The 115,343-nt window shown below is 53.5% G+C and carries 88 protein-coding genes, 1 pseudogene and 1 riboswitch (1 of these 90 cut by a window edge); of the genes and pseudogenes, 42 read left to right on the forward strand and 47 right to left on the reverse strand.

The features are described 5' to 3' along the window. Positions 1 to 333, forward strand: the 3' portion of a protein-coding gene (locus OEL83_10085; GenBank protein ID MDK9707386.1) for an acyl CoA:acetate/3-ketoacid CoA transferase. The gene continues 1,284 nt to the left of window position 1, outside the view; 333 of the gene's 1,617 nt are visible here — the last part of the coding sequence; the start codon falls outside the window, past its left edge; the stop codon is at positions 331 to 333. A gap of 8 nt (positions 334 to 341) precedes the next feature. On the opposite strand, the gene OEL83_10090 is transcribed toward OEL83_10085, so the two are convergent. Beyond that, positions 342 to 1,739 (reverse strand): sigma 54-interacting transcriptional regulator, encoded by a 1,398-nt coding sequence (locus OEL83_10090; GenBank protein MDK9707387.1) that lies wholly within the window; start codon positions 1,737 to 1,739, stop codon positions 342 to 344. Between the two features lie 828 nt (positions 1,740 to 2,567). Between OEL83_10090 and dctP the strand changes: the two genes are divergently transcribed. The 9 genes from dctP to OEL83_10135 all read left to right on the forward strand — a co-directional run bounded on the left by dctP (position 2,568) and on the right by OEL83_10135 (position 13,069). Beyond that, positions 2,568 to 3,728 (forward strand): TRAP transporter substrate-binding protein DctP, encoded by a 1,161-nt coding sequence (gene dctP / locus OEL83_10095; protein ID MDK9707388.1) that lies wholly within the window; start codon positions 2,568 to 2,570, stop codon positions 3,726 to 3,728. A 96-nt stretch (positions 3,729 to 3,824) separates the two neighbouring features. Next, a complete protein-coding gene (locus tag OEL83_10100; GenBank protein ID MDK9707389.1) occupies positions 3,825 to 4,322 on the forward strand; it encodes a TRAP transporter small permease subunit in 498 nt (165 codons plus the stop codon). Between the two features lie 23 nt (positions 4,323 to 4,345). Next, on the forward strand, positions 4,346 to 5,689 hold the full coding sequence (locus OEL83_10105) for a TRAP transporter large permease subunit (GenBank protein MDK9707390.1): 1,344 nt from the start codon (positions 4,346 to 4,348) through the stop codon (positions 5,687 to 5,689). Between the two features lie 35 nt (positions 5,690 to 5,724). Then, positions 5,725 to 6,228, forward strand: coding sequence for a universal stress protein (locus OEL83_10110; protein MDK9707391.1), 504 nt, complete (start codon positions 5,725 to 5,727; stop codon positions 6,226 to 6,228). A gap of 257 nt (positions 6,229 to 6,485) precedes the next feature. After that, on the forward strand, positions 6,486 to 7,808 hold the full coding sequence (locus OEL83_10115; GenBank protein MDK9707392.1) for an FAD-binding protein: 1,323 nt from the start codon (positions 6,486 to 6,488) through the stop codon (positions 7,806 to 7,808). A 5-nt stretch (positions 7,809 to 7,813) separates the two neighbouring features. Further along, positions 7,814 to 9,142 carry a (Fe-S)-binding protein gene (locus OEL83_10120; protein ID MDK9707393.1) on the forward strand — a complete coding sequence of 443 codons (1,329 nt, stop codon included), beginning with the start codon at positions 7,814 to 7,816 and terminating at the stop codon, positions 9,140 to 9,142. 50 nt (positions 9,143 to 9,192) lie between these two features. Continuing rightward, a complete protein-coding gene (locus tag OEL83_10125; protein ID MDK9707394.1) occupies positions 9,193 to 9,840 on the forward strand; it encodes a lactate utilization protein in 648 nt (215 codons plus the stop codon). Between the two features lie 2 nt (positions 9,841 to 9,842). Beyond that, complete coding sequence (locus tag OEL83_10130; GenBank protein MDK9707395.1) at positions 9,843 to 12,008, forward strand: LUD domain-containing protein; 2,166 nt, start codon at positions 9,843 to 9,845, stop codon at positions 12,006 to 12,008. 224 nt (positions 12,009 to 12,232) lie between these two features. Beyond that, complete coding sequence (locus OEL83_10135; GenBank protein ID MDK9707396.1) at positions 12,233 to 13,069, forward strand: purine-nucleoside phosphorylase; 837 nt, start codon at positions 12,233 to 12,235, stop codon at positions 13,067 to 13,069. A gap of 98 nt (positions 13,070 to 13,167) precedes the next feature. Here OEL83_10135 and rsmI read toward each other — a convergent pair whose 3' ends face one another. Beyond that, positions 13,168 to 14,016: a 16S rRNA (cytidine(1402)-2'-O)-methyltransferase gene (gene rsmI, locus OEL83_10140; GenBank protein ID MDK9707397.1), complete on the reverse strand. Its 849-nt coding sequence runs from the start codon at positions 14,014 to 14,016 to the stop codon at positions 13,168 to 13,170. Positions 14,017 to 14,176: 160 nt separating this feature from the next. On the opposite strand from rsmI, the gene OEL83_10145 reads away from it, so the two are divergent. From OEL83_10145 to OEL83_10175, 7 genes are all read left to right on the forward strand, one after another. Next, positions 14,177 to 14,524: a metalloregulator ArsR/SmtB family transcription factor gene (locus OEL83_10145; protein MDK9707398.1), complete on the forward strand. Its 348-nt coding sequence runs from the start codon at positions 14,177 to 14,179 to the stop codon at positions 14,522 to 14,524. A gap of 61 nt (positions 14,525 to 14,585) precedes the next feature. Next, positions 14,586 to 14,786: a hypothetical protein gene (locus tag OEL83_10150; GenBank protein MDK9707399.1), complete on the forward strand. Its 201-nt coding sequence runs from the start codon at positions 14,586 to 14,588 to the stop codon at positions 14,784 to 14,786. Between the two features lie 9 nt (positions 14,787 to 14,795). Continuing rightward, complete coding sequence (locus OEL83_10155) at positions 14,796 to 15,779, forward strand: SO_0444 family Cu/Zn efflux transporter (GenBank protein ID MDK9707400.1); 984 nt, start codon at positions 14,796 to 14,798, stop codon at positions 15,777 to 15,779. A gap of 164 nt (positions 15,780 to 15,943) precedes the next feature. After that, a complete protein-coding gene (locus OEL83_10160; GenBank protein ID MDK9707401.1) occupies positions 15,944 to 16,873 on the forward strand; it encodes a phosphate/phosphite/phosphonate ABC transporter substrate-binding protein in 930 nt (309 codons plus the stop codon). Next, positions 16,866 to 18,755, forward strand: coding sequence for an ATP-binding protein (locus tag OEL83_10165; GenBank protein MDK9707402.1), 1,890 nt, complete (start codon positions 16,866 to 16,868; stop codon positions 18,753 to 18,755). Before OEL83_10160 ends, OEL83_10165 begins: the two co-directional genes overlap by 8 nt. A gap of 82 nt (positions 18,756 to 18,837) precedes the next feature. Further along, complete coding sequence (locus tag OEL83_10170; protein MDK9707403.1) at positions 18,838 to 19,965, forward strand: 6-phosphofructokinase; 1,128 nt, start codon at positions 18,838 to 18,840, stop codon at positions 19,963 to 19,965. Beyond that, entirely contained in the window at positions 19,943 to 20,689 is a 747-nt protein-coding gene (locus OEL83_10175; GenBank protein MDK9707404.1) for a DUF4124 domain-containing protein, read from the forward strand. Before OEL83_10170 ends, OEL83_10175 begins: the two co-directional genes overlap by 23 nt. Positions 20,690 to 21,058: 369 nt before the next feature. Here the strand turns inward: OEL83_10175 and OEL83_10180 are convergent, their stop codons facing one another. Then, positions 21,059 to 21,889, reverse strand: coding sequence for a uridine kinase (locus tag OEL83_10180; protein ID MDK9707405.1), 831 nt, complete (start codon positions 21,887 to 21,889; stop codon positions 21,059 to 21,061). Positions 21,890 to 22,018: 129 nt separating this feature from the next. Then, positions 22,019 to 22,216, reverse strand: coding sequence for a hypothetical protein (locus OEL83_10185; protein MDK9707406.1), 198 nt, complete (start codon positions 22,214 to 22,216; stop codon positions 22,019 to 22,021). Positions 22,217 to 22,403: 187 nt separating this feature from the next. On the opposite strand from OEL83_10185, the gene OEL83_10190 reads away from it, so the two are divergent. Further along, positions 22,404 to 22,673 carry a hypothetical protein gene (locus OEL83_10190; protein ID MDK9707407.1) on the forward strand — a complete coding sequence of 90 codons (270 nt, stop codon included), beginning with the start codon at positions 22,404 to 22,406 and terminating at the stop codon, positions 22,671 to 22,673. Positions 22,674 to 22,767: 94 nt separating this feature from the next. Here the strand turns inward: OEL83_10190 and OEL83_10195 are convergent, their stop codons facing one another. Genes OEL83_10195 through OEL83_10210 form a run of 4 tightly spaced genes read right to left on the reverse strand, consistent with a single transcriptional unit; the run spans position 22,768 to position 26,036 of the window. Then, entirely contained in the window at positions 22,768 to 23,385 is a 618-nt protein-coding gene (locus OEL83_10195) for a hypothetical protein (protein MDK9707408.1), read from the reverse strand. 54 nt (positions 23,386 to 23,439) lie between these two features. Further along, positions 23,440 to 24,252 carry a phosphate/phosphite/phosphonate ABC transporter substrate-binding protein gene (locus tag OEL83_10200; protein MDK9707409.1) on the reverse strand — a complete coding sequence of 271 codons (813 nt, stop codon included), beginning with the start codon at positions 24,250 to 24,252 and terminating at the stop codon, positions 23,440 to 23,442. A gap of 42 nt (positions 24,253 to 24,294) precedes the next feature. Continuing rightward, positions 24,295 to 25,188, reverse strand: coding sequence for a phosphate/phosphite/phosphonate ABC transporter substrate-binding protein (locus OEL83_10205; GenBank protein MDK9707410.1), 894 nt, complete (start codon positions 25,186 to 25,188; stop codon positions 24,295 to 24,297). After that, positions 25,185 to 26,036 carry a HAMP domain-containing protein gene (locus tag OEL83_10210; protein MDK9707411.1) on the reverse strand — a complete coding sequence of 284 codons (852 nt, stop codon included), beginning with the start codon at positions 26,034 to 26,036 and terminating at the stop codon, positions 25,185 to 25,187. The genes OEL83_10205 and OEL83_10210 overlap by 4 nt, the downstream gene beginning before the upstream one ends. Before the next feature lie 1,094 nt (positions 26,037 to 27,130). Here OEL83_10210 and OEL83_10215 point away from each other — a divergent pair. From OEL83_10215 to aroD, 3 genes are all read left to right on the forward strand, one after another. Further along, entirely contained in the window at positions 27,131 to 28,027 is an 897-nt protein-coding gene (locus tag OEL83_10215) for a YitT family protein (protein ID MDK9707412.1), read from the forward strand. 213 nt (positions 28,028 to 28,240) lie between these two features. Beyond that, on the forward strand, positions 28,241 to 29,830 hold the full coding sequence (gene aroB / locus OEL83_10220; GenBank protein MDK9707413.1) for a 3-dehydroquinate synthase: 1,590 nt from the start codon (positions 28,241 to 28,243) through the stop codon (positions 29,828 to 29,830). A gap of 17 nt (positions 29,831 to 29,847) precedes the next feature. Further along, the gene (aroD, locus tag OEL83_10225) at positions 29,848 to 30,624 is read left to right on the forward strand and encodes a type I 3-dehydroquinate dehydratase (protein MDK9707414.1); all 777 of its coding nucleotides are present in this window, start codon (positions 29,848 to 29,850) and stop codon (positions 30,622 to 30,624) included. A 98-nt stretch (positions 30,625 to 30,722) separates the two neighbouring features. Here the strand turns inward: aroD and OEL83_10230 are convergent, their stop codons facing one another. The 13 genes from OEL83_10230 to OEL83_10290 all read right to left on the reverse strand — a co-directional run bounded on the left by OEL83_10230 (position 30,723) and on the right by OEL83_10290 (position 46,994). Then, the gene (locus OEL83_10230; protein ID MDK9707415.1) at positions 30,723 to 32,375 is read right to left on the reverse strand and encodes a cache domain-containing protein; all 1,653 of its coding nucleotides are present in this window, start codon (positions 32,373 to 32,375) and stop codon (positions 30,723 to 30,725) included. Between the two features lie 16 nt (positions 32,376 to 32,391). After that, positions 32,392 to 36,174 carry a PAS domain S-box protein gene (locus OEL83_10235; GenBank protein MDK9707416.1) on the reverse strand — a complete coding sequence of 1,261 codons (3,783 nt, stop codon included), beginning with the start codon at positions 36,172 to 36,174 and terminating at the stop codon, positions 32,392 to 32,394. Between the two features lie 213 nt (positions 36,175 to 36,387). Then, positions 36,388 to 37,158 carry a precorrin-3B C(17)-methyltransferase gene (cobJ, locus tag OEL83_10240; protein MDK9707417.1) on the reverse strand — a complete coding sequence of 257 codons (771 nt, stop codon included), beginning with the start codon at positions 37,156 to 37,158 and terminating at the stop codon, positions 36,388 to 36,390. Further along, positions 37,089 to 38,090 (reverse strand): cobalamin biosynthesis protein, encoded by a 1,002-nt coding sequence (locus tag OEL83_10245; GenBank protein MDK9707418.1) that lies wholly within the window; start codon positions 38,088 to 38,090, stop codon positions 37,089 to 37,091. Before OEL83_10245 ends, cobJ begins: the two co-directional genes overlap by 70 nt. After that, complete coding sequence (gene cobM, locus OEL83_10250) at positions 38,090 to 38,896, reverse strand: precorrin-4 C(11)-methyltransferase (protein MDK9707419.1); 807 nt, start codon at positions 38,894 to 38,896, stop codon at positions 38,090 to 38,092. The genes OEL83_10245 and cobM overlap by 1 nt, the downstream gene beginning before the upstream one ends. Beyond that, the gene (gene cbiE / locus OEL83_10255) at positions 38,893 to 40,107 is read right to left on the reverse strand and encodes a precorrin-6y C5,15-methyltransferase (decarboxylating) subunit CbiE (GenBank protein ID MDK9707420.1); all 1,215 of its coding nucleotides are present in this window, start codon (positions 40,105 to 40,107) and stop codon (positions 38,893 to 38,895) included. The genes cobM and cbiE overlap by 4 nt, the downstream gene beginning before the upstream one ends. Then, positions 40,100 to 41,179 carry a cobalt-precorrin-5B (C(1))-methyltransferase CbiD gene (gene cbiD / locus OEL83_10260; protein ID MDK9707421.1) on the reverse strand — a complete coding sequence of 360 codons (1,080 nt, stop codon included), beginning with the start codon at positions 41,177 to 41,179 and terminating at the stop codon, positions 40,100 to 40,102. The genes cbiE and cbiD overlap by 8 nt, the downstream gene beginning before the upstream one ends. A 2-nt stretch (positions 41,180 to 41,181) precedes the next feature. After that, the gene (locus OEL83_10265) at positions 41,182 to 41,814 is read right to left on the reverse strand and encodes a precorrin-8X methylmutase (GenBank protein ID MDK9707422.1); all 633 of its coding nucleotides are present in this window, start codon (positions 41,812 to 41,814) and stop codon (positions 41,182 to 41,184) included. Between the two features lie 4 nt (positions 41,815 to 41,818). Next, positions 41,819 to 43,165, reverse strand: a complete 1,347-nt coding sequence (locus OEL83_10270; protein MDK9707423.1) for a cobyrinate a,c-diamide synthase — start codon at positions 43,163 to 43,165, stop codon at positions 41,819 to 41,821. Further along, complete coding sequence (locus OEL83_10275) at positions 43,162 to 44,118, reverse strand: ABC transporter substrate-binding protein (protein MDK9707424.1); 957 nt, start codon at positions 44,116 to 44,118, stop codon at positions 43,162 to 43,164. Before OEL83_10275 ends, OEL83_10270 begins: the two co-directional genes overlap by 4 nt. A 9-nt stretch (positions 44,119 to 44,127) precedes the next feature. Next, the gene (locus OEL83_10280) at positions 44,128 to 44,919 is read right to left on the reverse strand and encodes an ABC transporter ATP-binding protein (GenBank protein MDK9707425.1); all 792 of its coding nucleotides are present in this window, start codon (positions 44,917 to 44,919) and stop codon (positions 44,128 to 44,130) included. After that, positions 44,912 to 45,952: an iron ABC transporter permease gene (locus tag OEL83_10285; GenBank protein ID MDK9707426.1), complete on the reverse strand. Its 1,041-nt coding sequence runs from the start codon at positions 45,950 to 45,952 to the stop codon at positions 44,912 to 44,914. The genes OEL83_10280 and OEL83_10285 overlap by 8 nt, the downstream gene beginning before the upstream one ends. A gap of 19 nt (positions 45,953 to 45,971) precedes the next feature. Next, complete coding sequence (locus tag OEL83_10290) at positions 45,972 to 46,994, reverse strand: hypothetical protein (GenBank protein MDK9707427.1); 1,023 nt, start codon at positions 46,992 to 46,994, stop codon at positions 45,972 to 45,974. A 165-nt stretch (positions 46,995 to 47,159) separates the two neighbouring features. Beyond that, positions 47,160 to 47,370: riboswitch (cobalamin riboswitch) on the forward strand. A gap of 114 nt (positions 47,371 to 47,484) precedes the next feature. On the opposite strand from OEL83_10290, the gene OEL83_10295 reads away from it, so the two are divergent. From OEL83_10295 to OEL83_10340, 10 genes are all read left to right on the forward strand, one after another. Continuing rightward, the gene (locus tag OEL83_10295; GenBank protein MDK9707428.1) at positions 47,485 to 48,468 is read left to right on the forward strand and encodes a sirohydrochlorin cobaltochelatase; all 984 of its coding nucleotides are present in this window, start codon (positions 47,485 to 47,487) and stop codon (positions 48,466 to 48,468) included. A 102-nt stretch (positions 48,469 to 48,570) separates the two neighbouring features. Then, positions 48,571 to 49,296, forward strand: a complete 726-nt coding sequence (gene cobI, locus OEL83_10300; GenBank protein MDK9707429.1) for a precorrin-2 C(20)-methyltransferase — start codon at positions 48,571 to 48,573, stop codon at positions 49,294 to 49,296. Positions 49,297 to 50,424: 1,128 nt separating this feature from the next. After that, complete coding sequence (locus OEL83_10305) at positions 50,425 to 50,634, forward strand: hypothetical protein (GenBank protein ID MDK9707430.1); 210 nt, start codon at positions 50,425 to 50,427, stop codon at positions 50,632 to 50,634. A 117-nt stretch (positions 50,635 to 50,751) separates the two neighbouring features. Beyond that, the gene (locus OEL83_10310; GenBank protein ID MDK9707431.1) at positions 50,752 to 51,918 is read left to right on the forward strand and encodes a hypothetical protein; all 1,167 of its coding nucleotides are present in this window, start codon (positions 50,752 to 50,754) and stop codon (positions 51,916 to 51,918) included. A gap of 128 nt (positions 51,919 to 52,046) precedes the next feature. Beyond that, a complete protein-coding gene (locus tag OEL83_10315) occupies positions 52,047 to 53,075 on the forward strand; it encodes a toll/interleukin-1 receptor domain-containing protein (protein MDK9707432.1) in 1,029 nt (342 codons plus the stop codon). Between the two features lie 389 nt (positions 53,076 to 53,464). After that, the gene (locus OEL83_10320; GenBank protein MDK9707433.1) at positions 53,465 to 56,302 is read left to right on the forward strand and encodes a hypothetical protein; all 2,838 of its coding nucleotides are present in this window, start codon (positions 53,465 to 53,467) and stop codon (positions 56,300 to 56,302) included. 177 nt (positions 56,303 to 56,479) lie between these two features. Next, entirely contained in the window at positions 56,480 to 57,526 is a 1,047-nt protein-coding gene (locus tag OEL83_10325) for a DUF4062 domain-containing protein (protein MDK9707434.1), read from the forward strand. 276 nt (positions 57,527 to 57,802) lie between these two features. Continuing rightward, positions 57,803 to 58,348, forward strand: coding sequence for a hypothetical protein (locus tag OEL83_10330; GenBank protein ID MDK9707435.1), 546 nt, complete (start codon positions 57,803 to 57,805; stop codon positions 58,346 to 58,348). A gap of 469 nt (positions 58,349 to 58,817) precedes the next feature. Continuing rightward, entirely contained in the window at positions 58,818 to 59,297 is a 480-nt protein-coding gene (locus OEL83_10335) for a GNAT family N-acetyltransferase (protein MDK9707436.1), read from the forward strand. Positions 59,298 to 59,731: 434 nt separating this feature from the next. Beyond that, positions 59,732 to 61,201, forward strand: a complete 1,470-nt coding sequence (locus tag OEL83_10340; protein ID MDK9707437.1) for a nucleoside hydrolase — start codon at positions 59,732 to 59,734, stop codon at positions 61,199 to 61,201. A gap of 6 nt (positions 61,202 to 61,207) precedes the next feature. On the opposite strand, the gene OEL83_10345 is transcribed toward OEL83_10340, so the two are convergent. From OEL83_10345 to OEL83_10370, 6 genes and pseudogenes are all read right to left on the reverse strand, one after another. Further along, positions 61,208 to 62,701: an FIST C-terminal domain-containing protein gene (locus OEL83_10345; GenBank protein ID MDK9707438.1), complete on the reverse strand. Its 1,494-nt coding sequence runs from the start codon at positions 62,699 to 62,701 to the stop codon at positions 61,208 to 61,210. 395 nt (positions 62,702 to 63,096) lie between these two features. Further along, entirely contained in the window at positions 63,097 to 64,605 is a 1,509-nt protein-coding gene (locus OEL83_10350; GenBank protein MDK9707439.1) for an adenosine deaminase, read from the reverse strand. A gap of 122 nt (positions 64,606 to 64,727) precedes the next feature. Beyond that, the gene (locus OEL83_10355; GenBank protein ID MDK9707440.1) at positions 64,728 to 65,615 is read right to left on the reverse strand and encodes a hypothetical protein; all 888 of its coding nucleotides are present in this window, start codon (positions 65,613 to 65,615) and stop codon (positions 64,728 to 64,730) included. A gap of 250 nt (positions 65,616 to 65,865) precedes the next feature. Further along, positions 65,866 to 66,171, reverse strand: a complete 306-nt coding sequence (locus tag OEL83_10360) for an FKBP-type peptidyl-prolyl cis-trans isomerase (GenBank protein MDK9707441.1) — start codon at positions 66,169 to 66,171, stop codon at positions 65,866 to 65,868. A gap of 177 nt (positions 66,172 to 66,348) precedes the next feature. Then, a pseudogene (locus OEL83_10365) lies at positions 66,349 to 66,831 on the reverse strand (peptidylprolyl isomerase). A 174-nt stretch (positions 66,832 to 67,005) separates the two neighbouring features. Then, positions 67,006 to 70,077 (reverse strand): ChaN family lipoprotein, encoded by a 3,072-nt coding sequence (locus tag OEL83_10370; GenBank protein MDK9707442.1) that lies wholly within the window; start codon positions 70,075 to 70,077, stop codon positions 67,006 to 67,008. Between the two features lie 144 nt (positions 70,078 to 70,221). On the opposite strand from OEL83_10370, the gene OEL83_10375 reads away from it, so the two are divergent. The 4 genes from OEL83_10375 to fabL all read left to right on the forward strand — a co-directional run bounded on the left by OEL83_10375 (position 70,222) and on the right by fabL (position 75,527). Then, complete coding sequence (locus OEL83_10375) at positions 70,222 to 71,934, forward strand: DUF4080 domain-containing protein (protein MDK9707443.1); 1,713 nt, start codon at positions 70,222 to 70,224, stop codon at positions 71,932 to 71,934. Positions 71,935 to 72,240: 306 nt separating this feature from the next. Beyond that, positions 72,241 to 73,425, forward strand: coding sequence for a 3-phosphoglycerate dehydrogenase family protein (locus tag OEL83_10380; GenBank protein MDK9707444.1), 1,185 nt, complete (start codon positions 72,241 to 72,243; stop codon positions 73,423 to 73,425). Between the two features lie 333 nt (positions 73,426 to 73,758). After that, positions 73,759 to 74,694: a DUF362 domain-containing protein gene (locus OEL83_10385; protein ID MDK9707445.1), complete on the forward strand. Its 936-nt coding sequence runs from the start codon at positions 73,759 to 73,761 to the stop codon at positions 74,692 to 74,694. Positions 74,695 to 74,774: 80 nt separating this feature from the next. Beyond that, on the forward strand, positions 74,775 to 75,527 hold the full coding sequence (fabL, locus tag OEL83_10390) for an enoyl-[acyl-carrier-protein] reductase FabL (GenBank protein MDK9707446.1): 753 nt from the start codon (positions 74,775 to 74,777) through the stop codon (positions 75,525 to 75,527). A 26-nt stretch (positions 75,528 to 75,553) separates the two neighbouring features. Here the strand turns inward: fabL and OEL83_10395 are convergent, their stop codons facing one another. From OEL83_10395 to OEL83_10405, 3 genes are read right to left on the reverse strand one after another with little or no spacing between them, the layout of a single operon-like run. Continuing rightward, positions 75,554 to 77,200 (reverse strand): hypothetical protein, encoded by a 1,647-nt coding sequence (locus OEL83_10395; GenBank protein MDK9707447.1) that lies wholly within the window; start codon positions 77,198 to 77,200, stop codon positions 75,554 to 75,556. A gap of 4 nt (positions 77,201 to 77,204) precedes the next feature. Then, the gene (locus OEL83_10400; protein MDK9707448.1) at positions 77,205 to 78,020 is read right to left on the reverse strand and encodes an ABC transporter ATP-binding protein; all 816 of its coding nucleotides are present in this window, start codon (positions 78,018 to 78,020) and stop codon (positions 77,205 to 77,207) included. Between the two features lie 31 nt (positions 78,021 to 78,051). Further along, positions 78,052 to 79,518: a transglutaminase-like domain-containing protein gene (locus OEL83_10405; GenBank protein ID MDK9707449.1), complete on the reverse strand. Its 1,467-nt coding sequence runs from the start codon at positions 79,516 to 79,518 to the stop codon at positions 78,052 to 78,054. Between the two features lie 185 nt (positions 79,519 to 79,703). On the opposite strand from OEL83_10405, the gene OEL83_10410 reads away from it, so the two are divergent. The 3 genes from OEL83_10410 (at position 79,704) to OEL83_10420 (ending at position 85,746) form a co-directional block, all read left to right on the forward strand. Then, complete coding sequence (locus OEL83_10410) at positions 79,704 to 80,306, forward strand: Maf family protein (protein ID MDK9707450.1); 603 nt, start codon at positions 79,704 to 79,706, stop codon at positions 80,304 to 80,306. 228 nt (positions 80,307 to 80,534) lie between these two features. Beyond that, positions 80,535 to 83,909, forward strand: a complete 3,375-nt coding sequence (locus OEL83_10415; protein ID MDK9707451.1) for a cyclic nucleotide-binding domain-containing protein — start codon at positions 80,535 to 80,537, stop codon at positions 83,907 to 83,909. A gap of 52 nt (positions 83,910 to 83,961) precedes the next feature. Further along, positions 83,962 to 85,746, forward strand: coding sequence for a DnaB helicase C-terminal domain-containing protein (locus OEL83_10420; GenBank protein ID MDK9707452.1), 1,785 nt, complete (start codon positions 83,962 to 83,964; stop codon positions 85,744 to 85,746). Between the two features lie 18 nt (positions 85,747 to 85,764). Here OEL83_10420 and trmFO read toward each other — a convergent pair whose 3' ends face one another. Both trmFO and OEL83_10430 read right to left on the reverse strand, forming a co-directional pair. Beyond that, on the reverse strand, positions 85,765 to 87,087 hold the full coding sequence (gene trmFO, locus OEL83_10425) for a methylenetetrahydrofolate--tRNA-(uracil(54)-C(5))-methyltransferase (FADH(2)-oxidizing) TrmFO (GenBank protein ID MDK9707453.1): 1,323 nt from the start codon (positions 87,085 to 87,087) through the stop codon (positions 85,765 to 85,767). Between the two features lie 75 nt (positions 87,088 to 87,162). After that, positions 87,163 to 88,041, reverse strand: a complete 879-nt coding sequence (locus OEL83_10430) for a LysR family transcriptional regulator (GenBank protein MDK9707454.1) — start codon at positions 88,039 to 88,041, stop codon at positions 87,163 to 87,165. A 146-nt stretch (positions 88,042 to 88,187) separates the two neighbouring features. Between OEL83_10430 and leuC the strand changes: the two genes are divergently transcribed. Next, complete coding sequence (gene leuC, locus OEL83_10435) at positions 88,188 to 89,597, forward strand: 3-isopropylmalate dehydratase large subunit (protein MDK9707455.1); 1,410 nt, start codon at positions 88,188 to 88,190, stop codon at positions 89,595 to 89,597. Positions 89,598 to 89,652: 55 nt separating this feature from the next. Then, a complete protein-coding gene (gene leuD, locus OEL83_10440) occupies positions 89,653 to 90,288 on the forward strand; it encodes a 3-isopropylmalate dehydratase small subunit (protein ID MDK9707456.1) in 636 nt (211 codons plus the stop codon). Between the two features lie 37 nt (positions 90,289 to 90,325). Here the strand turns inward: leuD and OEL83_10445 are convergent, their stop codons facing one another. From OEL83_10445 to mutL, 6 genes are all read right to left on the reverse strand, one after another. Next, on the reverse strand, positions 90,326 to 90,931 hold the full coding sequence (locus OEL83_10445; GenBank protein ID MDK9707457.1) for a response regulator transcription factor: 606 nt from the start codon (positions 90,929 to 90,931) through the stop codon (positions 90,326 to 90,328). Continuing rightward, positions 90,928 to 93,699 (reverse strand): response regulator, encoded by a 2,772-nt coding sequence (locus OEL83_10450; GenBank protein MDK9707458.1) that lies wholly within the window; start codon positions 93,697 to 93,699, stop codon positions 90,928 to 90,930. Before OEL83_10450 ends, OEL83_10445 begins: the two co-directional genes overlap by 4 nt. 20 nt (positions 93,700 to 93,719) lie before the next feature. Next, on the reverse strand, positions 93,720 to 94,754 hold the full coding sequence (gene chvE, locus OEL83_10455) for a sugar ABC transporter substrate-binding protein (protein ID MDK9707459.1): 1,035 nt from the start codon (positions 94,752 to 94,754) through the stop codon (positions 93,720 to 93,722). 437 nt (positions 94,755 to 95,191) lie between these two features. Then, positions 95,192 to 96,442 carry an MFS transporter gene (locus OEL83_10460; GenBank protein MDK9707460.1) on the reverse strand — a complete coding sequence of 417 codons (1,251 nt, stop codon included), beginning with the start codon at positions 96,440 to 96,442 and terminating at the stop codon, positions 95,192 to 95,194. Between the two features lie 40 nt (positions 96,443 to 96,482). Further along, positions 96,483 to 97,034 (reverse strand): 3D domain-containing protein, encoded by a 552-nt coding sequence (locus tag OEL83_10465; protein ID MDK9707461.1) that lies wholly within the window; start codon positions 97,032 to 97,034, stop codon positions 96,483 to 96,485. Between the two features lie 26 nt (positions 97,035 to 97,060). Continuing rightward, the gene (mutL, locus tag OEL83_10470) at positions 97,061 to 99,022 is read right to left on the reverse strand and encodes a DNA mismatch repair endonuclease MutL (protein MDK9707462.1); all 1,962 of its coding nucleotides are present in this window, start codon (positions 99,020 to 99,022) and stop codon (positions 97,061 to 97,063) included. A gap of 88 nt (positions 99,023 to 99,110) precedes the next feature. On the opposite strand from mutL, the gene OEL83_10475 reads away from it, so the two are divergent. Continuing rightward, positions 99,111 to 101,027 (forward strand): PBP1A family penicillin-binding protein, encoded by a 1,917-nt coding sequence (locus OEL83_10475; protein ID MDK9707463.1) that lies wholly within the window; start codon positions 99,111 to 99,113, stop codon positions 101,025 to 101,027. Positions 101,028 to 101,064: 37 nt separating this feature from the next. Here the strand turns inward: OEL83_10475 and OEL83_10480 are convergent, their stop codons facing one another. After that, positions 101,065 to 103,149, reverse strand: coding sequence for a metallophosphoesterase (locus OEL83_10480; GenBank protein ID MDK9707464.1), 2,085 nt, complete (start codon positions 103,147 to 103,149; stop codon positions 101,065 to 101,067). Positions 103,150 to 103,438: 289 nt separating this feature from the next. Here OEL83_10480 and OEL83_10485 point away from each other — a divergent pair, with 289 nt between their 5' ends. Continuing rightward, the gene (locus OEL83_10485) at positions 103,439 to 103,834 is read left to right on the forward strand and encodes a hypothetical protein (GenBank protein MDK9707465.1); all 396 of its coding nucleotides are present in this window, start codon (positions 103,439 to 103,441) and stop codon (positions 103,832 to 103,834) included. A 111-nt stretch (positions 103,835 to 103,945) separates the two neighbouring features. On the opposite strand, the gene OEL83_10490 is transcribed toward OEL83_10485, so the two are convergent. The 8 genes from OEL83_10490 to OEL83_10525 form a co-directional block, all read right to left on the reverse strand. After that, entirely contained in the window at positions 103,946 to 106,300 is a 2,355-nt protein-coding gene (locus OEL83_10490) for an FAD-dependent oxidoreductase (protein ID MDK9707466.1), read from the reverse strand. An 80-nt stretch (positions 106,301 to 106,380) separates the two neighbouring features. After that, entirely contained in the window at positions 106,381 to 108,021 is a 1,641-nt protein-coding gene (locus tag OEL83_10495; protein ID MDK9707467.1) for a glutamate synthase-related protein, read from the reverse strand. Continuing rightward, entirely contained in the window at positions 107,979 to 109,118 is a 1,140-nt protein-coding gene (locus tag OEL83_10500) for a glutamate synthase (protein MDK9707468.1), read from the reverse strand. The genes OEL83_10495 and OEL83_10500 overlap by 43 nt, the downstream gene beginning before the upstream one ends. A 423-nt stretch (positions 109,119 to 109,541) precedes the next feature. Beyond that, on the reverse strand, positions 109,542 to 109,796 hold the full coding sequence (gene tatA, locus OEL83_10505) for a twin-arginine translocase TatA/TatE family subunit (GenBank protein ID MDK9707469.1): 255 nt from the start codon (positions 109,794 to 109,796) through the stop codon (positions 109,542 to 109,544). Positions 109,797 to 109,837: 41 nt separating this feature from the next. Further along, positions 109,838 to 110,029: a twin-arginine translocase TatA/TatE family subunit gene (tatA, locus tag OEL83_10510; GenBank protein ID MDK9707470.1), complete on the reverse strand. Its 192-nt coding sequence runs from the start codon at positions 110,027 to 110,029 to the stop codon at positions 109,838 to 109,840. 206 nt (positions 110,030 to 110,235) lie between these two features. Beyond that, positions 110,236 to 111,651, reverse strand: a complete 1,416-nt coding sequence (gene thrC, locus OEL83_10515) for a threonine synthase (protein ID MDK9707471.1) — start codon at positions 111,649 to 111,651, stop codon at positions 110,236 to 110,238. Positions 111,652 to 111,758: 107 nt separating this feature from the next. Continuing rightward, entirely contained in the window at positions 111,759 to 112,136 is a 378-nt protein-coding gene (rsfS, locus tag OEL83_10520; GenBank protein MDK9707472.1) for a ribosome silencing factor, read from the reverse strand. Continuing rightward, positions 112,123 to 114,636, reverse strand: coding sequence for a DNA topoisomerase III (locus tag OEL83_10525; protein MDK9707473.1), 2,514 nt, complete (start codon positions 114,634 to 114,636; stop codon positions 112,123 to 112,125). Before OEL83_10525 ends, rsfS begins: the two co-directional genes overlap by 14 nt. Positions 114,637 to 115,343 lie beyond the last annotated feature (707 nt).

Below are 115,343 nucleotides of genomic sequence, written 5' to 3' on the forward strand. Positions count from 1 at the left end.
ACCGCCGGTGGCCTGGAGGTTGCCGTGCGCGACGGCAAGTTGATTATCGAACAGGAAGGATCAGTGCGGAAATTTATTGAGCAAGTAGAGCATGTTACCTTTTCCGGCCCCTACGCATTCACCAAGGGCCAGACGGTCCTCTATGTCACCGAGCGCTGCGTCTTCGTCCTGACCGGTGAGGGGCTGGAGTTGACGGAAATCGCCCCCGGCATTGATCTTGAGCGCGACATCCTGGCGCATATGGCCTTCCGGCCGATCATCAACGGTATTCCGCGGCTCATGGACGAGCGGATCTTCAAGCCTGAACCGATGGGACTGAACGGAAATCTGTAGTATTTTTGCTACAGGTCGATGTCGTGCTTTTTCATTTTCTTGTACAGCAGGGTGCGGTGGATGCCCAAGAGGTTCGCCGCTTGCGCCTTGTTGCCCGCGGTTTTCTCCAGGGCGGTAAGGATCGCCGCTTTTTCCGCATGGGCCTGGGTTGTGCGCATCGGCCGGACCTCCACGGCCGGTATTGGTATGCTTCCGCGGCTGGGAACAAAGGGCAGGTCGGCCAGTTGCACCTCCTCGCCGCGCATGGCAAGCAGAGCCCTTTCCAGGACATTCGATAACTCGCGGGCATTGCCCTGCCAGGGGTGGCCGGCAAGGGCCTGCGCAGCCTCCGGGCTGATTTTGACTTGAGGAAAACCGCGTTTCTTGCCGCATTTACTTATCAGGTGCTGGACCAGGGGCAGGATATCCTCGCGCCGTTCCCTGAGGGGCGGGATATGCAGGGAGATGACATTCAGCCGGTAGTACAGGTCTTTGCGAAACTGGCCGTGGTTAATCAGGCCTTCGAGGTCCTGATTGGTGGCGGCGATCAGCCGGAAGTCGGAGCGGATCAGGGTATTGCCTCCTAACCGCTCAAAGCACTTTTCTTCTAAGACCCGCAGCAGCTTCGGCTGCATCTCAAGAGGCATGTCGCCGATCTCGTCGAGAAAGATGGTGCCGCCGTCGGCGATCTCAAATTTCCCCTGTTTGCCGCCGGACAGGGCGCCGGTGAAGGCCCCTTTGTCGTAACCGAACAGCTCCGACTCCAGCAGGTCCTTGGGAATGGCGGCGCAGTTGATTTGGATGAAGGGTTGCAGCTTACGCGGGCTGGCATGGTGGATGGCCTGGGCGAAGAGTTCCTTGCCGGTACCGCTTTCACCGGTGATCAAAACCGGTGAGGTATTGGTCGCGGCCATCAGGGCGTTTCTCTTCAGGGCGGTGATCGAGGGACCTGTGCCGATGATGTCTTCCAGGGTGTACCTGGTCGAACGGAAGTTCATCAGCTCTTTCTCGTAGCTCTTCACCCTTGATTCGAGGGAGTGCAATTTCCGGCTGAGTTTCACCACCTCACTGATATCCTGAAACATCACCAAGCCGAAAACGGCGATGACCCGCCCGGCCTTCTTTAAGGGGATACGGTGGACGACGATATTCTGGCCCCTGATCATCTGGATCTGGTTAATCTCGGCAACCCCGGTCTTGCCGACGACATGCATCCGGGTGTTTTCTACCACCTCGGTGCAGTGCTTGCCGATACTTCTACCGATATCAACACCGAGGAACTCGGCATAGGGCCGGTTCAGATGGGTCACCAGACCGTCGGCATCGGTGAGCATCGCCCCGCTCGGGATATTGTTGAAGATGAGCTGAAAAAGCTCCAGTTGGGCCTGCAGTGCCTCTATATCAGGGGGATTCGCACCTGTATTCATAGGTTCTTCTTTTTCGGCCTCGATATGGGTATCGTGGTTGATGGTTGCCTCCGTTCCTGCCTTTTGCGGCGTACCTGGAATACAGAGCGTAGATGATTTGATACATAACCTGTAGCCATTTGTCTACATGAAACTCTTTCACAAGGAAACCTCGCGCAATAGTCTGCGGGGTTCCTGTATCTCTGCTTCTTCTGGAAAATTGCTGTCTGAAAAATCAGACAGCGTCCGATTCTAAAGATTTCAAACTCTTTTTTTCCGGCACCGAGGCCTGGCTGGCGGTCCTTGCACCAGTCTTTTGTTACCGGGCCGTTTGTTATTATTCCGTTAGAATAATCGGTTACCCCGTATTGAAAGTCAATACTCGGCGTTTTTTTCATGAACGGCCCGGCAGATGAGCGGAGGCAATTCCCCGAGCTTTCCTTTCTGCTACCGGGTCGGCGAGAGGAAAGCATGGACCAGGAAAATAACCTTGTCCATTTTTTAAGACTGAAGATAAATGTAATAAAGATAAGTGGATGGATGATATGCATCGATGTTTTGACCCGTGATTTTTTCCGGTCCTTTTATCTCCGTGCAGTCGTTGTCCAGTATTTCGTACAGGGCAGGGGCAGCAGCGCCCAGCTGCCCAAAAAAAGTGCCGCAGTACGCGCCAATCACCCCCTTCATCAACAAGGCTCTGATTGGCACGGCGGTTGCTACACTGATTACCATCACGAAAGTTGGGTAGCATGGGTGCTCATATCAACGACGTGATACAGCATCTTTTTTATATCGATGGTGCCGGATCAACCGGTACACAAGAACATCCAATTCTTTGGAGGAGGAACCATGAAGAAAAGCTGGATCATCACCGCCGTAGCCGCCCTCGGTTTGACAATGGCAGTCACCAGCGGCCAGGCAGCGGAAAAACGCGAGAAGTTCGGCGCCGACAAACGGCACGAAGCAGTAAAAAGCGAATTGCGCTCCATCAAGCCGAGTACCGAGAACTTCAAATGGAAGATGGTCATGCCTTGGGCCAAAGGTCTGTTGTTCTATGATATGGCCCTCCACTTCGCCGACTCGGTAGCTCTCGCTTCCGGTGGTCGCCTTGAGATTAAAGTCTTTTCCGCCGGCGAGTTGGTCGGCGCCATGGAGTCCTTTGACGCAGTCAGCAAGGGTTCCGCCGAGGTAGGTCATGACTGGCCGGGGTATTGGCAGGGTAAAGATCAGAACTTCGTTTCCTTTGCCTCCGTACCATTTGGACTCGACACTGAAGGCTACAACGTCTGGCTGTATGAGCGTGGTGGTCTTGAGCAGATGCAAGAGCTTTACGGTAAATACAATCTCTACGCCCTGCCCGGCGGTAACGGCGGACAGGAAATGGGCTTTTTCTCCAATAAAAAAGCCACCAAGATGGAAGACTTCAAAGGTATGCGCGTTCGTACCCCGGGTTGGTACATGGACATCATGAACCGCCTTGGCGCCTCCGTTACCCCGCTGCCCGGCGGCGAGATCTATCTGGCGCTTGAGCGTGGTGTTATCGATGCCGCCGAGTTCTCCACCCCGGCTATGAACTACCCGATGGGTTTTGACGAGATCACCAAGTACGTTCTTACCCCCGGTATCCATCAGCCTTCCGTACAATGCGCCCTGTTCTTCAATAAGGACGCCTATAACAAACTGCCTGCCGACCTGAAGTACATCGTCGACATCGCTGCCAAGGAGACCCAGTTGTGGTCCACCGCCTGGCAGGAGAATCTGAACATCGAGGCGATCAAGCTGTTCAAGAAGAAGGTTGAGTTCGTGAAGATGGACGAAGCAGCCATCAGTAACTTTGCCAAGATGACCAAGGAATATCTTGAGGAATTGAAGGCCAAGTACCCGAACGTCAAGGCTACCCTTGATTCTCAGGAGCAGTTGAAGAAAGACTTCGCCGAGTGGCGTGAGATCAGAGGCGGCTTGGCACCTTGGCCGCTCGATGATTACATCAACGGCAAACGCATGCAGTAATTTTCCGCTTCATAGTACCAGTTGAACCTCAAGCGGCGGGAGGACATCCCCGCCGCTCTTCCCTGAACACCCTTGCACGAAAAAAGGACGGACCTTATGGAAACTCTTTCCCGGGCCATAGATGCCCTCAACGAAAAGGTTGGGCTCTACAGCTCCTACCTGGTTTTGCCGCTGATCGGTGCGGTCATCTACGAGGTCTTTATGCGCTATGTCTTTAACGCGCCGACCTCCTGGGGTTTTGAGATGACCACCTTTCTCTACGGCATGCATTTTATGTTGGGCCTGGGCGACGCCCTGCGGACCAACAACCATGTGCAGATCGATATCTTCGAATCGAAGCTGCCGAATAAAAAACGGGCGATTCTACGGATCATTACCGGCATCTGCCTCTTTATTCCGGCCATCGGCTTTATGACCTTTGGGGCAATCAAGTACGCCATCACCTCCTGGGGGATGCTCGAACACGCCTCATCGTCCTGGGGGCCAGCCATCTATCCGTATAAAACGGTCATGGCCATCGGTTTTGTTCTGTTATTTTTGGCAGGGATTTCGAAGTTGCTGCAAGACTTCCGCACTCTGCGAACCGCCAACTAACCACCCGCTAGGAGATTACCATCATGGGTCCAGAAGTCTTACCAATCTTAATGTTCGTTGTCCTGATGGTGGCGATCGCCCTCGGCCACCCTCTGGCGGTGACCCTGGCGGCCGTGGCCACCCTCTTCGGTCTGATCGACAACGGTTTCAATGTCCTTGGCCTTATCGACCTTTTTACCAACAATAACTGGGGTAACTTCCTCAACTATACCCTGGTGTCGATCCCGCTGTTTATCTTTATGGCCCAGGTCCTTGACCGCGCCAAGGTCTCGGAAGAGCTCTTCGAGGCCCTGTATATTATCCTCGGTGGCCTGAAAGGCGGCCTCGGCATCGCCATCATCGTCGTCTCGACGGTCTTTGCCGCCACCACCGGTATCGTCGGTGCCTCGGTTGTCGCCATGAGTCTTATGGCCGCCCCGACCCTGTTGAAGAAAGGATATCACAAAGGATTGTCGGCCGGTATCATTACCTCCTCCGGGACGCTTGGCATCCTCATTCCGCCAAGCATCATGCTGGTTGTTTATGCCGGTCTTACCGGCCAGAAAGAGACCTCGGTCGGCAACCTCTTTGCCGCAGCCATCATTCCCGGTCTGATCCTCTCTGGCCTGTATATTACCTATGTGGCGATTCGCTGCGCCGTGAGGCCGCAGGACGGCCCGCCGATCCCCAAGGATGAGCGTACCGCCACCATTGGCCAGAAATGTGTAATGTTCGTCAAGAGCCTGGTACCGCCCTTCGGCCTGATCCTGGCGGTCATGGGTACCATCCTGGCAGGCGTTGCCACCCCGACCGAGGCCGCGGCCCTTGGCGCCACCGGCGCGATGATCCTGGCCCTCTTTAAACGTACCTTTACCTGGGAGATGATCAAGGGCTCGTGTATCTCAACAGCCCGGACCACCGCCATGGTATTGGCGCTGTTTATCGGCGGCAAGGTGTTCAGCGTGGTCTTCCTGTCCATGGGCGGCGGCGATGCGGTTGCCGATGTCATGCTCGGCAACAACCTCAGCCCGATCATGGTTCTGATCCTTATGAACCTAGTGGTCTTTATCCTCGGCGCCTTTATTGACTGGGCGGCAATCCTTCTCGTTACCGTGCCGATCTTCACCCCGATCGCCATGGAATTGGGTTTTGATCCGCTGTGGTTCGCCATGATCATCTGCGTTAACCTGCAGACCTCGTTCTTGACCCCGCCCTTTGGTTACTCGCTGTTCTACTTTAAGGGAGCATCTCCTCCCGACTATTCAATGGGCGATGTCTATAAGGGTATCATTCCCTTTATCTGTCTGCAGATCATCGGCATCATATCCATCTGTATCTGGCCGGAACTGGTTACCTATCTGCCGTCGATATTCTTCGGCGATAAATAATCGGCTAATAATTTGAGATCGAAAGGAGATCAAAGATGCTACCAGCAATAAAAACCATTCTGTATGCAACAGGCCTTGGTCAGGGCGCGCCGTACATCTTCCGTTACGCCTTGGCCCTTGCCCGCCAGCATCAGGCAAGTATCGTTGTCGTCCATGCCATGGAGCCGCTGACGACCTTCGGCCAGAGCCTTGTCGAACAGTATATTGACCATGATGCCTCGGCGGAGATGCACAGCAAGGCGCGCGACAGCGTCAAGGCCAACATCCAAAAGCGCATAGAGGCACTTTGTAGCCAGGAATGCCAGGGGGCGGAATGCGCCAATCTGGTCAGTTCCATCCGGGTGGTTGAGGGCTATCCCGCCCAGGTCATCATGGATGTTGCCCAGGCCTGCTCGGCCGACATGATCGTCATGGGGGCGCATCGCCATACCATGGTCGGCGAGACCTTTCTCGGCAGCACCACCCGCAAGGTCTTGCACAGCGCCACACCACCTGTCTTCGTGGTAAAAGTACCAAAAGGATATTTTGAAAAACTCTAACAGCTTGGTGCGGTTTCCCGAATGACCGCGGGGCCGCACATCCTCCTCCCTCGCCGGAGTCCCGCAAACCATCCCCCTCTGTTTGGTGACCGGATTTCGGTGAGGGTACTTTCTTGAATGTCGCCTTATTATTAACCTGCAGCAACACCCGTAACGCAGTTGTAAAGATTCCACCTTCCAAGGAGAAAAACGTGAAACCAAAACAAGCAGCCGCCCTTGCAGGCGCGTTCTCCGGTATTGTCGGCGCCGACAATGTCATGATCAGTGAGAATGATCGGTATGCCTATTCCTACGATGCGGCCGTTCTTGACTCGGTCATGCCGGGCATTATCGTACGACCAACCAGCAGTGAAGCCCTTGGCCGGGTGGTGAAACTCTGTAACGATAATGGCCTGCCGCTGACCGTCCGTGGTGCCGGAACCAATCTTTCGGGGGGTACCATCCCCGAGTTGGGCGGGGTGGTTGTCCTGACCAATGGTTTGACACGGATCCTTGAGATCAATGAGCAAGACCTGTACGCCATAGTCGAACCTGGGGTAATCACCGCCACCTTTGCCCAGGAAGTTGCGAAGCTCGGTCTTTTCTATCCTCCCGATCCCGGCAGCCAAACGGTGTCGACTATTGGCGGCAATGTCGCCGAGAACGCCGGCGGACTGCGTGGCCTGAAGTACGGGGTCACCAAGGACTATGTCATGGGCATGGACTTCTGGGACGTTGAAGGAAAGCTTATTAAATCCGGCTCCCGCACCGTCAAGGCGGTGACCGGTTATAACCTGCATGGCCTGATGGTCGCCTCGGAGGGGACGCTCGGCGTCTATGACAAGATCATCCTTAAATTGATTCCGCCGCCGCGGGCCGCCCGCTCAATGATGGCGGTCTTCGACTCGATCACCGCCGCCTCGGAGACGGTGGCCGCCATCATCGCCGCCAAGATCGTCCCGGCGACCCTGGAGATGATGGACAACTTCACCATCCGCACCGTCGATAACTTCCGCAAGGCCGGATTGCCGGTCGATGCCGCGGCGCTGCTGCTCATCGAGGTGGACGGCCATCCCAGCCAGGTGGCCGACGAAGCCGCCCAGGTCGAGGAGATCTGCAAAAAGCACAAGGCCCGCGAACTGAAGGTGGCAAGCGATGCGGCCGAACGCGCTACCATCTGGCAGGCCAGACGCGACGCCCTGCCGGCCCTGGCTAAGCTGAAACCGACCTGCGTCCTTGAGGACGCCACGGTGCCGCGCTCAAAGATCCCGGCGATGATTGAGGCCCTGGGTGAGATCAGCAAGAAATTTGACCTGACCATCGGCACCTTCGGCCATGCCGGCGACGGCAACCTGCATCCGACCATCCTCACCGACAAGCGCAACAAAGAAGAGTGGCACCGCGTTGAAAAGGCGATCGAGGAGATCTTTGACCGGGCCCTTGCCCTTGGCGGCACCCTGTCCGGCGAGCATGGCATCGGTCTTGCCAAATCGCGCTTCCTGGTGAAAGAGCTCGGCCAAGCTACGCTTGATTACAGTGCCCGGATGAAGGCGGCCCTTGATCCGAAGAACATCCTCAATCCCAAGAAAATGGCGGGGTGAAGAATATGGCGGATATTCAAAAATTAGCAGAGATGCTGAAAAAGCTCGACGACCAACTGGTCAACTGCATGCGCTGCGGGATGTGCCAGGCGGTCTGCCCCCTTTTTCAACAGACCGGCAGGGAAACCGATGTCACCCGCGGTAAACTGGCCCTGCTCGACGGACTTGCCCAGCAGATCCTCAAGAACCCGCAGGACGTCAACGACATCCTCAACCGCTGCCTGCTCTGCGGCACCTGCCAGGTGAACTGCCCGAGCGGCGTACAGATCATCGATATCTTTCTTGAGGCCCGGGCGATTATGACCGGCTATTTCGGCCTGTCACCGGTAAAGAAGGCGATATTTCGGGGGATGCTCTCCAATCCGTCGCTGTTCAATGCCCTGACCTCCATCGGCTCGAAATTTCAGGGAATCTTTACCAAAAAGGTTGACGATCTCCTGGGTTCCTCCTGCGCCCGCTTTAATGCCCCGATCGTTGCTGACCGGCATTTCAACAGCCTGGCGACGACACCGCTACGGAAGATCTTTCCCAAGCTCGACACCCCGGCCGGCAGCAGCGGCCTGCGCGTCGCCTTCTTTCCCGGCTGCGTCGTCGATAAGATGTACCCGCAGGTGGGGGAGGCGACCATCAAGGTTCTTAAAAGAAAAGGGGTCGGCATCTTTCTGCCGCCGGGTCAGGCCTGCTGCGGCATTCCGGTTTTGACCAGCGGTGACCGCTCGACCTTTAACAACTTGATTGACATGAACCTCAAACTCTTTGCCGGTATGGACTTCGACTACCTGGTGACGCCCTGCGCTTCCTGCACCGCTACCATCAAGGAGTTGTGGCCGACCCTTTATGGCGGCAGCAAGGAGAATCTGCCGGATATCGTTGCACTGGGCAAGAAGACACTTGATATCACCCAGTTCCTGGCAGAGCACTGCCCTGTCGACAGCCTTCAGCCGATCGGCACCCAAGGTGATGCCATCACCTATCACGACCCCTGCCACCTGAAGAATTCCCTCGGTGTTACCAGTCAGCCGCGGACCTTGATCAAGGCCACCGGCAGGACATTTACGGAAATGACCGAGGCGGGAACCTGTTGCGGCTGTGGCGGTAGTTTCAACGTGGTGCACTACGAACTGTCAAAGAAGATCGGCAACCGCAAGGCGGACAATATTATCGCCTCCGGGGCCTCGACCGTGGCCACTAGTTGCCCGGCCTGCATGATGCAGATGACCGACATGCTGTCGCGCCGGGACAAGGGTATCAAGGTCAAACATGTAGTGGAACTGTATGCCGACAGTCTCGGCGATGACAGCGGCCCCCGGGCCCTGCAAGCACCTGAAAAGTAATGAAACGGCCTAGCCTAGGCAAATGGCAAGGCTCGGATATGGAGATAATTATGGCCAACACAACTGTGATACAGGGCGAATCGGACCTTCTTTGTGCCCGGTTCACCGATAAGGCGAAGGCGGTCTCAGCCACCGTTCATGCAATCAAGAGTTTTGATGAAGCGGTGGCTTATGCCGTCAATCTCTGCGGCACCCAGGGGGCCTGCCGGATAGCCATCTCCGGGTGTGAGGAACAGCTGTCTCCTCCCGCCGATGCCCTCTGTCATTTGAAGCACGAAAAGATCGTCGTTGCCCCGGGCCTGGATCCGGAACACTCCGCGCTCCTTCAGGCGGCCTGTGCCGAGGGCGGTTTTGCCTATCTCCAGTCGGGGATGCGTGCTCACCTGAGTGGTGTCGATATCGGCTTCACGGTGGCCGATCTCGGTATCGCCGAGACCGGTACCCTGGTCATCAATTGCCCGGGCGAAGATCTGCGTTTGGCAACGATGATCTGTGAATACCACGTCTGCGTTGTTCGTCGTTCGGCAATCGTTGTCGACGCCTTCGCCGCCGAACAGCAAATGCTGAAACAAATGCGCAAGACCCCGAATTATATGGCTTTCATCACCGGCGCCAGCCGGACTGCCGATATCGAAAGGGTCCTGGCGCTGGGAGTCCACGGACCCTTGGAACTCCATATTCTTCTGCTGGAGGATTGATCATGCAGAACGCCAAAGATCTCAAAGAATACCGAAAGGATATGCAGGAGGCCCTGGATAACACCTTTCTCCGCAAGACGCTTGACACCTTTGCCGTCGCCTATAGGGCAGGCAGGGCCAGGGCCTTTGCCGAATTCGACGTCAACCAGCTGGTGGCCGATGTTGCCTGCGCCAAGGACAGCGTTTTGCCGCGGCTAAACGAATTGTATCTGGAATTTAAAAAAAATGCCGAGAACGCCGGGGTGAAGGTCCATTTCGCCAAGGATGCCGATGAGGCCAATGCCCTGATCGCCAAGATCGCCGCGGATACCGGCTCAAAGAAGATCGTCAAATCGAAGTCGATGACCGCCGAGGAGACCCTTCTCAACCACGCTCTGGAAGACCACGGCCTGGAGGTGATCGAGACCGATCTCGGCGAATGGATCATCCAGCTCCGTCATGAAGGGCCGTCGCATATGGTCATGCCGGCCATTCACCTGTCGCGCTTCCAGGTCGGCGACCTGTTCAGCGATGTCACCGGCGCCAAGCAGGAGCCGGACATCGAAAAGCTGGTCAAGGTGGCGAGAAGGGAGCTGCGCGGCAAATTTGTTGAGGCCGATATGGGCATCACCGGCGCCAATTTTGCCATTGCCGAGACCGGGACCATCGGCCTTGTCACCAACGAGGGCAATGCCCGGCTGGTGACGACCCTGCCGCGGGTGCATGTCGCCCTGATGGGTATCGACAAGCTGGTGCCGAGCCTCAGCGACGCCCTGAAGATCCTCAAGGTCCTGCCGCGCAACGCCACCGGCCAGAATATCACCTCCTATGTCACCTGGATCACCGGTGCCAATGAGTGCGGCTCGGCGGCCGACAAGAAGAAGGAAATCCATTTTGTCGTCCTCGATAACGGCCGCCTGGAAATGGCCAAAGACCCGCTGTTTTCCCAGGTCTTCCGCTGCGTACGCTGCGGCGCCTGCGCCAATGTCTGCCCGGTTTACCGCATGGTCGGCGGCCATAAGATGGGGCATATCTATATCGGCGCTATCGGCCTGATCCTCACCTATTTCTTCCATGGTGCGGATAAGGCGAAAAATCTCGTACAGAACTGTATCAACTGCGAGGCCTGCAAGGATATCTGCGCCGGTGGCATCGACCTGCCGCGTCTTATCAAACAGGTGCATGTGCGCATCCAGGACAGTGAAGGGCATCCTTTGCCCAGTCTGCTGCTCGGGATGGTTATGAAAAACCGTAAACTCTTCCACACCCTGCTGCGCACCGCCAAATGGGCGCAGAAGCCGGTGGCGGGGGATGACGGCTTTATGCGCCACCTGCCGATGATGTTTTTCAAGGAGCACGATTTCAAGGCCTTGCCGACGGTTGCTGAAAAGGCCTTCCGTGACCGCTGGCCGGACCTGCCGCATGGCCCGGCAAATCCCCGCCTGCGGGTTGCCCTGTTCTCCGGCTGTGTTCAGGATTTTGTTTATCCCGAGCAGATGGAGGCGGCGGCCCGGCTGTTTGCCGACCATCAGGTGGGGCTGTTGTTTCCCATGACCCAGTCGTGCTGCGGGCTGCCCCTGCAGATGATGGGCGAGGCGAAGACCTCCCGCGACGTGGCTCTGCAGAATCTCCGTGCCTTTGAAGCGGAGAATGCCGACTATATTGTCACCCTCTGTGCCTCCTGCGCCTCGCACCTCAAGCATAACTATCCGGTGTTGCTGGCGGATGATCCAAAACTTACCGAGAAGGTCCTGGCCTTTACCGCCAAGGTCATCGATTTCTCGTCGTTTGCCCACGATGTCCTTGGTTTGAAGGCGGAAGACTTTGCCGGAGACGGCAAGAAAGCGACCTTCCATTCCCCTTGTCATCTCTGCCGGGGCCTCGGTGTCCATGATGCGCCGCGTAACCTGATCCGCTCCGCCGGTCTTGATTACCAGGAGGCCGACGAGTCGGAGGTCTGCTGCGGTTTTGGCGGCACCTTCTCGGCCAAGTTCCCGGAAATCTCCGCCCAGCTCCTCGGCAAAAAGCTCGACAACGTCGAAAAGACCGGCGCCGAGATCCTCCTCAGCGATTGCCCCGGCTGCATCATGCAGCTGCGTGGCGGCCTGAAGAAACGGGGCTCGACGATCGTTGTCCAGCATACCGCCGAGGCCCTGGCGAATAGAAGAAAAGGTGGGAGCAGGGGGTAACTCCCGGCCGGGGCTGAATGGGGACGGGTCCGGCGGTTGCCGGGCCCGTCCGGCGCTTTGCAGATGTTCCGTCCCTGCGGGTGGCGTATGCCGGCCCTGCAAAATTGTCTTGGGTTTTGCTATTCAGCCACTATAATGGGGCGAAATGGAAGCGGGCGTGGCGGCGGAAGGCCATAGTCCACCGCCCATCAATGCATCCCCTCACCAGGCGGCGGCCACACGCAATGATGACAGCAGATAGCCAGGAACTTTTCGAAAAAATCACTAAAAGCGTTGAATACATCACCGCCAGAACGACCATCCGCCCGACCATTGGCATTATCCTCGGTACAGGCCTCGGACGGCTGGCGGAGTCCATTGTTGTCGATGCGGAACTACCCTACGGCGAGATCCCCCATTTCGTTACCGCTACGGTTGAGCACCATGCCGGTAAATTGCTCCTCGGCAAGTTGGGAGGGGCGGAGGTGGTCTGCATGTCCGGGCGGTTTCATCTCTACGAAGGCCATTCCCTGGCCGAAGTGACCTTTCCGGTGCGGGTCATGAAGGCCCTCGGCTGCACCAAGCTGTTTATCTCCAATGTCGCGGGAGGGCTGAATGAGTATTACCGGCGCGGCGATATCATGATCATCGACGACCATATCAACCTTCTTGGGCAGAATCCCCTGGTCGGGCCGAATGACCCGCGCCTTGGCGAGCGCTGGCCGGACATGTTCGAACCGTACAGCCGCGACTTGCAGAAAAAGGCGATCGCCATCGCCCAGAAGCTCAATTTGCCGATCCGCAAAAAAGGCATCTATGCCTGTCTCTGCGGGCCCTGTCTGGAAACCAGGGCGGAGTACCGGATGCTGCGGACTTTAGGCGCCGATGCGGTCGGTATGTCCACTGTTCCGGAGGCGATTGTCGCCGTCCACGCCGGGCTGCAGGTCTTTGCCTGTTCGATCATCACCGATCTCTGCACCCCGGAGACCCTGCGCCCGGTGGATATCGCCGAGATCATCGCCACCGCCGGCGAGGCCGAGCCCAAGCTCGTCCAGCTCTTTACCGAGATGGCCAGCTGCTGAACGGGTTGTCAGGAGCCTACCTCCTGGCGGAAATCCCCGGCGATTTGTTGCCGCTCCGCATTGCCCAAAGATTTAAGATTGCCTTTATTTTCCTTGCCTCAACGCTTCCACAGGTCCAGGGCCAGCTGGTAGACCTGCGACCGCGGCAGTCCAAGATCGGAAGACAGCTTGCGGCTGGCGTCTTTTAAGGACAGTTCGGAGTTGTCGCGGTACCACAGGATCAGTTCTTCGACGGTCTGCCCCTGTACCTCTTCTTTTCCGCCGGGGCAGATAATGACGACGAACTCGCCGCGATTGCGGCCTTCCTTGCTCTTGGCCAGGAGGTCGGCAAGAGTCCCCGATTGCAGATCCTCAAAACTCTTGGTCAGTTCCCGCGCCCAAAAGGCCTGCCGTTCACCGAGAATCTCCAGAGCGTCGGCCAGGAAGTCATCGATACGGTGCGGCGACTCGTAAAACACCACCGGATATTCGCAGGCGGCAACGGCCGACAATGCCTTGCGGCGCTGTCCCGATTTGGCCGGAAGAAAGCCGAGAAAGAGAAAGCCGGTGGAGGTGATCCCCGAGCCGGAAAGGGCGGTAGTCAGCGCCGAGGCCCCCGGCAGCGGCACGACGGTCAGGCCAAGGTCATGGGCCCGGCGGACGACAACCGCGCCCGGGTCGGAGATGGCCGGGGTCCCGGCATCGCTGACCAGGGCGACATTTTTCCCCTCCTGCAGACGAAGCAAAATCTCCTCACTACGCTCCGCCTCCTTTTCCCGGTAATAGCTGATCAGCGGCGTCGCGATGCCGAAGTGGTTGAGGAGATTGCGGGTGTGGCGGGTGTCCTCGGCGGCGATGACATCGACTTCCTTGAGAATCCGCAGAGCGCGCAGGGTGATATCTTCAAGGTTGCCGATGGGGGTGGGGACGATATACAAGGTCCCGTGGACGGTCCTAGTTTCGGTCATGCGTGATCCGTGGGGAAAGGGGTGACAGGGGAGTAATTTACCAAGCATTGATTGCCGCTACACTATGCTCAACTCCCCGGCAAATTGCATCTGCTTTCTTGACTTTTCTCGGCGAGACCATTATATGAATATATGATCATATATTAAGATGGAGACAAGGATGAACAATGATCGCTGCAGTTGCCGGATTGTCCACCAGGACAAGGTGGACTTGGCGCGAACCCAGGGCCTGGAACCAACGAAAATTGAAGGAATCAGCAACCTGTTCAAGGCCTGTAGCGACCCCGGACGGCTGCAGATACTCCATGCCCTGCAGCAGCAGGAGATGTGTGTGTGCGATCTTGCGGCACTTTTAGGGATCTCGGAGTCGGCGGTGAGCCATCAATTGCGCCTCCTCAGAACCATGGGCCTGGTTGCCAACAGACGGGAAGGGGTCGTCCTCTATTACCGCCTGGTGGACGGGCGATTTGCACAACTCATAAGTTTGGCAGGTGAGCTGCTGACCTGATCGTACCTGTTTTGGGCGCTTGTGCCAAGACCGGGCCAGCGGGTGAAAAATAGGTGTTGCCATGTTTGAAATACTAGAAAAAATTAGCGTGGAGTGGTGGCATATCCTTGTCGACAGCTCCTTTTATGTCCTCCTCGGGATTACCATCGCCGGGCTGCTCAGAGCGACCCTCAACCCGGACACGGTTGCCAAACACCTGGGGCGCGGCCGCTATATGTCGGTGATCAAAGCGGCCCTCCTTGGCGTACCTTTGCCCCTCTGATCGTGTGGTGTGCTGCCGGCGGCAGCATCCTTGAAAAAGCAGGGGGCCAATAAAGGTGCAACCGCAGCCTTTCTGGTCTCGACACCGGAATCGGGTGTCGATTCCATTGCCATAACCTACGCCCTCCTTGATCCGATTATGACCGTGGTGCGGCCGGTGGCGGCACTGGTGTCGGGGATTGTCGCGGGACTTGTCGAAAATATCTGGTTTTGGCAAAAGGATGCGGACAAGGCCCCGGCCGGGGACTGCAGATGCCCGGAAGACAAGAGCTGTGGCGGCGATTGTTCAGGTGAAAATCCTGCTAACCACCACACCCTGGCGGAAAAGTTGCTGGAAGGCCTGCGCTTTGGCTATAAGGAGGTTTGGGGCGATATTGCCGGCTGGTTCTTTGTCGGCCTGTTCGCAGCTGCCCTGATAACCGCCCTGGTGCCCGGCGACCTGATCACTACCTTTCTCGGTGGCGGGGTCAGTTCGATGTTGATCATGCTGGTGGTGGGTATTCCTCTGTATATCTGTGCATCGGCCTCGACGCCGGTGGCCGCCGCCCTCATTATGAAAGGGGTGAGTCCGGGGGCGGCCCTGGTGTTTCTGCTGGTCGGCCCGGCCACCAATGTTACCTCGATTTTTGTCCTCAACGGCATTCTCGGCAAGAGGGGGACGGCGATGTATCTGGCCATCCTGTCAGGCTGTGCCGTGATCTTTGGTCTTGGTCTTGACGCACTGTACCTGGCCTTGGGTATCTCCGTGCAGGCGTCCCTTGGCGAGGCATCCGAGCTTTTGCCGGAGTGGATGAAACTCGCCGCCGTGGCGGTGCTCCTGGGGATATCGGTACAACCACTGACGGCCGCCCTGCGTAAGAGGTTTGCCCGGAAGGCCGCACCGAGCGTGTTCTTCAGTGATTTTCCGGCAATACATGACCACATCGGGAAGCCCGGGCAGAACCCCGTGGCGGTGCATGAAAAAGGCCATTGCGGTTGTGGTTGCGGCAGTTGAGGCAGCAGAACTCTGCGGCAAGGGAATGCGGGAAAAGCGGCGCAAAAATTTGCAAAATCGCCATGGAAGGGGTAGTTTGAGGGTGCCTGGCCCAAACAACTAAGACAACGATGACAAGTACCGTTGTGCCACGTCCAACCATGAACTGACCGCCCAAAGAACGCATGGCGCCCCTGCCCAGAATCCTTACCGCCCTTTTCATCGTTTGCCTTGCCTGGGGCCTATCCTCGTGCCGCGAACGCGAGGAGAGGGTCAAGGTTTCCCTTAATAAACGCCAGGATATTACCTTCCGGCAGCAACAACCCGCCATAACCTACGCCTGTCTTCCTCAGTACGCCCATACCGAATCCTTTCAACGCCACCACCTGCTGGTGGAATATCTTACCGAGGAGACCGGCCTCGCCATCCGCCAGGTGTTTCCCGAGACCTTTGACGATCACATAAAGATGTTCGGGCAGGGCAAGATCGACATCTCATTTTCTAATCCATTCGTTTATGTGCGGCTGGCCAACCGCTTTGGTGCCAAGGCCATGGCCCGGATCATCGAGGAGGACGGCCGCGCCGAGTTCCGCGGTCAGATCATAGCCCGCAAGGATAACAAGGCGGTGCAAACCCTCAAAGACTGCCGGGGTAAATCATGGGTGGCGGTTGATCCGTCATCGGCCGGCGGCTATCTCTTTGCCCTTGGACACTTTATCGATAAGGGCTTGAATCTGGGTGACTTCAAGGAGGTGGTCTTTGCCGGCGGCCGGCAGGAAAACGTTGTTCTCGGGGTATATGCCGGCCTGTACGATATCGGCTCGATACGGGAAGGTTCCTTGGCGGTGGTAAAGGACAAGATCGATGTCAGCCAGATTAAGGTGATCGAAAACTCCAGATGGTATCCGGGCTGGGTTTACGCCAGCAGCCCGAGGCTTTCTCCGGAGGTGGTTGAGATAATCAGGACTGCCCTGTTGCGCCTCGACTACCAACAAAACCCCCGGCACAAGGCGATTCTCGATGCGGCAAAGTGTATCGGCCTGGTTTCTTCCGATGACCAGGACTTTGAACCTGTTCGTGACCTGAGCAGAAAAGCGGGGCTTTATCTTGATTGAACGCGTGCCCATACCAAAGATTCTCCATCGCCTGCGCCTCAGGACGAAAATCACTTTGGGCGTCACCTTCATGCTGGTATTCTGCGGCATCGGCATTGGCCTGATCCTCTCCAACATGTCTTCCTCTGCCCTCATCGAGGAGGGGAAAAAGCGCGGCATGGCCTTGACCTCGGGGCTTGCCCTGCGCCTGGCCGAACCGATCCTGGCCATGGATTTCCTGCAGATGAAGAACTTCATCGACAATGTCCATAGCCAGTATGACGACGTTATCTATGTTTTTCTGACCGACGCCAGCGGTAACATCCTCGCCCATACCTTTAACGGCGGCTTTCCCACCGATCTGCTTGGCGTAAATCTCGACAGCCGTGGTGCACAACCCTTACTCCTCGCCACCGAGGAAAGACTGATCTATGATTTCAACGCCCGGGTCGTCCTCGGCGACAGCAATCTGGGCTCGGTGCGGTTGGGGCTGTCGCGGAGCGATATCGACATCCAGATTCGCAGCCAGCGGCTGACCAGTCTGGTGGCGACGCTTGGCGTCGTTGGCCTCGGGGTGGTCCTGGCCCTGTGGTTTGCCCGTACAGTTACCTCAAGGCTTATCCGCCTGCGGGAGTCGGTGGAGGAGATTGTCCGGGGGAATCTCGATGCCCATGCGACACTAGCCGGCGATAAAAACTTCTTTGATGATGAGCTCCAGGACCTAGCCGAGGCCTTTGACACCATGGCGATGACCGTTAAAAACCATATCGGCGAGCTCATCGAGCGGGAAAAAACCATCGTCAGGCAGCAGGGATTGCTCAAGACCATCATGAGCGTCACCCCCGATTTTATCACCCTGCAGGACAGAAATCTGGTCTATACTTTTGCCGGCAAGGCCTTTTGTGATGATCTTGATCTGCCGGAGGCGGCGGTGGTCGGCAAAACCGATTACCACATCTTTCCCGAACAGATTGCGGCGATCAATACCGAAGAGGGCAGGGAAATCCTTGCCTCGGGACGTACCCTCGCCAAGGAAATCTGCCTCAGGCGGTCTGATGAGAAGAGGTGGTTTCATGTTATTAAGATCCCGGTGTACGACCAGGACGGCAGCATCATAGGGGTTCTCTCCACTGCCAGGGATATCTCCATGTTGAAGAAAATCCAGGAGCAGCTGGTCCAGTCCCAGAAGATGGAGGATCTCGGGCGCCTGGCCGGGGGGGTGGCCCATGAAATCAATACCCCGCTTGGCATAATTCTTGGGTACAGCCAGATTCTCGTGGAGGATATAAAGGACAAAGAACTCCTCGAAGGCATGAAAATCATCGAAAAACAAAGTCAGGTTTGTCGTAAGATTGTCGCCGATTTGCTGGGCTTTGCCAGAAAATCCAGGTCGGTCAGCGAAGCGGTGGATATTGTCGAATCCATCCGTACCGTTGCCAATCTGGTTGAACACACCTTTGCCATGAATGACATACAGGTGGTCATCGACACGGACAATACTCTTCCGCCACTGACCGGTGACGACGAAAAGCTCAAACAGGTCTGGCTGAACCTCCTCAATAATGCCGCCGATGCCATCGACGCGGGTGGCATTATCACCGTCCGGGCGAGGCTGGGCGCGGAAGGGAAAACGATTGTGGTATGCGTCGCCGATACCGGCAAAGGTGTGGAGAACGCCCATATCACCAAGGTGTTTGATCCTTTCTTCACCACCAAGGAGGTTGGTAAGGGCACGGGCTTGGGGCTGTCCGTGTCCTTTGGTATCATCAAGGAGCACGGCGGGACCATTGCCGTGTTCAGCCCGTGCCCGGCGGAATACCAGCCGGCGGATTTTTCCCGGCTGGAGCACTGCGGGCCAGGGACGGTATTTATCGTCGAGCTACCAGTGCCATTATTCAATTGAAGGAAATGGCCGAAGCGGGCATAATAGCGCCCAAAAATCATGCACTGTTCGGTAATTTGAATTTGTTTCGAAAAGGGACACAATGAGTAAACATATCGGGATATTGACGGCAGGTGGTGACAGTCCGGGATTGAACGCGGCGATTCGCGCCATCGGTAAGTCGGCGCTGACCGCCGGGATGGACGTAATTGGCTTTCGCGATGGCTTTCGCGGGCTTATGGAAAACAGAACGATGCGTCTTGAGCTGGAAACCCTTTCCTCTATTCTTACCAGGGGCGGGACCATCCTCGGCACCAGCCGCGACAAGCCGCATAAGATGCCGGTCGGCAGCGAGATCATGGATATGACCCAGGTAATCTGCGACAACTACCGGCACCATAACCTCGATGCGCTGATCTGTATCGGCGGCGGCGGTACCCAGAAAAACGCCTACCGTCTGGCGCAGAAGGGTCTGAATATCCTGACCCTGCCCAAGACCATCGATAATGATGTGGCGATGACCGATATCACCTTCGGTTTTGACACCGCCATGGAGATCGCCACCGAGGCCATCGACCGGCTGCACTCCACCGCCCATAGCCACCACCGGATTATTGTCGTCGAGATCATGGGCCATAATGCCGGCTGGCTGGCCCTTGGCGCCGGCATTGCCGGAGGTGCCGATGTCATCCTCATCCCGGAGATTCCCTACGATCTGGAGGCGGTGACCGCAGCCATTCGCAAGAGAAAGCAGCGGGGCACCAACTTCAGTATTGTCGCCGTAGCCGAAGGGGCGCTATCTCAGGCTGATTACCAGCGCTACACCGGTCTGAAGACTGCCAAGTCCGAGGCCAAGGAAAAGGCCGACGCCAAGGCACTGAAGAAGATCGAGGAGGATCTCCTTGAGTTCACCACCCACCGCAGCAATCATACCCTCAGGCTGTCCCAGGAGTTGGAAAAAATGACCGGCTTGGAGTCGCGGGTGACCATCCTCGGCCACTATCAGCGGGGCGGCACACCGTCGGCCGCCGACCGGATGCTCGCCACCCGCCTGGGCAGTGCCTGCGTCGAGTGCATCGAGCGGGGTATCGGCGGGGTGATGATCGCCGCTGACCGCAACGGCACCAAGGCGGTGCCGCTGTCCGAGGTCGTCGGTAAAAAGAACCTGGTGCCCAAAGACCATCCAATGGTGCAGGCCGCTAGGAGGGTTGGCACCTGCATGGGCGATTGACGGGTACCGAAAAGAATGGGAGAGAGCCTGCGGGGGATACGACAAGACGATTAATTGTTCTTTGACTCCAATAGCTACAAGAAGGGCGCCCGGATGGACTGAGAAGAGAGGATTCTTTTATTTTACTCTGACCCCAAAAAATATGAAGACTTACATCCAAATACTCCTGCTTTTTTTTGTTCTGTCAGCACAGGCCTCGGCAGAAATGTATACCTGGGTAGATGAAAACGGTAAAACTCAGTTTAGCAATACCATTCCGCCGCCTGGTACCAAGGCCGAAACGATAAAAGATGATACCAATATAACTGCCAGCAGCAAACCGAGAGAAACAAGACCGAAGGAGAAAGACATTAGGCAAAGGTATGATCAATCCATCGCAACTATAGAGCGCAACCACCAAAAGGCTCTTGATAGAATTGAAAACGATCGAATTGAAGGTGAAAGACAAGAGTTGGCGGGGGAAAGAAGGTCCCTCGATTCCAAGAAAAAACGATGGCTTGAGCGATGTGAAAAAGAGACTGACGGATACGTTAATGAATCAGATTGCAGAGACCATGTAAATGAAAGGTTTGACGTAGTGTTTGGTATGATTTCCAGAACACCGAAATATTATCTCGACCATCGCCATTCCATAGATGGTGAGACAGACAAGTTGTTAAAGGCATTCCTGAAGAAAAAACAATCAAAGAACAGGCATTCGCATTTAATGCATAGTTCAAGATAATTCACCGGGTTGCATTAATTAAATGAGGTCAGAGAAGAAAATAAATTTTCCAGAAATTGCTAAAAATAGTGCAATTCAAGCCATATCTAATTTTCTTCAAGCAGAAAAAAATAGGCCTCAGTCAATCGACCGTATCTCAGCCAGTCTTTTCAAGTTTCTGAAGGTTTAGGACCAAGGTTGCTCCCGTTGGCGCAAATCAACGCACGGGCACATTTAAGGTTCAGTTTGTGGGCCATGTCTGCAATTTTGACAACTCTGGCCAGTGCCGCAACATGGGGGTGCCGCATAAGGGTAAGGTCCAGTCGCCTGGACGAAAATGCGGCGCCGATCCTACGGCAACCGGCATGGGCCGCCGGTTGCCGTAGGAGTTTACTGTTTGTAGATAAAGGTACCGACGTGTTCGCCGTTCAGGGCGCGGGTGATGTTACCTTCGACCATGCCGTTAATGACCTGCACTTTCTCGATAACCTCGCTGTTTTGCATGATTTCCAGGCAGGGCCGCTCAATGACCAGATCGTCCTGTTCGAGATCAAGGAGGTCCTGGGCGCCGATCTCCGGGATAAATTTGGCGTCGGGGTTCTTCTTCGGGTCGTCAGTGTACAGCCCGTCTTCATCCTTCACGAAGATGATGTTCCGCGAACCGATCAAGTCGGCAAGGATGACCAGACCGACATCGGTGCGGTGGATGGGAATTCTCCCCACCTTTGGCTTGATGGCGAAGTAGTCATAGGGCGGCATGCCGTGCATGACCGGGATTATATTCTCGGCGAAATAGGTCGGCAGTTTGACGATGTCCGAGTGAGAGATCTTGATGCCGCCCCATGGGGACAACAGGGTGGCGATCATCAGGGCGTTCTGCTCGGAGACCATGCTGCCGAACTTGGCGATAACACCGGTGGGCATGCCCATTTCCAGGCCGATGGTATAGATGTGCCGGCTGCGTGTGCCGCCGCCAGTGGTGAGCAGCAGCTTGTGGTCATGGCGGTTTCTGACGATTTCCTTTAGTATGGCGGGAAGCGCCTTGACACCGCGGTCGCAGATCGACTGGCCGCCGATCTTCATGATGGCGATATCCGGATAAAGCCGCTCCTGCGGCGCGATGGCCAGCTGCTCGATAAATTCCTTGCTGACCAGACTTTCGCCCATCAGGGCGCTCTTCACATGCAGCCTCTTGCCATCCTTTTCACGCACCAGTGCCATGGTTTTGTTTCCTCGCTAAGTTGTTGAAAATAGGTAACAGCTCGTTTCTGCCCGGGCGCAGCTATCCGCAGACAGCGCGCAGCAGGGGCATGCCTCGCCCCGGCGCGCCGCTTGATGATTATTGCTGTCTTATTGATGCTTGTCGCCCCGTTTCAAGGCCACAAGATCGGCGCCGACCGCCTTGGCTATCTGTTCCAGCTCGGTCTTGCGCAGATGCTGGCCATAGACTTTCAGGTCAACTCCGCAGACTGCGACGATACGGTACTGCGGGGTTTTGGCGCCTTCCTTGGCTTTTTGTCGTGATCGGTAAAATATTTGTCCTTTCATAGTTTTCCTCCTTGATGGATGTGGTTTTATCTGCACGTCATCCGGCTAGTATATGACCGTACGGGTCAGATGGCAAGTTGTGCAAATAATTGGAGGCAGAGTAAAAAAATATTACGCTGCATTCATAGGAGGGATAATTTTACTGCGACCTCAAAAAACGCATTTAATGACGTAAAAATGAATATTTATGCGGATTGTGAAAGATGTCGGGCATATGTTTCGTTTGAGCAGACAAGCTCTCAACTCAGCTTTAACACAAAGCATGTTGGTGGCCCCTGCCACGTTTGATGTACAGCGCCACCCCGAGCGCAATCGCGAACGTGTTGAACGGATTAAAAGAGTCGTGAGCGGAGAGTACATCCCCTGCGGTCTGTTTGATATCTTTTACGGCAAGCTCGACAGGGACACTCAAAAGAATATCCCTCCTCTCTCCTGCTTCGAGTCCTACTACCGCTGAATCTGTTATCGAGGTGTAGCTTCAAAAAGGCCTGTGGATTTCCGGAAGGCAAGTCCTCTGGCAGATCGGAAAAGAGCAATAATGGAAAAAGGCTTTATTTCTGTCGCGAATGGGCCAGCAGGAGATGAAATTGTCGAACTTGTTCTTCCACGCCGATTTCCTTGGCGATTATATCGAGCAATTCCTGATGGTTGTCGCGGTTTTTCCAGATATTCACGGCTTGTTGAAAAATGAACATGCCTACCGGTCCCATGACTTGGTTTAATACGGCACGGATCTCATCTGTTGAACCGGCGGTGGGAAGTGGTATCGACTTTTCATGAGGAGGCGCAGTCGTTGCATTGAGACCGGTCCTGCTGATGAGCATCCTGACGATGGTATCGAGATCGTTCTTGGCGCAACTCTGGTCGATGCCGAACGCGGCAATGCCGCTTTGCACTGTCTCGCTCTTTTGATCCACCAGGGCGATAATATTTTTCTTGTCGGTGATCTTGGTGGCGAGGTGCTGCAGGAATCGATACCCATCGGCAACGCCTGGAATTTTGAGTGCTGTGATAATTTTCTGAAATGTTGAAAGCTCCAGGACGGCGATGGCTTCTTTGCGACTTGCAACAACATGCAATTTCACGGTTGCGGCATGAGGGGCAAGCTTGGCTGCTAGCTGAGAGGCGAATGCTTCTTCAGGCGTGACGACGAGAACATTCATTACCATGGGCAACTCCTGCAGGGAAAGCAATATTGGAAGGTGCAGTTGAGGGTTCTCATATCATTCGATGACTTTGCGGAGAATATTGTAGTCGGAGTCGACAACCGGTTTGAAGCCGGTAAGCTCCAATGCCTTGAGGACCTCGTCGTCCTTCTTTAATTTCTGAAGAGCCTGGCGGATGTTGTTTTTCAGTTGCAATGGCATGGTTTTGTTTACCGATATTGCCCAGTTGGGAATCCAGGCGGTTTCGACAACTTTTTTCAGGGAATTTGGCCGGATAAAATCATCGGCGACGTGGTAGGCGCCTTCCTGGATGAATCCGGCATCAACATCCCCCACGCTCACGGAAATTATAACATTTTCCTGACGATTATCCGCGGCTTCGACAAGTGACAGGTCATTCTTGACATCCATACCGAGTTCTTGCAGTGAGAGTTTCTGCGAGAGATACCCGCCGGCTGAGGTCTTGCCGACGATCATTACGGTTTTTCCACGTAAATCTGCAAGGTTGGTAATATTGGAGTCTGCTCTGGCAATGACCAGACCGCGAAATCGATCTCCTCCCTGGCCTTGTATGGCGGTAGCCAGGACCTCATGCTTCTCGGAGATGTTCACATAGACCAGCGGGTTTTCATAACCGATGTCAATGGTTCCCTTGAAGATCTGGTTTTCGTAGCTGCTAAAACTGTCGGTGAGAAGCAGCTTTACCGGTTGTTGCAGCTCCTGGCTAAGATAGTTGACCAATGGGCTTGTTATGGCCGTCAATTTTTCCGGAAAATATCTTGGCAGCATCGAGAAGACTAAGGGTTCGGCTGACGCAAACGTTGCCAGAAGTGTGCAGCAAAAGCACGAGACAATCAGTGTCTTTTTCATGATTATTCCTGAAATATTTCGAGTTATTGGAGGCTTTGTCGTTTAGTTTTTGGCAAGTCCCGCTGCCATACGGACTACGTCGTATTCGCTATCTTGGGTAAGTGCAAAGGCGTCAACCTTCATGGCCTTGAGAGCAGGTGCATCACGTCCCAGACGCTCGATGGCAGCGATGATTTTTTTCTTGTCGGCCTCGGGCATTTTTTTGCTGAGTGAAAGAGCCCAGTTTGGAAGCCATTCGGTTCGCTCCAGAACCCTGATCGACTCCACCGGGACAAATTCCTTCACCTGCGGGAGAGCCGCCTCCTGGATGAAACCCGCATCAACGTCTCCGTTGTAAACGGAAAAAATCACGTTTTCCTGTTTGTTCTCGGTAGCTTCTTCGACAACACAATCTTCCTGTAACCGAATGCCCTGTTTTGCCAAAGAATAGCTTTGCGATAAAAAACCGCCGGTACTTGATTGACTGACAATTGCAATCTTTTTGCCTTTCAAATCCTTGATCGAACGAATAGGGCTGTCTTTGCGCGTTATGATAATTCCGCGAAATCTGAAACCCTGGCCGCCTGTAGAGGCCATGGCCACCGCATCGTGGTAGGCGGCATGCATGACATAAACATATGGGTTTTCATAACCAATGTGGATGGCCCCGGCAGAGAGTTGCTGGCTGTATTGTGAAAAATCGGCAGTAAGAATCGGGGTGATTGTCAAGCCGGTTTCCTTGCTGAGATACTCGGCGAGCGGGGTTATACGTCGATGAATTTCCTCGGCTCCGAAAAGCGGTAACATGGACAGCCGATATTCTGCCGCGATAGAGGCAGCGGGGAATAACAGCTGTAAAATGAGTGCCGTCACCATGGCAAGAAGATGATAATTGTTCGGTGAAGTTCGTTGGGAAAGAGGCTCCGGGAGCCCAGCCGACAAAGGATGAATGTTCATTTGCCCAATCTCCCGATCATATACCTGATCGATTGTTGCATTCTTTTAAAGGCATTTGCCAGTTCGCGTATCTCTCTTGGTCCGCTGGGAACGATGTTGAGGTCCATTTCACCGAGACTTATCCGGTTGACCACCGATGTCACTTCTTCTAGCGGTTTGGTTATGGCTCGATTGAGGAAGAAAAACATGATGATGCCCAGGCAAAGGACAAGAAGGGAAAGGGAAATGGTGAGTGGCGATATCAGGGCATGGCGGATGGCCTCTTCAACTTCCGATACATAAACACCGACATGTACTTCTCCGCCGGTTTCAGATACCGCCTGGACCTTGTCATATATCTTTTGTCCGCCGATACTCAGGGTGGCACTCGCTTCTTCTTTTCCTTGACGAAGTCGATTTGCAGTAAAGATATCAACGGGGAAACCAGATTCCTTTACTTTGCCGGCAAAGTGGCTATCAAAACGACTGAGTTCACTGAAGAAACCGCCAACAACGACTCCTTTGCCGTTAATGACCGCGGCATACGCAACTCCGGGTAGCTTACTGGTCGCTTTAGCTTCTTGATTGACCTGGAGATAATCTCGCAATAGCAATGGCTTCTTAATGGCGCTGCGAAAGGCCGTGGTAATTGCTTGATTGCGCAAATCGATCTGGTTGTTGATGATGTCCGGAATGTACCGCAGGGTGAGGAACGAAAAGGTTCCGCATACTGTGAAAAAACCTAGAGTCATCGCCAGAAGCAGATACCCTCCAACGGGAATACCCTGTTGCATAAATGCAGTGATACTTGGAACCTTTGCTGGTTGTTTTCGGATGTTTTTTTTCTGTTCAGGTTCTGATTGCAGCATAGCTTCCTCGTAGCAGATTTGGATTCATCAAATATGTGTATTGAAAGGGAACATTCCCGGCGGAAATATTTCTATGGTCATTTGTTCGGGTGTCGCCTGTAATTTTCAGATGACTATATCGCAATATTTATGCCATGTTCCTGGCAACGATTTTATTCAAGATGAGATCGTCAATACGATATTGAGAAAATTTCTTATCTTGTTTTCGTGGTGAAGTGATAATTGATAATGGAGTTATGTAACAATATGGTATTACAAAAAAATATTGATATTTTAAGATGTATTTAAAGGGGATCCTGCCAGCAACTTGGTGATATCTTGAATATATATTCAATAGACCTTCTGGAAATATATTTGGGCTGAAAAAGATATCTTCTACTGCAAAATAGATATGGATTATTTTCACTAACGAAAATAAGAAACATTTTCACATGGCGTCATTTATTCGAATTCATCCAAAAACTTAAATGGAGAGAAATTGTTGTATTATTGAGGTAACATGAAATCTAATAAATAAATTCCTAACATAATTATTGGCATTTGCATTCCGCGGCAGTACGGCAATGTTGTGAATATGGGAAAGGCAACCGAGGAGGAACAAGAATCCGACCTTTGCCGGCGGTTTAGGCCTTTATGAAGTGGAGATATCGGCAGGGGGAAAAGGCTTGCTGCATCAAGATGGATGCGTTGCGCCAAGGGTAGGAAATGAAAGAATCCTGTATTTACCCGTAAATATTCGATCGCAAAGAAATTGCGGCACTGCAACACAAATGAAGCAGGAAGAACATTATAGGAGTGCCGGCAGCAATAGCCGGAAAAATGATTCTGGCAAGGTTGATGCCGGTGTTCGATGTCCATCCGAATCAGCTAACGAACTGCAAAAGACAGCTCAGGAAGATGCTTTTGCAAGATGGGGTTGATGAGCACAAAGCGATAATCAGCCGTTAAATGTATTCTGCCCGCATGAATCAATTTTAATCGTGATCAAAAATCGGAAATTGCTTAAAATTACTAAGAATGTTAATTGAATCGTTGAGACATGCCGGTTCTCGCCATCGGCTCAGTCACACCTAACTCCAAGGAACCAAGCTCCTATGACAAGCCCGCAACTTGCAGGCGTGGAAGGCAAACCGCGCCGAACCGAGGCCCTGAAAAGGCTCCTCCTCAATTTGTTTCTATTGACCATCGGCAGCGGCATCTTTGCCGTGGGTGTCAATGCCATCCTCGTTCCTCAAAAATTTATCAGCGGGGGCGTTATCGGTATTGCCCTCGTTCTCCATTACCTTGTTCCCGGGCTGTCCATCGGGCTGATGTATTTCCTGTTGAATATTCCCCTGATTTTACTCGGCTGGTTCAGCGTCAGCCGTAGTTTCGTGCTCTACAGTTGCTTTGGTATGGCAGTTTTCTCGCTGGCGACTGCCCTGATCGTGCCGCCGCCCATCCCCGTTGACAACCAGATCCTCGCGGCGATCCTTGCCGGGATCATCTGCGGTACGGGGGGCGGAATTATCCTGAGATCGCGGGGTTCGGTGGGCGGGATCGATATTCTGGCGGTCTTTCTCAACCGCAAATGGAGCTTTCGTATCGGCGCCACCACCTTCCTCGCCAACGCCCTGGTGCTGACCGGTGGCGGTTTTTGTTTCGGTGTCGAGCAGGCTTTATATTCTCTGGTCTCGGTGTACACCAGCAGCAAGGTCCTCGATTATGTGCTGACCGGTTTCAATCAGCGCAAATCGATTTTCATCATTTCCGACCACTCGCAGGAGATTGCCGATCAGATTCTCGGACGTCTGCACCGGGGGGTGACTTTCTTACAGGGAACGGGCGGCTATTCCGGCAGTGAGAAGAAGGTGGTTTTCTGTATCATTACCATGATCGAACTGTCGCGGATGAAGGAACTGGTTTTCGATATCGACCCCAATGCCTTTGTGGTGGTCAACGATACCCTGGAGGTACTCGGGAAAAGGCATGGCCAGATCAATGCAAAATGATCGGTATCGATCATTGCCCCCTTGGCTCGTCGGGATGCCAACGACTTGCAAATCCATCGTCCGCCTGACTCTATCCGCCCTGAAGCCGCGATTGACAGGATTCTGTGTCGAAACAGGCGGCTCTATGCTACTATGCTTCTCTCGGGCGACAGGACGCAAAACCGGGGCTGTGATGCGCTCTCGGCTTATTTCTGGAGATATTGCGGATTGATAATGCAGAAAATAGATCACAAAAATATAATCTTGACTGGTTTCATGGGCACCGGCAAGACGACTGTGGGGAAGATGCTGGCTGCCAGGCTGGGCCGGGAATTTGTCGACACCGACAGTTTGATAGAGGCGCGCCAGGGCCGGACCATTCCGGAAATATTTAGAGAAGCCGGAGAAGTGGCCTTTCGGCAAATGGAAGCGGAGCTGGCGAGGGAGTTGGGGGCAAGAGACGGTTTGATCGTTTCCACCGGCGGGCGTTTCATGCTCGACCCGGCCAATGTCAAGGCCCTGGCCCATACCGGCCGGGTGTTCTGCCTGGTCGCCACTCCGCAGGAGATATTGGCGAGGGTAAAAAAGGACAGCGCTCATCGCAGGCCCTTGCTGGAGGTCTCTGATCCGAGCCAACAGATAGTTGAGCTGCTTGAAGTGCGAAAGAGGGGGTATCAACGTTTTTTAAAAATCAAGACCACTGGCAAATCCCCTGAGGCAGTCACCGATGAGCTGCTGGATCTTCTGCAAAGGGCGCCTGAGCAGTTTGCGGTAGAGAATCCTGTCCAGCCTTATGCATGTGTCGTCGGCAATGGCATATTACCGTTTATCCGGCAATTGACCGGTGCCGACGGTATGGTCGTGGTTATCACCGACGCAAATGTCGGAAGACTGTATGGTCAAAGCTGCGGGAAAATCGACCGTATAATTACCATTCCCGAAGGGCGGCAGCATAAAACCATGGCCACTGTTCAGGCCATATACGAGCAGCTCATCGATTTTGGCTTCGACAGATCCGGAACAATTGTGGCGCTTGGCGGAAGTGTTGTCGGGGACATTGCCGGTTTCGTGGCCGGCACCTATATGCGAGGGGTGGATTTTGTCCAATGCCCCACAAGCCTGCTGGCGATGGCCGACACCAGCATAGGTGACAAAACCGGCCTGGACTTGCCCCAGGGGAGGAACCTGATCGGAATTTTCAAGCAGCCGGCCATGGTTATCGCCGATGTCGCCACCCTGCGAAGTCTCCCGGCACGGGAGTTTTCCTCGGCAATGGCCGAGATAGTCAAACACGGCTTGCTCGCCGATTGTGGTCTTTTTGAAAAACTGGAAGGTGCTAACTGGCAGCAGGGATCAGATTTTCTTCAGGCCTTGCCGGCGTTACAGGCCCTTATCGCCCAAGCGATTCGGGTGAAAATTGCCATCGTCGAGGCAGACCCGTTTGCGCACGGCAAGCAATCGGTACTCAATCTCGGTCATAGCTTTGCCCATGCCATCGAACAGGTGAGCCGTCAGGACATCCGCCATGGTGAAGCCGTTGCCATGGGACTGATCGCAGCCATCAACCTGTCGGTGCGGCTGGGATATTGTCAGCTGCCATTGCAGGAACGCGTCGAGGCCGTTTTTCGCAAGATAGGTTTGCCGACCCGTATACCCGGAGATCTTTCTCCCGAGAGGATTTTCCAGGCCATGGGCAGCGACAAGAAGCGGCTTGCCGGATCTCTGCCCATTGTGCTTTTACGTGCTCTTGGGCAGCCGCTGGTCGCACGGAATATCGCCGATCAGGAGATTCTGGCAAGTCTCCAAGAGTTGGTCAACCATTGACCTAAGATGTGAATAGTATGAGACAACAGAGTAAAAAACAGCTGCATGTGCGGGGCGTCGTTATTGGCGGGTCCCATCCCCTCATCTGTTTGCCCCTCCTAGCTGGAACCAAAGAAGAGTTGCTTGACCAGGCGGCAGCCCTGGTGGAACTGGCCCCTGATCTGGTGGAGTGGCGGATTGATGGTTTTGCCGAGGTTGAAGATCTCGCGAAAAGTCTGTCAGTTCTTGGTGAATTGCGCCGCATCCTCGGGGAGATACCGCTCCTTTTTACCTGCCGGATAGACCAGGAAGGCGGGATGGGCAAAATTCCCCGGGAAAAGAGATTGGCATTGCTGCTTGCAGCCATAGAATCCGGCAATATCGATCTCATCGACATAGAATTGTGCAATGGCCGGGAATTTATCGACGCCGTCAAGACGCCTGCCCGGGCCCGCCACGTCGCCCTGATCCTCTCCTATCACAACTTCAAGGAAACGCCGGCTGAAACCTTTATCTACGACAAGCTTCTTGCCGCCTATGAAGCGGGGGCGGACATCCCCAAGGTTGCGGTCATGCCTAAGGATTATGCGGATGTTCTGGTGCTGTTGCAGGCGACCAACCGGGCGAGAAACAGCGTCATCGATACGCCGCTGATCACCATATCCATGGGGGAGCAGGGAGCGGTAAGCCGATTGGCGGGTGGCCTGTTTGGCTCGGACATCACCTTTGCCGTCGGCACGGCTTCATCCGCGCCGGGACAGATCCCGATAGCCGAGATGCGAGCGGTGATGGCCGTGCTGTTTGCCGCACGCTAAGGATTCCTCTCGCCGATACCAGGGTCCGCTGTCGGCGGGCGAGCTAATACGGAGGAACGGCAAAAGACCAGGCCGAATCAACGCCATTGATCGGCGATTTATTTGTCGATTGCCTTCAGTTGTTCTGCCGCGCATTCAGGACACATGCCATGGCTGAACCGAGCCTCTGAGTGATCGCTAATGTATTGTTCCAGCTGTTGCCAGCTGTCTTGCTCCGTGCGAATTTTTTTGCAATACATGCAGATGGGGACAATTCCTTCGAGTTTTTTCACGAGACTGAGAGCCTCTTCTCGCTCGCGCTCTATCTGTTTGCGCTGAGTTATGTCCCGGGCTATCCCCAACAATGAGGTGATTTCCCCCTGCTCATTGCGAAACGGCACCGCATGGGTCTCAAGCCAGACACGCCGGCCCTTCAGGCCAACAGCTGCAAATTCTAGTTTTCCCGGGATTCCCTGATAGATCTGTTTGGTAAGCGCGATAAAGGCGTCCCGGTATTGCTCGGTGACTAGTGGAAAGACGCATTGCCCCTGCACCTGTTCAAAGCTGTCGGCATCGAGCATTTTCAATCCCGCCGTATTCATCATCAATATATTGCCATTACTATCGAGCATTTTGATGCACTCCGGCTCAGAGTCAATGATCGTTTGTAAAAATCGTTTACTGCTAGCTAAGGCAGTAATAAGACGGTTGAAGCCGCCGATGAGTTTTCCAACTTCGTCCTCTTGATGTACCGGCAGGGGAGCTACCGGAAGGTTGGCGTCGGAGATGGCGCTCAAGGTTTTCAGGGTGGCAAACACCGGCGACAGCTGTCGTTTCAAGAGCCACCATATCAGCCCCCCTGCCAGGAGGGTCATGACAAGAGAAGAAATCAGCATTCTGTTCTGCATGTCACGAATCGGCGCATAGGCCTCCGCGGTAGGAATCCTTCCGACCAGGACCCAACCCGCGCCAGGGATCTGTCTCGAAGATGATAAAACCTCCACTCCCCGTGAGTCGACAATACTGCCGGAGCCCTCAAAGCCATTAATGTATCGGTCCATTAAGGGATTGACACCGGGCGCGGGGATGGGTTGCATGACACGGCTTCTGTCGGTTGCGGCAACAACAACCTTATGCTGTGGGGCTATAAGGACATACCCCCCGGTCTTGCCGTAGCGATTATCGGTAATATGACTTAAAAAGGAGGGTTTGCTGAGATCGACGATCCCGGCCACCGTTCCGACGATGGTCCCCCTGCCATCACGAATAGGCGTTGCAATGGAAAAAACAGGAAATCCCGAAATCCTTCCTATGACCGGTTCACTGATACTGGTTATCCCCTTGTTAAGGGCCAGGGCTATGCTGCTGCGGTTAATAAAATTTACGCCAACCCGGTTGGCGGAGAGTGGCACGGAGGCAATGGTGGTGCCCTCACTGTTAGTGACGAGGTACCCGCTATTGAATAATTTCTCCAGCAGCAACCGCTCCTCTAGAAATGCTTGTAACATTTTTGGGTCGTTGAAGATGGCGGGGGTGATTCTTCCGGCAACGGTTTCCAGCGATCGCACCCGGCTGTTGAGTTCGCTGTTGATAAGCTCAGCGAATACTGAAACGGTGGCGAATTGCTGGTCATGTATCATCGTTTTGATATCTGCGCGAAGCATTCTGCCGGCATAGGATGACAGCAGCCCGATACTGACAATAAAAATAATCAATGTGGAAACAGTCACTTTTATCTTTAGCGACCATCTTTGGAAAAAGTCTGTGTTCATACAATTCCTCTGGCCGCTACTCTAGTCGCGGCTCGTTGTATCTGTTTCTGGCTGGTGCATCCAGGGCCTTGCGCACGCCTGCCGCCAGGTTGTTCATGGAAAATGGTTTTTGAATAAAGTGCACGTCTTCGTTGAGAACGCCCTGATGGGCGATGACGTTGGCGGTATATCCGGACATAAACATGTGCTTGATAGCGGGGTAGAGGGTTACGAGATGCTCAGCTAGGTCGCGGCCATTCATCTGCGGCATGATAACGTCGGTGAGCAGCAGGTCGATGGCACCGGCATGTTCTTCGGCCAGGCGAATGGCCGCATCGGGGGTGGCGGCCGCCAGGACCGTATATCCCTGTACCTCAAGCATGGTCTTGGTTATATCAAGGATCGTCGGGCCGTCTTCCACCAGAAGGATGGTCTCGCTGCCGCGGGCGGCGGATTCTCCCGAATCTTTGCCCTCCACGAGCGTGGCCTTTTCCAAGCAATGGGGAAAATAGATTCTGACGGTGGTTCCCTGGCCGGGTTCACTGTAGACATTGATAAAACCGTGGTTCTGCTTGACAATGCCGTAGACCGTGGCCAGTCCCAGGCCGGTGCCCTTGCCCAGATCCTTGGTTGTGTAAAAGGGTTCGAAAAGGTGCGAGAGTTCTTCGGCATCCATGCCGCAACCGGTATCACTGACGACAAGCTGGGCATAGCTGCCGGGTACTGCCCCCGGATGAAGGGCACAGTATGCTTCGTCAAGGGTGATGGCGCCAGTTTCGATGATGATCTTGCCGGTGCCTTCTATCGCGTCTCGGGCGTTGACACAGAGGTTGACGAGGATTTGATCGATCTGGGACGGGTCCATCATTATCGTCCCCGGCTTATTGCCCGGCAGCCAGGAGAGGGTGATGTTTTCGCCTATGAGGCGCTGCACCATTTTCAGCATTCCTTCGACAGTTTCATTAAAATCAAGGACCTTCAGGGTAATGGTCTGCTTGCGGGCAAAGGCCAAGAGCTGGCGGGTGAGGTCGGCGGCGCGTTCGGCCGCTTCACGGATGCTCTTTAACCGGGCGAATAGTGGTTGACCGGCATCCATGTTGAGCATGGCCAGCTGGGTATGCCCTAGGATAACGCTGAGCATGTTGTTGAAGTCGTGGGCCACGCCGCCGGCCAGACGGCCGATGGAGTCCATCTTCTGTGACTGGATGAGCTGGAGTTGCAGTTTTTCCCCCTCCGCCTCCGCCTTTTTTCGCCCGGTAATGTCCTGCAGGCTGAGCTGAATGAGGACCCTTTCCCGGTGGATAAAGGGCATCAGGTGCACCGCTGTGTCCCAAATCTCGCCGTTTGGCCTCTGGTGCTGCCATTCAAAGAAGGCAAAGCCCTTGTCGAGTGCCTCTTGGATACGCCTGGTCGCGGCCAGTTCCGAGGGATCGCCGTCATACTGCCCCGGTGTTGAGAGGTCAATCGGCAGTTTACCGAGGAGTTCGTCGCGATGGGTGAAGCCATAGATGCGTACAGCTGCCTGATTGCAATCTATGAACCGACCGGTATCCGGTTCCAGCACGGCGAGAGGAATGTGCGAATCTTGGAACAGCACCTTGTTGTAGGATTCGCTGTCGCGCAGGGCATTCTCCGCCCGCTTTCTCTCGGTGTAATCGTGGACCAGCGACAACATGACGGCCGAGCCGCCCAGGGTGATAGTTTCCGCCGACCACAGGCTGTCGCGTATTTCCCCGGATTTGGTGCGGAAACAGATCGGCTCATTATGAAACGAACCCTGCTCCTTCACCCGTTTTCCAAGGCGGGCCCTTTCTTCCGGGTTACCCCAGATTCCCAGTTCATACGAGGTATGGCCGATGGTTTCTTCCCGGGTATGGCCGGTGATACGCAGCCATCGTTCGTTGGCGTCGATAAACCGGCCGGTTTCGATATCGGAGATGACCATTGGGGCGGGTGACAGGGTGAAGGCCTTGGAAAAGCGCTCTTCGCTCTCGCGCAGGGCCAGATCGGCCTTTTTTCGCTCGGTGATGTCGGTGAGGCTGCCGATGATCGATGACGGCCTGCCTTCGGCGTTGTGCAGCAGTCGTGCCGAGAGCCAGCAATCTGCGATCGAGCCATCGCGATTTTTCAACTGTACCTCATAATCGGCAATATTGCCCTCGCCCATCAGCCGTTCCAGGAAGGCGGCGCGGTCGCCGGCTTTGGCGTAGAAGTCCTTAAGCGGTCTGCCCAGCAGGTCCTCGCGGGTGTAGAGTCCTTTGGAGAGGGTGCTGACCGATGGACTGATGTCAAGAATCATGCCGTCAACGCTTGTCTCAAAAAATGTCTCGCGGACATTATTAAATATATTCCTGTAGTTGCGTTCGCTCTTCTGGATGGTTGCTACCATCCTGTTGACGCTGTCGGCGAGAAGCTGGAATTCATCATCGGTGCCGGAGGAGACTTGCCGCCAGGTGCCGTCACGGCCGATGGTGTCGACATCGGCGATCAGCTTGTGCAGGGGGCGGGTGGTTTTCAGGCCGAGATACGAGCCGATCAGGGCGGCGGTTGTGGCCACTGCGGCGAGGAGGGCCAAGATCCACAGGCCGCCTTCCCAGAAGATTTCACTGCTGCGTTCAAGGAGCCTGGCGACCGGGACCTTGATCTCCGCTAGGGGCATGGCGGTGACCATGATCCAGCCGGTTTCCTCGACGGTGGCGGAGGCGAAGACCATCGGCCCGGAGGCGGTGGGGTGGACGTTGACGCCACTGGCGCGGCCAAGGATAGCCGCGGCCAGCCCTTGCATCTCCGGCAGGCAGGTGTCACCGATCATGGCGACCTCGCCTTCCGGCTGGGGGGTTCCGCCGGGCGTTTGGGTGAAGAGCCGCTGGTAGCTCGCGGCAATCGCCGTGGTGCCGAAGAACTGGTCGATGGCCTTGGCGGGCAGGGCGACAGGATAGCCTTCGCCATTAAGGAGCAGGGCGTAGCCGTTGTCGCCGAGCCGCAGGTCCTGGATCTGTGCGGTCATCGACTGGAGGAGAATATCAAAGCCGGTGGTGCCGATGAAGGTGTTGCCGTTATACAGTGGGGCGACGCAGCTGACCATCCAGGCACGTTTGATGGCGTCCCGGTAGGGCTTCATCCATTGCATCTTTCTCTGGGGATTGTGCTCCGCATCGAACAGCCGCACATAGTCCTCCTGCGCCTCGTTCAGTTCGTTGAAGGTGGGGTGTGCCGCCAAGCGTGCCGCGTAATCGTTGGGATAGGTGACATCGATGCCGTCGGTGAGGACGATCCAGATTAAATCGATACTATCGGGATGGAGGGAGTGGAACACCTCCATCAAAGGGGCGGCGGGCATGATCTGCTCAAGAAGGCCAATCGCCCGCTGCCGGAAGGCTGCATCGGTGCGGATCTTCTCAACTACGGCGCGGCGGATGAGCGGGCTTGACTTGCCCGCCAGCATATCCCAATTGGCATAGGTACCGTATTCGGGGTGGATGTATCCGTAGCCGGGAAGGAGTGCGTTGTCAGCCGGGTAACGCTTGCCCAGGGCCGGGGGAGTGGCCAGCGGCGTTTTTCCGGCGCCCGTGCTGACGCTTTGCCGCACGGCCTCCACCTGATCCTGGTAGGTCTTGAGGAAGGCACTGATCTTCATGGCGCTCAGCCTGGCCTTCTGCAGGACGACCTCCTTTTCCGTTGCCAACAGCGCTTGGCTACCCTGGTCGATCATCTGCGAAGCGGTATTGCGCATGAGGAAAAGCCCGATGACCCCGACGAGGAGGATGGGCAAGAGGCTGGCGACCAGGATAAGGGAGATATATCGTCTGGTGATTGACATTTTTAACGGAAAATCAAATCATTGGAGGAGAATTCATGGGAGCTGAAAACGCCTGCAGCACCTCGTAAACCTTGTTTGCCTGTATACCTTTGGCGGCGTGCTGCTCGGCAAGAGGTGGAGAATGCACAGCACTTCCGTGAGTTCACTGCATTACGATTTTAATCCTATATCAGGAGTCCATCCATCACCAAATACAAAATGCAATTTCCGCTGTTATAGCTGATATTTGTCCCGGTAGCCGCGGGGAGTGATCATCAGCTCCTTCCAGGTATAGGTCTGGCTGTTGCCGATGATGACGGTGGATTGCATGCCGATCTCGCAATCGAGCATCTTGCCAAGAGTGGTGATGACGACCGTCTCGTTGTCGCGGCTGGCGGCGGTGACGATGCCGACCGGGGTGTCGGGCGAGCGATGGGCAAGAAAGATCTCCCGGGCGCGGATGATCTGGCCGGTGCGCTTCTTGGAGCGCGGATTGTAGATGGCGGTGACGAAATCGGCCATGGCAACAGCGGTGAGCCGCTTTTCGATGACCTCCCAGGGGGTGAGCAGGTCGGAGAGGCTGACTGCGGCAAAGTCGTGCATCAGTGGCGCTCCGAGGCGGGCGGCGCAGCCGTTGATGGCGGCGATGCCTGGAATGATCTCGATCCTGCAGGGCGAGTCGGTTTCTTTGGCCAGTTCGTACACCAGGCCGGCCATGGCGTAGATGCCGGGGTCGCCGCCGGACACTAGAGCAACATCTTTCCCCGATTCAGCGGTGGTGAGGGCTAAGCGGCAGCGCTCGACCTCCTTCATCATCTCCGAGGAAACCACCTCCTTGCCGGTCAGAAAGTCCGGGATCAGATCAAGATAGGTCTTATAGCCGATGATGACTTCAGCCTGGTTGAGGGCGTCGCAGGCCGCAAGGGTCATTTGCTTTACTGATCCGGGTCCGGTTCCGACAACGAAAAGGCTGCCCGGGCGATTGCCATGGTTACATTTTTCCATTTTCTTTTCCTGCTGAGAAGATGATTGCTGCCCGCGCTGAGGAGGGCGGCCGGTTCGGCGACGCCGATGGCGCCGACCGCCTGCAGTGCGGCAAAGGATATTGCTAGGTTGTGAAGGGTATTTATTTGTTCGCCGGGGAAGAAATCAACCTGCCAGCCGTGCCCGGCGGCAAATTGTAGAAGGCCCGGTTCGTCGTCTTTTTTGTCGATGGAGGCGAGGTTGCGGATGCAGGCCACGTCGAGGCGGAGAGCCGATAGTAATTCGGTCAGGGCCGCCTCGAACTCTGCCTTCGGGGTGCCCCGGTTGCAGCCAACACCGATCACCAGATTGCGGGGGCGGAAGATCGTCGTTTCTCCGGCAAAGCCGGTTGATGCCGAGACGATAATATCAGCCTGTGCGGCTTCGTCCACCCGGATTAGCCCTGGCGGCAGGGAGATCACCGTCTCGTCGGTATAGAGGCGTAACTCGCCGCGGTTGACTAAAAGGGCTGCTGCTGCAGTAAGCTTCTGCCGGCTGGGGGGTACCAGGGCCTGCGCCTTCGCCCAGAGATCGAGGGCGGCAAGATGCAGGGTGTCGGAGGCGGTGGTGATGACCGGCGTCCCACCGGTCAGTGCCGCCACCTTGCGGGCCAGCTCGTTGCCGCCGCCGAGGTGTCCGGACAGGAGGCTAACGGCATGTTGACCCCTCTCATCCATGACGATGACGCAAGGGTCGGTGTGTTTACCCTGGAGCAGCGGCGCGATGGCCCGGACGACAATGCCGGTAGCCATGATACATACCAGGCCGTCAAAACGCTGCCAGTTGGCGGCGATGAGCTCGGCAATTTTTTGCTCCTCGGCCTGGTGGAGGAGGGATGCTCCCTCAAGGCGGGCGACAAGTTCCTGGGCCAATTTTTTACCGCCCTGGGTTATGGCGACAATGGCGACGTTCATTACTCGCCGCTACCCTGGCGATAGCCGTGGGTAAAGCTGCGGTCGTAGAGCTTTGACAGGGCCGGTGGCGGGCCATCGGCCAGGACCCTGCCAACGGCGATGATCGCCGTTTTGGTGATGCTAGCCTCTTTCACTTGGCCGGCAATGCTTGCCAGGGTACCGCGCAGCTGCCTTTCGTCAGGCCAGCTGACCTTCTCGACAATGGCAACCGGGGTATCGGGCGGATAGCCACCGGCGATGAGGTCGGCGACCACCTCGTCGATCATGCCGACGCTGAGAAAGATCATCATCGTCGCCTGATGGCCGGCAAGGGAGCTGAGGTTTTCGCCCTCAGGAACCGGCGTTCTGCCGCCGCGTCTGGTAAAGATGACCGTCTGCGACACCTCCGGCAGGGTCAACTCGGTGCCGAGGGCCGCCGCCGAGGCGGTTCCAGAACTGACTCCGGGGACGACAGTGAAGGGGATGGCATGGTCGCGCAGCAGGGTAATCTGTTCATTGATCGCCCCGTAGATCGACGGGTCGCCGGTGTGCAGGCGGACCACGCGTTTGCCGTCCTGCCAGGCCGCAAGGATGAGGGCAAAGACCTCATCGAGGTTCATCCCCGCCGAATCGTGGATCTCCGCGGTGAGGCCTTCAATAAGGGAACGCGGCACGAGGCTGCCGGTAAAAATAACCAGATCGGCTTCCCGCAGGAGGCGCTGGCCCTTGACGGTGATCAGCTCCGGATCGCCAGGCCCGGCCCCGACAAAATGGACCATGTGGCGGGGTGGAATTCCTGAGGTAAACAAGTTATCTGCTACGTTCATCGGCTTCCTGTCATGATGGATATTGGATTGAAATGTATGGTATTTCCGTGTGGATCGGTGCGCGATACCTGGACGGTTGCGCTCTGGACGGTAAAGCCCGCCGCCCGCAACAGCCCGGGGGCGGTGTCGATGGTCTTTTGTGCCACCCCGTTGACCACCAGGATGCCACCCTCGGCAAGCCGGGCGGCAACCGCCGGGATGATGGCCGGAAGTGCCCCGCCGCTGCCGCCGATAAAGACCCGTTGCGGGTCAGGGAGCCCGGCCAGGGCCTCCGGGGCCCTGCCGGGAACCGCTACTATATTGAAACAGCGGAATTTGACAATATTCTTTTTGATGTTTGCCAATTCTTCGTCCTTTTGTTCGATGGCGAAGACTGTCAGCCGTGGATTGGCGCGCGCCGCCTCGATGGACAGCGAGCCGCTACCGGCCCCGACATCCCACAATACCCCGGTTTCCGGCAGGCGCAGCTGGTGAAGGGTCGCCGCCCGTACCTCGTTCTTGGTGATCAGGCCGCGACTATGATGTATTATCTCCTCTGTCAGGCCGAGGCGGTATTCCGGGATGCTGAGTGCGGCGCCAGGTATCAGAAGGCATATGACGTTCATGGCGGAAAACCGCTGCGACCTGGCCTCATCAAGGCTGCATGAAGTGATTCTCTCTGTTGATAGGCCGATATCTTCGGCGACCAGCATTCTGATGGCGGCCGGCAGTTCCTGCTCGCCTATGGCCTGCAGATAGTCGAGGATCTGCCCGGCCAGGAAGTCCGGGCTGTTGGCGGCATCGGTCAGGATAAGGTGTTTGGCGTGGCCGAGCAGCAGGCCGGGCAGATGGCTGGTGGTCCGGCCATGCAGGCTGGTAATCCTGGCATCATCCCAGGGGATGCGGAACAGGGCGCAGGCCCGTTGTACCGAGGATAAGGCCGGGAATAATTCAATCTTCTCCTGCGGGAATTCGCTCAGCAGGCGGCGGCCGATACCGTAAAAAAGGGGATCGCCGCTCGCCAGGATCGCTACCTTGCCGTGGGGTAGCGCCTCGCGGATCTTTATCAGGGCGCCCTGCAGCGGAGTGATACTCAGGTACCGGTCGGAAAAGCCGGGGATCATTTCGCTATATCGCTCTGCCCCGATAATCAAGGTGCACTGCTGGAGGAGTTGCTCCTGCCAGGTCGCCAGCTGTTCCTCGGCAATGCCGATGACGAAGATCCTAGTCATGGGCGATGAGGTCGGCTTTATGATTTACCAGATAGACGTGCACCGCGCCGCCGGTTACCCCCTGGCAGTATTCCCGGGCCTTGCGGCATACCGCTAGGATCAGATCCTGTCTGTCGGCTGCTTCGAGGTGGTCGTACATCTCTCTTGCGGTATTGGCACCTTCGATCTTGCCAAGCAGCTCTCCTGCGGCGCCAAGGCTTGCCAAAAGACCGACCCCGTCGGCCACCTCCAGGGCGCCATGCCGTACATGGGTCTGCGGGATGGCAAGGGCCGCCTTCATGACTTTCGCCCACATTCCGGCAAGGTGCACCGTGGCAAAGGCCCGCTGCGCCGCCTCCTTCAGGGAGAATTCCAGATAATCGCCCATCATCGCATAGGCCTCTTCCGGCAGCTTGAGAAGCTGCTGGGCGCCCTTCTCGGAGGTCCGGCCGGTGGACAGTACCACCTCGGTAAGGCCCGCTTCTTTTGCGACATCAAGGGAGGCCTTGATGGTGGCGGTCCAGGCGTCGGCGGAGATTGGCCGGACGATGCCGGTGGTACCGAGAATCGACAGGCCGCCGGTGATGCCCAGTCGGCTGTTGAGGGTCTTTTTCGCCAATTCCTCGCCGCCGGCAACCGAGATGATCACGGTAATCTTTTCACCGCCGGTAACCTCTTGCACCGCCTGGCGGATCATCTGCCGGGGTATCGGATTGATGGCCGGTTCGCCGACCGCAACGGCCAGGCCCGGTTTGGTGACCTGACCGACACCCTCGCCCCGGCATAGCCGGATATTGCCAAGGAGTACGCAGTTGCCGGCGCCGAGCCGCTTGCGGCCGGTGCTGACGCTGGCGATAATCTCGGCGCCGTTGGTGACATCAGGGTCGTCTCCGGCGTCCTTGATAATGGAGGCGATGGCGCCACCCTCGGTGGTCCTGCAGGTATGTACCCGAAAGGTCTTGCGGCTGCCGTCGGGGAAGGGGATGGCGATTTCCTCCGGGCAGAGCCCCTCCATGAGGGCAAGGGTTGCTGCCTTGGCCGCGGCTGCCGCGCAGGCGCCGGTGGTAAAACCGCTGCGGAGACGTTTACCCATGGTCACTCCGCCGCCAGCTTGATCAAGGCGTTGATGATCGCCGCCGCTACCGGGCTGCCGCCCTTGCGGCCGAGACTGGTGATATAACAGGAGTTTTCTTCAACGAGGAGGGCCTTTGATTCGGCGGCGTTGACAAAGCCCACCGGCACACCGACGATCAGCGGGGCGGGGGCCGGAGCGCAGGCATTGGCGTTGCGGATCGCCTGAACCAGGGCAGTGGGGGCATTGCCGATGGCGATGATGCCGATATTAGGGCCAAAGCTCTCGGCAATCGCCACCTCCGATCTGGTTTTTTTGCTCGTCGCAGCCAGGGCTGCAATCTCTGGATCGGCAACCCGACAGATGACCTTACCACCAAATTTTCCGAGGCCGACCTTGCTGATCCCAGCCGCCACCATGGTGACGTCGGTGAGGATGTCCTTGCCGTCGCGGATCGCCTGGATGCCTCTGGCAATCGCCCCAGGGGCAAAGCGCATGCTGTCCTTGAAGGAAAAATCACCGGTGGCGTGGATGACCCGCTGGATGACCCGGAAGGTCTGTTCATCGAAGTCGTGGGGGCCGAATTCGCCACTGATGATCTTAAAGCTCTCCGCCTCAATTTCCGTGGGTGCTACCTGCTGCAGCTGCACTGCCATATCGTTACTCCAGGCAATAATTGATAAATTCACTCGCCACCTGCGGCGCAAAGCCGAAATGGAGATGCATATAACCGCCGAGGACCCGGCGGTAGGCGTAGCCTTCTTTGCCCACTGCGCCGCTGGTTATCTCGTAGATCCGGGCAATGTCTGCGGGCATCGGGTCGATGTTCGAATAATGAAATTCATGGCCGCGCATGACCGTCCCCGCCGGCCCGAAACAGCTGGGGGCTGTGGTGCGGACCTCGCGGTAGCCAAGGCTTGCCCGCTTCTCCTGCATCCTTGCCCGGACCGGAAAGGCGCCGACCATGGGATGGAAGGCCCCTTGGCCGTCAACAATACCCTCGGTCAGATACATGAAGCCGCCGCATTCGGCGTAGACCGGCCCGTCGCCCTCGATCCATTGACGGATGGATTCGCGCATCGCTTCGTTTTTACTCAGCTGTTCGGCATAGAGTTCTGGGTAGCCGCCGCCGAGATACATACCATCGATACCCTCCGGAAGCTTTTCATCGATCACCGGGCTAAAAAATATCAGCTCTGCCCCGGCTCTTCGCAGCAGGTCGAGATTGTCCTCGTAATAAAAACAGAAGGCCCGGTCTCTGGCAACTGCTATTCGGCATGGTCGTGCCGGTGGAACCGGTAAATCATCACCGGCCCTGATCTCGACCTGGGCGCAGAGGGATAAAATTCTATCCAGGTCGATATGCCGGGCAACCGTATCGGCGAGGAGTTGTATCGCCTCTGGGCTAAGCGGTGCCTCGTCGCTCGTTAAAAGGCCTAAATGCCTGCTGGGGATGGAGAATTCCAGGGTGCGCGGCAGGTAGCCGAGGACCTCGGCCTGGCAGTGTTCCTCAATGGCCTCCCGCACCAGCTGCAGGTGACGGTCGCTGGCGATGCGGTTGAGAATCACGCCCTTCGGCGCCGCCTCAGGCAGCAAGGTCTCAAAACCCTTGACGATTGCCGCGGCGCTCTCGGCCATGGAGCGCACGTCGAGGACGAGAATCCCCGGCAGCTTGAGGGTCTTAGCGAGGATGCCGGAGGACGACAGGCCGCCGTCGAACATGCCCATGACTCCCTCGATAACGGCAACGCCCGCGCCCCGACTATGGCGCTGGAAGGTTGCGCGGGTGAAGGCCTCACCGCACATCCACAGGTCGAGGTTGCGCGACACCGTGCCGGTGACCAGCTGATGCAGGCCGGGGTCGATGAAGTCCGGGCCGCATTTAAAGGGCTGGACGCGCAGGCCCCGTGCCCGCAGCGCCGCCATCAGGCCAAGGGCCACGGTGGTCTTGCCCGAGCCGCTGGACGTTCCGGAGACGATAAATGACGGGACAGTCGAGTTGCTCATGGCTTGCCGGCCGCCTTGCCTTTTGCTTCTGGGTAGAAGGCGGCGTTGAGCTGTTCAATGCCATTGAGGATGCGCAGGGTAGGGCGGGACACCAGGGACTCGGCGATGAGGAGAATTCGGCCCTCGCGCACCGCCTTGATCGCCTGAAAACCCGGTTCGTCGCGGATGGTGGCCTCTTCAACCGGATTCATCGTGCCCTGCTGGGCAAGAAAGATATCGATCTCGCCGCCGCGACTGAGAAGACGCTCCTTGCCGTAGGCGGCGATATTGGTTTCCCGCACCTGGTCGGCGTCGGCTGCGAGATTGATGCCGCCAGCCTGTTCCAGGACATAGACGGCAATGCTGTCGGCGGCAAAGGTCTTCATCTTGCTGTGAATCGACTGGAAAAACACCCGCGGTCGCTGGCTGGCCGGGACATCCCGCAGGCGGGCCTGCACCACGGCTAGACGGGCAGTAAAGCCGGTAATCATTTCCTCTGCCTGTTGCTCGCGGCCGGTGAGGCTAGCGAGAGTTCGCCAGTAGGCAAAGATCTCTTCAATAGTATTCGGTTGTAAGGAGACAACCGTAATGCCCGCCAGGCGCAGCTTATTGATAAATTCCGGGTAGGAGCGTTCGATCATCGGCCGCACCAGCACCAGGTCGGGGCGGGCGGCAATGAATTTTTCCGGGTCGTCACGGTAGGAAAAGGTTGGTTTGCCGAGAACCTCCGGCGGGTAGTCATCGCCCTTGCCGATGCCGACCAGGAGGTCAGCCGCGCCGAGGCTGCAGAGATTTTCGGTATGGGCCGAATATAAGGAGATGATCCTGGTAAAGGGCCGGGTAATCTCCAGCTTTTGCCCTGAACTGTCGATCACCGTTGTGCCGCTGGCCGGGACAGGCTGCGTCAGGCAGAGACAGAACAGGAGGGCGAGCAACAGGGCAGTGGCAAAATGTCTTTTGGGCGGGGAGGTCATGGCATACCTTTACTGAAAATATTGGAAACTCACCTGATGTGCCTGATTATATGGGTCTATTGAGACCTGCGCCGCGACTCCGAAGACCTCGGCAATGGTCGCCGCCGTCATCGTTTCGGTGGTGGGGCCGTGCTGCTGCAATTTTCCGTCCTTCATGAAAATCAGATAATCGCAATAGGCCGCCGCCAGGTTGAGGTTATGGATGACGGCGATAATCGTCCTGCCTTCTTCGCGGACCAGGCGCCGGGCGAGATTGAAGATCTGCAGGGTGTACTTGACGTCAAGGCTCGACGTCGCCTCGTCAAAGAGCAGCACCGGCGTATCCTGGGCAAGGGCCCTCGCCACCACCGCCCGCTGTTTTTGGCCACCGGAGAGGGTATTGGTATAGCGGCCGCGCAGCTTGCTGATGCCGATTGCCGCCATGGCCCGGTCAACCGCCTGCCAGTCTTCCTGGGAAGGTGATGCGAAGCGGTCGATATGCGGATGCCTGCCCATCATGACGATTTCCTCGACGGTAAAGCCGAAACCGGTGTCAAATTCCTGGGGGACGAGGGCCAGCTGCCGGGCAAGATCTCGCTTGCTGTAGGAGGGGAGCGGCTGCGACCGGTAGTTGATAGTACCGGTTTGCGGTTTTTTGCAGCCGGTGAGAAGGTCGAGAAAGGTCGTTTTGCCGCAGCCGTTGGGTCCGACGATGCCGTAAAATTTGCCGGGAGCAAGGCTGAGACTTAAGTCGTTTACGGCCAGTGTGCTGGCGTAGGCAAAGGATAATCCCTGTATTTCAAAGAGATAATCGCTATTCATAGCTTCTGCCCTTCTGTTTCTGGCGGAAGATGACGCAGAAAAACGGCCCGCCGATGAGCGCGGTGAGGACGCCAATCGGCACCTCAGTCGGCAGCACGGCGCGGGTTACGGTGTCGGCGACAAGGAGCAGGATGGCACCGGCAAAGGCCGAGGCCGGCAGCAATTTGCGGTTGTCCGGGCCGACAAGGTAGCGCATGAGGTGCGGGACAATGAGGCCGATAAAGCCGATGATGCCGGTGATAGCGACGCAGACCGCGGTGACGAGAGAGGCGGTGAAGAGAAGGATCTTCCGAACCTTGGCGGTATCGACACCGAGGGCATCCGATGACCTTCGGCCAAGGCTCATAATGTTCAGGTCGCGACCGTAATACAGGGTTATCGCCGCTCCGAACAGCACGGCACAGCCCACCAGTGCCACCCCCTTCCAGGTGCTCGCGGCAAAACTGCCCATCAGCCAGAAAATGATAATCGCCACCTGTTCGTCGGCCAGGTATTTCAAGAAACTGATACCGGCGGAAAGGATGGCCGAGGCGATGACCCCGGAAAGAATGAGGGTCTGGGCCGAGATCTGGCCGTTGAAGGTGGAAAGACGCATGACCGTCAACAGGGTAAGGATCGCTCCGATAAAGGCGAAAAGCGGGGTAGAAAAATGGCCGAACAGGGTGACATTGGCAAGCAGGGCAAGTGAGGCACCGAAGGCGGCGCCGCTGGAAATCCCCAAGGTATACGGGTCGGCAAGGGGGTTCAGAAGAATGCCCTGGTAGATGACGCCGCTCATCGCCAGACCCGCCCCAACCAGTGCGGCGGTGAGGATGCGCGGCAGGCGGACGTCCATGACCACGTAGGGCACGGTCTTTTCCAAACCGTCGAGCAGCGATGGATTGCCGAAAACCTCGGCGCCGATAACGCGGAGAATCCCCCCCGCATCGATCGCCATATAACCCATGCCGGTTGAGACGACAATCGTCACCGCCGTTGCGGCGGCAAGAATGAGAGTCAGGGCTATGAATTTCTTTTGCGAGTGACGAAGCATAGCAGCCGAATTGGGCAAATCAAGCAAGGAAATAATACATAAAGGCCACCACGACGACACACAGCGCCCGCACCACCTGGCTGGTAACGACCAGCTGCACGGCCAGCTGCGGTGCATAAATTCCAGTGTAATAGGGCAGTTGGTGGCGAATTGCCCTGATCGGTGTCGAAAGGATATTGCCGACCAAAAGGGCCAGAACCACCTCCTTGGTAGTAAGACTGTTTTCAGCAAGGAGGACGCTGGCAGCGGCGAGTCCCGCGGAAAACTCGGTGGTCACATGCAAAACTACAATACCCAGGCTCTGTGGGTTGAGCCAGGACAAAAACCAGGCATTGGCGGCGATGTATTCCTCAAGCCGGGTAAATAGACCATATCTATTGAAAAGAAAAAAGAGGATATACACCGGGATCATGAACAGCATCACCTTGCCAATCCGTTTTTTCAGGCGTCTAAAGCTCTTGACCAGGGCGTCACGCCAGCCGATTTGCTTTGCGCCGGGCGCGGCAGTGTAAGCGGCACCATCACTGCCCGGCAAGAGTAAACGACCGCCGCCTACCACCAATAAAGTCTGCAGAATGGTTGCGGCAAAGGTCAGTCCGACATAGAGGAAGGCACCGCTTTTAATCATCGGCGCGGTAAGGAAAAAAACCGTCGGCAGATGGAGAAAAAAGCGCGGCAGGGAGTTGAAGAGGTTGGCAAGGTATAGCTCGGTTTTGGCCATTCGTCCCTGGTCGTAGGCCTCGGCGAGCATGGTGTTGGAGGACACGCCGGAGATGAAGGCAATGGAAAAGCTCGCGCCGGTGATCGATGATAACCGGCCCATTCGCAGTAAAGGGCGGACAAGCCCCGCCAAGCGGTGGGTCCAGTTGAGGCTTTCGATGAAATTGGCGATAAACAGACCGATACTGATAAAAAAGGCGATTCTGGCAATCGGCAGGATGATCTGCGGCCAAAGCTCTGCGAGGAGATCCTGGTGCATGGTGATTGGGACAGGATGTTGGAATTGCTGGTCAGCTCCCGGTACCGTCTTCTCTACGGTCAAGAAATGCCGGGGCGGTTGATAATTCAGGGCGATACTACACCCGGTGAAGGAGAAAGCAAATAGATATTATCGACAGGCGATTCGGGCAAAAGAGCGGTTATGGTGTTGGTCTCGCCAAGCCAAATTGCCGGGAAAAGAGTTGACTTTCTTGCCCGCTGCCTGTTTACTTGCCATCACGTTTCAGGCGCTTTTCTTGTCCGCCGCATTGGGGGGTACGGGCAAAAGCTTAAAAGGGAACCTCGTGTAAGTCGAGGACGGGCCCGCCGCTGTAACCGGGTACAAATCCACGTTGAGCCACTGGGAGACAATCCTGGGAAGGTGTGGAAGATTGGCTGATCCGGGAGTCAGAAGACCTGCCTGAGGTGTTTCGTCGCTTATCCCGTGGAAAGGATGCTGCAATCGATACGAGGACAACAGGGACTCCCCGGATCATCAATGGTGATTCGGGTTTTTTTATTCTCCGGATCACGAGCACCAAGGAGGATTACCCATGTTGTCGCTGGCCAGCAGAGTATTGGTCGTCGCCCTTTTCACCGTTGTTGCCGCTACGTCTGCCATTGCCTCGGGTAATGCACCTACCGAGGCAAAAACCGCCATACTTCTTGCCAGTTTTGGCACCACCGTACCGTCTGGTGTCAAAGCCCTCAACAATATCACCGAACAGGTGCGCAAGGCCTATCCGAAAACGGAGGTGCGGATCACCTTTACCTCGAATATGGTCCGTTCCGTATGGAAAAAGCGCCGCGCCGAGGCCGACAAATGGCTGGCCCAGGGCATCCCATCCGAGATTCTCCATGTCAAAAACATCATCCAGGCCATGGGTGATCTGCAGGAAGACGGTTACCGCAATATCATCGTTCAGCCCACCCATATGTTCTATATGGAACAATCATACGACCTGACTAGCTATGTCAGCGCCCTCGGTTCGATCAAGACCCTCAAGGCCAAATGGCAGCCCTTTGATAGGGTTATAATGGGGCGGCCAGCTCTTGGCATGCCCGGTGACCGGTACAGCTATTCCGACGATATCGACCGGGTTGTCAGGTCTCTTGCCGGCGATGTGGCAATGGCCCGCAAGGAGGGGGCGAGCCTCCTCTATATGGGGCATGGCAACGAAAACTGGTCGACTGGCATCTATGCCGAAACCGAGAAAAAGATGCGGGCAGCCTACTCGGACGTCGATACCTTTATCGGTGTTGTCGAGGGCACTCCGTCATTGGACGACCGCTTGCCGGCAATGAAGGCCGGCAAATCAAAGAAGATACAACTCCGGCCTTTTATGATCACCGCCGGGGACCACGCAGTCAATGACATGGCGGGCGAGGACAAGGATTCATGGAAATCGATACTTCAGGCCGAGGGCTTTACCGTGCAGCCGGTTCTGGAAGGACTGGGGTCGAATCCGGCCTTTGCCGCGCTCTTTGTTGAGAATATTGCCGATGCCGCCAAGGAAGGCGGTCTGACTTTGCAGTAGCCAGGCAACCGGCTAAGCCTGGTGGTGCACTCCAGGAGGGTGGTAAGCGGCAGTGCCGTCCGCACTCCTCTTTAGCGGAAACATTGGAAGGAAGGTAAAAAAATGCAGGGAACATTTTATGTGGTTGGTGTGGGGCCGGGAGATCCGCAGCTCATGACTTTGAAGGCGGCGGCAATCCTCAAAAAATGTCCCGTCTGGTTTGTCCCATCGGCCTTTGAAAACGGCGGCAGCATGGCCCTGAAGATCGCCTCGGGGGCCGTGGAGCAGAAAGGGAAAACTATCCTCAGTCATCGTTTCCCGATGAAACAGGTGCACCGCGGCCAACCGGCCGATCCCGAGGTAAAAAGCGCCTGGCAGGAAGCGGCCAAGACCATTATGAGTCATCTCCAGGAAGGCCGGGATGTGGTGTTCCCAACCCTGGGCGATCCGGCCATCTATTCAACCGCTTACTATGTCTGCGAAACCCTTCAGGAATACGGCTCGCCCTTCAGGGTTGAAATTGTTCCCGGGGTCTCGGCCATTGGTGCCTCTTCCGCCGCCGCCACCGTGCCGCTGTGCCTGGGCGATGAGCGGCTGGTGGTCATTCCGGCGACCTTTGAAAACGAGCGCATCCGCGAACTGCTGAACCTCTGTGACGTGGCGGTGTTTATGAAGGTACATACGGTCATGGAACGCCTGGTTGGTTTGCTCGATGAGTTGGGGCTTGCCGACAAGGCGGTACTCGTCGAACGGTCAAGCCTTGAAGACCAGAAGATCTGGACCAATGTCCGTGAGGCGGTCGGCCGGGAAATCCATTATTTCTCGACGATGGTAGTACGCAAGGGATGAGAGGCTCTGCGGTGTCCGACAAAAAAAGGGACGAGATCCTGGCAGAGAAAGCCAAGGAGGCTTTCACACGCTGCGGCAATTGTGCCCAAGCATCGTTTGCGGTTCTTCAGGATGCATTCACGCTTGATATCATCCACCCCAAGCAGCTTTGGGCCTTTCCTTTCTACATATGTTTGGAAACTGCGGGTGCATGACATGTGGGACTCCAAGGTTCTTACTGAATCATGCCGCAATTGAAGCCTGCTTTCATACTCAGTTCTACCCGCCGCCAGTCGGCTCCAGTCAATTTTGGGGTTTCCGGCATCTTTTCGCCGGTTGCCTGGATTATGACTTTTCCCTTCCGCGCATCTAATTGTCCTTGAGTTCACCCGCTTTCTTTGTTATGAAAAAGTGTGCCTTCCTCTTTTATCAAGTTGTTGTTCTGCTGATTTTCATAATTTGGCGAGTATCGCTGGGAAGCTGCATCTTCCAGAATAGTTCGATGGCCTTTTGCGCTTGCAGCCGCAACATTTCAGGTTGATTGATTTTGCCTAGTTTTTTGATAAAGACAAGAACCGAAGATTTCCAAGTGAATGAGGGTTTATCGTTCAGGGAAAAATCCCAGTAATACCGCAACTATTTTATGAAAAAATGGCAGTCTTCGATAGGAACACCCTGATCGTTGTTAAAAGGAGAGAGGTTGTTTGCAATAGCACGTGGAAGCAGGGCCCTGTGGTTATATAGGTATAGGTACCACCTGTTTTCTGCATGTTATAGCTGAGTTGAGCAGCTTGTCTGCTCGTACGAAACTTATGCCCTTGTGGTATATGCAGTTAGTAGACGACCTGCATCCTCCTGAATGCGTTGTATAGAAGCGTTAGGCTCGGAGATAGAGGACTATAGAATAACTTGTTGAACTTTTGATATTGCATGAAAAATACAAGAAGATAGGCGCGTATTTTGCTTTTCTAGTTAATATCACTTTTATGGGTGTTGGCTGGAAGGTTCCGTCCAGTTAATACCTTGTTGAGTCTGTAGAAAAAGGCAATTCTTGATGAATTGGCTTATATGATATCAAGTAGTTACGAGTCACAAAAAGCTCGTTTTCGGGGTTTTTCTACAGACTCGTTAGTCCTCTGGAGATAGCCCATGAAAAAGGCAGAATTCGAGCAGGCGGTTCGAGATGAGCTTCGGCGCGTCCCAGCTGAGGAACGTCGAACCTGGGATGACAACAAACTGTTTTTCTGGTTCATGAAGGCTAAGAGCGATAACCCGGACCTCACCTGGGACCGGTGCCCAGGTGATCCTTGGCAATGGGTCCCTGGCATTTGTAAATACTTGATCGGCCCAAATGTTTGAATATCGGACGAACCCCACGTTCAACTCGGACCCAACCGACACTGGCAATATTCATGTCTCTGTTCATCTTCCGGTCTCCGATTGGCCCGGTTAACTTCTTTCGTTGGGTATTTAAAAATGGCAAACACGGTATTCATTCTTGGAGCTGGATTTTCTTTCGACGCAGGTATTCCTCTCCTCGGAAGATTCATAGAAAGGATGCTTTTGATTGCTGCTGAAAGAGATAAAACTACAGGTAAGCTTTCTGGAAATGATAGGAAGCTGTTTGACAAAGCCTTAGATATTCGCGACTCGATGGATGGCTACCATGGGCGAATCTCTTTTGACGACAGGAACATTGAGGATATCCTTTCTATGCTGGCCTTTAGCGTAATGGGAACTACTGGCCTAAGGAAACCTCGTGCGAATCTTGATGCGTTTATACAAGCGATCTCGAGAACTATTGAGCTAACTTGCGCGGTTAAGCACCCAGGACCACCGATTGAAAAAAAATCAGGTTTTACAATTGTTGATACTGGACCTGCAATGTACCGCCGTTTTTGGCAAGCGCTCTTTAAGGCATATAATACTGGCATGGACTTTCCTTGCCTTATTACTTTCAATTATGATCTGGTCCTAGAGCGAAGTCTTTTTCAGGTTTTAATTAACAAGATTTATAACCCCTCTAAAAACCGTTGTCCTTTTGACAGCTTCCACTTGAATTATTCGTATAAAAACTCGCCAAACTTCTATGGTGCAATTGAGCCATGTCAATATCAGTTACCAGAACACTCGTATGTACATGGAACAAAGGTCATTCCGAAAGAGGTGCAGGGGGGCAAACACTTGAATATCGATATACTTAAGTTGCATGGGTCTCTGAATTTCTCAAGGCCAATAACAAGCGAGCATAATCAAAATCCATGTGAAGTAGTGGAGAACCCATATATATTGCCGCCTATATCAAACAAGTCTGCTAGTCCCGCAGGTGAAGAAATTTGGGGAAGAGCGCTTACTGAACTAAGAAATGCCAAGAATGTTGTTTTTATTGGGTATAGCTTACCAACAACTGACATCTATATGCAATTCTTTATTAAGGCGGCTCTTGGACCAAATAAAGGTTTAGAAAAAGTGATCGTGATCGATCCTGTTTTTAATGAACCTTCTCAAGAATGTGAAGATATGAAAGTTAGGTATAAGAATTGTTTCTCTGAGCAACTCCGTCGTCGTCTTTCCTTTTCACCAATTACGGCAGCAAAGTTCGTTGGTGAACTAAGCAAAGATCCTGGTGCATATATTTATTGATAGCTCAGTAGGTTGGGACAGATACCAAAATGATAAATGAAGGGACAGGCAATATATACTGCACTAACAATATAATGCACCGGGTGAGCCGGTGATCATAATGTTACCATTTTGAACAAGGAGAAAAAATGAAGGTATTTCTTAGCTGGTCTGGAACCAGAAGTCATAAAATTGCGATGGTATTTAGGGATTGGTTGCCATCAGTAATCCAAGAAATCACTCCCTACGTGTCCTCCGAAGATATTGATAAAGGAGCACGGTGGAGTACAGATATCGCGAAGGAGCTTGAGGACTCAACATTCGGCATTCTTTGTGTCACAAGAGAAAATATTAATGCGCCTTGGCTTACTTTTGAAGCAGGTGCATTATCAAAGACTATGGACAAATCATTCGTTAGTCCATTTCTATTTGATATCAAACGTTCTGAAGTAGATGGACCTATTCTCCAGTTCCAATCCACAATTTTTGAAAAAGATGACATTCAAAAACTTGTGAAAACGTTAAATAAGGCGTGCGGCGAAAATGGATTATCGGATGAGCGTCTCGGGAAGGCCTTCAATGTTTGGTATCCAACACTCGAAAAAGACCTAGAAGGACTTAAACAGCAGGTAGTACCTGACTTGAATCCTGAAAAACAAGAGCATATTGCTTCACCAGATTCGCAGGAGATCCTGGAAGAAATATTAGAACTTTCACGAAGCAACCAGAAGTTAATTAGGAATCCTGATGGTGCGTTTGGATCGCAGCTAGAGGAAACCCGTCAAATTGTAAAAGAAATATTGGATAGGTTGGATCGTCCGAACCCATTTAAGGGGAGAAATCCTAGGCGAATTCATCCGATGATGATCGAGGAAGTAATGCATTCTACTGCAATGAGTATGAATGGCTATGTTGGCATTCAAATGACACTGGCGCTGATCCGCCAAGATTTTCCATGGGCGTATGAGTCTGGTATGGAAGCAATCACCATTTTAAAATCTCCTGCTTCAAAAGAGGACAAACAAAGCGCATTAGAAGGCTTCTATCGTATTCTGGAATTATCCTTTGATCATCCTATCATGCGGGATCAATACGAGAACAACAAGGAAATCCATATGATAGCAAGGGAACTACCTCGTTTGCTTAAGCGTGCCTTTGATAAAGCTCTTGAGGGCTAACAAAATTATCAATCAGACCGCATGAACGTTGGTGCCACTATACGACAAGTTCATTGGTGAACTCTGGTTACAATAGCCGTGGGTGGTAAATAGGGCGTTTATTAGTTCGAAAGCCGAAAAATCCAGATCAACAATGTAAATTCATATCCAGGGCAAGGTTTCCCATCGCTATGCTCCAATTTCTGCTTGCTTTTTGGCTATTGTGCCGGTCATGTTTCGTTGCCCGCAGTCGTCGAGTTTTTTGCTGGGTTTGATTTTCATTGGAAAGGCGCAAAGTTCTCGTTTGGCTCTTTCCTTTCTTTGAGAGTCAGGATTAGATTCCATTTCTTGGTCGAATAAGTTAGATGTCGACGCCCTTAATGAAAAATTATAGAAAAAGAGGAGCTATAATGTCACCGTATTCAGCCCAGGGTATCACTTCGATAAAAATAAAAAGACTGGCAAGAATTCTCTTTCATGATTTACGCAAAAATCCTTTACTAACTTTACTTTCCGATAACTCCATAAAAATAGAAATCGAGTATTTATTTTTCTTCTTGCGTTGGATTATGCCTTTAGCATTGCTTGTTAGATTTATATTACATGAGGACAAGGATGGCGATAAGGGCTTGACTCTTTATACAAATTACGATTTCTATATCATATTAATATTTTTTATAATTTACTTGTTTTTCACGCATAAGAAATTTCATTCTCTAAATAATCAAACCGAGGCATCGGAAAAGAACTGGGGCAAATTCACATCGGTAGCTGTATTCTTCGATATTTCATTCATTACTGCATTTTATGTACTTGCTAATAATCCAAGATCTGAAATCCCAATAATGTATTTTATCCCCCTTGTTTGGTCAGCAATTTATGTACCATTAAAGAAAAGTCTTTTTGGAATAATAAGTGTTGGCATATCATTTACAGTCGGTACAGGTATTATTGGTTATCAATCATTGAACTCAACTAATTTAATAAATGAATTGATTGAAATGACACTAGTGTTAATGCCGAAATTGCTATTCTTACCGATAGTAGTTCTCTTTCTTTTATGGAATACAATTAACCGCAAACTCCAAGAGAACATGTTGCTCGCTTTGTTTGAACATTCTCCAGAAGGTATTTCATTCATTGGTCAGAAAAGCTGCAATCTCACAAGACCAGGGAGTGATATGCAGATATTAAATTTAAATGCCGCCCAGCAACGACTAACACCTAATGCAAAAACAAATAATAATAGTTGTAGAGAAGAATTTCAGTCCTATACACTGGAAAGAACGAGTGTTTGTCCATGGTGTCCTGCTGAAAAAATCTTAGACAATAAAGCAAAACACAGTAGGAGCCTAACAAAGAACATTTCGCCATTAGGGCATCCAACCGCAGAAGAAATTTCGTTTTCTGATGCAAGTGCAACACCTTGTTATGACGAAAATGGTCATGTCATCGCTGCTGTAAAATTTGTAAAAGATGTAACGCCACAAGTATATACTGCATTTTTTGCAACAGAAGTACTACGTCTTCAGACAGAAGAAGACGTTCTAATAACAAGTTCAGAATTTTTCAGAAAGATGTACAAGGCGGAAAGTGCAAGAATTTTAAGATTTGATATAAATAATAGTAATATACTTGGGATAGTAGCACAATCGGATATTAATAATCCATCTGGAAGTATTGTAACGGAGTTTACAGAATCTATATCAAATGAGGTAAAGCGTTTTTTTTCCGAATGCCCATCAGAAATAGATATTATAAATCGAAAGAGAGATCTTAAAGTGGGTGTCAAAATCACTGGTTGTTTAGATTGGGAGGAATATTGTTATCCAGCCTCAAAGAACCCCAATATTATGGAAATTGCGGTGAAGTTTAAATTAGAACGTGGCTTAATAATACCAATAAAAAGTGATGATGCCTTGCTCGGTTTTGTTTTGGTAGACCAACCAGGGCATAATGTTCGTTTATCCCAATTAAATATTTTACAAGGGCAGTTGGCAGCTCAAATTGCATTTCTAGCTGTAGACAGGGCCAAATCTTTCAGCGCAAAAAATGAAGAAATAAACACAGGGGAAAAGAAAACTAAGAGTTTGAATGATATTCAGACTCTTTGTGTGGATATGTTGAAATCAGGAAATAAAGATGAGATTTTAGGTAAAGCGTTGATCGGCACCACCTCTGGACCTGGATTAGGGTATTCTCGGGCTATATATCTTAGCTTAATTGATAATACTTTAAAATTCGAGCTTGGAATAGGACCGATTACTGAAGAAGAAGCTGGCCACGATTGGCAAAATAGTAAAGATATTGACAATATGTCAGAATATTATCAGAGTCCCAATTGGCTAAGTGGTATTCAAAGTAACCACATTACTACCCAATGCAAGATATGCCCCCATATTCTATTGAAAGATATCGAAAACAGTGTTGTTGTTCAATCAATTAATAATATCCAAGGCAATAAAGGTGGAAAAGACGACTCATTTAGAAAAACTCACCTAGCGATTCATTTTGGAATTAATAGTGACTTTGTTGTTTCCCCTGTATTCTCAGGTAAAACAGTTATAGGAATAATAATTGCAGACAAGAGGCACCACCTTAATAACAATATTTCATTTGATAAAATTCAACATTTGTTTTTTCTAACTGCTTTTACTGGCGCATGCGCTATTAGCAGCCAATTAAATAGAGATCGGAGTGATGCACCTGAACGTTTCCTTCTTGAGGTACTTCGATTATTACAATCTAAGTATGATAATGAAAAGGTAAATGTTTACAAATTATATAACGTGGCCTTAAAGGTGGGTGAAAGGTTAGGTTGTACAAAAAATGAGCTTAGAGCAATCAAGGTATCTTCTTTGGCAATATGTTATACACATTTCTGTTTTCCTGATTCTTTGATTTTCGGTGATGAGAGATTAGAATCCCCAATGGATAATAGTTACATATTTAATCATCCGGACCGTGCTCGTGGGTTGATTAGACAAATTTGTGGAGACGAAGAAATTGCAAATTCAGCCTATCAGCATACTCAAATTCTAGGGAAATATCCTGAAAGCTCGTCTTACCCCATTAAGGTTGCGAGAATATTGGGAATATGTGAAGGTTACTTGGCAATAACTGAACCAAAAAATTACCGTAAAGAAACCTCCTTAGATCATGATAAAGCGATAGAAGAATTACGGATAAAGTTAGGGACAAATGAAAATCTAATTATTGATGCTTTAGATTTATCTATGAGAGAATAAGACTATGGAAAGTTTCTTGAAAAAATTTATCACATTGATGACAAAAACAATAATATTTTCTCGTTTATTAGTTTTACAATTTTGGAGTGGAACGAGGGCCACTTTGCGAATTTTCAACAATAAAATTCACCAGACAAGCTGGTGATTTTACCGTTATCTATTTTTTGGAGCATTTGAATGCAAATTGAAAAAAGATATCAGGTTTTTATTAGCTCCACATACCTTGATTTAGAGCTAGAGAGAAATGAGGTGATGCAAGCGCTTTTAGAGCTTGAATGTATGCCTGCAGGTATGGAACTTTTCCCGGCGGCGAATGATACTCAATGGGATTGGATTAAAAAGGTAATACTAGAATCAGATTATTACATTGTTATGGTTGGTGGCCGATATGGCACTATTTCACCAGCTACAGGCTATAGTTACACTGAAATGGAATATCGGTTTGCTTTGGAAAATGATATCCCCACAATTGGTTTTATCAGGAATAAAGCTGAAGAAATTCCTCACAAATTTTGCGAAACTGATACTGAGAAAACAAAGAAATTAGAATCATTTAAAAATTTGGTTAAAACGAAGCTTTGTAAATTTTATGATTCGCCATCAGATTTAGGAGCAAAGGTTAGCAGAAGCATAACGCAATTAAAGAAACAATATCCTGCTGAAGGCTGGGTAAAAGGAAAGGTTTTAAAAGAACTACCATCTTCTGAAGATTTATTCAAACTCAAAAAAGAAAATGATAACCTTAAAAGTCAAATAGCAGAACTAGAGAAGAAAATTGATTCAAAATTCGAAAATTATTCAAGCGGCAACGATACTGTTGATATCAAATTCAATTTCATTAGAAAAAAACTTGATCCTTCAACTGGCGGTTTCAAGAAAATTGGGGATGAAATTAAATTTTCTAGATTTACTTGGGATCAAATTTTCTACTTCGTTGGTGGTTCAATTTTTAATAAGGAAAGATATTTGCAATTAAAATTTGTCGAGTTAATTGAGGAAAAAGAAAGAATAAAACTTGAAGCCCAATACAGCGATGAAAGAATATATGATTTTAGTGTATCGTCATCTGTATTTAGGAAAATAATTTTTCAATTAAAAACACTAGAATTAATACATGTTAGCGATCAAATTGGGCCAGATGAATATTTCGGCTTAACCAAAAAAGGCCATAAGCTATTAGAGCAATTGGCCGCGATTCCTAAAGGTGATTGCAAAATAGAATAGTATCTATATTACCATGCCTTTCAGCTCGACTCGTTTCGCTCGCGTCTGCGGAGGAATAGGGTCGGGTCTTGAAATTTGCAGAACCCATGATATCAAAAAACAAGACCTGACCCTCAGCTCGTTCATTGATATTTGTTCACCAGAGCAGTGTCAATATTTAAAATAACAATCCCATTAACTCAGACGGGAAGAATGTTTGCGGCCTGACGGGCTAGCTCGGTGGCCCTCTGGTTACGGGTAGCGTTGTGCTTTTAGAATAGCAAAGAGGTGATCATAATGGATTCAAATGTTGCTTCAGCTCTTATCTCAGGCATTTGCTCGATTATTTCTGCTTTTGGAGCCGTATATCTCAAGGAATATATGGATGCTCGGAAGACCCTGTCAACAGAGGTAAAACCGACGCAAGCACCTATCGAAGTACTTCAAGCAGAAGTTTCTCCATCTTCTTTTAAAAGAAACTCGCGCACCTTTTGGCGGCCATTATTTATTATCATTGGCAGTTTCGTATTCGGTTTAGTAACACGATCCTTACGCCCAATTTTTAATAGCGGCACACATTGGGAATCCTTAATAGCGCTAATTGTTCTCATACTCTTCGCATTGGCTATCTCAATATTTCATAGGCGACATGGATACCAGATAGGCTTTCAACTTGAAAATTTTGCAATGTGGACAGGGTGGGCTTCGGGTTGGAGTCTGTTTCATGGAAGCATTTGGGGAGATGTATTGGTGGTGACTATCGCTTGGTGGTTTGGTTGTGCATTAGTGGGCGGTTTATTAGTGTCAATTCGCAGAAATAGAGGCGCACAACAACGGCATTAAGGCGACGGCAAAAAGCCGCCGCGCCTTATACCGGACGTTTCGCATTTCATCAATTTCAGGCCGACGATGGTTAAGGAAACCAACAAGATCGATTTTATTGAGTTTCCGGCGCAGGACGTCAAAGAAATCGCTTCGGTAAAGCGGTTCTACGGTGATGTATTTGGGGGTCGTTCAAAGGCTGGGGGGAAGACTATATAGATACAAAAAGTAGCGGGCTTAGTAGCGGTTTCAATGCTGATCCACAGCATCGGCCGAGCAAACCGTTGGTGGTCGTATACAGCCAAAATTTGGAGCTTACCCGTTCGAAAATACTCGATGCAGGCGGAAAGGTGACCAAAGAGATATTCTCTTTTCCGGGAGGCAGACGTTTTCACTTCACTGACTTGGCTGCCAACGAACTCGCAGTCTGGTCTGATCAATGAACCCCAGAAATAGGGACAGAAATTCATCCGTTTGCCAAAGAGATTGCATGCAACTTCCAGACGAAAGTATCGTTGAGAAAGCCACCGTCGAAGATGCTGAAGAAATACTTGCCCTGCAAAAAACTGCGTATGTAAGTGAAGCTGAATTAATCGATGATTTTACAATACCGCCCTTGCATCAGACCATCGATGATATCATTTCTGAGTTTAATCATCAGGTAATTTTGAAGTTTAAACTCGAAAAGAGAATTATTGGTTCAGTTCGATGCTATCTGGAAAAAGGAACGTGTTATATAGGCAAATTGATTGTACATCCTGACTATCAAAATCTTGGCATAGGCACAAAACTTTTACGTGCAGCAGAATGTCAATTTCAGCACGCAGAGCGATATGAATTATTCACAGGCGAAATGAGCAAGAGAAACCTGCATATATATGAGAAGAATGGTTACCGGGTTTTTTATAGTAAAATAATTTCGCAAAAACTGACTTTACTGTTTCTGGAAAAGATAAACAAGAAAGCATAACAAGGGCATCAGCCTCGCTCCCGAGAGCAGTGTTTTACTGGACTCGGAAGTTCAGTTTCAGCGGCAGGTTACCTCTGCAGATATTTCGGTCAGAGTACAATTAATCGTTCTTTTTCCGCCAGCTTACCGGACGACCCGGTTTCTTCGCCTGTATCCGCCTGCCTTTAACACCGCGAATTCTTATCGAATTCAATACCGTATCGTATTCGTCCGTTCTTGCCTTTTTCCTTTCTTCGGCCCTATAATCGGTAAGTACCGCGATTTGCTGCAAGGGGTGCATTCCCTTGATGGTTGAGTTAAATGGTTAATTTCAAAAAGGATATCCCGAATCATGGTTCTTTACGGCAGATTTTCAGGAGTACGGCACGGATCTTGGTCGATTAGCTGGTCTGCTTGAACGCCACAGCCAGCAATAACCTTTAGGAGGAAAAGGAATGGAAAAGATTTGGCAGCAGAAATTGGTGTGGGTGGACACTGATATCACCATCGGTCATAAATCGGGCCTGTTCAGCTACTGCGATGTCGATGACGGATATGCCCTTACCGCCTTGCTTCGCTCCGAGCAGGTGGAGGTGATCGGTGTCAGCTCCACCTTGGGCAACACCGACGAAATCCGCGTTTCCACCGGGATCGCCCGCGATTTTCTTGGCAAGTATGGACCGAACAGCGTATCCGTCTATCAGGGGGCGGCCGCCCGGCTTCCCAAGGATCTTGCCCAAACGCCGACCAACGAGGCGGTCGAGAAGTTGGCGGATTTGCTAAAAAACAACCGCTTGACCATCCTTGCTATCGGAGCGGCCACCAATATCGCCACCCTGCTCCTCAAATACCCAGAAGCCGCCGCAGGTATCGACGAAATCGTCCTCGTCGCCGGCCGCAGAAATCTGGACGAACATTTCATCTCCGGCCACCATCAACCCAAGCCTTTCCGCGACCTGAACTTCGAGTTCGACCCGCAGGCCTTCGAGGTGCTGCTGCAATCGAAACTCACGTTGGCCCTCGTTCCCTACGAAGCCTGCCGTCAGATGTGGATCCGCTTGGGGGATCTGTCGCGCATCGGCAAGGCAAACAAGGTGGGGCATTTCCTGGCCGAACATTCTCTTGGCTGGATCACCGAATGGGAGGTGGTCTTCGGCGCCAAGGGTTTCAACCCCTTCGATCTGGTTGCCGCCGGCTACGTCATCCGTCCCGAACTTTTTTCTGCCCGTTCCTGGCAGGCGACCATCCAATATGGTCCGGACGATACCGCACCGGGCAAGACCAAACCCTATCTCGTCTGCAACGATTCCATCACCTGCGGACGGACGGTCAACTACTGTGTGGGCATCGCCGAAAGCTGCCCGGCGTTCCTGCTTGAGCGGATCTGCACCCACGATATGGCTGCCTTCGTAGTCGGTCAATCCCACATCAACGTAGTTGTTCCCGACATCCAGGAGGCCAGCGAATTCTACGGGCGGGTTCTCGGTTTTCAGCAGGCCTTCGACCAAGACGGCAACAAGATGGATTATGCCGGTGTCGTAATGGAACCTTTTGCCCTGGATGCTGGAATTTTAAAAGGAGGCGTCAATGTCGACGTCCGCTTCCTCAAACATCCCCAGGCCGAGATCTATCTTGAGCTGATGGCCTACCACGCCCCAAAGGGCAACCAGAGTCTGCCGCCGCAACCGAAGACCTACGACGTTGGGGGCGTGCGGCATATCGCCCTGGAAGTCGCCAACTGCCGAGAGGTCTTCGACTACCTCCGTGGTCAGGAAGGTGTCACCATGATCAATACCGATGCCGCCTACCGACCGGTCAAACTTGACGGTTTTCCCATCACCTTTTTCTATTGGATCGATAAATACGGAATCCAATGGGAAATGGAAGAAGGCCGGCGGATCGGCATGTCACGGGGTATCGTTTAGATTGGGTTAAACCGCCGGGGTCTTGTCCCCCGCGGCCGCCTTGTCACGACGGATCTTTTCCATGATTTCAGGATAGAGCTTCTCCATGCAATCCGGGCAGACGCCATGGCTGAATTGCGCCTCGGTATTGTCCTGGATATACTTCTCGATCTTCTGCCAATAGCCCTTGTCGTCGCGAATGTTCTTGCAGTTGGCACAGATCGGAATAAATCCGCGCAGGGTCTTGATTTCGTTCAAGGCCTCCTGCAATTCCTTGATGACTGCCTCCCTTTCCTCCGCCGAGGTTTCGACGAGACGGTGCAGCGCCTGCAGGTCCTGGACCTGTTTGCTTCGGTAATCCTGCACTTCCAGGGACTGCACCGGTTCGGTGTCGGCGCGACCGACGCCGTCTTCGGCTAAAGTCAGAACGGTCATGGTCTGGCTCAGGAACATATTGTCGTCTTCGTTGCGAAAATACTCACCGTAGCAGAAAAACCCGGCGGTGGGCGCGAGACCGGCCAAGGGCTGCAGCTCCAGCTTGCTGTCTTCACCCAGCACCCATTTGCGACTGAGACAGGAATAGATAAAAACCACATCGCAGGGACTGGAGGCGAACCGGCTGAAGGTCGCCCTGGCCGATTCCGCAACCAGACCTGAATGGCAGAAGGAGAATTGTACCGTTTCGCCGGTGTAGAAGGGTGCCATGAACTCCAGGGAGCCGTCCGGCAAAACCCGATTGGCATGTCGCGCCAGAAGCACGCCATGGCGTCGCACCACCAGAGGAAATTCGGCTGCGGATTGGGGCAGGCGCCCGGCGATATGCTCTCCAAGATAATGGGAATACAAGTCCTTGGCCGGTCGATTGTCGATGGTGTGGATGCAGGTTCCGGTGGCGGCAGTGATGGTCATTTTTTTGCCGAGTGGTACCCAGCTGAGATTGTAGTCGGTACCGACCCTCAGGGAGTCACCGGACAGGACGGCGGCGGCGGCTCCTTTGCCGGTATGGCCGTGTTCGGTGAAGACAAAGGTCTGTTTGGCCAGTCCGTTATCCCCCGCTTGACCACCGCTGATGACCAAGGTCGGGCACGCCTCCTGAAAGCCGGCAAGCAGCGGTTCGCCGTTGACTGCCCCGCCGTCCTTGATTCCGCAACCAAAGACAATGGCTAATCGGCAATCCTTCCGGGCGAGGGCAAGCCCTAGGCGACGACCAGCATCGTGCATGTCGTCATTCTGATCGATGAAGGCAGTTTGCACCGTAGTCTTGTCGAACCGGGAGAAATTGATGACCGTTGTCTTCTCAAGGGAGGCACCGTCCATGATCTCGCCGGCAGTAGTGGCGCCCAGTATCGGGACGCCTGGGAAAATCTTGGTCAACTGACCAAGCAGCTCTGCGACGTAGTCCTCCGCCGGATTGCCGGAGAAGACCTGAATGAGAAGATGTTGCGGGACATACTCACCGAGTTTTTGTTTGGCCTGAAAAAGATCATCGGCGGAACTGTATTGGATATTAAAACTAAACATCGGCCCTTCTCCTCCCCCGTAAATAGTAGTCGATGAAATCGGTCACAGCCTTTCTCCATCAATATCTCACCCCGATTACCGGAATAAGTGGCTTTCCTGTATCGTCAGGCTACTTGCTGTTCGGGGCATTTTCAAGATGTTTCTCCGATAGTAAAGGGAGATGGCAAATAACAGGTTGTGTGGATCAGAGTATGATTAAAATCTTCTCAGGTATCCATTTCTCCATTCGAGAAATTCTCGAATTCCTGGGGGGCAGTTTGCCGAAGTGTCTGGTGAGGGAAAAACATATCTTTTCTCCTCAATTCTCGAAATCGACTATTTCTCAGTGATGGTGGTGTGCTAGGGATGAACGACCCGGGGGCTGCCGCATCTCCAAGGTTTGGCCGAGGAACTGGCTACCTTGCTTGCGGTGGTAAGCTGGCAATGCGCGCCTCAAACCGGGCGAAGCGCTTGTCCAGTTTGACGATTTCCTCTGCCTTCTCGTTTTTCGACAGGAAGGAAAAGTGGATACTGTTGTAAACGACCTCTTTGAGATTGTCGTAGGAAGGTTTATAGCGACTGGTATAGAGAAGGTATTCTCCGCTCAAATTGTTGCGCGACACCCCCGGGTCGTCGGTGGAGATGACGAAGGGTACCCCATGTCTGGCATACAGGCCTACGGGATGGGCCTCGTTTTTGATGCCGAGGATGAATTCGTTGCTGGTCAGATTGACCTCAACGGCGACCTTCTTTTGTTTCATGATGTTAAGAAGCTGCGGGGCATCGGTTTCATGGGCGATATCGATGCCATGGCCGATACGATCGGCACCGGCGACCAGCACTGCCTCACGAATATGATGGCGCAGGCCCTCGGGCGGTATCATCCCCAGCACCAGTTCACCGGCATGCAGGGACAGTTTGACGCCGGGGTAGTGCCTTTTGAAAAACTCGAACATCTTCATATGCAGGCTGTAATCACGCATCGCCACATGCCGATTTTCCGGCCCGAGGATGTTGACGCCTACCACCAGCGGCGTCCGTCCGGCAGCGGCAAAAGAGGTGAATAAGCTGCCAAAGACCTGGGCCGGCGGGTTGTTGCGTGACACATAGGTCTGAAAACGCAGCTTGAAGTCTTCATCATCCAGGCCGCTGGCCGCAGCCTCCAGGGATTTTACATAGCCATCAATCTTGGCAAGGGTTTCGGCATCACCTGCAAGTATGGCGAAGGCCCTGTCCAAGGCCTCATGCATTTGCTGCTCGGGGGTGTTTGCAGTTAAGGGGCCGATGAGCGCAGCTACTTCTCGGTTTTCCACCGACGGCCCGCCCTTCAGCATGGTTTCCAGATAGCTGATGTTCTCATCTTTGGCCCGTACCTTTAACGATTGCAGGCCTTTATTGACATCATAGCCGGACACCGTGCCGAAATAGCCGAAGGTATCGAAAAACTGCTGATCCGGGGCAGGTTGCTGGTGAAAGTGATTGCCATAATCCTTGTCCGACCAGCGTTGCAGAAGTTCCCGGTAGAAGGCATTGTCATTGCGAACGGCATCGGCACTGGCGCAGGCCTGACGGGCGGCATCGCTTAGTTCCTGCGGTTTTGATTCAATCCGAAACCGCTCGATCTTTAAAGAGGCGTCGGTTGATGTGTATATACAGAAATTCTGGGCCTCCACCCAATCCAGATAGGTTTCGGCATAGATGGCGCCTGAGTAATGATGGTGCACGTCGCCACCCTTCGGTAACATATTGGTAAAGAGGGTCAGCTCAGCGATATTCGGTGTATTGCCGGAAATGAGGTGGGTGTAATGATTGCGTGTAGCGGTGAGATTGTCCCGCAGGCTATTGTCGCTTTTTTCTCTTGCCTCGGCACTGCCAAGCAACAGTGCGCAACAGAGCACCAGGCAGATCTGTATTGATATTTTCATAGTAGCAGTTGCCTGGCGCACCATTGTGGAAGGAAGAGGTTTCACCTTGCAAAAAGAAAACCCCGCTTCATACCGTACAAGGGTGTAAGATTCGTACGAGCAGCCAAACTGCTCGACTCAGTTTATCCGCGGATATTACGGATATACGCCTTGGTCAGGGATGGATGGCTCTTGATGGTTTTATCAAGAGCTGTTGGCAGTTTGCTGGTTAAATAGTCGTCGATCTGGGTATAGGTCATTTCCTGGTTTATAGCCTCGTCCACCGTGCTGCGGAAAAGGTCTTTGTCCCGGTCGTTGTCAATATAGGCGAGGATGCCGGCGGTTGAAGAGGCCTTTTGACTTTGTTCCAGGGCAGCTAATCGCACCACCAAACCATCGATATCCTTTCTGGTTTGGTTTTGTAGAACCTCAAGTTTGGCGATTTGCCCAATCATTTCCTGATCGGAGCCGGATTGAATTTTGGCGGTAAGGCCGGCCACCACTTCCTTGATGGCAGTTTCCGAGGCCTGCAATTCGTGGATTGCCGTGCTCAATCCCTCAATTTTTTCCTGGAAAAGGAGGGCTTCTCCTTCTAATTCCGTGATTTTTCCATTCAACTTCGAGTTGCTTTCCTGCAGATGGTTTATCTCCTGTTTCATCCGGTTGTACACCTCCACATCGATAGTTGCAGCAGAATGGTCTTTATCGCAGCATGCCCACGCATTGCAGGATGTTAAAGCGATCTGAGCGAAGTTTTTTTTTAAGTCCGCATACATTTGTCCTGCCTGATCGGGAGATACCATGGCCACTGCCCCAAGAAAGATTGCAATAAGCGTGGCGATGCAGATACCCAGGCTAACAGTCATTCCGATGACAAAGAGTATGGAGTTGCCGATGGCCGAAAGAATGGCCAAAATGCTGCCACCGACGCCGCCCGTTCCCGAGGATGCAGCTATTGACGCCAAGATAATTACCCCCGCAAGTACCGCGGCGGATTGCTGAAGAGGTCGTTTGAATTGATTATTTTTCATTGTATTCTCCTGGAGCAAAAAAATTCTTGGAGGTGCACACTCATTGCGATGAAAGACCAATAGCACCCGCTTGGTGAAATGTTGGATGATTGGTTTTTCAGTTTTTCAAAAAGCATATCATAAAAGTATTTGATCAACCAAGGATAGTGTCAAGATGAAAGGTAATATTTTCAATGGAAGGCTTTTGCTTGGAGTAATGGGCGGCTGAAAAGATTTCCTGCCGCCCATTGCTTCGACTATCTATTTTTCATTATTGAAAATTTACCAACTCTACATCAAAGACCATATAGGCATTCGGTGGGATCGGGCCCCGTCCGGATGGCCCGTAGCCAAGCTGGGGCGGGATGATGAGGACGCGCTTCTCGCCTTTTTTCATGGACAACAGGGCCTCGTCCCAGCCTTTGATTACCTGACCGCGCCCTACCGGGAAGTCGATAGGCTGGCCGCGATCGACGGAGCTGTCGAATTTCTTGCCGTTCAGCAGCTTGCCGGTGTAGTGGACGGTGACCAGTGCGCCTTTTTGCGGGGTCGCACCCTGACCTTCAGCGACGACCACATATTTCAGTCCGGACGGGGTGGTAACGGCGGTTGGCCATTGGGACTTGATCTGCTGCTGTTCCGCTTCCTGTGCCGCCTTTTCCTTGGCTATTTTGTTCTTCTCAAAGTTGCCGAGCAGGGCGTCAAAGGCCTTCTGGTCGGCCTTGAAGGCCTCGGCGGCAGCGCCGACGCGGATGATTTCGACGGATTCAATGACATCGCCGGTGGCGATTTTGTTTACGACATCCTGGCCGGAAACAACATGGCCGAATACGGTGTGTTTGCCGTCGAGCCAGGGAGTGGCAACATGGGTGATGAAAAACTGGCTGCCGTTGGTGCCCGGTCCGGCATTGGCCATGGACAGGATGCCTGGGCCTGCGTGGGTAAGGCTCGGATCGATCTCATCGGGGAAGGTGTAGCCCGGGCCACCGGTGCCGGTGCCGAGCGGGCAACCGCCCTGAATCATGAAATCGGGAATTACCCGGTGGAATTTCAATCCGTCATAGAATTTATCGCCTTTCATCTTGGCGCCACCGCCCAGATCCTTGACGCCTTCGGCGAGACCGACGAAATTGGTGACCGTCAGGGGGGTTTTGGTGAACTCAAGGGCGCAGATGATCTCGCCCTTGGAGGTGTTGAACTGGGCGTAGAGGCCGTCTTTCAGTTTCGCTTTTGCCATTACTGATTCTCCAGATAGGGTTATACAACTCATGATGAATACCAACAAAGTGCAGATCTTATACATCGATTCTCCTTTTGCAAAGGGTTGAGATTAAAAAAACACCTCCAGAATGCCCGCCGGAGGATGTGTGCTGTTAGTTATAATCCTTATTTTACAGTACGTTAGTGTTGGTCATGGGTGGTTCGGAGGCAGCTGCCGAGGGGGCACGGTGAGTTCCACCGTGAGGGCCAGTTCCTGGCCGGTGTCGCCAGCGCCGCGAATTATCGTGATTGGTATTGTATCTCCTTTTCGGCAATCGAGCATGGCAATATACAGATCCGTCCTGTCGGTAACGGCCGTGCCGTTGATCTCCTTGATAATGTCGCCGACGGCAAGTCCTGCCGCCGCGGCCTTGCCGTGCGGGCTGATCTCGCTGATTTTTAAATAGAATCGGCCATCCTTCTGCAAGCTGTCGAGAACGATACCGATTTTTGGTGATTCCGGCAGGTCTTGCAGGGTGGCAAGGAAAAAGTAATCGGCAACCTGGTCGAGATCGGCGGGAGCGCCGTTATTGTAAAGATTGACCACCGAGGCCTGGCGTACCGGAACTTGCCGGGCAAGACGGGGGGGAATCCCTGAATCTTTCCGGGTATGTTGCGTTCCGGCAAGAACCACTATTCGGCGTTCGGGATGTATCTTGATATATTCGGCGATATTCGCGGCCATGGTCTCATCCCAGAGGGCTTGGGCCTGAAGAAAACCGCTGGCCGCCCCCGTGCCGTGTTTGCCTTCGACGTGCATGTCGTGAACCTGGGCAAGCCGCTCGGCATATCCGGGCATGTCCAGGACCCGGTCTTTCGGCAGCGATCCGAGTATCTCGGGGCTGAGGTCGTCGGTGCCACCGCTGCGGAACACCTCGGTGGTAATCTGCCGGTCAAGATTGAGGCCGATGATGGGAATTTTCCGTGATCTGGCGAAGTTGACAATATCCCGGAAGAAACGGTAGTCGTAGTTCCATGCCTGGTAATATCCTGACTCTTTAAGAAAACTCTTCTCGTCCATTTCTTCGCCGAGGATATAGCGATCAAGAGCTGGTTGCGCCGAGGCGGGAAACATCTCCATGCCGATGGCCAGGAGTGGATTTTTTTTATACAGGGCCTCGATTATCCGCAGCTGCAGCAGGTGATCGGCAAAGTTTGTATGGGTTTCACCTACGTAGACGACCTGTTGGGTGGCCAGCTGGTCGATGATCCGGGGGAAGGCGGCAAGCGGCGCGGTGGCCCCACCCCGGGGCAACTCCTCCAGGACGAAGCGCAGGCCGGATTGTACCGGTTGAATACGTTTTACGGTGTTGCGGCCGCCGGTAAATTCGAGGTAGGAGTATTTTCCGTAATGGCTGAGGCGGCCGATTACCGATGGGGTTGTTTGCGGGTCGCGACTGGTTATCAGCACCGCGACATGGCCGGGCGACAGCGGATTGCGCCGGACATCGACGATCAGTCCTGCGGCCGAGGCGGGAGGTGGCGGACCGAAGAGAGACCTCGCCGGGGCCTGGTCGGTGCCGAGAAAGAGCAGGTCCTTGTCGCGCAGGTCCTTGTTGCCAACCTTTTCGGCGGTGGTAACCGTTAAACCCTTGCCGGCAAAGGAGTCAAGGAGCGGCTGGAATTGAGCCCTATCGCTCTCCCCGGCAAGAATGGCCAGTTTCTTTTCCGAGCCTAAAAAACGTGACCAGACTGGGGGGAATTCTTCGGCGGCAAGACGCCTTGAAAATGCGTGGTCAGGATCGATGGTGAACTCCAAAGGCCGTTGGTCGAGGCCGATGGAAATCTCGGTGATGAGTTCGCTAATCTCTTTTTGAACGGTAATTTCTCCACCCGGCGTTTTGATGCGGATAGGCAGGTCGAGGGTGAAGGGTTTGTCGGTGGTCTGACGGAGAGTAAAGCTCAGTGTCGATCCCTTGCTGGCTGCTGCCACCTCGATATTCTCCACCGCCAGGGCCGGAATATCAGCCCTCTCCAGGCGTTCGTTAAAAAATGTATGCAGGTCGAATTTTGCCACTGCTGCAAAGCTTGTCCGTAGATCGTCCCAACCGGCTGAACGGTCTCGATAGGTGGCATAAAAGTGCCGCAGACCGGCAGTGAATGCCTGGCTGCCGATTTTTTCCCGCAGTTCATAAAAAAATAATGAGCCGCGATTGTAGCCGACCGCCCGTTTTGCCTCGGCCATGGTCTGGGTATGGCTGGCCGAGGCGAAGGACCGTAACAGAATGGCCCCGTCCTGACCGGCGTAGCTGAGATACCGGGTGATTGTCTCATTGCGGTCGGCGATGCCTTCGCCGGCCTCCTCCCGGTAAGCGTGGTCGGCAAGAAACGCCGTCAGCCCCTCACACCAGTTACCGCTGGCAGGATCAACCTGCACTGCGTTGCCAAACCAGGAGTGGACGATTTCGTGGCCGAGGGAGGTGGCCTTGATAAAGGGCAGGCGCAGCACCGTTTGTCCGAGCAGGGTGAAGGTCGGGATGCCGTAGCCGGTCGGCAGGCGGTTGGCGACGATGGCGTAGTGGTTGTAGGGATAGGGGCCGATTTCCCGCTCATAGCGGTTGAGATACTCGGCCGCCGCCTGGAGATAGCCGTCGGCAAGCTCGGCATCTTCCGGGAAGAACAGCGAATAGACAAAAAGGTTCTCACGTACCTGCCGTTTGTGTATGGTGTACGGACCAGCGGCAAAATGGATAGCGGTTACCGGTTTTTGGTATACCGACTGGACTGTATTGCCCTTTTCAGCGAGGGGAAAGGTGTCGGATTCGGTGATTGCCTTGAAACGGTCGGGCAGGCTGGCGGTGAGTTTAAAGCGCATCGGCTGATCGGGCAGGGGATGCCAGTCGGTGTTCAGTGAAATCCCTGAATGGCTGATGAGATTGTCTTCCTCACCTTCCACTGTTTTGCTGTAGGAAAGAGTGAGCCACCGTTTGCTGCTTGAGGCAGGAAGGATCAGGACGTCGCTCAGGTCAGGGATCTCGCTTGCCAGGCCGGTTTCGTCGCGGAGCTGGGCGCTGGTCACCGTCATTCGCGGAAAGGAAAGGATCAACCGTTGTCCCGGCAGAATGGTCAGTTTGGCAGTGCCGCTGAGCTTGCCTGACTGTTCTCCAGGAGTAAAGGTAAGCGACAGCTCATAGTCGGCTACTGCTGATTCAGCGGCGCGAAGCGGCAGGGCAAGGGCTGTCAGAATGAATAAAGCAGTTATCAGGAGCACGGAACGTTTCATGGAAGAGTAGGCATAAAATGGTTGGCAGATTGGCGGAAAGGGTGTTCTTTCAACGCCTTTGACCCCATATGGTACTCATGAATTGGCTTTCGTGCTAAGAAAAATTCCCGCAGGCGGGAACAGGATATCTTCGCGGTGATAGCAGTGCACAAACAACAGACAAAGGAATCTATTAAGATAGTCGGCATCAATGCCCGGTATAGCCATTCTTGCCTGGCCCTTTTCTATGTCCGCAATGAACTGGAAAAGAACTGCCCGACCATGGCGGGCGATATATGCCAGTTTACCATCAACGACAATTACTACGAGATGGTGATCAGGCTCAGCGCCGGCAGCCCTCGCTATGTCTTCTTCTCGGCGGCGATCTGGAACAGCAGCCTCGTCGAACGCCTCACCCGCGACCTGGGAATCTGCCTGCCGGACTGCCGGGTTGTCATTGGCGGTCCCCAGGCAGCGGTCCTCGCCGGGCGACTGGGACCGGACAGGTGCACGGTCGTGCTCGGGGAGATTGAGGGCCTTGGCGGCGAATTTTACCGCGATCTGCAGGAAGGGACGCTTCAGCCTTCCTATACCGGGGGATTTTTCTCCCTGCCGAATCGCGGCTTTGCCTACCCTTATCGGGAGGACGATTTTACGCTGCATCTGGCCAACCGGCATATCTATTATGAAAGCTCCAGAGGCTGCCCGTTCAGTTGCAGCTATTGCCTGTCCGCCGCCGAAACGGGCTTGTACCATAAGGAAATGACGGTGGTGGAGGAGGAACTGCGCCAGATCCTCAGCCATAGGCCGAAGGTGGTACGGTTTATCGATCGTACCTTTAACGACCGTCCCGACCGGGCACTGGCGATCTGGCGGTTTTTAGCAGCCGAGGGTGGCGAAACCCTCTTTCATTTCGAGATGGCCCCGGACCGTTTTACCGAGGAGATGTTTGTCTTTCTGCAGGGGCTGCCTCCCGGTCGTTTCCAGTTCGAGCTTGGCATTCAATCAACTCACCCGGCAACCCTGGCGGCGGTCAACAGGCGTGTCGATCCGATTGAGGCGGGAGAAACCATTGCCCGGCTGGCCAGTGCCGACAACATCCATCTCCATGTTGATCTCATCCTCGGCCTGCCCTTTGAGACGCGGGAGACCTTTGCTCGTTCCTTCCGGGACGTCTACGCCATGGGCGCACACTACATCCAGATGGGCCTGTTGAAGATCCTGCCCGACACCCCAATCTACAGGGATGCCGAGGAATTTGCCTACCGTTTTTGCGCCGAGCCGCCCTACGCGGTCCTCGCCAATAAGTGGATGGATCATGCAGCACTTGGTGAATTGTACTGGTTCTCGGAGGTTGTCGAGAAATTCATGAATAATCGGTATTTTGTCAGTTTGTGGCGATATCTGCGACGGCGCGGAGAAGATGTCTTTGCCTTTTTCCAGCGTGTCCTGGAGCTTTGCCGTAATCGCAATTTCTTTCAGCTGGCGGCGACCCAGGAATTGCTGTGTACCATTCTCGTCCAGCTGGCCAGCGAACGTGCCGACGGCCCCGTCCTCGTTGAACTCCTGCGTTATGACTGGCTGCGTTGCGGTTTCCGGTTTTTGCCGGATTGCCTGGGAGAGACAGCCTTCTTGGAGCCTCCGGAAACGACCCGCTCGGCCCTGTACCAGACCCTGCCGGGCGAGTTGACCGGGATGTACACCCCGGCCGGTCGCAATCACTTCTTTCGCAAATCCTTTTTCCTGCGGTTTTCCGCTAAGGCGCTTGCCGAGATTGGACTGCCGGTGGAAACAAGATCTGCTTGTTTGTGCTTTCTTGCCGAGAAGGAGCCCGGCCTCTTCGGTTATACCAAGGTCTTGATACTCCCATCCACTTGACGGGAAGTTCACCTGTCTTGTCGGCCAAAGGCTCTTTCATACCGACATTCTGGAAAAAAGTTGACCTCCGCTAAGGGCGGTATATAGTAGACGGCTTGTTCAGCGGAGGGCTAATTTTTCCTCCGAGCCTTTTACTAAATGGCCTTTTCGCCCAAGCTCTGCGTTATGCTCAAAATTTTATCCTCGGAATATTAACCATATGCCTGCGGTAAAATTTTTTCGCATGCCTTGATCTTCGACGAAAATTCTCATTTTGCAAAAGGCTCTCCCTTAAAACGTTTTGCCAACTTAACCAGGAGATATCCCATGTCCCAATATAAAGTGAAGAAGATCAATAATATAGCCAAGGAAGGCCTGCGGCTGTTCGGAAAAAATTTTGCTGTTTCCGCCGAGGAAAAAAACCCCGACGGCATCGTCCTGCGCAGTTCACAGTTGAATGTCGATGACTATCCGGAGCTGCTGGCCGTTGCTCGCGCCGGAGCCGGTACCAATAATATCAATGTCGCCCGGGCGACCGAGAAGGGCATCTGCGTTTTCAATACCCCGGGTGCCAATGCCAATGCTGTGGTCGATCTGGTTTTTCCGATGATCGGTGTATGGAAAAGAAATATCTACCGGGGTATCGATTTCTGTAAATCCCTCGCCACCATGGACCCTGCCAAGGTCAGCGGCGAGGTCGAGGCGAGGAAAAGTGCCTTTAAGGGCGAAGAGATCGCTGGCAAGACCCTGGGAGTCATCGGCCTTGGGCAGATCGGTGTCCGTCTCGCCAACGGCGGGGTATTCAGGTATATGCACGTCAACGGTTTTGATCCCGCCCCGGCACTTGCCAACATCCACCAGCTGTCTCCTGAGGTACGCATCTGCCGGTCAATCCGCGATGCCGTGGAAGATGCCGACATCGTCAGTCTGCATCTGCCCTTGAATGACCGGACCCGCAATCTGGTCAACAAGGAATTCATCGCCCGAATGAAAAAGGGCGCGGTGCTGGTTAACTACTCACGCGGGCCGATTGTCGAAGAGCAGGCAGTTATCGAGGCCCTGGACAATGGCGATCTCGACGCCTATCTCTGCGATTTCCCAACACCCGCCCTGGTCAAGCACGCCAAGGTACTGACAACGCCGCATCTTGGCGCCTCGACCGCCGAGTCGGAGGGAAATTGTGCCACCATGGCGGTAAAAGAGCTGTCGAATTATCTGCAATACGGCAACGTCGAACACAGTGTCAACTTTCCCAATATCGAAGCAACCCCCGCCGATAAGGTGCAATCCCGGCTTATTGTTATCAATCGTGATGTACCTGGGATGATTGCCTTTGTCTCTAATATCTTCGGGAACAACCACCTCAATATCGCCAGTTATTTGAACCAGTCAAACGGCACGGTGGGATATAATATCATCGATGTGGAATCGGCGATTCCTCCGGTCATCGTTGAACAAATATTGAAAAATTCGGATGTTATCCGCACCAGGGTAATCACCTTCAACAAATAGCGGTGACATTCATCCGGGAGGGCGGTATAAAAAATACAACCCTCCTGTCTCGTGCTATTGTGGGAAACTTGCAGTGAAGGGGATGAATTGCTGCAGTAGGGTTCAAATTATTGTACAATTCCGGCCCAGTAGACGACCTGCTGCGAATGCCTATTTTTTTAAATTGTTGAATATATTGACATATAAATTCATGCCAAGAGTTGGCACAGTATATGCTATAGGGAATATGCTTTATCTTTTCTCTCTTTTCTCCTGGAAAAACCGGACTTCTGCGCGGGGGTCCGGTTTTTCACTTTTCACAGAACGCAGTTTCCCTCTTTTTCCCTTGAACTGATGAACGACTTGTCCTTGCAGGTGGTGCTGCAGAGGTGTGTCAATTATGAACGGGCCACTGTAACAAGCCGTGTCGAAGCCGCCCTTGGCCACCTTGGCCGCACTGCGGGGATGCATGGGCAAACGGTCCTCCTCAAACCCAATCTCATCAGCGGCGGCGGGCCGCCGCTTTCCTGCACCCATCCGCAATTTGTCGCCGGTGTTGCCGCCTGTTTCCTCGATCGCGGGGCAAAGGTGCTTGTCGGTGATTCACCGGCTTTCGGCAGCGCCACCAAGGTTTGCGAGAAACAGGGGATAAGCCGGGCACTGCGGGGCATGGGGGTGAAGATCGTCGACTTTGCGCATCCCCTGCCGCAAAAGCTTGCTGGAGGTCTGACCGTCACCCTTGCCCGGGAGGCCCTGGAGTGTGATCTCTTTGTCAATCTGCCCAAGGTCAAGGCCCATAACCAGCTGTATGTGACCTTGGCGGTAAAGAACCTCTTCGGTATCGTCAAAGGGGTCAATAAGGCAATGCTACACATGGTGCACGGCGCGAGCCACCAGGGCTTTGCCGGGATCATCCTCGATCTCATCGAGACCTTGCCGCCCCAGGTGCATCTCGCCGACGGCATAGTGGCGATGCATCGATCCGGCCCCCTTGACGGCGAGGCTCTTCCTCTTTCCTGTATGGCCGCGGCAGAGTCGGCGGTGGCCCTTGATACTGCCCTTCTTGCCGCCCTAGAGCTCAATCCGCATCGCAGCCCCCTTTGGCAGGTCGCCGCCAAAAGATGCCTTGCCGGCAGCGATGCCGACACCATTACCTATCCGGAGCTTTGCCCCAAGGATTTTTTTGGCTCGGGATTTGTCGCGCCGGCCAGCCTCAACCCAATACGTTTCAATCCGCTGCGGTTTTTTCGCGGTTTAGTGAAAAGGGTGATATTGAAGATTCATTCCTGATGGGGCATTCTTATGCTTGCGGCAGACACATTCTTTGCCGGTCTTATTACAAACATTAACGCAAATGAGGATAAGGATTTATGTTTGATTTACAGGGAAAAGTAGCACTGATAACCGGCGGCTCCCGGGGAATCGGCAGGGCGATCGCCATTCGTTTGGCGGAATCAGGGGCCGACGTGGTGGTCAACTATGTCCGCCATAAAAAGGACGCCGCGGACACCGCCGAAGAGGTGGAAAAGTTGGGCCGGCGATGCCTTCTGGTAAAGACCAATGTCGCCAACTCGGAGGACGTCGAACAGATGTTTGCCACCATCGCCGCCGAGTTTTCACACCTTGACATTCTGGTCAGCAACGCCGCCTCGGGAGTCTTGAAGCCGGCGCTTGAGCTCACCGAACGGCACTGGAACTGGGCCATGGATATCAATGCCCGGGCACTTCTGCCTCTTGTCCAGCAGGGGCTTCCCCTAATGAGTCGCGGGAGCCGGATTATAGCGGTGTCGAGCCTTGGTTCGGTCAGGGCCATCGAAAACTATACGACGGTTGGAGCCTCGAAGGCGGCGCTGGAGTCACTGGTCCGCCATCTGGCGGTGGAACTCGGGCCGCGGGGAATCAATGTCAACACCATCAGCGCCGGGGCCGTCGATACCGATGCCCTTAAACATTTTCCCAACCGGGACGAGATCCTCAAGGCAGCCACCGAGCGCACCCCCCTCGGGCGATTGACGACGCCGCAGGATGTTGCCGATGTCGCCCTGTTCCTCTGCAGCCCTCTGGCCGGGATGATTCAGGGGCAGATAATAACCGTCGATGGCGGCTACGCCATCCGCGGTTAGCAGGCTTTGCAAGCAGGCACCGGCCGTCAATTTTGCAGTCGGCCGATGCCTGCCCGGGCCATCAACAGGACGATACAGAGCGACAGCACCACTGTGCCCAGCCCCCAGAGCCCGAGGTAGAAAAGGTCGAGGGGCGGGCAGGGTACTCCTCTGATGGCGCTTCGTACCACCCGGTAGGTTGGCATGACGCCGGCGCCAATGACCACCAGCTCGTAAAAGACCGCGGCAAAGAGAAAGAGGATCGCCCCCGGCCCCATTGAGGCAGCCCGGTTCTCCGCCTTAAAGTCGGCAAAGTAGGCACCGAAACCAAGCCCTAAACCAAGGGTAGTCCAGGTGATGATCAGCGCGGCAAAGAGAGATATCCACCACATCGGCCCGGAGATCTGCAGAAGGGAATTGGAGGCGACGATCAGAATTGCCGACAGGATGGTGAACGGTCCGAAATAAAAGAGATACTTGTACCAGAGATAGCGCGGCAGAGACAGCGGTGACGAGGCGATCAGGTAGAAGGCGCCCTTTTCGCCACCAATGGCCGGATAGACAAAACGGGTGGCAAGAGAGGCCGCCAGAAAGCCACATAGGCCGATATTGGCAAAGGCTATGAGATTGCTGATGGCAGCGGTCGGCATGGGCGAGCGGTCGAGGGGCAGGGCCTTGAAGTTGTACAGATAGACAAAGATCAGGGCGCCGATCATGAAAAACTGTGACCACTCGCTGGAGTCCCTGGTAAATTGCCGAAGTTCCTTGCGAAACAGCCATGCCAGCCGGCCTTTGAAGGAGCGCACCGGGCGAAAACGCCGGTGGCCGCCGAAGGACTCCTGGGATTTTGAGTACCCTGTCTCAAAAAATTTGTCCATCGCCATTTCCCCAAGAAAATACAGGACAAAGGGGGTGGTGAGGAGGAGCCCGGCGAGCAGCCAGTCGATTTCCCGGTCGAGAAGATACCTGGAGAGCAGGTCGGCGGCCCATCCGGCCGGCACCCAGGGCCCGGCCGGTGTAGAGATAGCGCTGAAATATTCGATGAACTCCCCGTATTGATCGGGATTGACCAGATCTTCCGGGCGAATCAGTCGAAAAATCAGGTAGAGAAATAGACCGAAACAAAGCGACAGATACAACACGATGTCCTTGGTGCGTTTAGCCGGGAACAGGTAGACGATGCCCACCGTCAGGAGGAGGGCGAAGGTTGAGGCGATGGCGGTAACCGCCGGTACCGAAAATATCAGGAGGGGCCAGAACAGCGGGCCCGCATCAAAGACCTGGCCATAGGCGCCAAAAACCGGCAGGGAGAAAATGAGCACCATCCACGAGGTGCTGACGGTGGTGGTGAAAAAGCGCAGCAGATAGACCTCTCGCGGGGCAACCGGCGCGGCCAGGAGGATCTCGTTGTCCTGGGAGAGGTAGAGGGTGGAAACGGCGGTGATCATCGACGAAAAAATCAGCATGGCGAACATGGTGATCCACACCATCTGCAAAATCTTCAGGCTGAGAATGATGCCCAGCTCGTTCTGGCCGTGAAAGTACCTGAGTACCTTGTAGGTCCCGAGATAGATCAAGGTACAGATCGCCAGGCCGAACAGGATGATCGCCAAAAGGCGCAGATTGGCCTTCTTGCCCGGGAAGAGTCGGTTTCTCGTGGTATGCAGCCAGGGCTGGAAGAGACGCGGCACCATATTATCAGACCTTGGCCTCGGGGATCCCGGCGGTACCGGCGGTGTTTCCGGCCGAGCGCAATGCCGAGATAATGGCATGCAGTTCCGAGGCCCCGGTCAGTTCGAGAAAGATGTCTTCCAGGTTGTCACGGCCATAGCTGGCCGCACCGCGCAGTTCCTCCATCGTTCCCTCCGCCTTGATTCTGCCGTGGACAATGATACCGATGCGGTCGCAGAGTTCCTCGGCGATTTCCATGGAGTGGGTGGAAAGCAGTATTCCTGCCCCCGCCTTGGCCTTGCTTTTTAGCAGTTCTTTAACGATACGGGCACTTTTCGGGTCGAGGCCGACCATCGGCTCATCGATGACGATGAGCGGCTGATCCAGCATGAAGATCGAGGTCATGATCAGTTTTTGCCGCATGCCGTGTGAATAGCCCTCGATGAGGTGATCCTTCCAGCCCGTCAGGTCGAAAAGCTCCAGATAGCGGTCCGCCTCATGGAGCGGATCCGGGCCAGTAACGCTGTAGAGGCTGCTGATAAAACCGAGATATTCGGAGCCGGTAAGTTTTTCGTACAAATAGGGACGATCTGGGATATATCCGGTAAGGTTTTTGCAGTAATACGGCTGCGATGCGAGATCTTGGTCACAGATGGTGATCGTTCCGCCGGTCGGTTGGAGGAGTCCGGCAAGCATCTTGATGGTGGTGGTCTTGCCGGCGCCGTTCGGGCCGAGAAAGCCGTAGATCTCGCCGGCGGCAAGGTTGAGGCTGACCGCGTCGACGGCGGTGAAGGAGCCGAATTTTTTGGTGAGGCAATCGATCTTAAGCAGACTGGGTCGCATGGCTCATTCCTGTCAGTGTTGACAATTTTTGTCAGTTCTCCCGGCTGGGCAGCGGCTCAATACTGAGCTTGCCGAGGAGACTACCGAGTTGCACCTGTTCCTGTGTTTCGCCAATGATAAACCGCAGATGGGTGAGATCGGCGGGGAACTGGTTGGTGGTGGTGTCGATGCTGACCCAGCGATTGTCGAGGCAGACCTCATTCCAGGCGTGGTAGTAAAAGGCCTCCTGGTGATAGGTGACACCCGCGGCAATCCGGGTCGGAACCGCCACAGCCCTGGCCAGGGCGGCAAAAAGGGCGGCATGCTCGTTGCAGTCGCCTTGCCGGGATTGCAGGGTGGTCAAGGCGTCGGGGAGACCAAGCACCGGGCGCTTGTCGAGGTTTTCGTGGACCCATGCGGCGATCAGCCTGGTCCTGGCCAGGGCCTCGGCCGCATCTCCGGTTATCTGCCGCGCCAGCTTGGTGATCTCCGGGTGATCGGACTGGACATAGGGTGTCGCGGCAAGGGCCGCAGCCGCATCGGTGCAGGCCGGGGAATTTGCGGCGGCGGCAAGATCCTCGCGGGTGATGGTCAGGATACCATCCCGGAAGATCTGCCGGCCGCCGTCGAGATCGAAGGTGGTGTCATCCGGAAGGGTTAGGCGGTAGGCCTTTGACGGACCGGTTATGTCGCCCAGTTGCCCTTGCAGGGTAACGGCCATGGCAGACAGCAGCTCCTCGCTGCCGCCGAATGCCTCGAGGGCTTTGAACTTTGGTTCTTTCTGGAAGACAAAGCCAGCCGGCGATTCTTCCCGCACCACTGTGCCGGAATCGTTCAGCCATGAATTCACCCTAGCCCCTGCAAATGATTCGACAAAATGGTGGAGTTTTTGTACTCTGCCGTTTATCAGGATGGTCTCTTGACCCCGGTATTCGAGGATCGATTCTTTGCCGGTGAGGGTCAGCGGGTCAAACCAGGGGATGCGCCTTTTTTCCCCGGGCTTTAAGGCTCCGCCGAGCAGATAGGAACGGCGGGATGTCGCCAGGAGCGGGGGTGTCGGAAAGGTGACTGTGTCGCGTATGGTGTTGGCACCGGTTTCCAGCAGGTAGGTCACGTCGTTGCCATGCACCGTGCCCTTAGCCTGCATCCGGTAAAAGGGCGATTGAAAGGAAAACTGGAAATCCTGCAAAGAGTTTCCGTTGGAAAGGGTCGCTTTCAGTCGGAGACTGATGGTCTGTACTGACTGGGCGATATTAAGATGCATCAGGGCCTCCTGTTCAACCACTTGCCGGTTGTCAGGTTCGGCGCGGTAGCGGTTGACGGCATAGCCTATTTTGCTATCGCGAAAATAAATACCCTGGTACTCCTCCGCCTCGGCCTGCCTGAGGGTTTGGGCCTCCGGCAGGTTGATCCTGTCAATGAACACGTCTCTTTGTAGAAGCAGGAAGAAGAGTACCGCCCAGGTCAATAAAATCAGTATCTTGATCCAGGTAAGTGGTCTTTGGGAAGTTCTAATCATGGTTCCAGTATAGCCTTTTTCACGAATATTGTGAATAGGAGGCGGGGCGGTTGGCCGGGGTGAGGCCGGACAATTTGGCAGGTTGCCAGAATTTTGGCTGATCTCCAATATATAATAGCTTGTAATTGCAAATTATAATCGGCTATAACTACAAAAGAGTGGCACGCATTCACAGGCAGGCACGGATGTATCATAATTTAGCGGAAATTGTCTTGGCTTCGGCCTCACCGAGGCGACAGCAATACCTTCTGGATATGGGTCTGCAGTTTCGAGTGTGTACCGCCTCTTTGCTCGAACAGCCGTTTACAGACGAGGAACCAGCGGCCTTTGTCATTCGCATGGCCAGGGAGAAGGCGGCAGTAGTACGGAAGTCCTGCCCTGATGCGTGGATCATCAGCGGTGATACGGTGGTCTGTCTGGGCCGGAGGATTCTTGGAAAGCCTGAAGACGCCAGGGATGCGGTAAAAATACTTATGGATCTGTCCGGCAGGGAGCATCAGGTCAGAACCGGTTTTTGCGTCAGCCACGGGGACAAGCAGGTTGAGGTTGCCAGATCCGTCACCACAACGGTGCGGTTCGCTGCATTCACCGAAGCGACTGCCCGTGCCTACGTGGCCACCGGAGAATGCCTCGATAAAGCCGGGGCGTATGCCATTCAGGGCCGTGGCGCCTGCCTTGTCGAGGCAATAGAGGGCTCATATACCAATGTTGTTGGTCTGCCGCTTCTTGAGGTCTTGCAGGTGCTTGAGGAAAATGGTGTTATCGAACCGGCACCGGCAAATCCATGATTGGCAAGATCTGGTTATTTGACTTTTTGAGATTGGCGTGTAACTAATGAGTGGTACACAATAAATTCATTATTTTTTTCATCCGGCAAATGAGATTCTTTTACCCCGCCGGAAGAGCCCTGAGGGCGGTTTTGCCACAGTGCACACGGTGTTCAGCAAGACAGGTGCAAGGTAGTTTCGGGACTGTTACGTAAAGCAGGTGCAGGCATTGATAAACGGTGGCGAGCAATGGACCATATTGTACAGCAGGAAAAAAAGATCAATGTGTTAAAAGCGTTGAATAACGCGATCATGACCAGCCGTCTCTATCCGCCGGAGGCGCCTCAGGTGGCTACCGCCATTGAGAGGGGGTATAAAGGGTTGAAGCTCTTTCTTCGCGAACAAGGGTCCCTGCTATTCTCTTTCGCCGGCGATACCCCCTGCCTGTGTGGCAATCCTCTTGATCAAGAAATTCTCGATTCCTTTGCTAATCTGGTAATTTATCGCACCTTACGTTTGCTTGGTCTACCGCAATTGACCATTGGCCTGGAGATGGATCGGTTCGCCTTCGGGCAGATTATCTCTGTTTTTAACTCGCCCATTGAAAAGGTCAAAAAGCAGGGTGGAGGGATTCCCTACATCACCAATCTCGGTTTGGCGAGCTATTTCCCGGAAGAACTTGAGGAGAAGCCGACCGTCGCAACGACCAGTGAACCGGTCTCGACCCCACCCAAGTCGCGAAAAGTAGTGAAAATCCGCCCGGAACTCCTGGCCTGTCTGTACGGTATGGATAAGAAGCCGGCACTTCAGGAAGAGCTGAAACAGTTGCTGGCGACTACCGATTCGGCGGTTGATCTGCTTGCCGCGGGTGTTGCCCATGTTCTTCAGGACATTCAGAAAAAAGGCGGGGGGATTCCCTCACAGCTCTTCCCTCTGATGATGCGGGGAGCAGAAGCGGGAAGTGACGAGAAGGAGCGCCGACCTATAGCCCTTGGCCTTGCTCGTCTGCTATCCGATAGTCTTCGCGAACCGACTATGGCGGTGTTGCTTTCTCAGGAATATCCGGATGGGTTTGGTACCATGCTCTACGAGGGCTTACTTGGTTTTCTATCCGCGGAGAAAATGGGGACGATTGTCGGTCTCTTTCGCCAGCAGATCGACAAGGCTCGTGCAGTGGGCGGCGACACATCGCCGCAGATGAAGCTCCTCGACGATTCCCTGCAGAGATTGTTGAATACCGGCAAGGGGAAGCAGTATCTTGGTCTGGAGAAGGCCCGCGCATTGATACATGAGGGCGAAGCAGTCCGCAGGAAACGCCGTCTTGAATCGGGTATCAACGCCCTGTTGCAGGGAAATCTCGGTTCCCTGAAAAGTGAGGAACTGGCGCAATACCTCCCTGAGGCGGTTATCGCCAAGATTGATGCAAAAGAGGAAAAGGACGCGGAGACCTTGCTGCAGAGAACCGCTGCATTCCTCGGCGACGGCAGTGAAAATATCGGCAAGACCCTCTTGGGCAGTGTTGTGACCCTTGGCGAAAACTTTGCCGCCAAGGGCAATTTCGCCTTTATCGACAGCTTTCTTGAGCCTCTTTTAGCGATTGTTCGCAGTACCGCCATTGATGAGGCGATCATGGAAAGGCTCGTCGTCTTTCTCCATCAGGTTATGCAGGCCAGCTGGAGCCGCGGTGATAATAAGCGAGGCGACGCCATTCTGGCCCTTTTCTACATGATTCGCAGCGGTCAGGTTGATAAATCCGCGGCGGTGAAGGGCATCGTTGGCAAGATCCAGGATAAGGGGATACAGCGCGCTAAATTTCCGGCGCTTTTAGCAGCAATCTTGGCCGCACCCCTTGATGAGGCAGCAGGATACCGTTTGGTGCTGCAAGGGCCGGTAGCCGTGCGATTTCTCGTTGAAACGCTGATCAACACCGATGGTTCTGCCGACCGCATCAAAATCATCGATCTGCTCACCACCAATAATGCTTTCTTGGTTCCGATCATCCACGAGCGTCTTCCCGAACATATGCCCTGGTACGGCAAACGCAATCTTCTCAAACTGCTCGGTGAAACCGGAGCCGAGGCGGATGCAGAGAAAGTCCTTCCCTATTTCAGGCATGAGGATTTCCGGGTGCAGCGCGAGGCCTTTCTTTGCCTGTATAGAATCGCCGGGAAAAGCCGAAAAAAGCTTTTGCTGGCGGCCCTGGCCGATTCCTCCGAACTGATCATGATCCAGGTTATTGCCGCCTTAGCCGGCATTTGCGATCAGGAAGTGGCAACAGAGCTTTCCAACCTGCTTACCGCAAATGACAACTTCAGCGACAAGAATCGTGCCGATATTGTCCTGCAGATCCTTGATACCTTGGGCCGCTGCACCTGTTGGGAGGCCTTCAAGGGAGTGGAGGATTTTATGCGGCTCAAGGGGACTCGAGCCGGCAAAAAGCTTAACGATGCTGTTTGGACCGCCGCGGCAAAGGCCCTTGAAACTCTGGAATACGATCTCCAGGAAGCACGAAAAAGGCATCAGCAGGCCGGACAATTGCGGAAAAATGCCCTGAAACAGGCGGCAAAACTGAGCAAAGGGGCTGGTTCACAGCGAATTACCACCGGATTACCGCAAGAACAGATGGTTCGCACCCTCCTTGCCCAGGGAAATAAGGGCGGCGCCCGGGATCTGCTGGTGCAGCTTATAGAAAAATCAGCGCGGGCACGCAATTTTTTCCAGGCGGAAAGTCTTCGCGAATGGCTTGTTGAAATCGATCCGAACGCCTTCGGTTCGATTATTCAAGCGGCTGAGATTATCGACCGGGAGAAGATGGCGGCAATCGATAAGAGCCATCTGGAGATCTGGAGCGCTTTGTACGAATGTCTGACCTCGGAAGAATTCTCGGCAGTGTATTATGGGCAGAAACACACGAAATATCAAGGCGAAGAAATTATAGTCAGTCAGGGATCATTACAGACCTCGCTGTTCTTTATCAACTCCGGAAAGGTCAAACTCTATTTTGAGGACAAGGGTAAAGAGGTCCTGGTTAAAACCATGGGAAGCGGGGAAATTTTCGGTGCCGGGGCATTTTTTGAGGCCTCGATCTGGACCATATCCGTTGCCTGTGTCAGTCCCTCGGATATCTCCGTGCTCAAGCTCGACAAACTGCAGGAATGGAGCGAGGAATTCCCCGGTCTGGAGTCGAAGCTCCATGATTTCTGTCGAAAATTTGAAAAGATAGATGAATTCATTAAGAAGAGTTCACGGGATAGGCGGAACCAGGAGCGCTTCGCCCTTGCCGGCCGGGCCAGCACGACCCTGCTTGATACCTCCGGCCAGAGCATCGGAGTCAGTGCCATGGCCGAATTGGCGGATATCTCCATTGGTGGACTTTCGTATACCGTGCGGATTTCAAAAAAAGAAAATGCCCGGCTGCTTTTGGGCCGGAAGGTCCAGGTGAAGTTGCCAGCAGGGGAAAAATCCGGTGAATTTGTTCAAATAATCGGCGATATTCTCGCGGTACGGAGTACCTATGCCGTGGAAAACGATTATTCGGTGCATGTTAGATTTGACAGCAAATTGAAGGATAGAAAGGTGCAGGAAATCATCAAAGCTGCCCATCGCGAAAATACGTCGAAATGAGCCGGAGCCATAATAAAAATCGTCATCGGCAGTGGCCGTTGCGGGGGATGGCATGAGCAACGGTAATGATCTCGTTTCCCAGTTTTATCTGCGGCATCTTGGGGGAGAGTGGCAGGAAACCCTGACCGCCGACTGTCCTTTTTGCAAGGAGCATGGCTTTGCCGGTGGCCGGTTGGTGGTGTTTCTCAATCCGCAAAGTTTTTTTCACGGCTATTTCCGCTGCCAAAATCGCTGTGTTCCCGGTGGATTTCCCCTGTGGTTTGCCCGTCTTGCGGCGATTGCCCCAAACGAGGTGCCGGGATATGTTCCAGAGCAGGAGCTTGCCGGGGTGCAGCCGGAGTATCCGGTTGAAAATCTCAACGACGAGATATTTGCCTACAAAGACAGGATAACCGACGAGTTGTATAGCCAGTTTAAAGAGTGCGAAATTGGTCGGCCCGTTTTATCCGAGATGCGTGTCGGCTACAACGGCCGCTATCTGGTGTATCCCTACTTTCAGGAAGACGGCAACTGTTACTCCGCCCGCTGTGTCCATCCCGACCGGGCGGAGGACTTCTTCTGGCACGGCAATCAGGATTTCAGCCGTGAACCTTTTACTCTCTACAATGTCGAAGAGATTATGCGCTGTGAAAACGGCGCACTGTTTCTCTGCGAGGGTGAAGAGAACCTCCTCACTCTGAAGAATCTCGGTTTTCCCGGGGTGGCGGTGCCCCATTACACCGCTCTCGAAAAACTGTCGGCCAGGCTTTTTGCTAAGGTGAAGACCCTCTTTATCGCCATCGGCAACACCCTTGAATCGGAAAATGCCGCGCGCAATCTTGCCTCGCGGGTCGGGTATAAGGCGCGGATACTTACCTGGCAGCCAAACGCCCCCAAGCACTACACCCTGCGCCGGTTGGCCAAGGATGCCGGCAAGGCCTTTGCCGGCAAGGTCAGCGAGATGGTGCGACAATCCCGCGCCTTTTCACCCTTTGCCACGCCGCAGCGGGAATATCAGGTGTTCTTGCAGACCCTTTCCCAGGAACAGGGCGACGAATACCAAAATCTTACCTCCGGCTTTCCTCTCCTTGACGCGGCCGTTGGCGGGGTGCACGGCCTGAATGTCATCGGCGGGGCACCGAAGGTCGGCAAGTCGACCTTTGTAATCCAGATTGCCTCGGGGATGGCCTTGAGGAAAATCCCGGTGCTGTATTACGATTTTGAAAATGGCAGGCAGAAACTTTACCAGCGGACCCTTAGCCGCCTGTCCCGCCTGTCAAGCGATCAACTGCGTAGCGGTACAGGTTCGGAGGATGAAAAACGCCGGGCCCTGGCTGCAACTAAAAATCTTGAGAAAATGCTTTTCTTCTGGCGGGTTATCAATGATCGTAAGGTGACGCCCGAATTGATGCGCAAGCACATCGACTTTATCCGCCACGAAACGCGCAGCGAATACACCGTGGTGGTCATCGACAGTCTGCATAAGCTTCCCTTCAACGAGTTTAGCGAACGGCGTACCGGCATCGATGCCTGGCTGCGGCAGATGGAGTCGATGCGCGACGACCTGCATGTTTCTTTTCTGGTCATATCGGAACTGTCGCGGGGTGCCGCCGATTCCTACCGGGAAGAACCCCATCTTGGGGTCTTCAAGGGTTCCGGCGATATCGAATACAGCGCCGACAACGCCATGGTGCTGTACCCGGATATGTCGGCCAACGGCGGTTCAGCCGGGCAGGGGATGCAAAGCACCCTCTGGCTGGTGGCAAGCCGGGAGCACAGTCCCGGGCGGGTCGCCGGTTACCGGCAGGACTACCCCTATTGGGGCTTTACCGAACATCCCCTCGCTGACCCATTGTAGACCTCCTCAGGCCATTTCCTACAAGCCGACACTTTCCTGCCACCGCCCAAGGCTTGCCAGCGCCCGCTGCGAGCGCTCCTGGCCGCGTACCTTTTTGTTGACCTTACCTTCCCAGCTGGGAAAGAGCCCGAAATTGATATTCGACGGCTGAAACCGTTTCGGATCGCTTTCGGTGAGATGCCGGATCAGCGCGCCCAGGGCGGTGTCCGGCGGAGGCACCACCGGTCCATGACCGCTGACCATGCGGGCGGCATTGATCCCGGCGAGGAGGCCCATTGCTGCTGATTCAACATAGCCTTCAACGCCTGAGAGCTGGCCGGCAAGCAGCAGATCGGGCCTGGCGATGAATTGCAGGGTCGGCTGGAGAAGCTCCGGCGACATGACAAAGGTGTTGCGGTGGATTGATCCCAACCGGGCAAATTCGGCGTGTTCCATCCCCGGAATGAGGCGGAAGATGCGTTTTTGTTCCGGGTAGGTCAGCTTTGTCTGAAAGCCCACCATGTTATAGGTGGTGCCCTGGCGATTTTCCTTGCGCAGCTGGACAACGGCGTACGGATCCCGGCCGGTTCTCGGATCGGCGAGGCCGACTGGTTTCATCGGTCCAAAGCGCAGGGTGTCGTCGCCCCGCGAGCGGATGACCTCAACCGGCAGGCAGCCTTCAAAATACTTGATGTCCTCAAAGCCCTTGAGGGGCATATACTCGGCATTTGCCAGCTCAGTGATGAAACGATGATACTCCTCCCGGTTCATCGGACAGTTCAGGTAGTCGCCCGGGCCGTCATCGTAGCGCGATTTACAATAGACGATATTCATGTCGAGTGACTCGGCGTAAACGATCGGGGCAATGGCGTCGTAAAAGGCCAGCCGCTCCTTGCCGGTAAGGTTGGCCAGGGCCTCGGCGAGGGGTTCGGAGGTAAGGGGGCCGGTGGCGAGGATTGTGGGATTGTTGTCTGGTGGCGGAATGGTCTCCACCTCCTCGCGGACGATTTCAATCAGAGGATGTCTGGCAAGCAGAGCAGTGATCCGGGCGGCGAACTGTTCGCGATCAACCGCCAGGGCCATGCCCGCCGGCACCTCGGTTTCCTGCGCCTCTGCCATGATCAGGGAATTGCAGCGGCGCATCTCTTCTTTCAGGAGGCCAACCGCCGAGGTGGGGTCATTGGATCTGAAGGAGTTGCTGCACACCAGCTCGGCGAGATCGGGCGATTGGTGGGCAGGGCTGTAGCGGTGCGGCTTCATGTCGATGAGGCGGACCTTTAGGCCACGGCTGACGACCTGCCAGGCCGCTTCACAACCGGCCAGGCCACCACCAATTATTGTAACTATTTGTTTTTCTGTCATACTGTTGTGTTCCTGTTAGCTTTCTGCCAGGGGTGTCGAAAAAAACCGCGACAGGCATATGATTGATACTCTCATTTATTGGGCTTGGGCCCGCGACCCGAGCACCATATCATAAAAAACCTGGGCTGCCCGTGAAAGATTGCGCTTGGCGTGGACAACCACCCCCAATTGGCGATGGAATGTCACTCCGGGAAGGTCAATGCACGCGAGGCTAGGGTTGAGCATGCTAAGCGGCAGGACGCTCCAGCCCAGGCCAACCGAAACCAGCATGCGAATGCTCTCCAGGTAGTTGGTTTCAAGACCGATTTTCAGGGTGAAGCCCAGGTTCTTGAAAGGTCTTTCGATCAGGTGGCGGGTGATGGTGCTGGTTTCGGGCAAGATTGCCGGATATTTCTCCAATTCCCGGCAATCACCAGTCATACCGACCAGCGGATGCTCCCTGCTTACCATGATCATCAAGGGGTCATCCCAGATCTTCTGAAGAACCAGCTTCTCGACGGCGGCTTCCGGGAGGGTCACCACTGCCAGCTCGCAGTCGCCGGCCGCCACCGCCGCACAGGCTGTTTCCGAGTCGAGGAAGCGGAGGGCACATTCGACCTGTGGGTATTGTAGACTGTAATCGCGAAGGATATTCGGCAGACGGTGCAGACCGATATGGTGACTGGTGGCCATCTGCAGCACCCCGCCGACCTCGGTCGCCAGGTCGGCGATCAGGCGTCTGCCGTCAGCCATTTCCTGGAGGATATGCCGGGCCTTGGGCAGAAGTGCCCGTCCGGCCTCGGTGAGCAGTATACGTTTACCGAGTCTTTCAAAGAGCCGTGCCGTCAGCTCATCCTCCAGCGCGGCAACTCGCTTGCTGATCGCCGGCTGGGTAAGAAACAACCGATCTGCCGCCAGGGAAAACGACCCGGTGTCGGCTACGGCCAGAAAGGCTTGCAGGGTATTGGTATCCATGTGGCTATTCTACAGCGGAATGGAAAACATGAAAATAATGAATTTGAGTTATTTAAACGAAAGGTCTATGCTCAGTTTCAACAGCAGACAATGATTTTTATGGTAAAGACCTCGGCAATTGACCGGCATTAACAAGGAGGATTCTAATGGCTCAAAATCTCTACGACAAACTCTGGGACGCGCATGTGGTGCGCGACAACGGCGATGGCACCTGTCTCTTGTATATTGACCGGCATCTGGTGCATGAGGTTACCTCGCCCCAGGCCTTTGAGGGACTGCGTTTGGCCGGCCGGCAGCCCTGGCGGCGGCAAAGCATTCTGGCGGTGGCCGACCACAATGTCCCCACCACCGACCGGAGCGGGGGGATTGCCGACCCGGCCTCGCGTCTGCAGGTGCAAACCCTGGACGATAATTGTAGATCTCTGGGAATAACCCAATTCAAACTTGCCGACATCAGGCAGGGGATAGTGCATGTCATTGGGCCGGAGCAGGGGGCAATCCTCCCCGGGATGACGGTGGTCTGCGGTGATTCCCATACTGCAACGCACGGCGCCTTTGCGGCACTGGCTTTTGGCATTGGAACCTCCGAGGTGGAGCATGTCCTCGCCACCCAGTGCCTGGTGCAAAAAAAGTCCAGGTCGATGCTGGTGAGGCTCAACGGGCAGGCAGGACCGGGGGTGACCGCGAAAGATATGATCCTGGCGATTATCGGACAAATCGGTACAGCCGGGGCCACCGGTTGTGTCATCGAATTCGCAGGACAAGCCATCCGTGCCCTGAGTATGGAGGGGCGAATGACCGTCTGCAATATGGCCATTGAGGCCGGAGCGCGGGCGGGATTGATCGCCGCCGACGACAAGACGGTGGCCTATGTGCAAAATCGCCCCTTTGCCCCTCGTGGTGAAATCATGGAGAAGGCGGTTGTCGCCTGGAGCGAACTGCACAGCGATACCGACGCGGTCTTTGACCGGGTTGTCACGATCGACGTCGCATCTCTTGCACCCATGGTCAGCTGGGGGACATCGCCGGAAATGGTCGCACCGATTGATGCCGCCGTACCTGATCCACGGGACGAAAAGGATGCGGTGAAGGCAGAAGGAATGCGCCGGGCCCTCATGTATATGGATCTGGTCCCCGGTACAGCCCTCACCGAGATTCAGCTCGATAAGGTCTTTATCGGTTCATGCACCAATGGCCGCATTGAGGATTTGCGTGCAGCCGCCGCGGTGATCCATGGCCGCAAGGTGGCCAAAACCATCAAATTGGCCTTGGTGGTGCCCGGTTCCGGACTGGTGAAACGGCAGGCCGAGGCGGAGGGCCTTGATCAGGTATTTCGCGCCGCCGGGTTTGAGTGGCGTGAGCCGGGTTGCTCAATGTGTCTGGCGATGAATGACGATCGTCTTGCCCCCGGCGAGCGCTGCGCCGCCACCTCAAACCGTAATTTTGAAGGTCGGCAGGGGCAGGGCGGCCGGACCCATCTGGTCAGTCCGGCCATGGCCGCTGCGGCAGCCATTGCCGGGCACTTTGTCGATGTACGAAGGGAAGCATGGTCCTGATACGCCAAAATACTGCCCGGTACCCATAGCAAATGAATCAATAAAAGGTGAAAATATGCAAGCATTTACCCAACTCTCCGGCCTTGTATTGCCGATTGACCGTGCCAACGTCGATACCGATGCAATCATCCCCAAACAGTATCTCAAATCCATCCATCGCACCGGCTTTGGTGCTAATCTCTTTGACGATTGGCGCTACCTCGACCCAGGTGAGCCCTACATGGATCACGGCAAACGGCGGATCAACACCGGTTTTCTTCTCAACGATGCGCGCTACCAAAACGCTCAGATCCTTCTTACCCGGGAAAATTTCGGCTGTGGATCGTCCCGCGAACATGCGGTCTGGGCCTTGGTTGACTTCGGCATCCGGGTGGTCATTGCCCCGAGCTTTGCCGATATCTTTTTGACCAATACCGTCAATAACGGCTTGCTGGCGATTAGTCTTGAGCCCTCACTGATTGACAGGCTGTTTGCCGAGGTCTCTACGAATCCCGGGTACCGGCTGACCGTCGACCTTGAAGCGCAAAACATCGGCACTCCGAGTGGTGAGAGCATCGCCTTTGCAATCGAGGGGTTTCGCCGTCACCGGTTGTTGCAGGGCCTTGATGATATCGGCCTGACCCTGCTCCATGCTGAAGAGATACGAACCTATGAAAAGAACTGGGCCAAGGCTGCTCCCTGGCTCTTCTAATACAAAAGATCGAAAAGGCCCTTGAGAGACGGCATGCTCATTTGCCATCGTCATTCAGATCCGAATAAAACTTACTCACACAATCAGGACACACAGAATGGCTGAACTGAGCATCGGAGTGGTCTGTTATATATGCTTCAAGTTGATCCCAGGCCTGGTTATCGTTACGGATTTTATGGCAATGCATGCAGATCGGTATAATCCCCTGGAGCAGTTTCACGTGTTTCAGGGCCTCTTCCAAATCCTCAACCTTCCGGGCAAGGGTTTCCTGAACCTGAACCATGCGCTCAGCAGCCCGGACCCTGGCTTTGAGTTCATTGGCATCAAAGGGTTTGGTGATGTAATCATCGGCCCCGGCATCAAGTCCCTGAACAATTTCTTCCTTGGAGCCTCTTCCCGTGAGCAAAATCGTATGGATGGGAGCAGAAAGATCCATTTTTTTAATTTGTCGGCAGACTTCCAGGCCGTCCAGTCCCGGCATTTCCCAGTCGAGAATTACCGCCTGGGGCCTGTCGGCTGTCTGGAGCTGCTTCAATGCTTCGAAACCATCTGAGGCAATAAGGACGTCATGCCCCCATTTGACAAGGATCCCTTTAAGCATGAGGCGGGAGGTCAGATCATCTTCAACAATGAGAATTTTCACACAGGCCTCTCTTTAATAGCGTTTCTCAGTTCTTGATAACGGAATACAAGTTCTGGTTTTAACCTGTTGAGCTCATCGAAAAAATTGTTGCGGGCAGCTGTTTCTATTGCCTGGGCAATCTCCCGCAAAAGTTCGGCGCCTACATTGCCGGCAGCTCCCTTTAATTTGTGGGCCTGGCCGGCAGCGGATATGGTATCCCCGCTTTCCACGAAAATTGTCAACTGCTGTACCTGGTCTTCGAGATCAGTCAGAAACACCCCTAGGATTTCATCGGCCATTGGTTTGTCTCCCAAAAGCCGGTCAAGCAGTACAGTATAATTAAGTACCTGAGAAACTGTTTCAGATAAAGGCCGGACATTTTCAGGATCTCTTGAGGTTGTCGTGTTTAGATCGATTCCATTCTGGAGTGCGGCAACAGGAGGCCCGGTAAGCCAGGTGTTTAAAATCCGTTCCAGGTCTTCAGGCATGATCGGTTTGGCCAAATAATCGTTCATCCCGGCTGCAAGGGCTTTCTGCCTGTCGCCTTCCATGGCATCGGCCGTCAAAGCGACAATCGGCAGGTGTCGATTAATAACGGTTGATCCAGGATCTCGGATAGCTGCGGTGGCCGCATAGCCATCCATTTCCGGCATGTGGCAGTCCATGAAAACCAGTGAGTAGGGTATGGTTTCAAGGGCTTTTATCGCTTCTTTTCCATTACAGACGATGTCAACAGGAAAACCAAGTTTTCCAAGTATTCCGGCGGCTACTTTTTGGTTGATGAGGTTGTCTTCGGCTAGGAGAATCCTTCGTTTCACCATGTGTTTCTCGGGCAGGACATGCCGTGCCACAAAAGGGACGGACTGCTTGTTGCCGGAGTTTCGATTCAGACCCACAAGCGTTGTCAGGCATTCAAAAAGACCTAATTGTTTCACTGGTTTGCTCAGGTAAGCCGAAAAGCCCATCTGCTCCAGACGCGTTGCATCCCCAGGACGTGCAGCGGAACTCATCATCACCAGTCGCGTCTGTTTCAGTTTCTGATCCTGCTTGATGGCGGAGCCCAGCTGATCTCCACTCATAACCGGCATCTGCATGTCAATAATTGCGACATCAAACCCATCGCCTGATGCACTTGCCCGATGAAGGATTTCCAATGCCTCCGGGGCTCTTGAAGCTTCAGCGCACCTGCAGCCCCAGACCTTAAGTTGCTCTCTCAAGACAAAACGATTGGTCTTATTATCATCAACGATGAGAACCCGTTTTCCGGAAATATCGGCTAGCGGAAACGTAACGTCATCAACTGCTGTTAGCTGCTTTTGAAACTGCGCTGTAAACCAGAAACTCGATCCTTCTCCTTCTCGGCTCACAAGCCCTATATCTCCATCCATGAGCTCCACCAGCCGTTTTGAAATGGATAGTCCTAATCCGGTTCCGCCATATTTTCGCGTCGTGGACCCATCCACCTGGGAAAAAGCGTTAAACAGCTTTCCTTGTTTGTCCTCCGCAATACCGATTCCTGTGTCTCGAATGGTAAAACAAATGCGGCAAGTGGTTGCTGTTTCACTGTCTAATGACACTTCAACAATCACTTCTCCGGTTTCAGTGAATTTAATGGCATTATTGACAAGATTAAGCAAAACCTGCCGCAGTCTCGCCGGGTCACCCAATAACCGGCTGGGAACCTCCGGGTGGACAATAATGACATACTCCAGGCCTTTTTCATGGGCCTTAAAAGCGGACAGATCCGCTACCTCTTCCAGGGTATCTCTAAGAATAAAAGCGATTACTTCAAAATCAAGCTTTCCAGCCTCGATTTTTGATAGATCAAGAATATCCTTGATCAAGGAAAGCAAAGCATCTCCGCTGGCCTGAATGTTTTTGGCATAATCCTGCTGTTCCGGGGTAAGATCGGTTGACAGCAGAAGACCAGTCATTCCAATGACACCATTTATAGGTGTGCGAATTTCATGGCTCATATTGGCGAGAAACTCGCTTTTAGAAAGGTTAGCCGCTTCAGTTTCCTCAATTTTTTCCTTTAACTTTGTGATCATAAATAGAAATGATTGAGACAAATTCCCTATCTCATCTTTTCTGTCCAACATTGTCTTCTCAAATTTTACATTAAGCTCTCCGTCCGAAACGTTTTCGGCTAACCGGGAAAGTTTTATAATAGGCGCCGAAATTTTATGTGAAGAAAAAAATACAAAAAAGATACACGAAAGACAAACAACAATAATTAAAACAATACCAGCCGTTAATATTTTTACATTGACTTTCTTTTTTTCTTCCTGAAGAACCTTAATATATGAAAGTTCCATTAGAATAAGGTTACCTGTATTCTCTCTTACAAATGCATTTTTCTGATTAAGGGATGTATATATTTTTGAAATATTTTCAATCTTTCCTTTCAAAACCTCATCTACGACTTCATCAGAGCTTTGAATCATTCTTATAACAATATTCTTGAGCCCTTTATAATAAACCTTTATTTCATCTTCAATAATGACGGAATCAAGCTTTGCAAAAATTGACTGTAAATCTTTTTTGATAATAAGATAATTTGCCATTCTCGTTTGATTGTTAATATTGTTGAGAATGGAATTGGAGCTTAGAACAAAGCGAGATGTTTCATCAATGATCGAATACTCGAGAATGATGTGGTCAATTATTTTCTCATACTCCGCAGTAATTTTCACATGCATTCGCATTAAAACAACTATCAGTACAAATATTATACATATAATAGTGAGGGAAGTTAAAATTAGCCTGCTTTTAATGGTATTTATCATGTTATTTCCCATTAAAGATATTAATTTTTTATATAAACGTCTTCACGGGAGTGAAACCCATCTTTAATAATAGTGTCATCCATATTTTCTTTTGTCACCGCTATAGGATCAATAAGATATGAAGGTACTTCAATGGCCCCATTATAAATAGTCTTATTCGGTTCAACAGCTTTTCTCTGTGCAATCAACATAGCAATTTGCGCCGCCTTTTCAGCGAGGAGTCGTATAGGTTTGTATACAGTAACTGTCTGCAAGCCTTGAACGATCCTCTGACATGCCGGCAATTCTGCATCTTGGCCGGATACAGGAACTTTGCCCGCCAATTCATATTCTTTGAGCGCCTGGATTGCGCCAAAAGCAGTGCCGTCATTTGCACAAATAACAGCATCTATATGCTTATTTTTCTCTAAATACGCCTTTAGGTGATCAAATGCTATGTCAGGTCTCCAGTCTTCAGTAAACGTATCCAGTACAAGATTGATATGGCCGTTGTTGATTATAGGTTGTATTATATTAAAAGTTCCATTTTTTACTAAGTAGGAGTTGTGGTCATTCTGTGATCCTCCAATATAGGCAAAGTCACCCCTATCAATAACAGATAGAATGCTTTTTGCCTGCAGTTCGCCTACCATTACATTGTCGAACGAAACATAAAAATCCAAATCACAGTTTTTAATCAGACGATCATAGGCGATTACCTTGATTCCCTCGTTATGAGCCATTGCAACAATATCTGCAGCAGTCTCACCATCATGAGGTACAATGACTAGGATATCGACCCCCTGCATTATCAAATTTTCTGCTTGGGACATTTGGAGAATACTGTCATTGTTGGCGAATTTTATATTAACAGCGCCTCCTAACTCTTTAACCTTTTCGGTAAATAATTTTTGATCTCTTAACCACCTTTCTTCCCGTCTGGTTCCCAGAGAAAAACCAATCGTTATATTTGACTTTTCTGAATCGATCTGTGCCGCCGCAATACAATCTTGGAAGATGCCGATTAAAAAAAAAATCACAAAATAAACAACGCCATCTCTTGTTTTATTAATCATTTTCAAATCCTCATTATTGACATGTATTTTACTCACTTGAAATAGTCGCTGGCCGTAATTGCAAGCATCGACAGGGCAAAACGATCTTTTGTTGAAATATTCTAAAACCAGTACTGCCTATCATGTAAAACACACATTATGTGTTTCCTCTAAAACTCTGGATGTTTCATATTTTAATCGTTTTATCTGGAAATTGGAAATATCGAGGCTGGTTTTGGCCAGGATTTGATGACCATACCGTGAATATCAGCTTGCTGGCAATTTCCTTCGAAATTTCCCTTATCGTAGGTTATCGAGGAATTTTGCCGTCACCGGTTGCTGTAAGGCCTTGACGAGATCGGTCTGACTCTTCTCGATGCTGAAGAGACAGAGACCTTAAATAGGGATCGTGCCGTGAAGCCCCCCGGCTATTTAACCGAGAGCCGGCAAGGGGAAAACTAATTGGTCTTTTCTTTCATCTTATCGGGCAAATGTTTTGCTGAGATGACCAGGAAGTTGACAAGACCAGCAAATTCGAAGAGTAGCAACAGTCCGAATCCGGCATTGAAACCGGTGACGGTGAGGGCCTGGCCCACATCTACCGTAAAGAGGCCGATGATCGCCCCAACCGCCCACTGGGCCACAAAGGCGGCGACAAAGACCAGGAGATTGAGGGCGGTTGTCACCCGCCCGGAGAGATGTACGGGAAAGTCCTGAGAAAGGGCGGAATAGGCAACAACTCCGGAGGTGCCAAGAAAGCCGAAGGCCAGCCACAGGGGAAACAGCCAACCGGTCGGTTGCACCATCAGCAGGACCTGTACCAGCATGAATAGAGACATACCGACAACGGCAGTTATTGCCACACCGATACCCCTCCTGCTCAGCCTTTCAGCAAGCGTGCCGAGGATGATAAAGCCCGCAACCATTGCTGCGGCAACCCAGAAAAGCGTATCGGCCACCTCAGCCCGACTGAGTTTGCCGATATGTGTCAGCCATGGTCCTGCCCATAGCCCCTGGATGGCCATAAAAGCCGCCTGGGATGCGGTGGTCAACGGGGCGGTCCGCCAAAACATCCTGCTGGTAAAAATCTCCTTAATTCCGAGAATTTGGTTGTTCAGGTTTTCTTTTTTTTCGTTAAGTCCTGGTTTTTCCGGTACGATCAGGAAGACTGCCCCGGCGGCGGCCAGGGTGAGGATGGCAAGGCCCATGAACACCCCCCGCCAGTCGGTAATCTTGAGAGCCGCCTCTACCGGGGAAGTCGCCGCCAGGGCGCCAAGTCCGCCTGCGGCCATCTGCAGGCCGTTGATGAGCGGCCATTTTGCTTTCTCAAACCACAGGGTGTATGCCTTGAAGGCGGCCATCAGACAGGCGGAGACGCCAAGGCCGATACAGGCCCGGCCGAGCACCAGACCGAAAAGTTGTGTGGCGCTGGAAAAAATCAGGGCGCCGAGAGCGGCAATGAGCAGCAGCGCCGCCTCAACTCTGCGCGGCCCATAGCGGTCAAGGAGGACGCCGAGGGGCAGCTGGAAGGAGGCAAAGGTGATGAAATATACGGCGGTGAGCATGCCGAGGGCGGAAGGGCCGATACCGGTGTCGGCGATCAGATCCGGGGCGATGACCGCGTTGACTACCCGGTACAAATAGGAAAGAAAATAGCCGGCGGCAAAGGGGAGAAAGACCCGCAAAAGGGTCGCTGGATGCAGGCTCATGGTGATTTCCTATCGCCCTTAGATGTTGGAAATTGGTTGATCATCGGGAACTTTCGACGGTTACCCGAAGCTTCTTTTTCCCCCATGCACGGGCATCGCCATGGGAGTCGAAATAGAGATCAATGCGCGTTGGGCCTTTAATACTCTTGCCCCGGTCCTGAATGGTACCCCAGCCATAGCCGGGGACGTACATCCGGGTTCCAAAGGGGAAATATTTGGTGTCGGCTGCTATGGTACCGTCCTTGGGCATGAAATACCAGGGGAAGAGTATCAGGCGGATGGGGATCATCCAGGGACGGGTCAAACTGTCTATGGAAAAGAAGCCTTCTTCCGGTTCATACGGCACCGTGCCGCTGGCGGTAAGGCCGTTGTAGGGTTTGCCGGTCCGGGGGCCGGCGCTGACATAGCGATTCCAGAAATCCAGTTTCAACCAACGCCAGCTGCCTCGCTCCCAGCTGCAGCAGATGGAACAGCCGCAATAGGCGGTGGTGTCGAGGACCTTGGTGATCGTCGGTTTGGCACATCCACCGAAGAAAAGCAGGAGCAGCATGAGTGGCAGCAGAACCGTCGTTCGCTTATGCCGGATTGCCATTATGGTCCTGAAAGAATGTCTCGCAGCTATGTCCGATAGAACCACTTTTTAATCTCCTCGCGGCTGAACTGGCGGACGACCGGCCGGCCATGGGGGCAATGGGAGAAAAGATCCGCCTTGGCCATCTCACCAAGCAACTTGTCAATCTCCATGGGAGTCAATTCCGTCCCGGCCTTTACCGCCGCCTTGCAGGCCATGGTTGCCAGGATGGTGTCCAGGCAGCCGCCCCGGTCTGAGCTGTTGTCTTCGCTGCCGAACTTTTCCAGAATATTCAGAAAAAGGTCAAGCGGGTTGGTAGTGCCGGCCAGCGCCGGGATGGCTGAGATGATGTAGGTATTGCCGCCGAAATCGCGGATGGAAAAACCCATTCGGTCTATTTCCTCGCTGAATTTTTCCACAAGTCTTGCCTGAAAGAGAGAAAGCTCTACCGATACCGGAAACATCAGGTTTTGCCGTGCAATTGCCGCCTTTTGATATTGATTGTGGAGCTTTTCAAACAAGAGTCGCTCATGGGCGGCATGTTGATCGATGACCAGGAGACCTTCGCTGTTGCGGCAAAAGATATACAAATTATCGTATTGGCCGATAACCAGAAGATTATGGGCGGGGGCTTGCGGCTGTTGTCTTGCTGCTTCTTTGGACGGCGGAGTGTCTTCCTGTCGGCGGCTGGGGCTTGGCAGAGGCTCGGCGGTTGCCAGAAGGGATTGTGGCCGAGGGGATTGCGCCGGCTCGTGACTAGGCCCTGATGTCGGTAAGTGTTCCGCGAAGGATCTTGCCGCTGCAGCCGATGCCGGCCGGGAAGTTACTGAAACTGCTTTCTCTGTCGACAACGATGCCCCTGGCATCTCCATGGCCGGGATTCTGTCACTCGTCCCATACCGGGGCAATGGGTCAGGTAAGTTGCCCGGCGATTCATCAGTCGTCCCGGATTCAAAGGGGATGGCCCTTGGTTCGCTGGCAAGACTCGTCGCGAAGATGGTCATCTTCAGGATATCTTGCTGGTCGCGCATGGCCTTGGCCACCGAGTCGAGGACCAGCTGGTGGACCTCTTTCGAGCTGCGGAAACGCACTTCGTGTTTGGCCGGATGGACATTAACATCGACTTCGCTGGGAGGCAGGGTGAGATGGATGAGTCCGGAGGGGTTTTTGCCCTTCATGAGAAAGCTGCGCATGCCTTCGGTCACTGCATGGACGATCATCCTGTCGCGGATGATCCGTCCGTTTACAAAGATCCGCAATCTGGCTGGGCCAATGGTCACCTTCTCCGGCGGCAGGAGAAACCCGCTTACTTCGTGGCCGGCAGGGCCTTTCTCACCTTTGCCGATCTCGATAAACCGGCCTTCGTAGTGCAGGAGAACAGCCAGTCGTTCGGCTACCGACAGGGTGCGATCGAGGGAAACCGTTTCCCGGCCATCGATACGCAGGATAAAGGTGGTGGACGGCGAAGAAAGGGCGTAGTTCTTGATGACTTCTTCGATATGACTGAGTTCGGTGCGGGCCGAACGGAGGAATTTTCGTCTGGCCGGGGTGTTGCCAAAGAGGTTGCGCACCTCGCAGGTCGTGCCGTAGCCGCAGCCGGTTTCATGGGCCTTGGTCAGCTTGCCGTACTGTAACACCACTCGCGACCCGAGGGCTGCCTCAGCCGGTCTTGAGGTAATGGTCAGCTCGGAGACTGAACCGATAGACGGTATGGCCTCACCGCGAAAGCCAAGGGTGGCAATGGCGGTCAGGTCTTTTTCGGTTGCCAGTTTTGAGGTTCCGTGTCGTTCAAGGCAGAGCAGGAGATCGTCCTCGTCCATGCCCGCACCGTTGTCGATGATGCGGATCAGTCGTGTGCCGCCTCCTTCGATTTCCACCTCGATGCGGCTTGCCCCGGCATCAAGGCTATTTTCCAGCAGCTCCTTTACCACCGAGGCCGGACGTTCGACGACCTCGCCGGCGGCGATCTGATTGGCAAGCTGTTCGGGAAGGATACGGATTTTTGCCATGACTGAGGACTTTCCAGTTGATAGTTGACGGCCAGATGTTAGAGTGTGGCGGGCGGGGCCCGGCCCTTTCTGCGGGCGAAACATTACCATGAGTGTTACGACAGTGTCACCAGCAAAACTAAAGAATCCGGAGATCCAAGAAGAAGGTGGTGCTGACGCCGACCGAGGTGCCACCACCTGTGCCTATACGGACAAGCACATCTCATTTTTCTTTATCTTTGTCTGCCTGCTCCAGACCGCCTTTCTTGGCGGAATGCTGTACTTTCTTGTCAGTCTGAAGATTCCTGATATCGGCGCCGTGGCCAGCTACAATCCCTCCCAGGCGACGATCATCTACGACCGGAAAGGTGAGATTGTCGACCGGATGTTCATTGAGGACCGTACCGTTATTCCCTTAAGTGCCATGTCGCCGTATTTGCCGAAGGCCTTCGTTGCCGCCGAGGATGGGCGGTTTTATGAGCACCCCGGCCTTGATTTTTTCTCGGTTCTGCGGGCGGCGATCAACAACATTATCGATGGAGCGAGGAGCCAGGGCGGGTCGACCATCACCCAGCAGGTCATCAAATCGCTGCTGCTGACGCCGGAGAAGACCTATATCAGGAAGTTCAAAGAGGCAATTCTGGCCTGGCGGATAGATAAATTGCTTAGCAAGGATGAGATCCTACATATCTATCTTAATCATATTTATCTCGGCGAAGGTGCTTATGGGGTTGAGGCGGCGGCCCAGACCTATTTCGGGAAGAGTTCATCGGAACTCACTCTTGCCGAGTGCGCTCTGCTTGCCGGTCTACCCCAGGCACCAAGCCGGTATTCGCTCTTTGATCACCTGGACAAGGCCATCGAACGGCAGAAATATGTCCTCAACCGCATGGCCGCCGACGGCCATATCAGTGCTGCTGCGGCGCAGCTCGCCTTTATTGAAGAAATCAATCTCGGTATCCGCCGCCGGCAGCAAGCAACCGACGATACCGGATACTATCTTGAGGTGGTGAAACGGCAGGCCCGGGCCATGCTCGGGGTACCGCTGCAAAACGCCGGGGTGCACATTTACACTCATCTTGACACGGCAATGCAGGAATTGGCAGGAGTGGCGGTGCGGCGGGGCGTGCGGGCAAGTTTTGCCCGGCAGACCGTTGCCGGCAAGGATACCAACACCCTGCTCCAGGGTGGACTGGTGTGCATCGAGACTGCCACCGGCAGGGTCTTGGCGGCAGTGGGTGGCACCTCTTTTTCCCTTTCCCCTTTTGACCGAGCCACCCAGGCCAAACGCCCGGCCGGATCGACCTTTAAACCCTTTGTGTATGCGGCGGCACTCAGCCAGGGCTGGGCCCCGGATTCACTGATCGAGGACAGTCCACTGACCGTTACCGGCAAGGACGGCAGGCCCTGGAGTCCACAAAACTACTCCGGTCGCTATCACGGGGAAACGACCCTGATCGATGCTCTGGCCCATTCACTCAACACCGCTACTGTCCGGTTGATGCAGAAAACCGGTTATAAGGAGGTGCATAAGATCGCCAAAAGCGCCGGCCTCGGACCAAATTTTCCGAACAATCTGTCTTTGGCCCTCGGGGCAACCGAAGTGTCAATCCTTGATATGACAGCGGCTTACGTTCCCTTTGCCGGCAATGGCACCTATATCGAGCCGTCATTTATCGAAAAGATTGTCCTGGCCGAAGGCATCACCCTTTCACCGGAACGGGGACGGAAGCGTCGGACGGTGCTCGGGGTCGGGGTACTTTCGCAGATGCGCAGCATGCTGCGGGCGGTGGTGATGGAGGGTACCGGCAAGGCGGTCATCGAGGTGCCCGGTGTAGCCGGCGGTAAGACCGGCACCACCGATGACTATCGCGACGCCTGGTTTATCGGCTACGACGACCAATACACCGCAGGGGTCTGGGTTGGCAATGATCGCAATGAGTCAATGGGCACCGGCGAGAGCGGCGGGGCGGCCGCGGCGCCGATCTGGCGGGATTTTATGCTGGCCCTGCGCGGTGGGCAATAGCTCCGGGTGCAGGGTAGTGTGGGGGGTATCATTTTAACTACATAAGATCATTGATTATATCCGTTAGCGGCTCGGAGGGGAAGGTGATGGAATTAAACGTCGCCCCGGTACGGATAATGATACTTGGCCCCTCGGCATGGGCGCTATAGATGACGTGATGATTTTTAATGGAACCGGCGTGCAGCCAAAAACTGCCGAAGGGGTCCATGGGGGTGTGGCCGACGATAAAACGGGTCTTCGGGGCAAGATCGAGACCCTTGCGGAATCTCTTGACATCGCCCTTGGTGTAACCGGAAAGGTTGCCGGGGCGATGCAGCCGGGTATTGACGAGCTCGGCGGCAAGGAGTGGCTTGTCGGCGATATTGATCAGGTCCTCCCGGCTGATGGTGTCGCGCGGTGGCCCGGCATGGCAGGCGATAAAGCTCTCCGAACGGATAAGGTAGGGCAGGGCGCCATAAAAAATCTCCATCTCCCGGACGTATTCCTCTCCTCGCTGTTTCAGCAGGGCCTCGCGCCAGAGAATTCCCTGCATCACGCCACCCTTATGGATCTCCGGGTCAAAACTGTCATGGTTGCCACGGATATAGAAAACATTGCCGGGAAAGGCCAGTTTGAGTTGGAAGATGATGTCCATGATCAGCATGGAGGTATCGAACTTGGCGATTTCGCCAGCCATTTCTGAGTGGACCGCGTCGCCCAGAATGATCAGGGTGGCGTTCTTCATCTTCAGGCAGTCGAGCAGACAATTTTCGCTGAGGATTTTCAAGAGGTTATTGACCTGGGCATGCAGGTCGCCGACGATTACCGGGGTGGCGTCGGCGGGGATTTCCACCAAACCGCCAGGTTTTCCCCACCTGTTTTTTGGGCGAAAGGGTTCGTCGTGGCTCAGCAGGGCATTGACCTTTTTGAGGGTCGCCAGGGCCTTTTCCGGCGGCATGGGGGCAAGGGTCTGGCCGTAGAGACGGCCGATTTCCAGTAGGGCCTTGTGCCGCCCAAGGGCCAGCTGTTCACGATAATCGTGGTCGTCATGGCGCAGCACCTGGGTCGGCACCTCACTTACCAGGGGAGTGAGGATGAGGTCACCCTTGTCATTGGTGACGCTCACGTGTTTTTCCGCGACGTTTTCGGCAAGTTGGAAAAGCTGGCGGAACTCTTTGTGGTTACGGCCAATAACAATTGTTTCACCAACTCGGATGCGCAGGAAGCCGCTGATGGCCTTGTGGGAGCAGCCTTGGTGAGAGGTGATAATCCAGTTCTTCTGGCCGGTGTTTTTCTTGCTGCCGATGGGGATGTCCGGTTGGAATCGCAGGCGGGTGTCTCCGACATGCAGTTCGAAACTCCGGCCATCGTGGGCTATGCGCCCGGCACTTTCCAGGGCGAGAGGCTGAGTGTCGAGGGTGATCCAGCGAATCGGATTATGGCTGCGAAGAAGATATTTCCAGCCGGCGATGGTTCGCAGGCTGGGTCGCCGTGGGCTTTTGTCGAGGGTCCAGCGGGGTACGCTGGCAATGCCTTTTTCGGCGATCATCAGCGGCGGTTTATCAAGACTTTTACGGATATAGACGTTGAGACCGGCACGGTGGAGGTAAAGGGCCATCTCCCTATAAACCGCCACCTGCTGCCTGACCATTTCTATGCTGAGATTGTCGTCCACCGGAAAATATCCCTGGTCTTGCCGGTCCAGGCGCTGTTGATATATGGTCGATGGATTGGGGATAAGAAATTCGAAAATATAGCGGTTACGCCAGTCGGTTTGGAAAAAATACCTCTTGGTAGGAGGTATCCGGATCCTCGGGTAATCAAGTCCCGGAGGGACGGGGCAACTCAGCCATTCCTTGTCGAAAACCGTTAAGGCGTCCTTGAAGCCTTGAAAGGGCAGGCCGAGATGCACCTCCCGCGGCCGGAAGACCAGGGATTGATCCTTCCACCAGTTTCTTTGGGTCAAATCAAGGTAGCCCTCGTTCGGCCATCCTCGTATCTGTTCGATATAATAGGATTTACCTGCTCCAGGTGGGCCAGTTACAACGAGCTGCAGAAATTCCAGGCCGATCGGCAGATCGATACCGCGGATGTTCTGCAGCTCTTTAATGGGTTCGAGGATTTTCTTCAGCGGGTCGGTCATATCTATGCATGGAGTCACCTCTTATGCTGGTGACAGGCTGGTAATAATCGGAAAAATGTCTATAGAGCCATTCTGAGCAGCGGATTGTATACCACCGGCCCTTACTCGAAAGGGAGTGCAAAATATTACCTTCTTTTAACTAAAAAGGAAGTCACAAACCATCGATACACTGAGAACTGCCGGATGTATAAGGAGGAGACCGGTTGATTGCCAGGTATCCGGTCGTGGGGGAACTGCATCAAAAGGCGGCAGTTGCCGTGTTGCGGGGTCTGTAATGACGAGAATCTCAATGTCGGTAAAAAGGCTGCATGAAGCGAGCAAAAGAACGGATAACCAGGGTGATAACAGGCTTGCAGTTTTGCCGGTGATCGGTTACTACTTGTGGCCAAACTCGCAAAAAGGAGTGCAATTCATGGAGATTATTATCGGTTCCATCCCCCCTCTGCAGTCGCAGAGCCCGAAACCGCAAGCCAAAGGCAGTACCTTTGTCGAAGCTCAGCTGTTGCATGTTCGTCCTCCCCGCAAGGGAATCGCCGGGCCATCGGGGCGGGAAAGGCGCACCAAACAGGGCAGCGATCCTCTAAAAGGCCGGGTGCTGACAATTATGGTCCCGGATGCCAGTCTTCTCCCTCCCGATATCGACACCGCCCGATACGATGTGAGTATACGTCTCATTCGCAGATAAAAAAAAGTAAAGCGTTTTGGCCTTTCGACCAAAACGCTTTATTGTCCACAAATTTTCTGCTCGGCCTTTCGATTCGGCCGATGGTTTCAAGTCAAGGTATCCTTCAAGACATTAAAAAGCATTCATCGCCCAGATGCCGCAGGGACAGGTGTCGGCACAGAAGCCGCAGGCGATGCATTTGTTGTCATCGGAGACATATTCATACCCAGTTGCAAGGGCAAGGCGGTCATCACTGCCAGAGGTGAGGATATCGCGGCGGCTGATTGCCCCGGTCGGGCAGATGGTCTCGCAGAGATGACAGTCGCGGCAGGAGGCGCAGGATAAACAGCGGTCGGCTTGCTCCTGTTGCGATTTGCCCTTTTGGCCAGGGACATAGTGGGTGATGGTCAGGGCCTTTTGCGGGATGACCTGCTTGTCAAAAGGTTTCCATTCCTGGCCTTTGGTCACTGCGATTATGTATTCGGCGGCTGTTTTGCCGGCACCAAGGGCGTTGGTGGCAAGACCCGGCCTTTCGACATCGCCGACAGCCAGGACACGGCTGTCGGAGGTGACATGGGCTTTGCTCGTGGCAATCCAGGCAGCACCGCCGACGGTGACGGTTTCAACCGAATCCGGTAGAAAAGACAGCGCCGGGACGTCGCCAATAGAGATGATGACCGTATCGGCCGGCAACAGCTCACCGGCAGTGGTGACAAGCCCTGCCTTCGTGACCTCGCGGGTCTGGATCGGCCAGAGGAAGGTGGCACCCAATGCCTCGGCGGCCTCCTTTTCCTTACCAAAGGCCAAGGGTTTCTGGATATCGACCAGGGTAACCTTCTCCGCACCCAGCCGGTATGCCTCACAGGCGACATCACAGCCGACATTACCGGCACCGATGACCACCACCTCCCGGCCGACGGGTGGTGGGGTTTTGCCCTTTGCCCCCTTTAGAAAGTCAAGGGCGGCCACAACCCGTTCGTTGCCTGGAAACTGCAGCCGTCTCGGGGTATGGGTGCCAACTGCAATAACGACGTAATCGAAATCCTTTTGCAGAGTTGCGAACTTTTCCCGGGTCATTGATACACCCAGGTTGACCTTGATGTTTGGGGTGGCGAGAAATCTCTGTATCTCCTGATCCCAAATCGCCTGCGACAGGCGCTCCCAGGGAATGACCTGGGCAAGTTTGCCGCCGATCTTGTCGTCCTGCTCGAAAATATGTGCCTCAATACCGGCCAGGGCCAGTTGCCAGGCGACATTCATGCCGGCCGGTCCGCCACCGATAATGGCGACCTTCTTGCCAGTGGAATCGGCGACCGCTGGGGCTTTAAGGGCGTTGACCGCCCGGCCGAGGACCTGCACGTCGATGGGCTCGTCAACGCCGCCGCGGGAGCAATTTTCCATGCACAGATTGGGACACACCGCGCCGCAAACCGAGGCGGGAAGGGGCGTGTAGCGAAGTATCAACTCATAGGCCTCGTCGATTCGTCCCTCACGAATGAGGCGCAGGCGGTCGACTGTTGGAATATGTACAGGGCAGTAGTAGGTGCATGGGGCGGCAGATTCGCAGTTGGCCCAGTAAGGCTTTTTCCGGCGCAGATCACCGCTGACAATGACATCGATGCGGCTGCGGTCAAGGCCGGGAGCGATATCGCGCAGTGGGTCGCCGCCAAAGGCCTTGTTCCAATGGTTATTGCGGAACTCGGCCATCGGCATCGGGCCGGAAAACATCAGCGCCCTTTCCTGGGGGGTGATGGGCATCAATACCTGCCATTCTTTCCGAACGGTGAGCTCTGCATGCAGTTCCGGCCTGCGAATTTTATCGAGGAAGCCGGTGATGTTGCTTGTCAGCCACTGCCATTGCTCATCGTTTGGTGCAGTCAGCTTGGCGTTGGTTTTCGGGTAGGAATTGTCGATCTTGCCACGGAAATAGATGGTGCCGCCGACCATTCCGACGCAGGGCCGATAGCCAAGGACATTAGCGGAATTTTTAGGGTTGATACCGCACACCACTGCGATACCGCCGCAGTTAAATTCGGCAAAGGAGTCGCCGACCGAGCCGAGAACCCAGAGCTCAGGCCGCGTGTACTCCGGGTTCCATTTGGTCATGGTGAGACCGCGGGCCCCGATCGAGCCGCCGATAAACACCTTGCCATTGGCCATGGCGTTGCAGACACCGTTGGTGGCATCGCCGAGAATAGCGATCTCCGCGCCGATGTTCAGATAGCCGACATCATCGGAAGACGAACCTTCGCAGGTGATGGTCGTCCCGGGCATACCCATGCAACCGAGGCGCTGGCCGGAGGGACCCTTGACGGTAATGTTCAGACCGTCAGGTCGCTGCAGGCGGATACCGATATTGTGCTGTCCATAAGACTCAAGAAGAAGGTCAGCGGAGGATGAGGCAGCCTGCCGTACCAGCTTTTCGAAATCCATCGAGCTGAGGCGCTGGCCTTGTTCATTCAGACCTTTTACAACCGTAGTAGTCACTGGAAACTCCTTGTCGCAGAGGTGTGCAGCGCAGGATTATCAGCTGCCCCGCACACCGCTTTAATATTTATGCTCAGAGGTTAGCAGATATATTGAATGTGCAGCCGGTCCGCGGCAGCCTGATCGGCAATGCCGATGGCGTCGGACATGCCGATCGGCAGGCTTTGGGATCTACCGAGCGGCGCCATGATTTTCTTCACCTCGGTGTTGATCGACATAAAGACCTCGGACACCCGCTCAGCGACCTTATCCGGATCGAGGCGACGATACAGTTTCGGGTTCTGGCTGGTAATTCCCTTCGGGCAGATGCCGAGATTGCAGACGTTGCAGCGGTTCTTTTCGTTGCCGAGGCAGCCGGCGGCGGCCTGCATGATAAATTTGCCGATATGCACCCCGGAGGCGCCAAGCATAATCATCGCCATGCCATTCTGGGCGACATTGCCGTTTTTACCGATACCGCCGGCGGCGAAGATGGGTATCTCGTTTTGCTTGCCTTGTTTGGCGAGATCGAGATAGCAATCGCGGACACAGGAGGCGACGGGATGGCCGGTGGCATCCATGGACACGTTGTAGGCTGCGCCGGTACCGCCATCGATGCCGTCGATCATCAGACCGGCGGCATAGGGGTTGCGCACTAGATTGTTCAATACCGATTTGGCGGAAGTGGATGCGGAGATCTTCGGATACACCGGGACCTTATGCTCAAAGGCCATGGAAAGGGTCTGGAGCATTTTCATGACGCTTTCTTCTATGGAGTAGAGGGTCTGGTGCACCGGTGGCGACGGCAGGTCGACACCTTCCGGAACCCCGCGTAACCTTGCGATGAGTTTTGAGACCTTGTGCCACATGAGCAGGCCGCCATCACCCGGTTTTGCACCCTGGCCGTATTTGACCTCAATTGCCGCCGGCAGGCATTGCATCTCAGGGATGGCACGGATGATTTCATCCCAGCCGAAATAACCGGAGGCGATCTGCAGAACGATGTATTTCAGGTACGGGCTGCGCAGCACCCATGGCGGGCAGCCGCCCTCGCCGGTGCACATGACCACGGGGAGGCCGAGGACCTCATTGCAATAGGCAACGCCCTGCAGTAGGCCAAGCCACATGTTTGGTGACAGGGCGCCAAAGGACATTGAGCCGATAATAAAGGGGAAGACCTCCCGGGTGGGAGGAATCCAGCCGCCGCTTACCGTCCGCTTGAGGAATTCTTCAGGAGAGAGGATCCTCCCCAAGGTTGTAGTCGTAGTGAATTCATGGCGACCGGCATCCAGGGCCGGGTCGGTGAGCATGGAAATACGGTGGAAGATGATGCGGTCGAGCAGGGTCGGTCCGGTGGCGTTCCGTCTGCCACCGCGCTTCATCGGTTCACCCTTGCGGTTCTCAAAGAAAAGGGTGCGGTTTTCGTTGGTGCCGGGCCTTGGGGTGATCGCCTCGTTCGGGCAAACCATCGCGCACATACCGCAGCCGATACAGAGTTTGGCCGGATCGGTTTCCTGGCGGATGCCGGTAAAGGTGCGATAATCGGAGCCGCGCTGCTTGCTGAAAACGTCCAGTTTAGGCAGTCGCTGCCGCATATGGGACAGGCGGATGGCGCCTTTCGGGCAAACGGCGGTACAATTGCCGCAGAGCGTACACCTATCCTCCCGATGTTCGATAATCCAGGGGAGGTCGGTTGAGGTTAAGCTGCTAGGGCCAACGGAAACGGATCGTACTGAGACCATATTTCTAATTCCTTTCTATGGGGTGGAATAATAACGGTGTGCTCACGCATAGGCTGAAAGTCGAGTGAGGTGTCGCGGTCCGGGATCATCGCCTGGACGCCGCACATCTCCGAGGCAATGCCCCAAACGCCGTCTCTGCCGCCGACCATGGCCGGCCGAAGTTTTTTCTGGTCCATGACCAGGAGGCTGGTCTCATCCGGCAGGGTGCCGATGACCGCATTGGGGCCATCGATGATCAGTCTTTTGCAGACCTGGCGCAGCCCGGCAAGGAATTCCCCTTGGGGATGCTTCGCCAGCTCGGTGTTGCTGAGAGGGGTGATGATGTGTTTGTAGGCCTGCAGGGGCAACTTCAGCTGTTTTAGGGTGTAATGGAGGATATGGGTGAATACCTCGCTGTCGCTTTGATAGCCGGTGTATCCGGCGAAATTTTTACCGAGCAGCCAATCACGGATCGGCACGAAGGCAGTGTTTTCGCCGTTGGTCATGGTCGAGATCCCTTGGATGAAGAAGGGATGGCAGGCATAGAGATTGATGCCGTAGTTGGTATTTTGGCGGCCTTGTGCCATACAGATCCGCGACTTCAACTGTCCATCGTGGAGGCATAGGGTATCGCCTATCTGCATCGGCCAGCCCACTTCCTTGATCATTGCTACATCGGGATAAAAGGAGAAGATGGTCAGTTGATCCTCGACGGTGCTGAGCTTTCGCAGGGCCAAGCGGGCACGTAGTAATTCAGTTTCACGCATTTCGTCGCTTTCGTCGCGAAATTCCACCGGCATCCGGTAGGCACGCATGAAATAGCGATACCGATCTGTTGAATCGATCAATCCAGGCTGCATGGCAAAACGGTGATCGTATTTCAGCTCATATTCCATTTCTTCCATGTAATCGGTCATCCGGTACCAGGCTTTTTCCGTATGAGCAATTCCGGAGAGAATGGGAAAGCGTGGATTATACTTAAAGTCTTCAAATTCCATTCCCCGCAGCAAGAGTCCGAGCCCGGAGCCATCGTATCCCTCTTTCATGGCCTCCATCGCGGTAAGCACCTCGTAGGGAGAAAACGGCTCTCTGGCTGTTTTCAAGGCTAAACGACACATGTTTTTCTCCAGATGAGTTAATAATTGCCAAGCGGCAAGGGTGAACGTCTATCTGTTGCAGATCTGGTGGGGAAATGCTGCTGGATAAACAAATACAAAAACGTATGATTGAAACGAATCATCTATCTAGTTGTGACAAAAAAGTCAAGAAATTATGATTTGCCAGTAGCAAAGATAGGCGAGTCCTGGGTAAGGAAAATTTATAGTGTGCTGGCATAAAAGATATTGGAACTCAGTAGGTTACAGAAGGAGATGGCGTGGCCGAGCAGGAAAATAGTGCTTGAAGTAGCTATCCGGCCACCCACCCGGAGTGGAACCGCAGCAATGAAGATCAGTGCCAAAAACACCGTCATCCGCTGCCGCCTGGAGGGAGGAGAGCGGCAGTAATCTGATCAGTAATCTGATGAATGGCAGAAAGGTTTGCTATTTCAAAACGTTTTCGATGTTACCGAGGTTTTTAACTTTGTCAACCTGGGCCTTTACCTCGACAACTTCTTTTACCCCAGGGATGTCATTGATAATTCCCTTGCCGCTTGTCTCAACATCACGGAGGCCGTTTTTAAACGAGCTGATTGCCTTGCCGAGCCCGGCTCCGATCTCTGGCAGTTTTTTGCCGCCGAAAACAAGAAAGGCAATCGCCAAAATCACAATAAGTTCAGGGGTTCCGAGTCCAAACATGGTGCACTCCGCTAATTAAGAAGGGTAGGAAATCTTTCTGGTCAGGCTTTATTGTCGGTGTCTTTGCCGGGTTCGTCGATTTTTTTCGATTCCTCTTCTTTTCTGGTGGCTTCCTTAAAGTTCTTAATACCTTTGCCTATTCCAGAGCCAATTTCGGGAAGTTTTCCCGCTCCAAAGATAATCACTATTATTACAAGAATTACAATGAGCTCCGGCATGCCAAGTCCAAACATACATTACCTCTCTTTCAAAACGACATATAAAAATTTGGTTAAAGTCTCAACGAATGCTCTGTTTACCGCCAAGACATTAGAGTAGTCACTGCCTCTTGTCAAGGTTCGTGTCGCCGAGGGAGCTGACTGTCGATATCATTAATCTCTTAGGGAAATCGATAGCGCTTTCCGGAAGGACAGTTTTATCCCTGAAAAGGGATATCCCCTTAAAACAGTTGTTTAGTAGGGCGTTCCCCAGAATTTTCCGCGACAAAGGCCTGGATGAGGTTTTTATCAGCATCCATAAGCTGGCAGCGAGCCGGGCTTTCCATAATGCCTGCTAGGGCTGCTGGAGTGTCTGGCGGCCTGCCGATTGCCTGTTCAACAACGGCCCCGAATTTTGCTGGGTGGGCGGTTGCCAGGCAGACCATCGGAACACCCACGGTCTTAAATTTTTGCGCAGCCTTGACGCCCACAGCCGTATGTGGATCGAGGATATAGCTATGATTTTTGTAAAAAGAAGCAATGGTTTCGCTTACCTCGTTCTCAGAAACCGAGCAGGAAACAAAATCCCGCCGGATCTGGTCGTGGTGTCCGGAGAGATCAATCTTGCCGGTTTTCGCAAATTCTTCCATCAGCTCACTGGTACGAACCGGATCGCAATCGAGGAGATAGTAGAGATAGCGCTCGAAATTTGACGCAGCCTGAATGTCCATGGATGGGCTTGAGGTCATTTTCACCTCGCCCAGTGAGTAATCACCTTTGGTTACGAAGCGACTGAGGATATCATTGTCGTTGGTCGCCAGTACCAACTGGCGAATGATACCGGCGGGCAGCATCTTTTTGGCAATATAGCCGGCAAAGATATCCCCGAAGTTGCCGGTGGGAATAGCAAAATCGATGGAAGAGTCCTTTTCGTGTCGAGAGACATGCAGGCAACTTTGGACATAATAGACAACCTGTGCGAGGACACGGGCCCAGTTGATGGAATTGATTGCCCCAAGTTTGTATTTTGTCTTGAACTCGATATCGTTGAAAATCTTTTTGACAATGGCCTGGCCGTCGTCAAAAGAACCACGGATGGCAATGTTGAATACATTGTCATCGAGGACGGTAGTCATCTGTTTTTCCTGCACCGGGCTGACCCGCTTATGGGGGTGGAGGATGAAGATATTAATTCTGTCCTTGCCCCGAACCCCGTAAATAGCCGCGGATCCGGTATCACCCGAAGTTGCCCCGAGGATATTAAGGACCGCGTTGTCTCTTTTTAACAGATACTCGAAGATATTGCCGAGAAACTGCAGGGCGATATCCTTAAAGGCAAGAGTCGGGCCGTGAAACAATTCAAGTATGTGCAGATCACCATGATGCACTAAGGGGGCGACGTCGGCGGAGTCGAAGGTTGCATAGGATCTGTTGATAATATTCTTCAGGTCGCTGGCGGGGATGTCATCGACAAACCTGGACATAACCTCAAAGGCCAGATCCGCATAGCTGAGTTTCTGCCAGGCATTGAAGGTGTCGATGCCGATCCGTGGAATGGTCCTGGGCAGGAGCAGGCCGCCGTCTTCTCCAAGGCCCATCAGTACAGCTTGGGTAAATGGGATGGGGGAGATCTTTCCCCTGGTGCTTAAGTATTGCATAATCCTAATTTTTTCTCATTTAGTTGAACAGTGAGATATCTGAGAATCCTAGTATATACTTCCAGAGCATACGTTTTGTTTGAGTAAACAAGCAACTCAACTCAGCTTTACGCCGCCTCGACAGCCACCTGTTTGGCGTCGGACCAAAGGCCTTCCAGATTGTAAAATTTCCGCTGTTCGTGGTAGAAAATATGGACGATAACCTCATCGAAATCGAGGAGCACCCACAATCCTTCGGCCAGTCCCTCGGCGGTGGACGCCTTAACCCGTTTAGAGCGTAAGGCAGTTTCAACGGCTTCGGCCAAGGCCTGGACATGGCGGGTTGATTTGCCATTCATTATGACGCAGTAATCGGTGAAAGTGGCAATGCCACGAACATCGAGGATCACCAGGTCTTCAGCTTGGGTGCCGAGTGCGGCGCCGGCGCAGATCTGGGCCAGTTCATGGCCGCTTTTTTCTAAATATTCTTTTTTAATCGGTTTCATGGGTAGTGGTAGTTGTGCCCTTTTCTTTCGGGACTGTCAATTTGTTTTGCTTCGTCGATTTGTCTTTCCGGGGTGGAAAATCGAAGCTGAGTGTACCATTTTTTGCCAGAAGGAGATAGGCATCAAACGGTTTTTTCCTTTTCGAGATGAATCCTCCGATCAGTTCTGTTTTCCCTTCCGCTAGGAGTTGTCTGACGTGCCTTTCGGAAATCTCTTTGGCGAGGATGGTCTTGCTGATTTTCAGCCCCTTTTTGTCATCGCCTTCAAGCGCCGATTCGGACATGTAGGCCATTGGTGTGGCAAACACCTTGGTCTGGTCGATAGGCGATAAGCCCAGCACGGTTCCTTGTCTGACAGAATCGATGTCCAATTCGCTGATTGAAGCGGCAAAGATAAACTCGATTTTTTTATTGGCAAGGCGGACCGAAGCGGTAAAGGGTTTGCCTTTTTTTGACCTGAAATCACTGAAGGGGCCGATGGTTTTTCCCTGGAGGAGGTCGACTATCTCCGTCTCGGTCATCATTCGGCCGCCAAGAATTTTCCGGATACTGATCTTGTTATCTTCCGAGATATAGGCTGTGGGAGAGGAGAAGTAGCGAACTCCATTAACCGGGCTGAATTGGGCCTCCGCACGAATCTCAGCAGTTTCGAAATTCTTGACCTGATCAATAATATGCTCAGTCATGGCGCGAATCTCCGCCATGAATTTATCACGGGTAAATTGGCCTTTTAACATCCGGTTGAGTTTGTATTCCCATTCTCCGGTCATCTCCGGCGAAGCAAGGACTTCAATGTGCATGGCCTCCAAAAGGGCCAAAAGCTCGAATGCCTTGCCGGTAGGTGACAGATCCTTGCCATCCCGTACCACGTATTTTTCTTTGATCAATTTCTCGATGATCGCCGCCCTGGTGGCCGGGGTGCCAAGACCACGCTCTTTCATGGCGTCCGCCAGTTCTTCGTCTTCCACCAGTTTGTCGGAATTTTCCATGGCCGACAGCAGTGTCGCCTCGTTAAAGCGTGGAGGCGGGGTGGTTTCGTGGTCGGTGACATTGATTTCGCGGCAACTGACAAGGGCCTTGTCTGGAATCGGCGACAGTGTTCTGTCTTGACCGTCACCGGTCATGGAACCGTAAATCGCCTTCCAGCCGGCTTCAAGGAGAATCTTCCCCTCGGTCAGAAAGGACTCACCTTCAACAAGTGACAACCTTTTGGTATTGAGAAAAACCGCCGGTGGGAAGAATACCGCAAGAAAACGCTGCACCACCATTTGGTAGATCTTCAGCTCCGGTTCAGTGAGACGGCCTGGTAAAAGAGTGGTCGGGATGATGGCGTGATGGTCGGAAATCTTACTGTTGTTAAAGATACGCTTGTCCGGCCGGACATAGTTTTTAGTCAGTGCCTCCTGGGCGAAGGCACCAAATTGCCAGCCAACCTGGTGGCTAAGGACGTCTTTCACGGATTCAAGATAATCTTCCGGCAGATGCTTGCTGTCGGTTCGAGGATAGGTGAGAACCTTGTGCCGTTCATATAAAGCCTGGGCAATGGCCAGGGTGTTTTTGGCAGAAAAACCGAACCGTGAGTTGGCTTCCCGCTGGAGCAAAGTCAGGTCGTAGAGTTGTGGAGAATTCTGGGAATTTTTCTTGCTTTGCTCTTCAACAGCAGCCGGTTTTCCTGTGCATTTGGCGATAATTGCCAGAGCGTCGTCCTTCGTCCAGATACGATCCGCTCTGCCTAATGAATCGCCGGCATCTCGGGCAAAGGCGGCATCGATCCATTTCCCTTCGTAGGTTTCATCATTACAGGCAAAAACGGCATGTAGATTCCAGTATGGTTTTGCAGTGAAATCGAGACGGGCTCGTTCTCTTTTTACGAGAAGCGACAGTGTCGGGGTTTGCACCCGACCACAGGGGGTGAGAAAAAATCCGCCTTTTCGTGAATTGTAGCCGGTCAGGGCGCGAGTGGCATTGATTCCTATCAGCCAATCCGATTCCGAGCGGCAGAGAGCGGTGTCTTCCAAGGGGAGCATCTCGCTGTTGTCGCGCAGGGAGGCAAAGGCGTTGCGGATGGAGTCGGTGGTCATTGACTGCAGCCAGAGTCGCTTAAAGGTTTTTTCAGCAACCGAGGCATTCCATACGAACTTGACGATGTATTTGAATATCAGTTCACCTTCTCTTCCAGCGTCACAGGCGTTGATGATCTGCTTGATATCTTTTCGTCGGATCAGCTTTTGGAGTGCGCTGAGCTGGCTCTTAGTGCCATCAAGGCCTTTAAGGGGGAAAGTTTTTGGCAGAATCGGCAGGTTCTCCATATCCCATTTCTGGTATGCCGGATCGATTTCTTCAGGAAAGCAAATGGTGACGAGGTGACCGATGGCAAAGGAGACGACATATTTGTCTCCTTCGAAATGGGTTTTCTCCCTGATAAATTTTCCCGGCAGGCTTTTTACCAGATCTGCGGCAACACTTGGCTTTTCAGCAATAATGAGAATTTTCTCAGTCATGAATTTGGTCGTTGAGGAGTGTTAAAACGGGGCGGTCCGCTCGGAATCGATAATAGCTATGCTGCTCGGTGCCAAACTCATTGTTATTGTTAAACCGCTTTGGAAGATAAATATATGTCTTTAAATACAGCTGGTTGAGGGTTCTGTCGGAGGACTTTTTGCCTCTTCTGCAAAACCAGGAGGGTACTCGGAACTGGCGATTAAGTAAAGACACAACCGTTGCTTGTCAAATAGATTGTTTGCTGACACCTTGCATTTTAAACCTGTTTCCTGAAACAACATAGATGTGAAAATTCTAAGAAAATAGTTGCAAAAAGCGACAGGGTAAACATTATAACAATTTGATATCAAATATATTTCATGAGCGAATAAATTTTCACTGCTGGTATCGCATGGCAGGTACAGATGGTGGAGTGGATATGATAGTTGTGAGAATGTATGTATTGCGATGTTGCGGTGGAAAGTAGTGTGGAAATATGGACTTCTGGCTTGACATTGCCGCGACACTATGATTAAATTGTCCCTCGGATAATTCGCTTTGTGTGTAGCCCTAACACGGGTTGTGGAGAAGTAGGCGGGGTTTGTATCCCTTTGCCGCGACTTTCCTCGATTGGTGGATGATCCTGTTATACCTCCTGTTTCTGTTTTAGCGGGACGGCTTTCGGAAGTGGGCTCTGCCCGCTTTTTTTTATGTCCGCACGAGGGAC

Source organism: Desulforhopalus sp. (genome assembly GCA_030247675.1).
In the GTDB taxonomy this organism is placed as follows: Bacteria; Desulfobacterota; Desulfobulbia; order Desulfobulbales; family Desulfocapsaceae; genus Desulforhopalus_A.

What these genes read in the sequence shown, in the direction of transcription:
- OEL83_10090 (MDK9707387.1), bottom strand. Translation starts at nt 1,739, where the DNA reads ATGAATACAGGTGCGAATCCCCCTGATATAGAGGCACTGCAGGCCCAA.
- dctP (MDK9707388.1), top strand. Translation starts at nt 2,568, where the DNA reads ATGAAGAAAAGCTGGATCATCACCGCCGTAGCCGCCCTCGGTTTGACA.
- OEL83_10100 (MDK9707389.1), top strand. Translation starts at nt 3,825, where the DNA reads ATGGAAACTCTTTCCCGGGCCATAGATGCCCTCAACGAAAAGGTTGGG.
- OEL83_10105 (MDK9707390.1), top strand. Translation starts at nt 4,346, where the DNA reads ATGGGTCCAGAAGTCTTACCAATCTTAATGTTCGTTGTCCTGATGGTG.
- OEL83_10110 (MDK9707391.1), top strand. Translation starts at nt 5,725, where the DNA reads ATGCTACCAGCAATAAAAACCATTCTGTATGCAACAGGCCTTGGTCAG.
- OEL83_10115 (MDK9707392.1), top strand. Translation starts at nt 6,486, where the DNA reads ATGATCAGTGAGAATGATCGGTATGCCTATTCCTACGATGCGGCCGTT.
- OEL83_10120 (MDK9707393.1), top strand. Translation starts at nt 7,814, where the DNA reads ATGGCGGATATTCAAAAATTAGCAGAGATGCTGAAAAAGCTCGACGAC.
- OEL83_10125 (MDK9707394.1), top strand. Translation starts at nt 9,193, where the DNA reads ATGGCCAACACAACTGTGATACAGGGCGAATCGGACCTTCTTTGTGCC.
- OEL83_10130 (MDK9707395.1), top strand. Translation starts at nt 9,843, where the DNA reads ATGCAGAACGCCAAAGATCTCAAAGAATACCGAAAGGATATGCAGGAG.
- OEL83_10135 (MDK9707396.1), top strand. Translation starts at nt 12,233, where the DNA reads ATGATGACAGCAGATAGCCAGGAACTTTTCGAAAAAATCACTAAAAGC.
- rsmI (MDK9707397.1), bottom strand. Translation starts at nt 14,016, where the DNA reads ATGACCGAAACTAGGACCGTCCACGGGACCTTGTATATCGTCCCCACC.
- OEL83_10145 (MDK9707398.1), top strand. Translation starts at nt 14,177, where the DNA reads ATGAACAATGATCGCTGCAGTTGCCGGATTGTCCACCAGGACAAGGTG.
- OEL83_10150 (MDK9707399.1), top strand. Translation starts at nt 14,586, where the DNA reads ATGTTTGAAATACTAGAAAAAATTAGCGTGGAGTGGTGGCATATCCTT.
- OEL83_10160 (MDK9707401.1), top strand. Translation starts at nt 15,944, where the DNA reads ATGGCGCCCCTGCCCAGAATCCTTACCGCCCTTTTCATCGTTTGCCTT.
- OEL83_10170 (MDK9707403.1), top strand. Translation starts at nt 18,838, where the DNA reads ATGAGTAAACATATCGGGATATTGACGGCAGGTGGTGACAGTCCGGGA.
- OEL83_10180 (MDK9707405.1), bottom strand. Translation starts at nt 21,889, where the DNA reads ATGGCACTGGTGCGTGAAAAGGATGGCAAGAGGCTGCATGTGAAGAGC.
- OEL83_10185 (MDK9707406.1), bottom strand. Translation starts at nt 22,216, where the DNA reads ATGAAAGGACAAATATTTTACCGATCACGACAAAAAGCCAAGGAAGGC.
- OEL83_10190 (MDK9707407.1), top strand. Translation starts at nt 22,404, where the DNA reads ATGCGGATTGTGAAAGATGTCGGGCATATGTTTCGTTTGAGCAGACAA.
- OEL83_10195 (MDK9707408.1), bottom strand. Translation starts at nt 23,385, where the DNA reads ATGGTAATGAATGTTCTCGTCGTCACGCCTGAAGAAGCATTCGCCTCT.
- OEL83_10200 (MDK9707409.1), bottom strand. Translation starts at nt 24,252, where the DNA reads ATGAAAAAGACACTGATTGTCTCGTGCTTTTGCTGCACACTTCTGGCA.
- OEL83_10205 (MDK9707410.1), bottom strand. Translation starts at nt 25,188, where the DNA reads ATGAACATTCATCCTTTGTCGGCTGGGCTCCCGGAGCCTCTTTCCCAA.
- OEL83_10210 (MDK9707411.1), bottom strand. Translation starts at nt 26,036, where the DNA reads ATGCTGCAATCAGAACCTGAACAGAAAAAAAACATCCGAAAACAACCA.
- OEL83_10215 (MDK9707412.1), top strand. Translation starts at nt 27,131, where the DNA reads ATGACAAGCCCGCAACTTGCAGGCGTGGAAGGCAAACCGCGCCGAACC.
- aroB (MDK9707413.1), top strand. Translation starts at nt 28,241, where the DNA reads ATGCAGAAAATAGATCACAAAAATATAATCTTGACTGGTTTCATGGGC.
- aroD (MDK9707414.1), top strand. Translation starts at nt 29,848, where the DNA reads ATGAGACAACAGAGTAAAAAACAGCTGCATGTGCGGGGCGTCGTTATT.
- OEL83_10230 (MDK9707415.1), bottom strand. Translation starts at nt 32,375, where the DNA reads ATGAACACAGACTTTTTCCAAAGATGGTCGCTAAAGATAAAAGTGACT.
- OEL83_10235 (MDK9707416.1), bottom strand. Translation starts at nt 36,174, where the DNA reads ATGTCAATCACCAGACGATATATCTCCCTTATCCTGGTCGCCAGCCTC.
- cobJ (MDK9707417.1), bottom strand. Translation starts at nt 37,158, where the DNA reads ATGGAAAAATGTAACCATGGCAATCGCCCGGGCAGCCTTTTCGTTGTC.
- OEL83_10245 (MDK9707418.1), bottom strand. Translation starts at nt 38,090, where the DNA reads ATGAACGTCGCCATTGTCGCCATAACCCAGGGCGGTAAAAAATTGGCC.
- cobM (MDK9707419.1), bottom strand. Translation starts at nt 38,896, where the DNA reads ATGAACGTAGCAGATAACTTGTTTACCTCAGGAATTCCACCCCGCCAC.
- cbiE (MDK9707420.1), bottom strand. Translation starts at nt 40,107, where the DNA reads ATGACTAGGATCTTCGTCATCGGCATTGCCGAGGAACAGCTGGCGACC.
- cbiD (MDK9707421.1), bottom strand. Translation starts at nt 41,179, where the DNA reads ATGGGTAAACGTCTCCGCAGCGGTTTTACCACCGGCGCCTGCGCGGCA.
- OEL83_10265 (MDK9707422.1), bottom strand. Translation starts at nt 41,814, where the DNA reads ATGGCAGTGCAGCTGCAGCAGGTAGCACCCACGGAAATTGAGGCGGAG.
- OEL83_10270 (MDK9707423.1), bottom strand. Translation starts at nt 43,165, where the DNA reads ATGAGCAACTCGACTGTCCCGTCATTTATCGTCTCCGGAACGTCCAGC.
- OEL83_10275 (MDK9707424.1), bottom strand. Translation starts at nt 44,118, where the DNA reads ATGACCTCCCCGCCCAAAAGACATTTTGCCACTGCCCTGTTGCTCGCC.
- OEL83_10280 (MDK9707425.1), bottom strand. Translation starts at nt 44,919, where the DNA reads ATGAATAGCGATTATCTCTTTGAAATACAGGGATTATCCTTTGCCTAC.
- OEL83_10285 (MDK9707426.1), bottom strand. Translation starts at nt 45,952, where the DNA reads ATGCTTCGTCACTCGCAAAAGAAATTCATAGCCCTGACTCTCATTCTT.
- OEL83_10295 (MDK9707428.1), top strand. Translation starts at nt 47,485, where the DNA reads ATGTTGTCGCTGGCCAGCAGAGTATTGGTCGTCGCCCTTTTCACCGTT.
- cobI (MDK9707429.1), top strand. Translation starts at nt 48,571, where the DNA reads ATGCAGGGAACATTTTATGTGGTTGGTGTGGGGCCGGGAGATCCGCAG.
- OEL83_10305 (MDK9707430.1), top strand. Translation starts at nt 50,425, where the DNA reads ATGAAAAAGGCAGAATTCGAGCAGGCGGTTCGAGATGAGCTTCGGCGC.
- OEL83_10310 (MDK9707431.1), top strand. Translation starts at nt 50,752, where the DNA reads ATGGCAAACACGGTATTCATTCTTGGAGCTGGATTTTCTTTCGACGCA.
- OEL83_10315 (MDK9707432.1), top strand. Translation starts at nt 52,047, where the DNA reads ATGAAGGTATTTCTTAGCTGGTCTGGAACCAGAAGTCATAAAATTGCG.
- OEL83_10320 (MDK9707433.1), top strand. Translation starts at nt 53,465, where the DNA reads ATGTCACCGTATTCAGCCCAGGGTATCACTTCGATAAAAATAAAAAGA.
- OEL83_10325 (MDK9707434.1), top strand. Translation starts at nt 56,480, where the DNA reads ATGCAAATTGAAAAAAGATATCAGGTTTTTATTAGCTCCACATACCTT.
- OEL83_10330 (MDK9707435.1), top strand. Translation starts at nt 57,803, where the DNA reads ATGGATTCAAATGTTGCTTCAGCTCTTATCTCAGGCATTTGCTCGATT.
- OEL83_10335 (MDK9707436.1), top strand. Translation starts at nt 58,818, where the DNA reads ATGCAACTTCCAGACGAAAGTATCGTTGAGAAAGCCACCGTCGAAGAT.
- OEL83_10340 (MDK9707437.1), top strand. Translation starts at nt 59,732, where the DNA reads ATGGAAAAGATTTGGCAGCAGAAATTGGTGTGGGTGGACACTGATATC.
- OEL83_10345 (MDK9707438.1), bottom strand. Translation starts at nt 62,701, where the DNA reads ATGTTTAGTTTTAATATCCAATACAGTTCCGCCGATGATCTTTTTCAG.
- OEL83_10350 (MDK9707439.1), bottom strand. Translation starts at nt 64,605, where the DNA reads ATGAAAATATCAATACAGATCTGCCTGGTGCTCTGTTGCGCACTGTTG.
- OEL83_10355 (MDK9707440.1), bottom strand. Translation starts at nt 65,615, where the DNA reads ATGAAAAATAATCAATTCAAACGACCTCTTCAGCAATCCGCCGCGGTA.
- OEL83_10370 (MDK9707442.1), bottom strand. Translation starts at nt 70,077, where the DNA reads ATGAAACGTTCCGTGCTCCTGATAACTGCTTTATTCATTCTGACAGCC.
- OEL83_10380 (MDK9707444.1), top strand. Translation starts at nt 72,241, where the DNA reads ATGTCCCAATATAAAGTGAAGAAGATCAATAATATAGCCAAGGAAGGC.
- OEL83_10385 (MDK9707445.1), top strand. Translation starts at nt 73,759, where the DNA reads ATGAACGACTTGTCCTTGCAGGTGGTGCTGCAGAGGTGTGTCAATTAT.
- fabL (MDK9707446.1), top strand. Translation starts at nt 74,775, where the DNA reads ATGTTTGATTTACAGGGAAAAGTAGCACTGATAACCGGCGGCTCCCGG.
- OEL83_10395 (MDK9707447.1), bottom strand. Translation starts at nt 77,200, where the DNA reads ATGGTGCCGCGTCTCTTCCAGCCCTGGCTGCATACCACGAGAAACCGA.
- OEL83_10400 (MDK9707448.1), bottom strand. Translation starts at nt 78,020, where the DNA reads ATGCGACCCAGTCTGCTTAAGATCGATTGCCTCACCAAAAAATTCGGC.
- OEL83_10405 (MDK9707449.1), bottom strand. Translation starts at nt 79,518, where the DNA reads ATGATTAGAACTTCCCAAAGACCACTTACCTGGATCAAGATACTGATT.
- OEL83_10410 (MDK9707450.1), top strand. Translation starts at nt 79,704, where the DNA reads ATGTATCATAATTTAGCGGAAATTGTCTTGGCTTCGGCCTCACCGAGG.
- OEL83_10415 (MDK9707451.1), top strand. Translation starts at nt 80,535, where the DNA reads ATGGACCATATTGTACAGCAGGAAAAAAAGATCAATGTGTTAAAAGCG.
- OEL83_10420 (MDK9707452.1), top strand. Translation starts at nt 83,962, where the DNA reads ATGAGCAACGGTAATGATCTCGTTTCCCAGTTTTATCTGCGGCATCTT.
- trmFO (MDK9707453.1), bottom strand. Translation starts at nt 87,087, where the DNA reads ATGACAGAAAAACAAATAGTTACAATAATTGGTGGTGGCCTGGCCGGT.
- OEL83_10430 (MDK9707454.1), bottom strand. Translation starts at nt 88,041, where the DNA reads ATGGATACCAATACCCTGCAAGCCTTTCTGGCCGTAGCCGACACCGGG.
- leuC (MDK9707455.1), top strand. Translation starts at nt 88,188, where the DNA reads ATGGCTCAAAATCTCTACGACAAACTCTGGGACGCGCATGTGGTGCGC.
- leuD (MDK9707456.1), top strand. Translation starts at nt 89,653, where the DNA reads ATGCAAGCATTTACCCAACTCTCCGGCCTTGTATTGCCGATTGACCGT.
- OEL83_10450 (MDK9707458.1), bottom strand. Translation starts at nt 93,699, where the DNA reads ATGATAAATACCATTAAAAGCAGGCTAATTTTAACTTCCCTCACTATT.
- chvE (MDK9707459.1), bottom strand. Translation starts at nt 94,754, where the DNA reads ATGATTAATAAAACAAGAGATGGCGTTGTTTATTTTGTGATTTTTTTT.
- OEL83_10460 (MDK9707460.1), bottom strand. Translation starts at nt 96,442, where the DNA reads ATGAGCCTGCATCCAGCGACCCTTTTGCGGGTCTTTCTCCCCTTTGCC.
- OEL83_10465 (MDK9707461.1), bottom strand. Translation starts at nt 97,034, where the DNA reads ATGGCAATCCGGCATAAGCGAACGACGGTTCTGCTGCCACTCATGCTG.
- mutL (MDK9707462.1), bottom strand. Translation starts at nt 99,022, where the DNA reads ATGGCAAAAATCCGTATCCTTCCCGAACAGCTTGCCAATCAGATCGCC.
- OEL83_10475 (MDK9707463.1), top strand. Translation starts at nt 99,111, where the DNA reads ATGAGTGTTACGACAGTGTCACCAGCAAAACTAAAGAATCCGGAGATC.
- OEL83_10480 (MDK9707464.1), bottom strand. Translation starts at nt 103,149, where the DNA reads ATGACCGACCCGCTGAAGAAAATCCTCGAACCCATTAAAGAGCTGCAG.
- OEL83_10485 (MDK9707465.1), top strand. Translation starts at nt 103,439, where the DNA reads ATGTCGGTAAAAAGGCTGCATGAAGCGAGCAAAAGAACGGATAACCAG.
- OEL83_10495 (MDK9707467.1), bottom strand. Translation starts at nt 108,021, where the DNA reads ATGGTCTCAGTACGATCCGTTTCCGTTGGCCCTAGCAGCTTAACCTCA.
- OEL83_10500 (MDK9707468.1), bottom strand. Translation starts at nt 109,118, where the DNA reads ATGTGTCGTTTAGCCTTGAAAACAGCCAGAGAGCCGTTTTCTCCCTAC.
- tatA (MDK9707469.1), bottom strand. Translation starts at nt 109,796, where the DNA reads ATGTTTGGACTCGGAACCCCTGAACTTATTGTGATTTTGGCGATTGCC.
- tatA (MDK9707470.1), bottom strand. Translation starts at nt 110,029, where the DNA reads ATGTTTGGACTTGGCATGCCGGAGCTCATTGTAATTCTTGTAATAATA.
- thrC (MDK9707471.1), bottom strand. Translation starts at nt 111,651, where the DNA reads ATGCAATACTTAAGCACCAGGGGAAAGATCTCCCCCATCCCATTTACC.
- rsfS (MDK9707472.1), bottom strand. Translation starts at nt 112,136, where the DNA reads ATGAAACCGATTAAAAAAGAATATTTAGAAAAAAGCGGCCATGAACTG.
- OEL83_10525 (MDK9707473.1), bottom strand. Translation starts at nt 114,636, where the DNA reads ATGACTGAGAAAATTCTCATTATTGCTGAAAAGCCAAGTGTTGCCGCA.